The 113,353-nt window shown below is 70.4% G+C and carries 97 protein-coding genes and 4 pseudogenes (2 of these 101 running past the window's edge); 48 read left to right on the top strand and 53 right to left on the bottom strand.

Features of this window, described 5'->3' with window-relative positions; translation table 11 throughout:
* On the bottom strand, nucleotides 1–256 hold the start of the coding sequence (locus ACIQBL_RS09570) for an isochorismatase family protein (RefSeq protein ID WP_401938748.1). 293 nt of this gene lie to the left of the window's left edge; the window shows 256 of its 549 coding nt (coding positions 1–256); the start codon lies at nucleotides 254–256; its stop codon lies beyond the left edge, outside the window.
* A gap of 255 nt (nucleotides 257–511) precedes the next feature.
* On the opposite strand from ACIQBL_RS09570, the gene ACIQBL_RS09565 reads away from it, so the two are divergent.
* The gene (locus tag ACIQBL_RS09565; protein ID WP_401938745.1) at nucleotides 512–2,383 is read left to right on the top strand and encodes an exo-alpha-sialidase; all 1,872 of its coding nucleotides are present in this window, start codon (nucleotides 512–514) and stop codon (nucleotides 2,381–2,383) included.
* A 10-nt stretch (nucleotides 2,384–2,393) separates the two neighbouring features.
* Nucleotides 2,394–3,629 (top strand): DUF4185 domain-containing protein, encoded by a 1,236-nt coding sequence (locus tag ACIQBL_RS09560; protein ID WP_401938744.1) that lies wholly within the window; start codon nucleotides 2,394–2,396, stop codon nucleotides 3,627–3,629.
* Here the strand turns inward: ACIQBL_RS09560 and ACIQBL_RS09555 are convergent.
* Complete coding sequence (locus ACIQBL_RS09555) at nucleotides 3,562–4,578, bottom strand: bile acid:sodium symporter family protein (protein WP_401938742.1); 1,017 nt, start codon at nucleotides 4,576–4,578, stop codon at nucleotides 3,562–3,564. The genes ACIQBL_RS09560 and ACIQBL_RS09555 overlap by 68 nt on opposite strands.
* A gap of 184 nt (nucleotides 4,579–4,762) precedes the next feature.
* On the opposite strand from ACIQBL_RS09555, the gene ACIQBL_RS09550 reads away from it, so the two are divergent.
* Nucleotides 4,763–5,632 carry a LysR substrate-binding domain-containing protein gene (locus ACIQBL_RS09550; RefSeq protein WP_401938739.1) on the top strand — a complete coding sequence of 290 codons (870 nt, stop codon included), beginning with the start codon at nucleotides 4,763–4,765 and terminating at the stop codon, nucleotides 5,630–5,632.
* Nucleotides 5,633–5,775: 143 nt separating this feature from the next.
* On the opposite strand, the gene ACIQBL_RS09545 is transcribed toward ACIQBL_RS09550, so the two are convergent.
* Nucleotides 5,776–6,945, bottom strand: a complete 1,170-nt coding sequence (locus ACIQBL_RS09545) for a DUF3500 domain-containing protein (protein ID WP_401938737.1) — start codon at nucleotides 6,943–6,945, stop codon at nucleotides 5,776–5,778.
* Nucleotides 6,946–7,454: 509 nt separating this feature from the next.
* On the opposite strand from ACIQBL_RS09545, the gene ACIQBL_RS09540 reads away from it, so the two are divergent.
* Nucleotides 7,455–9,281: an AMP-dependent synthetase/ligase gene (locus ACIQBL_RS09540; protein WP_401938734.1), complete on the top strand. Its 1,827-nt coding sequence runs from the start codon at nucleotides 7,455–7,457 to the stop codon at nucleotides 9,279–9,281.
* Between the two features lie 12 nt (nucleotides 9,282–9,293).
* On the opposite strand, the gene ACIQBL_RS09535 is transcribed toward ACIQBL_RS09540, so the two are convergent.
* The 7 genes from ACIQBL_RS09535 to ACIQBL_RS09505 form a co-directional block, all read right to left on the bottom strand.
* Nucleotides 9,294–11,324 carry a PQQ-dependent sugar dehydrogenase gene (locus ACIQBL_RS09535; RefSeq protein WP_401938732.1) on the bottom strand — a complete coding sequence of 677 codons (2,031 nt, stop codon included), beginning with the start codon at nucleotides 11,322–11,324 and terminating at the stop codon, nucleotides 9,294–9,296.
* Between the two features lie 14 nt (nucleotides 11,325–11,338).
* On the bottom strand, nucleotides 11,339–12,349 hold the full coding sequence (locus tag ACIQBL_RS09530) for a chitinase (protein ID WP_401938729.1): 1,011 nt from the start codon (nucleotides 12,347–12,349) through the stop codon (nucleotides 11,339–11,341).
* A 143-nt stretch (nucleotides 12,350–12,492) separates the two neighbouring features.
* Entirely contained in the window at nucleotides 12,493–13,839 is a 1,347-nt protein-coding gene (locus ACIQBL_RS09525) for a glycoside hydrolase family 27 protein (RefSeq protein ID WP_401938726.1), read from the bottom strand.
* Nucleotides 13,836–17,054 carry a glycosyl hydrolase family 28 protein gene (locus ACIQBL_RS09520; protein ID WP_401938724.1) on the bottom strand — a complete coding sequence of 1,073 codons (3,219 nt, stop codon included), beginning with the start codon at nucleotides 17,052–17,054 and terminating at the stop codon, nucleotides 13,836–13,838. Before ACIQBL_RS09520 ends, ACIQBL_RS09525 begins: the two co-directional genes overlap by 4 nt.
* Nucleotides 17,055–17,066: 12 nt before the next feature.
* Nucleotides 17,067–17,855: a Tat pathway signal sequence domain protein gene (locus ACIQBL_RS09515; protein ID WP_401938723.1), complete on the bottom strand. Its 789-nt coding sequence runs from the start codon at nucleotides 17,853–17,855 to the stop codon at nucleotides 17,067–17,069.
* A gap of 4 nt (nucleotides 17,856–17,859) precedes the next feature.
* Nucleotides 17,860–19,035, bottom strand: a complete 1,176-nt coding sequence (locus ACIQBL_RS09510) for a glycoside hydrolase family 105 protein (RefSeq protein ID WP_401938721.1) — start codon at nucleotides 19,033–19,035, stop codon at nucleotides 17,860–17,862.
* Between the two features lie 583 nt (nucleotides 19,036–19,618).
* Complete coding sequence (locus tag ACIQBL_RS09505) at nucleotides 19,619–19,759, bottom strand: pyrroloquinoline quinone precursor peptide PqqA (protein WP_401938718.1); 141 nt, start codon at nucleotides 19,757–19,759, stop codon at nucleotides 19,619–19,621.
* A gap of 295 nt (nucleotides 19,760–20,054) precedes the next feature.
* Between ACIQBL_RS09505 and ACIQBL_RS09500 the strand changes: the two genes are divergently transcribed.
* Both ACIQBL_RS09500 and ACIQBL_RS09495 read left to right on the top strand, forming a co-directional pair.
* Nucleotides 20,055–20,891 carry an aldo/keto reductase gene (locus ACIQBL_RS09500; RefSeq protein WP_401938716.1) on the top strand — a complete coding sequence of 279 codons (837 nt, stop codon included), beginning with the start codon at nucleotides 20,055–20,057 and terminating at the stop codon, nucleotides 20,889–20,891.
* A gap of 186 nt (nucleotides 20,892–21,077) precedes the next feature.
* Nucleotides 21,078–21,770 (top strand): glycoside hydrolase family 75 protein, encoded by a 693-nt coding sequence (locus ACIQBL_RS09495; RefSeq protein ID WP_401938713.1) that lies wholly within the window; start codon nucleotides 21,078–21,080, stop codon nucleotides 21,768–21,770.
* 83 nt (nucleotides 21,771–21,853) lie between these two features.
* Here ACIQBL_RS09495 and ACIQBL_RS09490 read toward each other — a convergent pair whose 3' ends face one another.
* Together ACIQBL_RS09490 and ACIQBL_RS09485 are read right to left on the bottom strand one after the other, a co-directional pair.
* Nucleotides 21,854–22,558 carry an SDR family oxidoreductase gene (locus ACIQBL_RS09490; RefSeq protein WP_401938711.1) on the bottom strand — a complete coding sequence of 235 codons (705 nt, stop codon included), beginning with the start codon at nucleotides 22,556–22,558 and terminating at the stop codon, nucleotides 21,854–21,856.
* Between the two features lie 135 nt (nucleotides 22,559–22,693).
* Nucleotides 22,694–23,602, bottom strand: coding sequence for a class I SAM-dependent methyltransferase (locus tag ACIQBL_RS09485; protein WP_401938708.1), 909 nt, complete (start codon nucleotides 23,600–23,602; stop codon nucleotides 22,694–22,696).
* A 124-nt stretch (nucleotides 23,603–23,726) separates the two neighbouring features.
* Here ACIQBL_RS09485 and ACIQBL_RS09480 point away from each other — a divergent pair, with 124 nt between their 5' ends.
* Nucleotides 23,727–24,512 carry a phytanoyl-CoA dioxygenase family protein gene (locus tag ACIQBL_RS09480; RefSeq protein WP_401938707.1) on the top strand — a complete coding sequence of 262 codons (786 nt, stop codon included), beginning with the start codon at nucleotides 23,727–23,729 and terminating at the stop codon, nucleotides 24,510–24,512.
* A gap of 84 nt (nucleotides 24,513–24,596) precedes the next feature.
* Here ACIQBL_RS09480 and ACIQBL_RS09475 read toward each other — a convergent pair whose 3' ends face one another.
* Both ACIQBL_RS09475 and ACIQBL_RS09470 read right to left on the bottom strand, forming a co-directional pair.
* Nucleotides 24,597–26,312: a glycoside hydrolase family 6 protein gene (locus tag ACIQBL_RS09475; RefSeq protein WP_401938705.1), complete on the bottom strand. Its 1,716-nt coding sequence runs from the start codon at nucleotides 26,310–26,312 to the stop codon at nucleotides 24,597–24,599.
* Nucleotides 26,313–26,388: 76 nt separating this feature from the next.
* Nucleotides 26,389–27,870, bottom strand: coding sequence for a cellulase family glycosylhydrolase (locus ACIQBL_RS09470; protein WP_401938703.1), 1,482 nt, complete (start codon nucleotides 27,868–27,870; stop codon nucleotides 26,389–26,391).
* 279 nt (nucleotides 27,871–28,149) lie between these two features.
* On the opposite strand from ACIQBL_RS09470, the gene ACIQBL_RS09465 reads away from it, so the two are divergent.
* A complete protein-coding gene (locus ACIQBL_RS09465) occupies nucleotides 28,150–31,068 on the top strand; it encodes a glycoside hydrolase family 48 protein (protein WP_401938700.1) in 2,919 nt (972 codons plus the stop codon).
* A 267-nt stretch (nucleotides 31,069–31,335) separates the two neighbouring features.
* Nucleotides 31,336–31,729, top strand: a pseudogene (locus tag ACIQBL_RS09460) (xyloglucanase); the annotation flags it as partial.
* Nucleotides 31,730–31,925: 196 nt separating this feature from the next.
* On the opposite strand, the pseudogene ACIQBL_RS09455 reads toward ACIQBL_RS09460, so the two are convergent.
* The 5 genes and pseudogenes from ACIQBL_RS09455 to ACIQBL_RS09435 all read right to left on the bottom strand — a co-directional run.
* Nucleotides 31,926–32,099, bottom strand: a pseudogene (locus ACIQBL_RS09455) (WYL domain-containing protein); the annotation flags it as partial.
* Nucleotides 32,100–32,228, bottom strand: a complete 129-nt coding sequence (locus tag ACIQBL_RS09450; protein WP_401938969.1) for a hypothetical protein — start codon at nucleotides 32,226–32,228, stop codon at nucleotides 32,100–32,102.
* Nucleotides 32,225–32,974, bottom strand: coding sequence for a class I SAM-dependent methyltransferase (locus ACIQBL_RS09445; RefSeq protein WP_401938697.1), 750 nt, complete (start codon nucleotides 32,972–32,974; stop codon nucleotides 32,225–32,227). The genes ACIQBL_RS09450 and ACIQBL_RS09445 overlap by 4 nt, the downstream gene beginning before the upstream one ends.
* A 78-nt stretch (nucleotides 32,975–33,052) precedes the next feature.
* Complete coding sequence (locus ACIQBL_RS09440) at nucleotides 33,053–33,358, bottom strand: 4a-hydroxytetrahydrobiopterin dehydratase (RefSeq protein WP_401938696.1); 306 nt, start codon at nucleotides 33,356–33,358, stop codon at nucleotides 33,053–33,055.
* A gap of 110 nt (nucleotides 33,359–33,468) precedes the next feature.
* Nucleotides 33,469–34,536, bottom strand: a complete 1,068-nt coding sequence (locus ACIQBL_RS09435) for an ADP-ribosylglycohydrolase family protein (protein ID WP_401938694.1) — start codon at nucleotides 34,534–34,536, stop codon at nucleotides 33,469–33,471.
* 30 nt (nucleotides 34,537–34,566) lie between these two features.
* Between ACIQBL_RS09435 and ACIQBL_RS09430 the strand changes: the two genes are divergently transcribed.
* From ACIQBL_RS09430 to ACIQBL_RS09420, 3 genes are all read left to right on the top strand, one after another.
* Nucleotides 34,567–35,400, top strand: coding sequence for a helix-turn-helix domain-containing protein (locus tag ACIQBL_RS09430; RefSeq protein WP_401938691.1), 834 nt, complete (start codon nucleotides 34,567–34,569; stop codon nucleotides 35,398–35,400).
* Between the two features lie 85 nt (nucleotides 35,401–35,485).
* The gene (locus ACIQBL_RS09425) at nucleotides 35,486–36,349 is read left to right on the top strand and encodes a helix-turn-helix domain-containing protein (protein ID WP_401938689.1); all 864 of its coding nucleotides are present in this window, start codon (nucleotides 35,486–35,488) and stop codon (nucleotides 36,347–36,349) included.
* A gap of 48 nt (nucleotides 36,350–36,397) precedes the next feature.
* A complete protein-coding gene (locus ACIQBL_RS09420; RefSeq protein WP_401938687.1) occupies nucleotides 36,398–37,213 on the top strand; it encodes an SAM-dependent methyltransferase in 816 nt (271 codons plus the stop codon).
* 126 nt (nucleotides 37,214–37,339) lie between these two features.
* Here the strand turns inward: ACIQBL_RS09420 and dnaK are convergent, their stop codons facing one another.
* The 6 genes from dnaK to ACIQBL_RS09390 form a co-directional block, all read right to left on the bottom strand.
* Nucleotides 37,340–39,214: a molecular chaperone DnaK gene (dnaK, locus tag ACIQBL_RS09415; protein WP_401938685.1), complete on the bottom strand. Its 1,875-nt coding sequence runs from the start codon at nucleotides 39,212–39,214 to the stop codon at nucleotides 37,340–37,342.
* A 99-nt stretch (nucleotides 39,215–39,313) separates the two neighbouring features.
* The gene (locus ACIQBL_RS09410; RefSeq protein WP_401938683.1) at nucleotides 39,314–39,742 is read right to left on the bottom strand and encodes an OsmC family protein; all 429 of its coding nucleotides are present in this window, start codon (nucleotides 39,740–39,742) and stop codon (nucleotides 39,314–39,316) included.
* Nucleotides 39,743–39,795: 53 nt separating this feature from the next.
* Nucleotides 39,796–41,601 carry a hypothetical protein gene (locus ACIQBL_RS09405; protein ID WP_401938681.1) on the bottom strand — a complete coding sequence of 602 codons (1,806 nt, stop codon included), beginning with the start codon at nucleotides 41,599–41,601 and terminating at the stop codon, nucleotides 39,796–39,798.
* Nucleotides 41,602–41,620: 19 nt separating this feature from the next.
* A complete protein-coding gene (locus tag ACIQBL_RS09400) occupies nucleotides 41,621–42,682 on the bottom strand; it encodes an ATP-binding protein (protein WP_401938679.1) in 1,062 nt (353 codons plus the stop codon).
* 79 nt (nucleotides 42,683–42,761) lie between these two features.
* On the bottom strand, nucleotides 42,762–44,837 hold the full coding sequence (locus ACIQBL_RS09395; RefSeq protein WP_401938677.1) for a phage holin family protein: 2,076 nt from the start codon (nucleotides 44,835–44,837) through the stop codon (nucleotides 42,762–42,764).
* Between the two features lie 81 nt (nucleotides 44,838–44,918).
* Entirely contained in the window at nucleotides 44,919–45,350 is a 432-nt protein-coding gene (locus tag ACIQBL_RS09390) for a hypothetical protein (protein ID WP_401938675.1), read from the bottom strand.
* Between the two features lie 85 nt (nucleotides 45,351–45,435).
* On the opposite strand from ACIQBL_RS09390, the gene ACIQBL_RS09385 reads away from it, so the two are divergent.
* Entirely contained in the window at nucleotides 45,436–46,209 is a 774-nt protein-coding gene (locus ACIQBL_RS09385; RefSeq protein ID WP_401938673.1) for an MBL fold metallo-hydrolase, read from the top strand.
* Nucleotides 46,206–46,835, top strand: a complete 630-nt coding sequence (locus ACIQBL_RS09380; RefSeq protein WP_401938671.1) for a DedA family protein — start codon at nucleotides 46,206–46,208, stop codon at nucleotides 46,833–46,835. The genes ACIQBL_RS09385 and ACIQBL_RS09380 overlap by 4 nt, the downstream gene beginning before the upstream one ends.
* Before the next feature lie 90 nt (nucleotides 46,836–46,925).
* Here the strand turns inward: ACIQBL_RS09380 and ACIQBL_RS09375 are convergent, their stop codons facing one another.
* The 6 genes from ACIQBL_RS09375 to ACIQBL_RS09350 form a co-directional block, all read right to left on the bottom strand.
* The gene (locus ACIQBL_RS09375; RefSeq protein ID WP_401938670.1) at nucleotides 46,926–47,978 is read right to left on the bottom strand and encodes an MBL fold metallo-hydrolase; all 1,053 of its coding nucleotides are present in this window, start codon (nucleotides 47,976–47,978) and stop codon (nucleotides 46,926–46,928) included.
* Entirely contained in the window at nucleotides 47,975–49,222 is a 1,248-nt protein-coding gene (locus ACIQBL_RS09370; protein WP_401938668.1) for an aminotransferase class I/II-fold pyridoxal phosphate-dependent enzyme, read from the bottom strand. Before ACIQBL_RS09370 ends, ACIQBL_RS09375 begins: the two co-directional genes overlap by 4 nt.
* Before the next feature lie 53 nt (nucleotides 49,223–49,275).
* Nucleotides 49,276–49,866, bottom strand: coding sequence for a hypothetical protein (locus tag ACIQBL_RS09365; RefSeq protein WP_401938666.1), 591 nt, complete (start codon nucleotides 49,864–49,866; stop codon nucleotides 49,276–49,278).
* Between the two features lie 247 nt (nucleotides 49,867–50,113).
* A complete protein-coding gene (locus ACIQBL_RS09360; protein ID WP_401938664.1) occupies nucleotides 50,114–50,386 on the bottom strand; it encodes a DUF6158 family protein in 273 nt (90 codons plus the stop codon).
* A 38-nt stretch (nucleotides 50,387–50,424) separates the two neighbouring features.
* Nucleotides 50,425–52,044 (bottom strand): ABC-F family ATP-binding cassette domain-containing protein, encoded by a 1,620-nt coding sequence (locus ACIQBL_RS09355; protein WP_401938662.1) that lies wholly within the window; start codon nucleotides 52,042–52,044, stop codon nucleotides 50,425–50,427.
* 111 nt (nucleotides 52,045–52,155) lie between these two features.
* Nucleotides 52,156–52,827, bottom strand: a complete 672-nt coding sequence (locus ACIQBL_RS09350) for a histidine phosphatase family protein (protein WP_401938658.1) — start codon at nucleotides 52,825–52,827, stop codon at nucleotides 52,156–52,158.
* Nucleotides 52,828–52,997: 170 nt separating this feature from the next.
* Here ACIQBL_RS09350 and ACIQBL_RS09345 point away from each other — a divergent pair.
* From ACIQBL_RS09345 to ACIQBL_RS09335, 3 genes and pseudogenes are all read left to right on the top strand, one after another.
* Nucleotides 52,998–53,580 (top strand): annotated as a pseudogene (locus ACIQBL_RS09345) (phosphatase PAP2 family protein); the annotation flags it as partial.
* A 221-nt stretch (nucleotides 53,581–53,801) separates the two neighbouring features.
* The gene (locus tag ACIQBL_RS09340; protein ID WP_401938656.1) at nucleotides 53,802–54,623 is read left to right on the top strand and encodes a methyltransferase domain-containing protein; all 822 of its coding nucleotides are present in this window, start codon (nucleotides 53,802–53,804) and stop codon (nucleotides 54,621–54,623) included.
* Between the two features lie 105 nt (nucleotides 54,624–54,728).
* Nucleotides 54,729–55,076 (top strand): VOC family protein, encoded by a 348-nt coding sequence (locus ACIQBL_RS09335; RefSeq protein WP_401938654.1) that lies wholly within the window; start codon nucleotides 54,729–54,731, stop codon nucleotides 55,074–55,076.
* 28 nt (nucleotides 55,077–55,104) lie between these two features.
* Here ACIQBL_RS09335 and ACIQBL_RS09330 read toward each other — a convergent pair whose 3' ends face one another.
* On the bottom strand, nucleotides 55,105–57,102 hold the full coding sequence (locus ACIQBL_RS09330; protein WP_401938653.1) for a DUF5107 domain-containing protein: 1,998 nt from the start codon (nucleotides 57,100–57,102) through the stop codon (nucleotides 55,105–55,107).
* Between the two features lie 40 nt (nucleotides 57,103–57,142).
* Nucleotides 57,143–57,316: a hypothetical protein gene (locus ACIQBL_RS09325; protein WP_401938650.1), complete on the bottom strand. Its 174-nt coding sequence runs from the start codon at nucleotides 57,314–57,316 to the stop codon at nucleotides 57,143–57,145.
* A gap of 77 nt (nucleotides 57,317–57,393) precedes the next feature.
* On the opposite strand from ACIQBL_RS09325, the gene ACIQBL_RS09320 reads away from it, so the two are divergent.
* Nucleotides 57,394–57,741: a DUF6204 family protein gene (locus tag ACIQBL_RS09320; RefSeq protein ID WP_401938648.1), complete on the top strand. Its 348-nt coding sequence runs from the start codon at nucleotides 57,394–57,396 to the stop codon at nucleotides 57,739–57,741.
* On the opposite strand, the gene ACIQBL_RS09315 is transcribed toward ACIQBL_RS09320, so the two are convergent.
* From ACIQBL_RS09315 to ACIQBL_RS09285, 7 genes are all read right to left on the bottom strand, one after another.
* A complete protein-coding gene (locus tag ACIQBL_RS09315) occupies nucleotides 57,713–58,264 on the bottom strand; it encodes a GNAT family N-acetyltransferase (protein ID WP_401938647.1) in 552 nt (183 codons plus the stop codon). The two genes, ACIQBL_RS09320 and ACIQBL_RS09315, sit on opposite strands and share 29 nt — an antisense overlap.
* 19 nt (nucleotides 58,265–58,283) lie before the next feature.
* Nucleotides 58,284–58,526, bottom strand: a complete 243-nt coding sequence (locus tag ACIQBL_RS09310; RefSeq protein WP_266774077.1) for a LapA family protein — start codon at nucleotides 58,524–58,526, stop codon at nucleotides 58,284–58,286.
* 59 nt (nucleotides 58,527–58,585) lie between these two features.
* Complete coding sequence (locus ACIQBL_RS09305) at nucleotides 58,586–60,379, bottom strand: CocE/NonD family hydrolase (RefSeq protein WP_401938644.1); 1,794 nt, start codon at nucleotides 60,377–60,379, stop codon at nucleotides 58,586–58,588.
* Between the two features lie 108 nt (nucleotides 60,380–60,487).
* Entirely contained in the window at nucleotides 60,488–61,420 is a 933-nt protein-coding gene (locus tag ACIQBL_RS09300) for an LD-carboxypeptidase (protein ID WP_401938642.1), read from the bottom strand.
* Entirely contained in the window at nucleotides 61,417–63,369 is a 1,953-nt protein-coding gene (locus ACIQBL_RS09295) for a prolyl oligopeptidase family serine peptidase (protein WP_401938641.1), read from the bottom strand. The genes ACIQBL_RS09300 and ACIQBL_RS09295 overlap by 4 nt, the downstream gene beginning before the upstream one ends.
* A 15-nt stretch (nucleotides 63,370–63,384) precedes the next feature.
* Nucleotides 63,385–64,701 (bottom strand): M20/M25/M40 family metallo-hydrolase, encoded by a 1,317-nt coding sequence (locus tag ACIQBL_RS09290; protein ID WP_401938638.1) that lies wholly within the window; start codon nucleotides 64,699–64,701, stop codon nucleotides 63,385–63,387.
* Complete coding sequence (locus ACIQBL_RS09285; protein ID WP_401938635.1) at nucleotides 64,694–65,527, bottom strand: M55 family metallopeptidase; 834 nt, start codon at nucleotides 65,525–65,527, stop codon at nucleotides 64,694–64,696. Before ACIQBL_RS09285 ends, ACIQBL_RS09290 begins: the two co-directional genes overlap by 8 nt.
* 106 nt (nucleotides 65,528–65,633) lie before the next feature.
* On the opposite strand from ACIQBL_RS09285, the gene ACIQBL_RS09280 reads away from it, so the two are divergent.
* Together ACIQBL_RS09280 and ACIQBL_RS09275 are read left to right on the top strand one after the other, a co-directional pair.
* Entirely contained in the window at nucleotides 65,634–66,614 is a 981-nt protein-coding gene (locus tag ACIQBL_RS09280; RefSeq protein ID WP_401938633.1) for an NADPH:quinone reductase, read from the top strand.
* A gap of 69 nt (nucleotides 66,615–66,683) precedes the next feature.
* Nucleotides 66,684–67,490, top strand: a complete 807-nt coding sequence (locus ACIQBL_RS09275; protein WP_401938632.1) for a thioesterase family protein — start codon at nucleotides 66,684–66,686, stop codon at nucleotides 67,488–67,490.
* 9 nt (nucleotides 67,491–67,499) lie between these two features.
* Here the strand turns inward: ACIQBL_RS09275 and ACIQBL_RS09270 are convergent, their stop codons facing one another.
* The gene (locus tag ACIQBL_RS09270; protein WP_401938630.1) at nucleotides 67,500–68,288 is read right to left on the bottom strand and encodes an SDR family NAD(P)-dependent oxidoreductase; all 789 of its coding nucleotides are present in this window, start codon (nucleotides 68,286–68,288) and stop codon (nucleotides 67,500–67,502) included.
* A gap of 3 nt (nucleotides 68,289–68,291) precedes the next feature.
* On the bottom strand, nucleotides 68,292–69,827 hold the full coding sequence (locus ACIQBL_RS09265; RefSeq protein ID WP_401938628.1) for a long-chain fatty acid--CoA ligase: 1,536 nt from the start codon (nucleotides 69,825–69,827) through the stop codon (nucleotides 68,292–68,294).
* A gap of 222 nt (nucleotides 69,828–70,049) precedes the next feature.
* Between ACIQBL_RS09265 and ACIQBL_RS09260 the strand changes: the two genes are divergently transcribed.
* From ACIQBL_RS09260 to ACIQBL_RS09250, 3 genes are all read left to right on the top strand, one after another.
* Nucleotides 70,050–70,805 carry an enoyl-CoA hydratase/isomerase family protein gene (locus ACIQBL_RS09260; RefSeq protein ID WP_401938960.1) on the top strand — a complete coding sequence of 252 codons (756 nt, stop codon included), beginning with the start codon at nucleotides 70,050–70,052 and terminating at the stop codon, nucleotides 70,803–70,805.
* A 73-nt stretch (nucleotides 70,806–70,878) separates the two neighbouring features.
* Nucleotides 70,879–71,937 (top strand): alcohol dehydrogenase catalytic domain-containing protein, encoded by a 1,059-nt coding sequence (locus ACIQBL_RS09255; RefSeq protein ID WP_401938626.1) that lies wholly within the window; start codon nucleotides 70,879–70,881, stop codon nucleotides 71,935–71,937.
* Nucleotide 71,938: 1 nt separating this feature from the next.
* The gene (locus tag ACIQBL_RS09250) at nucleotides 71,939–73,093 is read left to right on the top strand and encodes an acyl-CoA dehydrogenase family protein (protein WP_401938624.1); all 1,155 of its coding nucleotides are present in this window, start codon (nucleotides 71,939–71,941) and stop codon (nucleotides 73,091–73,093) included.
* Between the two features lie 43 nt (nucleotides 73,094–73,136).
* Here ACIQBL_RS09250 and ACIQBL_RS09245 read toward each other — a convergent pair whose 3' ends face one another.
* Nucleotides 73,137–73,844 (bottom strand): TetR/AcrR family transcriptional regulator, encoded by a 708-nt coding sequence (locus ACIQBL_RS09245; RefSeq protein ID WP_401938622.1) that lies wholly within the window; start codon nucleotides 73,842–73,844, stop codon nucleotides 73,137–73,139.
* 141 nt (nucleotides 73,845–73,985) lie between these two features.
* Between ACIQBL_RS09245 and ACIQBL_RS09240 the strand changes: the two genes are divergently transcribed.
* A complete protein-coding gene (locus tag ACIQBL_RS09240; protein WP_401938619.1) occupies nucleotides 73,986–75,974 on the top strand; it encodes a pyruvate dehydrogenase complex E1 component subunit beta in 1,989 nt (662 codons plus the stop codon).
* Between the two features lie 62 nt (nucleotides 75,975–76,036).
* Here the strand turns inward: ACIQBL_RS09240 and ACIQBL_RS09235 are convergent, their stop codons facing one another.
* Nucleotides 76,037–77,083, bottom strand: a complete 1,047-nt coding sequence (locus ACIQBL_RS09235; RefSeq protein ID WP_401938618.1) for a cyclase family protein — start codon at nucleotides 77,081–77,083, stop codon at nucleotides 76,037–76,039.
* Between the two features lie 156 nt (nucleotides 77,084–77,239).
* Here ACIQBL_RS09235 and ACIQBL_RS09230 point away from each other — a divergent pair, with 156 nt between their 5' ends.
* Together ACIQBL_RS09230 and ACIQBL_RS09225 are read left to right on the top strand one after the other, a co-directional pair.
* On the top strand, nucleotides 77,240–77,638 hold the full coding sequence (locus tag ACIQBL_RS09230) for a nuclear transport factor 2 family protein (protein ID WP_401938615.1): 399 nt from the start codon (nucleotides 77,240–77,242) through the stop codon (nucleotides 77,636–77,638).
* Between the two features lie 46 nt (nucleotides 77,639–77,684).
* Nucleotides 77,685–78,083, top strand: coding sequence for a nuclear transport factor 2 family protein (locus ACIQBL_RS09225; RefSeq protein ID WP_401938614.1), 399 nt, complete (start codon nucleotides 77,685–77,687; stop codon nucleotides 78,081–78,083).
* Nucleotides 78,084–78,141: 58 nt separating this feature from the next.
* On the opposite strand, the gene ACIQBL_RS09220 is transcribed toward ACIQBL_RS09225, so the two are convergent.
* Nucleotides 78,142–79,770, bottom strand: coding sequence for a flavin-containing monooxygenase (locus ACIQBL_RS09220; RefSeq protein WP_401938613.1), 1,629 nt, complete (start codon nucleotides 79,768–79,770; stop codon nucleotides 78,142–78,144).
* A 227-nt stretch (nucleotides 79,771–79,997) separates the two neighbouring features.
* Between ACIQBL_RS09220 and ACIQBL_RS09215 the strand changes: the two genes are divergently transcribed.
* The 6 genes from ACIQBL_RS09215 to ACIQBL_RS09190 all read left to right on the top strand — a co-directional run bounded on the left by ACIQBL_RS09215 (nucleotide 79,998) and on the right by ACIQBL_RS09190 (nucleotide 84,919).
* Nucleotides 79,998–80,393, top strand: a complete 396-nt coding sequence (locus ACIQBL_RS09215; protein WP_401938610.1) for a carboxymuconolactone decarboxylase family protein — start codon at nucleotides 79,998–80,000, stop codon at nucleotides 80,391–80,393.
* Nucleotides 80,394–80,448: 55 nt separating this feature from the next.
* Entirely contained in the window at nucleotides 80,449–81,189 is a 741-nt protein-coding gene (locus ACIQBL_RS09210) for an SDR family NAD(P)-dependent oxidoreductase (RefSeq protein WP_401938607.1), read from the top strand.
* Nucleotides 81,190–81,233: 44 nt separating this feature from the next.
* The gene (locus ACIQBL_RS09205) at nucleotides 81,234–82,439 is read left to right on the top strand and encodes an NAD(P)/FAD-dependent oxidoreductase (RefSeq protein WP_401938605.1); all 1,206 of its coding nucleotides are present in this window, start codon (nucleotides 81,234–81,236) and stop codon (nucleotides 82,437–82,439) included.
* 18 nt (nucleotides 82,440–82,457) lie between these two features.
* The gene (locus ACIQBL_RS09200; RefSeq protein ID WP_033279370.1) at nucleotides 82,458–82,652 is read left to right on the top strand and encodes a ferredoxin; all 195 of its coding nucleotides are present in this window, start codon (nucleotides 82,458–82,460) and stop codon (nucleotides 82,650–82,652) included.
* A gap of 71 nt (nucleotides 82,653–82,723) precedes the next feature.
* On the top strand, nucleotides 82,724–83,965 hold the full coding sequence (locus ACIQBL_RS09195) for a cytochrome P450 (protein ID WP_401938602.1): 1,242 nt from the start codon (nucleotides 82,724–82,726) through the stop codon (nucleotides 83,963–83,965).
* Between the two features lie 36 nt (nucleotides 83,966–84,001).
* Nucleotides 84,002–84,919, top strand: coding sequence for an SDR family NAD(P)-dependent oxidoreductase (locus tag ACIQBL_RS09190; protein WP_401938601.1), 918 nt, complete (start codon nucleotides 84,002–84,004; stop codon nucleotides 84,917–84,919).
* Between the two features lie 81 nt (nucleotides 84,920–85,000).
* Here the strand turns inward: ACIQBL_RS09190 and ACIQBL_RS09185 are convergent, their stop codons facing one another.
* From ACIQBL_RS09185 to ACIQBL_RS09170, 4 genes are all read right to left on the bottom strand, one after another.
* Nucleotides 85,001–85,726, bottom strand: a complete 726-nt coding sequence (locus ACIQBL_RS09185) for a class I SAM-dependent methyltransferase (RefSeq protein ID WP_401938598.1) — start codon at nucleotides 85,724–85,726, stop codon at nucleotides 85,001–85,003.
* Between the two features lie 172 nt (nucleotides 85,727–85,898).
* Nucleotides 85,899–88,403 (bottom strand): SpoIIE family protein phosphatase, encoded by a 2,505-nt coding sequence (locus ACIQBL_RS09180; RefSeq protein WP_401938596.1) that lies wholly within the window; start codon nucleotides 88,401–88,403, stop codon nucleotides 85,899–85,901.
* Between the two features lie 148 nt (nucleotides 88,404–88,551).
* A complete protein-coding gene (locus ACIQBL_RS09175; RefSeq protein ID WP_401938593.1) occupies nucleotides 88,552–90,936 on the bottom strand; it encodes an MFS transporter in 2,385 nt (794 codons plus the stop codon).
* Between the two features lie 166 nt (nucleotides 90,937–91,102).
* Nucleotides 91,103–91,546 carry an SRPBCC family protein gene (locus ACIQBL_RS09170; protein ID WP_401938590.1) on the bottom strand — a complete coding sequence of 148 codons (444 nt, stop codon included), beginning with the start codon at nucleotides 91,544–91,546 and terminating at the stop codon, nucleotides 91,103–91,105.
* Between the two features lie 168 nt (nucleotides 91,547–91,714).
* Here ACIQBL_RS09170 and ACIQBL_RS09165 point away from each other — a divergent pair, with 168 nt between their 5' ends.
* The 4 genes from ACIQBL_RS09165 (at nucleotide 91,715) to ACIQBL_RS09150 (ending at nucleotide 95,541) form a co-directional block, all read left to right on the top strand.
* The gene (locus ACIQBL_RS09165) at nucleotides 91,715–92,758 is read left to right on the top strand and encodes an Rv2578c family radical SAM protein (RefSeq protein ID WP_401938588.1); all 1,044 of its coding nucleotides are present in this window, start codon (nucleotides 91,715–91,717) and stop codon (nucleotides 92,756–92,758) included.
* A gap of 139 nt (nucleotides 92,759–92,897) precedes the next feature.
* Nucleotides 92,898–94,478 (top strand): alpha/beta hydrolase, encoded by a 1,581-nt coding sequence (locus ACIQBL_RS09160; protein WP_401938585.1) that lies wholly within the window; start codon nucleotides 92,898–92,900, stop codon nucleotides 94,476–94,478.
* 86 nt (nucleotides 94,479–94,564) lie between these two features.
* Nucleotides 94,565–94,963, top strand: a complete 399-nt coding sequence (locus tag ACIQBL_RS09155; RefSeq protein ID WP_401938582.1) for a RidA family protein — start codon at nucleotides 94,565–94,567, stop codon at nucleotides 94,961–94,963.
* Nucleotides 94,964–95,004: 41 nt separating this feature from the next.
* On the top strand, nucleotides 95,005–95,541 hold the full coding sequence (locus ACIQBL_RS09150) for a GNAT family N-acetyltransferase (protein WP_401938579.1): 537 nt from the start codon (nucleotides 95,005–95,007) through the stop codon (nucleotides 95,539–95,541).
* Between the two features lie 17 nt (nucleotides 95,542–95,558).
* On the opposite strand, the gene ACIQBL_RS09145 is transcribed toward ACIQBL_RS09150, so the two are convergent.
* Nucleotides 95,559–96,134, bottom strand: a complete 576-nt coding sequence (locus ACIQBL_RS09145; RefSeq protein ID WP_401938577.1) for an adenylosuccinate lyase — start codon at nucleotides 96,132–96,134, stop codon at nucleotides 95,559–95,561.
* 373 nt (nucleotides 96,135–96,507) lie between these two features.
* On the opposite strand from ACIQBL_RS09145, the gene ACIQBL_RS09140 reads away from it, so the two are divergent.
* The 9 genes from ACIQBL_RS09140 (at nucleotide 96,508) to pssA (ending at nucleotide 107,443) form a co-directional block, all read left to right on the top strand.
* Nucleotides 96,508–98,313, top strand: coding sequence for a 3-hydroxyacyl-CoA dehydrogenase family protein (locus ACIQBL_RS09140; protein WP_401938575.1), 1,806 nt, complete (start codon nucleotides 96,508–96,510; stop codon nucleotides 98,311–98,313).
* A gap of 136 nt (nucleotides 98,314–98,449) precedes the next feature.
* Nucleotides 98,450–99,259: a TetR family transcriptional regulator gene (locus tag ACIQBL_RS09135; protein ID WP_401938573.1), complete on the top strand. Its 810-nt coding sequence runs from the start codon at nucleotides 98,450–98,452 to the stop codon at nucleotides 99,257–99,259.
* A gap of 433 nt (nucleotides 99,260–99,692) precedes the next feature.
* Complete coding sequence (gene ccrA, locus ACIQBL_RS09130) at nucleotides 99,693–101,030, top strand: crotonyl-CoA carboxylase/reductase (protein ID WP_401938957.1); 1,338 nt, start codon at nucleotides 99,693–99,695, stop codon at nucleotides 101,028–101,030.
* Nucleotides 101,031–101,039: 9 nt separating this feature from the next.
* Nucleotides 101,040–103,079 carry a protein meaA gene (locus tag ACIQBL_RS09125; protein WP_401938570.1) on the top strand — a complete coding sequence of 680 codons (2,040 nt, stop codon included), beginning with the start codon at nucleotides 101,040–101,042 and terminating at the stop codon, nucleotides 103,077–103,079.
* Nucleotides 103,076–104,047, top strand: a complete 972-nt coding sequence (locus ACIQBL_RS09120; RefSeq protein WP_401938568.1) for an HpcH/HpaI aldolase/citrate lyase family protein — start codon at nucleotides 103,076–103,078, stop codon at nucleotides 104,045–104,047. The genes ACIQBL_RS09125 and ACIQBL_RS09120 overlap by 4 nt, the downstream gene beginning before the upstream one ends.
* A 5-nt stretch (nucleotides 104,048–104,052) precedes the next feature.
* Nucleotides 104,053–104,565, top strand: a complete 513-nt coding sequence (locus tag ACIQBL_RS09115) for a MaoC family dehydratase (protein ID WP_401938565.1) — start codon at nucleotides 104,053–104,055, stop codon at nucleotides 104,563–104,565.
* Between the two features lie 2 nt (nucleotides 104,566–104,567).
* Nucleotides 104,568–105,773 (top strand): acyl-CoA dehydrogenase family protein, encoded by a 1,206-nt coding sequence (locus ACIQBL_RS09110; RefSeq protein WP_401938563.1) that lies wholly within the window; start codon nucleotides 104,568–104,570, stop codon nucleotides 105,771–105,773.
* A gap of 169 nt (nucleotides 105,774–105,942) precedes the next feature.
* A complete protein-coding gene (locus ACIQBL_RS09105) occupies nucleotides 105,943–106,599 on the top strand; it encodes a phosphatidylserine decarboxylase (RefSeq protein ID WP_019071293.1) in 657 nt (218 codons plus the stop codon).
* 22 nt (nucleotides 106,600–106,621) lie between these two features.
* Nucleotides 106,622–107,443 (top strand): CDP-diacylglycerol--serine O-phosphatidyltransferase, encoded by an 822-nt coding sequence (gene pssA, locus ACIQBL_RS09100; protein WP_401938954.1) that lies wholly within the window; start codon nucleotides 106,622–106,624, stop codon nucleotides 107,441–107,443.
* 94 nt (nucleotides 107,444–107,537) lie between these two features.
* Here the strand turns inward: pssA and ACIQBL_RS09095 are convergent, their stop codons facing one another.
* Nucleotides 107,538–108,656 carry a glycerate kinase gene (locus ACIQBL_RS09095; RefSeq protein WP_401938951.1) on the bottom strand — a complete coding sequence of 373 codons (1,119 nt, stop codon included), beginning with the start codon at nucleotides 108,654–108,656 and terminating at the stop codon, nucleotides 107,538–107,540.
* Between the two features lie 214 nt (nucleotides 108,657–108,870).
* On the opposite strand from ACIQBL_RS09095, the gene ACIQBL_RS09090 reads away from it, so the two are divergent.
* The gene (locus ACIQBL_RS09090; RefSeq protein WP_401938560.1) at nucleotides 108,871–109,959 is read left to right on the top strand and encodes an ADP-ribosylglycohydrolase family protein; all 1,089 of its coding nucleotides are present in this window, start codon (nucleotides 108,871–108,873) and stop codon (nucleotides 109,957–109,959) included.
* Between the two features lie 290 nt (nucleotides 109,960–110,249).
* Here ACIQBL_RS09090 and ACIQBL_RS09085 read toward each other — a convergent pair.
* A pseudogene (locus ACIQBL_RS09085) lies at nucleotides 110,250–110,963 on the bottom strand (NAD-dependent epimerase/dehydratase family protein); the annotation flags it as partial.
* Between the two features lie 134 nt (nucleotides 110,964–111,097).
* Between ACIQBL_RS09085 and ACIQBL_RS09080 the strand changes: the two are divergent.
* Complete coding sequence (locus ACIQBL_RS09080) at nucleotides 111,098–111,688, top strand: TetR/AcrR family transcriptional regulator (protein ID WP_401938557.1); 591 nt, start codon at nucleotides 111,098–111,100, stop codon at nucleotides 111,686–111,688.
* 20 nt (nucleotides 111,689–111,708) lie between these two features.
* On the opposite strand, the gene ACIQBL_RS09075 is transcribed toward ACIQBL_RS09080, so the two are convergent.
* Nucleotides 111,709–112,584 (bottom strand): SDR family NAD(P)-dependent oxidoreductase, encoded by an 876-nt coding sequence (locus ACIQBL_RS09075; RefSeq protein ID WP_401938556.1) that lies wholly within the window; start codon nucleotides 112,582–112,584, stop codon nucleotides 111,709–111,711.
* Nucleotides 112,585–112,692: 108 nt separating this feature from the next.
* Between ACIQBL_RS09075 and ACIQBL_RS09070 the strand changes: the two genes are divergently transcribed.
* Nucleotides 112,693–113,353: the 5' portion of a helix-turn-helix transcriptional regulator gene (locus ACIQBL_RS09070; RefSeq protein ID WP_401938553.1), read on the top strand. Its footprint extends 215 nt past the window's final position; 661 of the gene's 876 nt are visible here — the first part of the coding sequence; it begins with the start codon at nucleotides 112,693–112,695; its stop codon lies beyond the right edge, outside the window.

Below are 113,353 nucleotides of genomic sequence, written 5' to 3'. Positions count from 1 at the left end.
CCTGGGCCAGCCCCTCGGCGAGTCCGCTGCCGGAGGGCTGCTCGGCGATGCCCGGGCGTTCGACCCGGATCAGTACGACGAGCGCGCCGGCGGAGCGGAAACCGGCGGCCAACTCCTGCGCCACGGAGAGGACTTCGGTGCCCTTGTACGGTTCGAGCGGCAGCGCGACGATGCGGTCCATGAGGTCGACGAGGACCAGGGCGGTGCGCTCGGGGTCGAGGGCGAGCCGGGGTTCGGGAGTCTGCGGTGGGGTCATGACGGAACGTTAGCTCCCATGAGCCGTCCGTACCGGAAATCCGGATCAACAGGCCCATGAGCCGGTAGCGTTCGGTCGCCGGCGGCGGGGTGAGGAGCTACTCGTCGGCCTCGCGGGCGATCGAGTCGCGAAGTTGTGCGACGACGAGGGCTGCACGCTTCTTGTGAGTCACCGGAGGCCCCAACTAACGTCTGTGACGCGCCCGTTGGACGTGGGATGTCCGGATGTCCAGACGAATGAAGGGCAGGTCGCTCCATGCCGTCAAGGCTTCGCACACGTCTGAGATCCACCCTCACCGCCGCACTCACCCTGGCCGCGCTGATCATGCTCCCGAGCCCGGCGCACGCCACCGCCCCCACCGCCTCCCCCACCCCCGAGTTCGACCAGCAGGTCCTCTTCAAGGCCTCCCAGGACCCGGGCTACGCCTGTTTCCGTATCCCCGCGATCGTGCGGACGAACGACGGCACGCTGCTCGCGTTCGCCGAGGGCCGGGTCCTCAACTGCGGTGACGCCGCCGACATCGACATCGTCGTCAAGCGCTCCACGGACGACGGCCGCACCTGGAGCCCGCTGGAGGTCGTCAACGACGGCGGCGGCGACACGCACGGCAACCCGGCGCCGATCGTGGACCGCAGGACGGGCCGCGTCCTGCTCGCCGAGACGTACAACACGGGCCGTACGGACGGCGCCGGCTGCTCGGTCCCCTGCGACCGCACCCCGCACCTGCAGTACAGCGACGACGACGGTCTGACCTGGTCGCAGCCGCGTGACCTGAGCGCCGAGATCCTGCCGCCGAACTGGAACTCCTGGTACGCCACCGGCCCCGTGCACGGCATCCAGCTCACCCGCGGCAAGCACAGGGGCCGGCTCGTGTTCGGCGTCAACACCGAGACCTGGGACGGGAGTCGGGTCACCGCCAACAACGCGGCGCTGATCGTGAGCGACGACGACGGCGACCACTGGAGGATCGGCGCCACCGACTCGTGGCCCATCGCGACCGACGGGACATGGCGGCAGAAGCCGTCCGAGGTGACGCTGACCGAGCGCGCCGACGGCTCGGTCCTGGTGAGCGGACGCGAGCAGGACGGCACCGATCTCGGCCACCGCACGCAGGCGGTCAGCCGTGACGGCGGCGACAGCTTCACCGCGCCCTTCCGCGACCTGCCCGACCTGTACGCCCCGCAGGTCCAGTGCTCGACGCTCGGCGTCGGCTTCCGCATCCTGCTGTCCTGCGACGCCGATCCCGACCGCCGCCGCACGATGATGATCCGCTCCTCCTACGACGGCGGCCGTACCTGGGACAGCGTGGACCGCGGCACGGTCGTGACGAAGGACTGGTCGGGCTACTCCGACATGGCGCGCGTCGACGGCGACACGGTGGGCCTGCTCTACGAGGGCGGTGCCGCGACCGCCACCGACGAGATCCGCTTCGCCCGCTTCAACGCGGCCTGGCTGCAACCGCGTCGGGGCCCCGACCCGACGACCGCCGACCTCGCCCCGCACGCCCGGCGCGCGGCCGTGCTCGGCGGCGCCCAGGAGACGGACGGCGTGTCCGGCGGCGCCCTGTCCTTCGACGGTGTCGACGACGCCGTACGCCTGCCGTACAGCGACCGACTGCCTCTGGGGACAAAGGACTTCACGGTGTCCCTCTGGTTCCGCTACACCGCCACGACGGGTGATCAGCCGTTCCTGTGGATGGGCGGGGTCGGCACCACCCAGCCGCAGGTCTGGCTGCGCGGCGAGCCCGCCGGCAACCACGTCCGGGCGCTGATCACCACCCGGGTCGGCGCGACGACCGTGCACACCACGTCGGTGGTCACCGCCGGCGCCTACAACGACGGCCAGTGGCACCGGGCCGTACTGCGGCGCGGCGGTGGGGAGTTGACGCTGTCCGTCGACGGTACGGCGGTGAGCACGGCGGACATCGTGGGCTCCGTCAGCCGCAACTCGCCGTTCGGTGTGCATGTCGGCCAGCGCATGGACAGCATGCAGTACTTCACCGGGTCGATCGACGAAGTCCACGTCTGGGACCGGCTGTTGACGGACGACGAGCTGGCCGCACCCGAGCCCCCCACCGACGGGACCGTCCTGTGGCTGCCCATGGACCGGGTGAGCGACAGCCGCTAACGTCCCGGGCGTGCCCGAGGAGCGAGCACGACGGCGGACGGGAGCCGGGGTCGGCCTGCTGCTGACCCTGGCTCTCGCGGCCGTGCTCCTCACCGCCCTCCCCCGGCACCACGACGGGGAGGGCGGCGGCACGTGCACGGCCCGTACGGTGCGCTCCTGGTCGAACGACACGAAGCTCACCAACTCCTTTGCCGCGTACGGCGACGACGAGTCCCGTACCGACGACTGGACCGGCGGCGACGGCACCCACTCGGTGCGGCTGCCGGACGGGCGGATGCTGTGGCTGTTCTCCGACACCTACCTCGGCCAGGTGCACGGCCCGCCCAACCCGGTCGGCGAGTCGTACGCCTGGCGGGACACCACCGCGCCGCTGGTGCGCAACTCGGCGGTGGTGATGCGCGACGGGAAGCCCCGACTCACGCTGCCCGCGCCGCTGTTCCCCGATCCGGCTCCGAACGAGTGGCGTTGGCCGGTGGCAGCCCGCGTCGAGCCCCGCTCCCCCGGGTCGGCCGAGTCCGTCGTACGGGTGCTGCTGTGGACGCGGACGGCCGGACAGTACCCGTGGATCTACGGTGTGCCGACGGCGACCGAGGTGGCCACGCTGTCGCTGCCGGACCTGCGGGTGGAGTCGATCGTGAAGGTCTTCGACCAGCAGTTGGTCCAGGACCCGTCCCGGCGGGTGCAGTTCGGGACGACAGTGGTCGCGGCGGGCGGCTGGACGTACGTCTTCGGCGGGAACGACGCGCAGGCGGCGGCCCGGCCGACCTCCTCGGCGTATGTGGCGCGGGTGCCGGAGGGACGACTCGGGGAGCCGGGTGCCTGGGAGTACTGGGACGGCTCGGTGTGGACGGCGCGGGCCGGGCCCTCGCCGGTGCTCGGGGACGGGCGACGCACCGGTGTGGGCAGCGCGTTCTCCGTGGTGCGCGACGACGGGACGTACGTCCTGTTCACGATGGCCGCGGGCAGCCGGGGGCTCACCACCGTCACCTCGTACTGGGCCTGTTCGCCCACCGGGCCGTGGCACGGGCCGACCGGGAGTTTCAGCCCGCCGCTGCCGCAGGGGCAGGTCGCCGCGTACAACCCGCAGGTGCACACGGCGTGGGGCGGCGACGGGCGGATCGTCCTCAGCTATGACGTCAACTGGCTGGACGCGACGGCCTATTCGGCCGCCCTGAACCTCAGCCGGAACGTGTCGCTGTACCGACCGCGGTTCGTGACCCTGCGGTTGGGGCCGCCGCCTCGATGACCTCGGGCTCCGGATCGCGGGCGCGGCGCTTGGCGATGACCGCGCACACCATCAGCTGCATCTGGTGGAACAGCATCAGCGGCAGCACGGCGAGGGAGGCGTGGGCGCCGAACAGGACGCTGGCCATGGGCAGTCCGGAGGCGAGGGACTTCTTCGAGCCGGCGAACTGGATGGCGATCCGGTCCTCCCGGTCGAAGCGCAGCGCCTTGCCGCCGTACCAGGTCAGGGTGAGCATCACGGCGAGGACGACGGCCTCGACGGCGAGCAGTCCGGCGAGGCGGAGGGCGCTGACCTGGTGCCAGATGCCCTGGACCATGCCCTCGCTGAACGCGGTGTAGACGACGAGGAGGATCGAGGCCCGGTCGACGTAGCCGAGGACCTTCTTGTGCCGGGTGATGAAGCCGCCGACCCAGTGCCGCAGCAACTGCCCCGCCAGGAACGGCACAAGGAGTTGCAGCACGATCTTGACCAGCGAATCGGCGGAGAAGCCACCCGCGTTGCCGCCGAGCAGCGCCGCCGCGAGCAGCGGGGTGATGACGATGCCGGCGAGCGAGGAGAAGGAGCCGGCGCAGATCGCGGCGGGCACGTTGCCGCGCGCGATCGACGTGAACGCGATCGACGACTGGACGGTCGACGGGACGAGGGTGAGGAAGAGCAGACCCTGGTAGAGGGGGTGGGTCAGCAGCACCGGGACGAGACCGCGGGCGGCCAGGCCGAGCAGCGGGAAGACGACGAAGGTGCAGGCCAGGACCGTGATGTGCAGTCGCCAGTGCTTGAGCCCGTCGAGTGCCTCACGGGTCGACAGCCGGGCGCCGTAGAGGAAGAAGAGGAAGGCGATCGCGGCCGTGGAGGCGCCCGAGGCGACGTCGGCGCCGGTGCCTCGGGCGGGGAGGAGTGCGGCGAGGCCCACCGTCCCGAGGAGCAGCAGGATGTAGGGGTCGATCGGCATCCGACTCGGCCATCGCAGGCGTTTCACTGTGCTCCACTGTCTCGCGTGTCTCGCTGTACGTCCGGTCCGTCGTGCGGCGCGGACTCGTGCCCTCCCCATCCTCCTCTCCGGACCCTTGATCGGGAATCCGTTGTACCGCTCTGACTGTCATCACGTTTCGCGATAGCCGCGTAGGGTGTATGGCATGTACGACCCCTCTCACCTGCGTACGTTCCTCGCGGTGTCCCAGACCCTGAGTTTCACGCAGGCCGCCCGGCGGCTCGGGCTGCGCCAGTCCACCGTGAGCCAGCATGTGCGGCGCCTGGAGGACGCGACGGGACGGCAGCTGTTCACCCGGGACACGCACTCCGTGGAGCTGACGGAGGACGGCGAGGCGATGCTCGGCTTCGCGCGCCGGATCCTGGAGGTGCAGGAGCAGGCGTCGGCGTTCTTCACCGGCACCCGGCTGCGCGGCCGGCTCCGCTTCGGCGCGTCCGAGGACTTCGTCCTGACCCGGCTCCCGGAGATCCTGGAGGGCTTCCGGTACGACCATCCCGAGGTCGACCTCGAACTGACGGTGGAGCTGTCCGGCACGCTCCACGAACAGCTCGCCGCCGGGAAGCTGGACCTGGTGCTGGCGAAGCGGCGTGCCGAGGATCCGCGGGGCGAGCTGGTCTGGCACGACAAGCTGGTGTGGATCGGCGCGGAGCGGCTCCGCCTGGACGCCGATCGTCCCGTGCCGCTGATCGTCTATCCACCGCCGGGCATCACGCGGGCGCTCGCGTTGGAGGCGCTGGAGCGGCAGGGGCGGGCGTGGCGTATCGCGTGCACGAGCGGGAGCCTGAACGGGCTGATCGCGGCGGCGCGGGCGGGGCTGGGGGTGATGGCGCACTCACGGGGGCTGGTGCCGCCGGGGTTGGTGCGGATGCCGGAGCGGGCCGGGTTGCCGGAGCTGGGCGAGGTCGACTTCGTGCTGGTGCACGGGCGGCGCGGGGTGTCGGCGCAGGGGGCGGCGGACGCGTTGGCGGCGGCGATTCTGGCGGGCGGGGACCGGTTGCATCGGCGCGGTCCGTAATATCGACTTTCCCTTGCGGGGCGATTCCGATAGCGAATTCCGCGAGGTGAGAAATAGGGCCGGACAAGAATACCGACCGAGGGAATGCACGACAGCGGGCGGCGCCGCCGGGAGCAGCGCCGCCCATTACGTTGTCGGGTGGGTCAGGAGAACGAGAACTCTCCTCCGTAGTCGGTGTCGTGGTCGCGGTAGACGGAGCTGTAGTTGAGCTGGCCGGTGTCGACGACGCCGTCCTTGACGGAGAACTCGATCCAGACGCCGGGTCCGTCGATGCGGACGTAGTCGCCGGCGGTGTCGAGTGCCGTGGTGCCGGAGTACGAGATGTAGGTGTCGGCGAGCTCCGACTTGTAGGTGCTCAGGGTGGACGCGGCGGTCGTGTCGTCCGCGGCCTCGACCCACGGAGTAATGGCGTCGAGAACCAACTGCTGCTGTTCGTCGGTCAGTTCGCTGACCGCGAGGCCCTCCTTGGTGTCGGGGAAGGCGCCGTCCTCGTCCGGGCCGAGCACCACGTCGGTGGTGGAGTCGGAGAGCTTCGCCTCCGTCGCCTCGTCGTCGCTCAGGCCTTCGAGCATCGACACCATGCCGTCGTGCATCCCGGAGAGGGGTGCGTAGGTGGTGTCGTCGGCGGTCCAGGTGGCGGGTTCCACGCCGGCGAAGTACGGGGTGGTGCCCACGACCTCCCCGTCCTTGTAGGTGAGGTTCACGGCCAACTGGTCGCCGCCGAAGTGCAGTTGCCAGGTGCCGGAGGTGCTCGGGGTGCCCAGGAAGGCGAGGTAGTAGTTGCCGCTGCCGTAGCTGCTGTCGGTCTCGCCGAGGACGTCGTCGGCCGCGAGGATCTGGCTGATCTGGTCGTAGCCGGTGTCGGTGCCGGTGCCCGTGGCGGCCTCGACCACCGCTTTGGCGGCGGTGAGCTGGGTGTCGCTGAGGGTGCTCAGTTCGATGCCGACCCGGCAGGTGGCACCGCACGCCTCGTTCGACCAGGCGATGGCGTTGGCCTGCGTGAAGTCGAGGAGTACGTCGGCCTGTTGGTCGTCGTCCAAGGTGTCCAGGAAGGCGGTGGCGGCGTCGACCACGGCCGAGACGGACGAGCCCGTCCCGGCCGTTCCGGTGGGTGCGGGGGCGGATGCGGAGGCGGGGGTGGAAGGGGACGTGGATCCGGGGTGTGACGGGGACGCCGATCCGGGGGTGGACGGGGAGGCGGATCCGGGGGCCGACGCGGAGGCACTGGCGGACGGATCGGACTGGACGGACGCGGCGTTCGCGTTGGCGTACAGCGCGCCGCCGAGGAGGGTCGTCGCCGCCGCTAAGGCCACGACCACCTTCCTGTGGCGACCCAGAGACCTGCGGTGGGCGTTTTTGGTCTTCAATTCGATATTCCCTTCGGGGGGTCTCGCCCGGAGGATTTCCGAAGATTTTTTCCAGCGTCGGAAAAGATCTCTCGGGAGATCCCTGCGGCTTCGTTTCGGACGAGCCACATTCGATCGCCGAACACTGTGATTCCCATCTCCGAGTGCTTGGTTTTGCGCATGATTTATCTTGAACTTACTTTGAGGCGGGGCGAGTCGGCGGGCGGAGCGGGCCGGAGTGACGGCATCGGTCGCGCCGGCGCCGGCCGAGGAGGAGATTCAGTGGAGATTGCGGGGCCGAAACCTACGGAACCGTAAGGTTTTCTGTCCGACCCTTCCCCTTGTGAGGGTATTTTCCGGCGCTGACCGGTACGGACGTGAGCACTGCTCGGTTTCCGACCCCCTCCCGCCCTTCCGTCCGGTGGGGTAGCTTTCACGGCGCTGTGGGGAGTGCCGACAGGAGCGGGGAGCGAGGTTTGCGCGAGTACAACAACCCGCCGTTGGCGTTGGCACCGCCGGTGGGCGGTCTGGCCGACGTCGTGTTCGAGCGTGCCCGGGACGAGCCCCTCCATGTCTCCCTGGGCCGCAAGGACGAGCGGGGCGAGTGGCGGGACGTGACCGCCGCCGAGTTCCGTGACGAGGTCCTCGCCCTCGCCAAGGGCCTGCTCGCGCGGGGCGTCCGCTTCGGCGACCGGGTCGCGATCATGTCCCGTACCCGCTACGAGTGGACGCTGTTCGACTTCGCGCTGTGGACGATCGGCGCCCAGGTCGTGCCGGTCTACCCCACGTCGTCGGCCGAGCAGTGCTTCTGGATGCTGCACGACGCGCAGGTCTCCGCGGCCATGGTCGAGCACGAGGACCACGCGATGACCATCGCCACCGTCATCGACCGCCTCCCCGCGCTGCACCAGCTGTGGCAGCTCGACACGGGTGCCGTGCAGGAGCTGTACGACGCCGGCGCGCACCTCGAGGACGAGGTGGTGCACCGGCACCGGCAGGCCGTCACCCCGGACTCGACGGCGACGATCATCTACACCTCGGGCACCACGGGCAGACCCAAGGGCTGTGTCCTCTCGCACGGCAACTTCATGTACGAGGCGGACACGGTCATCGACCGCTGGGAGTCCGTCTTCCACTCGAAGAAGGGCGACGAGGCGGCGACCCTGCTGTTCCTGCCGCTGGCGCACGTCTTCGGGCGGATGGTGGAGGTCGCGGCGATCCGCGGCGGGGTCCGCTTCGGTCACCAGCCGCAGCTCAACGCCGCCGCCCTGCTGCCCGACCTGGTCGCCTTCAGGCCGACGTTCATCCTCGCCGTGCCGTACATCTTCGAGAAGGTGTTCAACGCGGCCCGCCGCAAGGCCGAGAAGGACGGCAGGGCCGGGCCGTTCGAGAAGGCCGTGGAGATCGCGGTGAAGTACGCGGACGCGATCGAGGAGAAGGCCTGGGGCATCGGCCCCGGCCCCTCGGCCGGGCTGCGCATGCAGCACCAGCTCTTCGACAAGCTCGTCTACTCCAAGGTGCGGGCCGCGATGGGCGGCCGTATCCGCAACGCCATGTCCGGCGGTTCGGCCATGGACCGCCGCCTCGGACTGTTCTTCGCGGGCGCGGGGGTGCAGATCTACGAGGGCTACGGCCTCACCGAGTCCACGGCAGCCGCGACCGCCAACCCGCCCGAGCGCACCCGCTACGGCACGGTCGGCCAGGCCGTCCCGGGAGTCACCGTGCACATCGCGGACGACGGCGAGATCTGGCTGAACGGCCCCAACGTCTTCCAGGGCTACCTCAACAACCAGAAGGCCACCGACGAGACCCTGCACGACGGCTGGCTCGCCACCGGTGACCTGGGCTCCCTCGACGAGGACGGCTATCTCACGATCACCGGGCGCAAGAAGGAGATCCTGGTGACCTCCGGCGGCAAGAGCGTCGCGCCGGGGCTGCTGGAGGAGCGGGTGCGGGACCATCCGCTGGTCGCGCAGTGCATCGTCGTCGGCAACGACCGCCCCTACATCGCCGCCCTCGTCACCCTCGACCACGAGGCCGTCGAGCACTGGCTCACCATGCGCGGCAAACCGCCGCTGACGCCGGCCCAGTTGGTGCGGGACGCCGACCTGGAGGCCGAGGTGCGGCGCGCGGTGGTCGCCGCCAACACCCTGGTCTCGCAGGCCGAGTCGATCCGCACCTTCCGGATACTGGCCCAGCCCTTCAGCGAGGAGCACGGTCTGCTGACTCCGTCCCTGAAGCTGAAGCGCAAGGCCATCGAGAGCACGTACGCCAACGAGGTCGAGGCGCTGTACCGGGCCTGAACTCCCGCTGCCCTAGCCGATGTTCACACGGAAGATCTTGTCGGAGCCGTCCGCCTGGTTGCCGTTGTTGTCGCAGTTGGTGGTCGACAGCCACAACTGGTCGGCGCCGGGCACCTTGGTGACCGTGCGGAGACGGCCGTAGGTGCCGACGTAGTACGCGGTCGGGGTGCCGACGCTCTCGTTGTCGCCGTTGATCGGGATGCGCCACAGGCGTTCGCCGCGCAGGGACGCCATGTAGACGACGTTGCGGACGACGGCGATACCGCTGGGCGAGGCCTCGTCGACGTTCCAGGTGGCCTTGGGGTTGGTCATGCCGGCGACGCTGCAACTCCCTTCACAGGTGGGCCAGCCGTAGTCGGCGCCCGGTTTGATGAGGTTGAGTTCGTCCTTGGAGCTGTTGCCGAACTCCGCTTCCCACAGGCGGCCGTTGCGGTCGAAGGCGAGGCCCTGGGGGTTGCGATGGCCGTACGAGTAGACGTAGTTGCCGAACGGGTTGCCCGGAGCCGGCTTGCCGTCCGTCGTCATGCGCAGGATCTTGCCGTTGAGGGAGGTCTTGTCCTGGGCCAGGTCGGGTGTCTGGGCCTCGCCGGTCGAGACGTAGAGGTAGCCGTCGGGGCCGAAGGCGAGCCGGCCGCCGTTGTGGTAGCGGTTCTTCTTGATGCCCTGCAACAGGACCGTGTAGCCGGTGAGGGAGGTGCCGTCGTACGTCATGCGGACGACCCGGTTGCCCTCGGACGCGGTGTGCATGAAGTACACGTAGTGGTTGGTGGCCCACTTGGGGTCGACGGCGACGCCGAGCAGGCCGCCCTCGCCGTTGGTGGTGACCGCGTTGGGCACGGTCCCGACCTGGGTCCGGGTGCCGTCCTTGGCCGTCTTCCAGACCCGGAAGTCGTCCCGCTCGGTGACGAGGGCGCTCTGGCCGTCCGGCATCCAGTAGATGCCCCACGGGATCGTCCAGCCGGTGGAGAGCGTGGTGATGGCGGACGGGACACCGCCGTCGGCGGCGCAGGCCTTCGTGGTGAAGGTGACGGTGTTGCTCTGCTCGGAGAGGTTGCCGGCCGCGTCGCGCGCGACGACGTCCAGCGAGTAGGGGCTGTCGCAGGCGAGGCCGGTCAGGGTGGTCGAGGTGCCGGTGGTGACCGACTTGTAGACGGTGTCCCCGCTGCGGATGTCGTATGCGACAACCGATCGGTCGTCGGTGGACGCGCCCCAGGTGAGGTCGGCCGTGTTCGAGGTGATGCCGGCCGCGGACAGTGTCCCGGGCCTGGTCGGCGGGGTGGTGTCGGAGCTGGGTTTCGTCGTGCAGTCGACGACCGGGCTGGCCGGCGAGGTGTTGCCGGCCGCGTCGCGGGCGATGACGGTGAGGTCGTACGTGGTGTTCGGGGCGAGGCCGGTGAGGGTCTTGGACGTCGAACTCCCCGTCGCCTCCCCGATCTTGTTGCCGTGCTCGTACAGGTCGTACGCCGTGACGCCCACGTTGTCGGTGGAGGCGCCCCAGACCAGCGTCAGGCCGTCCTCGCCGATGTCGGAGCAACTGGGCTGGCCGGGACGGGTCGGTGCCTGTGCGTCGGCCGCCGTGCCGACGCTGATCCGGTCGAGGTTGGGGCCGCCGTTCGCGGTGGTCGCGGTCGCCCGGATCTTGTCGGTGCCGGCGGTCAGCGGGACGTTCACGGTCTTCGTCGCCCAGGTGTTCCAGTCGGCGGTGGCCGGGAAGGACACCGCGGACGCGACGACCGTTCCGTTGACAGAGATGTCCAACGGGCGGTCGGTGGCGGTGCCGTTGGCGTAGCGAAGGGTGAGCGACGCGGTGCCGGCGGCGGTGGCAGTGACCGTGAACTCCACATAGGAGCCGGTGACGTTGGTGTAGTCGACGAAGCCGGTGCCCGTGTAGCCGGTGTGGTTGGTGGCCACGGCGCCCTGGACGACGGTGGCGTCCTCGGCCTGGTAGTCGGTGGCCGCGCTCGCCGTGCCCTGCGCGAGACCGACGAGCGGGATCGCGAGGGCCAGGGAGAGGCACCAGGGCAGTGCTCGGGTGGGTTTCATGGCGGTGTGTCCCCTCAGCCCGTGTACTGGGCGAAGACCTTGAGGTAGTCGTACGGCTGCTGTGTCACGCCGCTGCAGGAGTCGCCGTCGGAGCCCGAGCCGCAGGCCCGGTCGCGGTTGACGGCCCAGTAGGTGAGGCGGCCGATGTGGTGCTGCTGGGCGTAGGCGAGCATGGTCTTGAAGTCGGCGACGCGGACGCGTTCACCGGAGTCGTCGGTCTTCCCGTTCATCGACGACAGGCCGATGTGCGCGTACGCCGTCGCATCGCCGTATCCGTAGGCCGACTTGACCTTCGCCTTCAGTCCTTCCATGGCCTGCGTGGTGAGCGTGCCCATGGTGGTGGCGCCGCCGCCGAAGTCGAACGGCATGATGCACCAGACGTCGTTCGCCAGACCGGAGTCGGCGCCGCGCTTGATCATGTCGACGCCGGTGGAGTCCGGGCCGCCGGTCGTCGAACCGAAGGTGATGACGGTCTTCAGGCCGGAGTTGTTCGCCTTGACGGTCTTCAGGGCGTCGATCACCCGTTGCCGGACCGTCGCGTTGGACCACTCGGTGTTCTCGATGTCGATGTCGAGGGCCTTGAGGCCGTATGCGCTGATCACCTTCTGGTAGGCGCCCGCGAGCGCGGCGGCGCTGGAGCACTTCTCGCCCAGCTTGGCGCCGCTCCAGCCGCCGACGGAGACGACGACGTCGCCGCCGGCCGCCCGGATCGCCTTGATCTTCGCCTGGTCGTCGCCGCCGGTCAGCGGGCGCGAGCCGTCCCACTTCGGGTTGCAGGAGCCGTCGGAGAGGATGAAGGCGAGGGTGAACCACTTGACGCCGGTCGCCGCCATCACGGAGGTGGGGTTCTGCGGGCTGCCCCAGCCGAGGTACTCGTAGGGGGCGACCGCCATGCCCGGGGCGGCGAGCGGGCGGGCGGTGGCCGCGTGGGACGTGGGCGACACAGTGAACAGCAGAGACAGCGTCAGTCCGAGCAGCGCGGCGAGGACCGTGCCGGGTCGGGGTGGTCGTAGGGCCTGGTGCATGGGGTCGTCCTCCTGGTGTGGGGAGTGGGGTGGGGAGTGGGGTGGGGAGTGGGGTGGGGAGTGCGGACGAGTGTCAGGAAAGCTTCCTGACAATGGGAAGCGGAGGTCTCCCTGGACCGGGAGACCTTGCCGCTCCCGGTCGTTCAGCTGGGTTCTACGCGGATCAGGCGGGTCTCGCCGGGGCGCAGGGTCGCGCTGTACGTGTCCGTGACGGCGCCCTTGTGGGAGCCGGACCACAGGTCGGTGACGTCGCCCGTCCCGGTGAAGCCGACCTGCGACCAGTTCACGCTGACGGTGGCGTTGCCGGACGTGCCCGTGTTGAAGAGCGCCACGACGTACTGGCCGTCGCTCTCCTTCTTGCTCCAGACCTGTTTGACGCCGCTGCTGACGATCCGCTTGGCGGCGGCCCCGTCCTGGTCGACGCCGATCAGGCGGTCGTTGGTGAGCATCGCCTTGTCGACGGAGTCGAGTTGGGTGAGGTCGGTGCCGAGCAGCAGCGGTGAGGCCGCCATCGCCCACAGGGTGAAGTGCGAGCGGCGCTGGTCGGCCGTCAGTCCCACCTGGTCGCCGTTGCCGACCTCCAGCGAGTCCAGGTCGTTCCAGCCGCCGGGACCGGCGTACGGCTGCCAGGCGGCGGCCTTGTCGAAGCGTGCGGAGACGTGCGACCAGTCGGTGAGCGGATAGCCGCTGCCGTTGGCCCCGGGACCGCAGTAGCACTCGACGTCACCCTGCGTGCGCCAACTGTTCGCGAGCCGGCGCCAGTTGGCGGCGTCGGCGATCGGAAGGTTGTTGGACAGCGCGAAGTTGATGTCCCGTCCGCTCGCCCGCAGCGCCGTGTCCCAGGCCTGGACGTCGGGGATGTCCGCGCTGCCGACGCCGTCGATCTTCAGGTAGTCGACACCCCAGGAGGCGAACTGCTTCGCCCACGAGTTCACGAACTCCTGGGCGCCCGGCTTCCCGTAGTCGATGTAGTACATGTTCTTGCAGTTGTAGTTCTTCTCCGTCTTCGACGTGTCCGCGATGTCCTTCGCGTGGTACGACGTGCCCTCGATCGGGGTGTTCGCGGTGACCGCGTTCTTGGCGATGCCGGGGGTGACGTAGAAGCCGAACTTCAGGCCCTTGGAGTGGATGTAGTCGGCCAACGCCTTGATCCCGGAAGGGAACTTGGCCGGGTCGGCGGCCCAGCGGCCGTAGGAGTCGACGGTGAAGCCGTTGGTGTCGCACTTCTGCCAGAAGTCGTCGAGGTTGATGTACACGAAGCCGTGGTTCTTGAGGCCGCTGGACACCAGGGCGTCGGCCTGCGCCTTGATCTTGGCCTCGGTGGGCGAACGGCGGACGAAGCTCCAGCTGCTCCAGCCCATGGCGGGCCGGGTGGACTGGCCGTTGTCGGAGGCCGCGGCCGGGGTCGCGCCGCTCAGGAGGGGAAGCGCGGAAGCGGCCAGCAGCCCGGCGAGCGCTGCCACGAACGGTCTGGGTCGGACGGGTGTCATGACGATCCCCCGGGGGTCGCGTAGGAGGTGCCGATCCACGCCTCGTCGATCCGCAGCCGCTTGTAGCGGGTGGTGTCGGTGGACGCGGCCCAGGTGGAGTCGACTTCGAGGCGGACGTAGCGGGCGTTCGCGGCGGTGAGGTCAATGCCCTGGATTCCGCGGCGACTTGGGAGCTCGCCGGTCTTGACGGCGCTCCCCCAGTTCGTGCCGTCGCTGCTCAGGAACACCTTGTACGCCTTGATCCGCGCCGACTGCTCGGTGTCGGAGCGGGCGTAGGCGACGGAGTCCTCACGCTGGTTGAGCCCGATGTACTGCACCTTCTTCGAACTGCCCAGGTCGAAGGTGAGGTTGACGGGCAGCGTCTTGTCGTTGTCCCAGTAGGTGAGGTAGCTGCCGTCGCCGGCCGCCGCACCCGCGTGCCCGCTCGCCGAGGCGCTCGCGGTCACGGTGACGCCGGACAGGATGCCCTGGCGGCCGGCGGTCGTGACCTTGAAGACGGTGTCGTACGGGTCCCAGCCGCCGAGGCCGCTGAGCGTGAGCACTCCGCCGGACTGGGACCACGAAATCGCCGCGCCGGTACGGAGGTTGGTGACGGAGGCGATGCGGTAGCCGTTGTCGCGGATGCGGAGCGTGCTCGTGGTGGGCGGGGTGAGGACGTGGACGTACTGGAGGTCCGGGTCGGTCCGGCTGATGGTGGTGACGCCGTGGGCGCCGTCGTTCCAGAAGCCGGGTTTGAGGCCGCCGTACATGTAGCCGCCGCCCTCGGTGCCGTGCAGGGATTCCCAGATGGGGTCGAGGTAGGAGTCGGCGAAGGTGTTGAACGATGCCTGGTTGGCGGGGAACTTGCCGTTGACCTGGGCGGTCTCGGCCATCAGCGCCTTGACGGAGGAGCCCGCGTTGGTGATCAGCCGGCCGAGGGTGAGGGCCCGGTCGACGGAGGGGTTGGAGCCGTCGTACCACCAGGCACCGGTCGACGGGAGCTTGAAGTCGGCTTCCGTCAGCCGGGGTTGCGCGGTGTATACAGCCTGCGGGTAATCGTATGCGGGCGACATCCCCGTCTTCTGCTCGTTGCTGATCATGTCCATGATCGGCGTGTCCTCGTTGTTGTTGCTGAGGGTGTAGTTCGGGCGCTTCTGGTAGATCTGCTGGTAGAGGTCGTGGCTCTCCCAGTACGCGTTGTCGTTGTCGATCCAGAAGCCGCCGAGGTCGGGGTAGCGGTCCATGACCTCGAAGAAGTTGTCGTAGCCGAACTGCCCGAAGCCGTCCCGGGTGGTCAGGTCGACGGTCTTGCCCTTGTAGGCGGAGTACGCGGCCGAGTCGAGCCACTCGTGGCCGCCGTCGTCGTGCCACTGGGGGTCGTCGGTCATGTAGAGGACGACCTTCATGCCCTTGGCCTTCGCGGCGGTGATCAGTTCGCCGAGGAAGTCCCGCTTGGTGGAGCAGGAGCCGGGGATCTTGGAGGGCCAGGGTCGGGCGTAGCCGAGCCGGCTGTGGAAGGTGGCCAGTACGAGGTATTGCGTATGCAGTTTCTGGGCTTCGTTCACCCAGTAGTCGGGGGTCCAGCCGCCGTTCGTGACGTCGTTCTCCCAGGCGGTGCAGCTCGTGTGGGCGGGCGCGGTGCGCAGGCCCCAGTGCAGGAAGAGGCCGCCGACGGAGCCGCGGAGGAAGTCCTGGCGGGGGTTCTCCAGGTCGAGCGGGCGGGCGTTCGTGGGCGCGCAGTTCTCGGTGGAGCCGGTGCTGGACACGCGCGGCGAACCGGCGCCGCTCACGCAGTAGCCGTTCACGTCCTGGAAGCCCAGGTCGTAGGGCGAGTTCGTGCCGCGCTGGGCGGTGAAGCCGGTGAACCGGATGCCGCTCGCCGCGTTGGCGACGACCGCCGGCCGGCCGTCGTCCGCCGCGAACTTCACCGAGCTGTCGGTGAATTGGACGTGGTCGGCGTTGTGGAGGTACCAGCCGTAGGCCGGCCGGGTGCCGATGGCCTTCGGGTTGTAGTCGTTCGGGTCGTTGCCCGGCACTCCGGTCGACATGGTGCCGTTGCCGCCGGGGACGGTGATGTCGACGTTCGTGAACGTGACCCCGTCGATGCGGTGACCGGTCTCGCCCCACAGAGTCGGGCTGAAGGAAGGGGAGTTGCCGGTGGCCGTGATGTTGTCGTAGGTGACGTCGCTGATCGAGCCGACCCCCGGGCTGCCACCGCAGCGCTTGCGGGTGCCGATCTTCTCCATGATCGGTGAGTGGACGCCGGTCATGGTGATGTCGCGGTAGTGGACGTCGGAGATCTTCGCGCCGTCCATGGAGACCATGCCGAGGCCGGACTTGTCGGCGCCCTCGATCCGGATCTCCTCGAACCGGTAGTCGGAGAAGTCGCCGCAGGTCTCGGAGCCGAACATGAGGGCGTTGCAGCACTTGGCCGACAGATACGAATCGCTCACGCGCACATGACCGTTGGGGAGTTTGGCGCCGAGCGCGTAGTCGCTCTTGAAGACGAGTGCGTCGTCGTTGGCCTTGATGCTGGCGTTGGTGACGGTGACGTTCGTCGTGGAGATGATGTTCCAGCCGTCGCGGTCGCTCGCGGTGTCGATGGTCAGGCGGTCCGAGGTGACGTTGGTGCAGCCGTTGATGAGCGCGGCGAAGTGGCCGCCCCTGCGCAGGGTGAGCCCGTCACCGATGCGGAGCCCGTCGCAGCGCGTCAGCGACAGGATCTTGTCGGCCTCGCCCGGCTTGGGGTTGCCGGTGATCAGGTTGCCGAGCCCGTCGATGACCCCGCCGCCGACGAAGCCGATGTTCGTGAGCCGGTCGCCGTAGATCATCGCGTCGCGGAAGTGGCTGTGCCCGTAGTCCTGGTACTGGTCGTCGGCGTTCGACTCGGCCTTGTCGTACGTGTCCGCCGACGAGCCCTGGACCGTGGCGCCCGTGTCCACCTGGAGCGTCACGTTGCTCCGCATGTGGATGGTGTTCTTGGACTTGTACGTGCCGGCGGGGAAGCGGACCGTGCCGCCGCCCGCCGCGTTGGCCGCCGTGATGGCCTTGTTGACGGCCGGGGTGTCGTTGGCGGAACCGTCGCCCTTGGCACCGTAGTCCCGCACGTCGTAGACGGCGGCATGCGGTGCGGGGCGTGCGGTCGCGAGGGCGGAGGGGTGGGCGAGGCCGAGGACGACGGCGAACGCGAAGAACACGCTCGCCGCCCAACTCCGTTTGTACATGGGGGGTTTCATGGATCGGTCTCCTCACACGAGCTGGTAGCCGCGGAGATCGGTGAGCAGGAGGTAGGTGTCCTGCAGGGACCCGGAGGTGTCGCCGAGGGAGCGGTAGATGCCCCACTTGGGGCGCACCCGGTCGGCCAGGAAGGTGTCGACGCCGGTCTTCGACTCGTCGATCACGGTGGTGGAGCCGGACGTGAGGATCCAGCGGACCGAACCGGCCGTGCCGTCGCCGACCTTGATCCGGAAGTCGACGTCGGTCCATTGGTCGTGCAGCGGATCGAGATCGGTACGGCCGACCAGGACGCCGGCGACGGGCAGGTTCAGCTCGATGGTCTGCACGCCGTTCACCCGGCGCAGGGACTGCACGACGATCGGCGAGGTGCCGTTGCCGGGCTGCTTCATCTGCATGATGTGCGTGAAGGTCGTGGTCGCCTTCAGGGAGCTGGGGATGTACATCGAGTACGTGATCCGCCAGGTCTGCCCCTCGGTCCACTTGAGGTAGCTGCTGCTGCCGGTGCGCAGACCGGTGACCTCCTGGCGCTGCCGGTCGGTCGACGTGTCGCGGTCGACCGTATGCATGTTGAAGCGCCAGTTGTCCCCGGTGGCGTAGATGTGCGGCTGTCCGGCCGGGTGCGAGTCCGCGCGGTCGTCCTCGACGGTCTCGAAGGCGCCGAGTCCGTCGCCGGTCGCGGTCGGCGCCCACTTCTGCTGCCAGGAGGCGGCGTGCGCGGTGGTGGCGGTCGACAGTCCCACCGCGGCGCCGGCGGCACCGCCGAGAGCGGCCCCGAGAATCCTTCTTCTCGACGTGCCCATGACACTAATCACCCCTCAGTTGTTCGTTCATGATCAGAAAGGCACCCAGGCCGTGGAAGTCGTTCGTGGCGCGGGTGCGGGCGGCGTAGTACGCGTAGTCGCCGACGTTCGTGCCGATGGAGATGTCGGTCAGATTCGTGCGGCCGTCGGTGCCGACCGAGAGCTTCGCGAGGACGCCCTCGTAGCCGCGCCGGGCGACGTCGGCGTAGTGCCGGTCGAGATAGCCCTGCTGGGCGCCGCGCGAGAGGGCGTAGGTGAACATGCTGGAGCAGGACGTCTCGGTCCAGTTGTCGCTCCGGCCGCCCTTGTCCATGACCTGGAACCAGCGTCCCGTCGCCGGATCCTGGTACTTCTCCAGACCGGCCGCCAACTTGCGCAGGATGCCGATGAGTTGGGGGCGTCGCGGGTGGTCGGCGGGGAGTGCGTCGAGGACGTCGGTGATCGCCATCGCGTACCAGCCGACCGCCCGGCACCAGTGCTCCGGCGCGAGTCCGGTCTGCGGGTCGGCCCAGCTCGCGGTGCGCGACTCGTCGTAGGCGTGCCTCAACAGGCCGTTGGCGACCTGGAGATGGCTGCCGTAGACGTACAGCTGCCGGGACGCCTCGTCGTTCGCGTACGCGCTGTCGCCGAACTCCCTGCCGTACTCGACGAGGAACGGGTTCACCATGTAGACGCCGTCCGACCAGAGTTGGTGGGCGCGGCTGCTGCTGTCGGCGTGCCAGAAGCCGCCATCACTCGTGCGCGGGTAGGTGTCGAGGCGGTCGCGGATCTTCTTGGCCGCCTTGCGGTAGCGGTCCTGGCCGGTCTCGTGGTGCAGGATCACCAGGAGGCGGCCGGCCTGCATGCTGTCGAGGCTGTTGAAGGACTGGTCGATCGAGCCGTCGCTCTTCACGAAACGGTCGACGTAGCTCTTGATGTAGGTCAGGTAGCGGGGGTCGTGGGTACGCTTGTACGTGAGGTACTGGCCGTAGAGGTAGAGGCCGACGGGGTACGACCAGCCGCCGATGGTGCTCGGTGTGTAGCGGGCCGTCGTCGAGTCGACCACGGCCACGGACCAGTCGGGCGCGGCGGCGGGCCGGCTCGCCGCCGCCACCGTTTCCAGTGGCGGGGAGGCCGCGGTCAGGGCGGCGGTGGCCAGGGCGACCGCCGCCAGTCCCGCTCGCAGGCGTCGTCGTCTCATGCTTCTCCCTTTCCAAGGGGGCGATGGGGCGGGTGGGTTCGAAGGGCGGTGGGTTCAAGGGGCAAGCGGGTTCGCTTGACGGGCGGGGGAAGTCGCGTCCGGCGAGCGGATCGCCTCCCGGCGGACGGGGCGGTACGACGCCCGGGCCGGCGGCCTGCCCGGAACATCCTCATGCCGCTGATCAGCCGTCAACTCTCTTGACCGACTGATCAGTTCGGCAGGGTTGGAGCAATGCCCGCGGCGCGGTCCGGCGGTCACTGAGGCCTCGGTCATGGGAGCCGCCCCTCCTTCCGTAACTCCGCCAGTGGTTCCGGGACTTCGTCGGCGACCGGGAGCCGTTCGGCGGGTTCGGCAAGGATCCCGTCCGCCTCGCGGCTGCCGTCGCGGAGCCGGTCGTGGCGGAGCGCGGGCTCGGTTCGCCGCCGTGCGCGAGGGAGTTGACGGGGTGTCGGTCGTGGTGGCGCTCCGCGGTGGCGGGGTGCGGCCGCTCCGTGGACCCGGTGGTTTCTCCGGGTGGCGGCCTCGTCGACGGGCGCGGGTGTCGCGGTCACGGTGTGTCTGCGTTCGCCGTTCCGACCCGCGGTCAGCGGTCGCCGAGGGCGTGGGCGGTCGTGTCGAGGGCGGTTTCGACAACCGCTTGACGAGGCGTTTGCCACACCTTTTCATCCGATGTTTCACGAGCGTGCGGTGCCGCGTGATGGGCCTCGGGCAGCGTCTCACTCATGTGCGCGTACCTGCTTTCCTGAAGGGTGGGGGGTGTCAGAGCCCAGACAGGTGCTGGTGTTCACATGCATGCACCAGGTTCACGAACGCGTCCCGTGGCGTGATTCAGCGTTGCGGCATGACGGGCCGCGGTCAATGGTCCGGACCGAATAAGGTCGGATGCATTTCTCGCCAATCTTCGACTTCCGGTGCTGACCGGCCGGTCAGCCGGGACGGGTTTCGCAGTCAGGAATGCATTACGGCCCGTGATCGTTGACGATGGGGGTACCAACCGACGACTGAAGGATCGAGAGCTCGTGAGCAGCAAGGTCCCCCCGATCATCCTCAACAACGGTGTCGAGATGCCCCAGCTGGGCTTCGGCGTCTGGCAGGTGCCGGACGACGAGGCGGAGCGGGCGGTGGCCACGGCGCTCGGGGCCGGGTACCGCAGCATCGACACAGCCGCGATCTACGGCAACGAAGAGGGCACCGGAAAGGCCATCGCCGCCTCCGGCGTCCCGCGCGAGGAACTCTTCGTCACCACCAAGCTCTGGAACAGCGACCAGGGGTACGACTCCACGCTGCGCGCCTTCGACGTGTCGCTGGAGAAGCTCGGCCTGGAGTACCTCGACCTGTACCTGATCCACTGGCCGACCCCGGCCCGGGACAAGTACCTCGACAGCTACAAGGCGTTCGAGAAGCTGCACGCGGACGGCCGGGTGCGCGCCATCGGCGTCTCCAACTTCGAACCCGACCACCTGGCCCGGCTGATCGCCGAGACGTCGGTCATCCCGGCGGTCGACCAGATCGAGCTGCACCCGCAGCTGCAGCAGCGCGCGGCGCGCGAGTACCACGCGGAGCAGGGCATCGCGACCGAGGCCTGGTCGCCGCTCGGCTCGGGCAAGGGCCTCCTGGAGGTCCCGGCGATCGTCGCCATCGCCCAGAAGCACGGCCGCTCGCCGGCCCAGGTCGTGCTGCGCTGGCACCTCCAGCTCGGCAACGTGGTGATCCCCAAGTCCGTGACGCCGTCGCGGATCAAGGAGAACATCGAGGTCTTCGACTTCAGCCTCGACACCGAGGACCTCGCGGCGATCAGCGCGCTGAACGAGGACCGGCGACTGGGTCCCGACCCGTCGACGTTCAACGCGGGCTGAATCCAAGGCACTTGGCCTGACCCCGGGTGATACGAGCGCCCCGGAGCCCTGTGGCTCCGGGGCGCGTCGTTTTCCCGCGCCCGCGGACCACTTGGTTCGTACCAGGGTCTTGACGCGGGCATGTCGTCGGGTCCACCTTGTTGCGCACCTGGTAAGGAAACTTTCCTAACAGAAGGGTCCCCCACAGTGCGCATGCGAACACTGACCCTCGCCGCGGCCTCAGGCGCCGCCCTGCTCGCCGCCGGAGTGCTCCCCGCGAGCGCCTCCGGCGCCACCCCGAGGTCCGCCCAGGAGGGCACGGTCAGCGCGGCCGACCTGCTCTCCAAGGTGACGTCCTGCTCGCAGATATCGAACGGCAAGTACCGTACCGACGACGAGACTTCGGCCACCGTCCCGGTCTGCGGCAAGAACGGCGCCGTGTTCTGGAAGGCCGACATGGACATCGACTGCGACGGCCAGCGCACCTCGAACTGCAACGAGAACGCCGACCCCTGGTACCAGGACGACACGGCGTTCCACCAGTCCAACGGCAAACCCCTGAAGGCGGATTCACTGCCCTACATCGTGGTGCCCAGCTCCAGCAGCATCTGGAAGTACTCCAGCTACGGCATCAAGGGCGGCGGTGTGGTCGCCGTGATCTACAACAACAAGGTCGAGTACGCCGTCGTCGGCGACACCGGCCCCACCAAGATCATCGGCGAGGCCTCGTACGCCACCGCCAAGGCCCTCGGCATCGACCCCGACCCGGCGACCGGCGGCGCCGACTCCGGCGTGACGTACATCCTGTTCAAGAACTCGACGGTGTCCCCCATCGAGAGCCACAGCGCGGCGGTCTCGCTGGGCGACCAGCTGGCGAAGCAGTTCCTGCAGAACAACTGAGCCCGGGAGGGGCGGGGTCGGCCCGTTGCCGCGAGCGGTCGCGGCAACGGGCCGCACTCGTACACGAGTTGGGCCGGGCCGCGTCAGTTGGGCTGGCCGATCGGTCGTACGACGACGGTGTTGATGTCGACGCCGGCGGGCTGGCGGATCGCCCAGAGGATCGAGTCGGCGATCTGGTCGGCGGTCAGGAGATGGCCGGGCGGCAGGCTGCCGTTGCCGTCCCAGAACGGGGTCTCCACCCGGCCCGGGGCGACCAGGGTCACCCCGATGCCGAACTCCGTGACCTCGCGCCGGGTGTTCTCGGCGAGACCGGTCATCGCCCACTTGGTGGCGCCGTAGATGTTGCCGGGTGTGTGCACGAACCCGGCGACGCTGCCGATCAGCACGATCCGGCCGTGCGTCTGCTTCAGCGCGTCGACGGACGCCCGGATCAGGAGGGCGGGCCCGAGGACGTTGGTCAGCACCATCTCGGTCCACCCGGCCGGGTCGCCCTCGGCGACCGAGTCGTGCGTGGCGACACCGGCGTTGGCGACGACCGCGTCGAGCCGCCCGAACTGTTTGAGCGTCGTCTCGACGGCGGCCTGCACCTGGTCGTATTCGGAAGCGCTGCCGGGGATCGTCAACAGGCCCTCGGGGAGGCCCAGTTGAGCGGCGAAGGCGTGCAGCCGCTGCTCGCTGCGGCCGGTGACGGCCACCCGGCCCCCGGCGCTGAGGAGTTGCCGGGCGACGGCGGCCCCGATACCGCTGCCGCCGCCGGTTATGAGCGCGACGTGAGAGTTGTCGTTCATGGTGGTGGTACCCCCGTGGGTCGGTGAACTCCGCGCAGTCTGAGGGGCAGTTCATCACCTTGAGCACTCCCGAAGTCAAGCCGTCGAGATCACGGGCCCTTTCAGCTCGTCCCCACCGCCGGGATCACGGGCTCTTCAGCTCGTCCGCACCGCCGTGTGCACGGTGTGCGCGGCGAGCACGAACACATCGGCCCGCCGGTGCACACCGGCCGGGTCCTCGGGGTCGACGAGCCGGTCGAGGGTGGCCCGGTCCTCGGCGTCCATGGCCTCGCCGTAGACGTCACGCACCCGGGTCAGCCAGGTCGCGACGTAGGCGCGGACGCGGTCCGGGGCCGGGGCGGGCAGGTCGAGGAGGAAGCTGCGGCTGCCGGTGTACTTCAGGCCGGCCGAGCCCAGCAGGGCGGGCCAGTCCTCGGTCTCGGTGACGGCGCCGGGGAGGTCGGCGCGCATCCGGGCGAACCACTCGGCCTCGATCGCGTCGATCCGCGCCTCCAGGCCCGGGCGGCCGATGCCGAAGTCGCGGGGCAGGAACCGGGACGGCAGGCCGCCCTCCATGATAGCGAGGGTGCCGCCGGGCGCGAGCCGCTGCGCGAAGGCGGCGAGACCGGCGCGCTGGTCGCCGAGGTGGTGCAGGCTGCGGCTGGCCCACAGGAGGTCGGCCGGGTACGCCAACTCCCCCAGGACTTCGGGCAGTTCACCGGCGAGCGTGCCGAAGCGGTCGCCGAAGCCCTGCCGGTCGGCGCGGGCGAGGGCCCGCTCCAGGAGCGGTGCGGAGAAGTCCACCGCGACGACCCGGGCACCCGGGAACGTCTCCGCGAACAGACACGCGACCACACCGGGCCCGCTGCCCACGTCGACGATCAGCCCCGGCTCGGTCCGCTCCTTCGCGAGCCACGCCATCGCCCGCTCGTACAGCGGCGCGAAGAGCTCCGCCTGGGTCTCCAGCAGGGGGCCCATGACGGCCCAGTCGATGTCGGTGTGGTCGTGGTGGTGTGCGTGCTTCTCGTCGTGGTGTGCGTGCTTCTCGTCGTGCTCGTGCGCCATGGTGGTCACCCTCTCGTCCGCGTGCCGCCAGCCTGCGCCGACGCACCCTCCGACGGCCACCTGCCTTGCCGAAGCGGCAAAAAATCGGATGCGATGTGGGCGGCCGGTCGCCGAGCATGCCTCTATGGACTACGCGGACGACGTGATGGTGGAACGCTTCCTCGAAGACGGGTTCGTGAGGATCGAAGGGGCCTTCCCACCGCGGGTCGCCGAGCACTGTGCTCGACTGCTGTGGCGGGAGACGGGCTACGACGCGGAGGATCCCGGCACCTGGAAGGACCCCGTGGTGTGGGTGAGCGACATGCCCCAGGGGCCGTTCGCCGCCTCGGTCAACTCCCCTGCCCTGCATGAGGCGTTCGACCTCCTGGTGGGCGCAGGCCGCTGGCAGTCCCGGTACTCGGTGGGCAGTTTTCCGCTGCGCTTCCCGCACGCGACGGAACCGGACGACGCCGGCTGGCACATCGAGGGCAGCTATGTCGCGGAGGGCGCGGAGAACGAGTGGCCGTACGCGAACCTGCGCTCGCGCGGCCGGGCCCTGCTGATGCTGATGCTGTACACCGAGGTCACCGAGGAGAACGCGCCGACGCGTATCCGGGTCGGCTCCCACCTCGACGTCCCGCGCGTCCTCGAACCGTACGGCGAGAGGGGCGCCTCCTCACTGACGCTCGGCCCGAAGGTGGCCGAGGCATCCACCGGGCGCCCCCTCGCGTACGCCACCGGCAGGCCCGGTGACGTGTACCTCTGCCACCCCTTCCTGGTCCACGCGGCCCAGCCGCACCACGGCGACCGCCCCCGCTTCATGGGGCAGCCGCCGCTGTTGCCCGCGGTGCCTTACGAGCTGGACCGCCCCGACGGCGACCACTCGGCGGTGGAGTTCGCGATCCGCCGGGGCCTGGCCGGCGAGGGATAGTCCCCGCGCCCCAGAGGGGGCGCGAGGGCTGTATGCCATGTGCGATGCGGTATGCGATTGCTGTATCCGTTTTCTGTAGGGGATCTACAGGGGCGGGTACGCGTTCGCCATCAACTGCTGGAACTGCGCCGAGAACCAGTGCCCCGACAGCGGAGCGTTCGGCAGGGCACCCGACATGTTGTTGCCGTTGCGGGCGTTGCCCGTGTACGTCGGGTCGCACATCCGGTCGAAGCCCTTGCCCTCGTCGTTGGCGATGGCGGTGCTGGAACCGTCGGACTCACCCGGCGGCTTCATCCACACATACGCGTCGATCCCGGTCGCGGGTGCGGCCTGCGGACGCTCGCCGAGACCGGCACCGGACTGGTTGCACCAGTTGCCGACCTGGATACGGCGGTCGTAGCGTCCGCCGTCGACGTACGTGTCCACGCTGGTCGTCGCGCCGGGACCGGTCGGCCGGGCGGAGCCGCCCCAGCCGTTGCGGGAGGTGTCGATCAGCATGCCGATACCGGAGTTGAAGCCCACCGACACCAACTGGTTGCGGAATGCCTGGGCGTACGACAGCTCGTCCACGTAGCGGTTCCAGTCGACCCACTTGGACTGGCGCACGGAGACGCCGTTGACGCTGTCGTTGACGGTGAAGTTGTTCTCCTTCAGGGCGCTGTAGTTGGCCGTGTTCGTGATGAAGCCGGCCACGTCGTTGACGGTCGCGCCCGAGGCGTTCGCGGCCTGGTAGAAGAGGTTCGCGGAGGGGGCGAAGTTGTCGTCCCAGCCGAGCCAGCCGTGGTGGCCTGCGTCGATGTAGTTGTAGACGTTGGGGATCGCGCCGAGCTTGTTGAGCGCGTATCCGACGCCCTTCACGTAGTTGCCGTTGGCGAGCATCGTGTCGCACTGCGGGGTGGCGGTGGCCCGACTGCCCGTGTTGGTCACGAGGTTGGGCAGGGAGTCGATCTCGATCGTGGTGACGATCCGCAGCGAGGCGTACTTGCTGTCGGCGAGGATCGCGGCGATCGGGTCGATGAACTCGGTTTCGTAGCGCCCGATTTCGGTCGGTCCGAGTTCTCCGTTCGACGCGAGGGCCGCGCAGTCACGCCCGGGGAGGTCGTAGACGACGAGTTGGACGACCTCTTGGCCGCTGCCCTTCTGGGCGAGCGCCGCGTCGAGGTGGGCGCGCAGGCCCATGCCGCCGTTGACACCGTTGATGGCGGCGATGCGGTCGAGCCAGACGCCGGTGGGCTGGTTGGAGATCCGGCTGCCCCCGGTCTCGGCGGCGGCCTTCGCCGACCACTCCGGGTTCACGTACACCTTGGCGCCCGCGTACGGGTTGTCGACCCGCCCGCTGGGATCGGTGCCGCCACCGCCGCCTCCCCCGCCACTGCCGTCGTCGACGTTGCAGGTCACGCCGTCGAGGGTGAAGGTGGTCGGGAGCGCGTTGGTGCCGCTGTAGGAGGCGTTGAAGCCGAAGCTGACCGAACCGCCGGTCGCCAGGCTCCCGTTGTACGTCTCGTTGGCCGCCGTGACGGCGGTCCCGCTCTGCCTGATCTTCGCGTTCCAGCCACTGGTGACCTGCTGGTTGCCGGCGTACGCCCACTTCACGGCCCAACTCGACTTGGCGGCCGAGTTGTTGGTGACGGTGACGGCGGCGGTGAAGCCGGTGTCCCACTGGTTCTGCACCTTGTAGTCGACGGTGCAGGGGATCGCGGCGATGCCGACGTCCGACGAGGGGGTGACGGCGACCGCCGTCCCCGAGGCCCCGGCGACGAGCACCAAGGCAGCGAGCAACGCTGTTCTGGTACGGCTCATGAGTGCGGGTTTCCTTGTCTGGTAAGGAAGTTGGTTGCGGGTGCTGTGATGTGCGCTGTTCGGTGTGCGGGGGCGCCTATCCGTTGAGGGCGCGCAGATGGTCGCGCAGCCCGATGCCGTACGCCGTGGGCGTACCGGCGTAGTCGGAGATCAGGGAGGGACCCGCGGAACAGTCCCAGGTGTTCCAGGTCCAGCCGAGATACGAGAGCCCGCGGTCGTCGAACCACTTCATGACCTGGTCGACGAAGGCGTGCGAGCAGGTGTTCTCGCCGATCTCCCCTGCCACCAGCGGCACTTGGGCCGCGACGGGGGCGAGGGTGGAGTTCCAGCAGCTCTCGCTCGCGCAGGTGTTGAAGTTGTACACGTGGTACGCGGCGACGAGATTGCCGGTCGGGTCGGTGGGCTTGTAGGCCAGCCACTGGCTGAGGTCGTTCGAGTACGCGAGCCCGCCGGCCATGATCACGTTCTTGGCGCCGGTCGACCGTACGGCGTCGACGAGATCCTGCATACCGGCGACCTCGTACCCGATGCCGGGGCAGGTGCCGCCGTCCCGCCAGCACTGCCACGCCTGGGTGGTCGTGGAGGTGGCGCGGTCCGGGTAGGGCTCGTTGAACAGGTCGAACGCGACCGCCTGGTCGCCCTTGAAGGTGCTGGCGACCGAGGACCAGAACGACGGGCTGTACTGCGCGTCGGGCATCGGCTTCTGGCAGGTGGCGTGCACGTCGGAGCAGCCCGCCGAGTTGCCGGTGTACTGGCCGTAGGTCCAGTGCAGATCGATGATCGGCGTCATGCCGTGCGCCTCGACCTTCGCCACCAGGTCCTTGACGGCGGCGATGTAGTTGGCGCCCGCGTACTCCGGCTTGATGGTGGAAAGGCCCAGCCAGCACTCCTCGTTGAGCGGGATACGGACGGTGTTGGCCTTCCAGTCGGCGATCGCCGCGACGGCCGCGTCGTCCACCGGGCCGTCCCAAATGCCGTAGCCCTGTACGCACATGAACTCGCCGCCGGACCGGTTGACGCCGAGCAGACGGCGGTTGGTACCGCCGGCGTCCACGAGTTTGTTGCCGGAGACGTGCAGCGCGGGTGCGGTGCCGCTCGTCGGGGGTTGCGTGGGGGTGGGTGTCGGAGTCGGCGTCGGCTGCGAATCCACGTTGCAGGTCGTGCCGTTGAGCTTGAACACGGACGGTACGGCGTTGCTCCCCGACCAGGTAGCGAGGAACCCGGCGCTGACGCTCGCGCCGGTGCCGAGCGCGCCGTTCCAGCTCTCGTTGGCCGCGGTGACCGTCGTACCGGACTGGGACCACTTGGCGTTCCAGCCCTGGGTGACCTTCTGGCCGCCGGCGAAGTCGAAGCTCAGGCTCCAACTGCTCACCGGTGCCATGTTGTTGGTGATCCGCACCGCACCTTGGAAGCCGGTGTCCCACTGGCTGGTGACCGAGTACTCCACCGTGCACGCGGGAGTGGCACCGGACGCCGTGACCACTGGAACGAGCATGGCCCCGACAAAGGCGACCGCACCGGTGACGGCTAAAAGCATTGAACGCGGGGGGTGTCGCATGAGCGAGTCCTTGCAGCTCGGGCGCGTCATGACGGACGCGTCGACTGATGGAGTCGCTCCCACTGGTGTCCAGGAAGGTAGCGCCAAGTGACGGCAAAGGACAGGGGAGTCACAGACTTTCGCTGACTTTCCCCCAACTCGTGCCCGTCGAATCTTTTCGACTCCGTAAGCACCTTGACGGTTCCCACCCTCGTCCCCACGATGGGAGCGCTCCCACTGGTTCAAGGCTTGTTGCTGCTCCGCCCCCACCTTCTCCGAGCCGCAAGGAGGAACCAGCACATGCACCCCAGAAGGAGACGCCGCGTGACGCGGCGCTTGTGGACCGCTGTCGTGGCGGCCCTCGCTCTTCCGCTCTCGATGCTGGCGACCGGCACAACTCCCGCCCAGGCGGCGACAGTTCAGTGCAGCGTGGACTACAAGACGAACGACTGGGGCTCCGGCTTCACCGCGGATCTCACCCTCACCAACCGGGGTACGGACGCGATCAACGGCTGGACCCTGACGTACGCCTACGCGGGCAACCAGAAGCTCAGCAACGGCTGGAACGGCACCTGGTCCCAGTCCGGCAGCGCGGTCACGGTGACCAACGCGTCGTACAACGGGACGATCGCCGCGGGCGCTGCCGTCTCCACCGGTGCGCAGTTCGGCTACAGCGGCACCAACACGGCGCCCACCTCGTTCGCGATCAACGGCACCACCTGCGCCGGCGCGCACCAGCCGCCGATCACGGTGCTGACCAGCCCGAGCGCGGGCGCGATCTACACACAGGGGGCCGCGGTCCCGCTCGCGGCTACCGCGGCGGCGGCCGACAACGCGACGATCAGCAAGGTCGAGTTCTACGACGACACCACACTGCTCGGCACGGACACGACCTCGCCGTACTCGTTCTCGACCTCCGGTTTGACCGTGGGCAGCCATTCGCTGGTGGCGAAGGCGTACGACAGCCTCGGCGCTTCCGGCACGTCCGCACCGGTCGGCATCACGGTCGCCTCGGGACCCGCGATCGTGGCCTCACCGACCCAACTGGGCGTCCAGCAGGGCAAGTCGGGCACCTACGCGGTGTCGCTGTCCTCGCAGCCGGCGTCGAACGTGACCGTCACGACGGCCCGGGCGAGCGGCAACACGGGGCTGTCGGTCACCGGCGGCGCGTCGCTCACGTTCACACCGTCGAACTGGAACACCGCGCAGACGGTGACCCTCACGGCCGACGCGTCCGGCACCGGTTCGGCGTCCTTCGAGTCGACGGCGACAGGGTTCACCAAGGCGACGGTCACGGTGACGGAGCTGGCGGCGTCGAACGCGTACGACGCCCGTTTCCTGGACCTCTACGGGAAGATCACCAACCCGGCGAACGGCTACTTCTCGCCCCAGGGCATCCCCTACCACTCGGTGGAGACCCTGATCGTCGAGGCGCCGGACGAGGGGCACGAGACCACGTCGGAGGCGTACAGCTATCTGCTGTGGCTGCAGGCGATGTACGGCAAGGTCACGGGCGACTGGTCCAAGTTCAACGGCGCCTGGGCTCTCATGGAGAAGTACATGATCCCGACCCACGCCGACCAGCCGACCAACTCGTTCTACAACGCCTCGAAGCCGGCGACCTACGCGCCCGAACTGGACACCCCGAACGAGTATCCGGCGAAGCTGGACACCTCGGTGGCGGTGGGATCGGATCCAATAGCCGGTGAACTGAAAACTGCATACGGTACAGACGATGTCTACGGTATGCACTGGCTGGAGGATGTCGACAACACCTACGGCTACGGCGACACACCGGGTGGCGGGTGCGAGGCGGGGCCGACGGCGAGCGGGCCGTCGTACATCAACACCTTCCAGCGCGGACCGCAGGAGTCGGTGTGGGAGACGGTGCCGCAGCCGACCTGCGACGCCTTCAAGTACGGCGGCAAGAACGGGTACTTGGACCTCTTCACCGGTGACTCCTCCTACGCCAAGCAGTGGAAGTACACCGACGCTCCCGACGCCGACGCGCGGGCCGTGCAGGCCGCGTACTGGGCCGACGTGTGGGCCAAGGAGCAGGGCAAGGGCACTGACGTCTCCACGACCGTCGGCAAGGCGGCCAAGATGGGCGACTATCTGCGCTACGCCATGTACGACAAGTACTTCAAGAAGATCGGCAACTGCGTCGGACCGTCCACCTGCCCGGCCGGCACCGGCAAGGACGCCTCCGACTATCTGCTGTCCTGGTACTACGCGTGGGGCGGCGCCAACGACACCAGCGCGGGTTGGGCGTGGCGCATCGGGTCCAGCCATGTGCACGGTGGCTATCAAAACCCGTTGGCTGCCTACGCGTTGAGCTCGTACGCCGATCTCAAGCCCAAGTCCACGACGGGGGCGGCGGATTGGGGCACCTCGCTGTCGCGGCAGCTGGAATTCTACCGCTGGCTCCAGTCGAGTGAGGGTGCCATCGCCGGTGGGGCGACGAACAGTTGGCAAGGCCGGTACGCGAGTCCGCCGACCGGGACGTCGACCTTCTACGGCATGTACTACGACCAGCAGCCCGTCTACCACGACCCGCCGTCCAACCAGTGGTTCGGCTTCCAGGCGTGGTCGATGGAGCGGGTCGCCGAGTACTACCAGCAGACGGGGAACGCGAGCGCGAAGGCGGTCCTCGACAAGTGGGTAACGTGGGCGCTTTCCAAGACCACGATCAACCCGGACGGTACCTATCTGATCCCCTCGACGTTGCAGTGGTCGGGGCAGCCCGACACCTGGAACGCGTCAAGTCCCGGTGCGAATACGGGACTTCATGTCACGGTCGCCGACTACACCAACGACGTGGGGGTGGCCGCCGCGTATGCCAAGACGCTGACGTACTACGCCGCGAAGTCCGGTTCCACGGCGGCGAAGACGACGGCGAAGGCGCTGTTGGACGGCATGTGGGGCAACTACCAGGACAGTCTGGGTGTAGCCGTTCCGGAGACCCGCGCGGACTACAACCGGTTCGGCGACAGTGTGTATGTGCCGAGTGGGTGGAGCGGGACGATGCCGAACGGGGACGCGGTCAACTCCGCTTCCACGTTCGCCTCGTTGCGGTCCTTCTACAAGAACGATCCGGCGTGGTCGAAGATCCAGAGCTACTTGGCGGGCGGGGCCGCGCCTGTCTTCACGTATCACCGGTTCTGGGCTCAGGCGGATGTCGCGCTGGCCATGGGGTCGTATGCGGAGCTTCTTGAATAGCCCCCGCGAGGCGCTCCGCGGGTTGGGCGGTTTGTTGACTGCGGGTCCGCTGTGGCTGGTCACGCCCCGCGGCGGAGCCGCACATCGACACGGCCCCGCGCCCCTGACGGGGCGCCGCGGCCACCCGTGCTCCCCCGGAACCGCTTCGAAGCTCCGTGTGCGTGGCTCCGCCACCTGACGGCGGGGCCCACCGGCCGGGCGGCCCCCACCCGCACTGGGGGTCGCCCGGCTCTCGTGCCTTTCCACCCGCAAGGAGAGGACTCCATCGTGCGAAGAACCCGTATCCTCACGGCCGTACTCGCCCGCGCCGCCGGGCTGTTGGCGGGCAGTCCGTCCGCGCTCGCCGCAGACGCGAACGCGCCGAACGTGGCACTCGCCGCGGACACCTGCACCTGGCACAGCGCCCGGATCGACGGCGGCGGGTTCGTGCCCGGCGTCGTCTTCAACCGGAGCGAGAAGAACCTCGCCTACGCCCGTTCCGACTTCGGCGGCGCCTACCGGTGGCAGGTGTCGACGAAGACCTGGACGCCGTTGCTGGACTCGGTCGGGTGGGACGAGTGGGGCCGTGCTCAGGTCGGGCGACCGGGGCGCGAGTCGGCAGAAGACCGATCTGCCGTTCAAGCTCGGCGGGAACATGCCGGGGCGCGGTACGGGTGAGCGGCATCTTCCGCTCGACCGGCAAGGGCGCGACCTGGACCCGGATCAACGACGAGGCCCACCAGTGGGGTGGGACCGGTGCGGCGATCACCGGTGACCCTCGGGTGTACGGCCGGGTGTATGTGTCGACGAACGGGCGCGGGGTCGTCTACGGCGACTCCTCCGACGCCGGTGCCGGAGGCAGCGGGGGCGGGGGCGTCGGCCGAGGTGGTGGGTTCCAGGATCTGGTCGACGCGGAAGGCGCGCGGTCCGGGGCCGGCGACCACATACCAGCGGCCCGCCTTCAGTACGAGCCCGTACGGCTCCAGTCGGCGCTCCACGTCGGTCGGCTCACGCCAGCGGCGGTATACGGCATACAGAACACGGTTGTTCCATCACGACGGGAAGGACGTGCGGGTGCGGTTCGTGTGGTCGGGGGTCTCCGCGAGCGGCGCGCGGTGGGAGCAGGAGTTCTCGGTGGACGACGGGGCGAGCTGGGTGACCAACTGGACGATGGACTTCACCCGGCCGAAGGCTTCCTGAGGGCCAGGATCGTGAACTCCGGGTCCGCGCGCGGCCGTTCCTGGTCAGGGAGCGACTCCAGTTGTGCGGCGAACCGTTCGGTGAGCGGTTCGCCGGGCGGCAGCATGGTGAACCAACCCCGGCGCAGGTCCGCGGCCGTACCGCGCGGGCTGCGGCCCTGGCCATAGCCGCGGAAACGGGCCGTGCCGACCGGGTGGAGGCCGAACTCGGCGGCGTACGCGCGGACATGGCCGGGGCGGTCCTGGGCGGGGCGGCGCGGGCGCGGGGCGAGGACGGTGTCGATGTCGCTGCCGACGTCGTGGGCGGCGGCCTTGTCGACGGTGGTGATGTGGACACCGCCGGGTCGCAGTACCCGCGCGCACTCCGCGATGATCGCCCTGACGTCCTCCGGGCCGTCCACCAGGTGCAGCAGCCATACGGTGGTGACGGCGTCGAACACCCCGTCGGGGAAGGGGAGTTGGCGGCTGTCCGCCAGGAGGATCGCGCCGGGCAGCCTCGTCGCCGCCGTGCGGGCCATGGCCGGCGCCGCGTCCAGGCCCGTGACCTCCAGCTCTGGGCGGGCCGTGGCCAGGCGGCGGGTGACGATGCCGGTGCCGCAGGCCACGTCCAGCAGGTTGCGGGCGTCCTGGGGGACGAAGCCGAGTACGGCTTCGGCAGCCGCTGCGGCGCGGGGCTCGCCGCCTCGGGTCGCGTCGTAGGCGTCGGCTTCCTTGTCGTAGTCGAGCACGCGCTTCCGTCCTGCCCTTCCCGGTCCTTGGGCGAGCAGGTGTTCCCGCCCCGCCCTCCCTCTCGTGGTCGCGTGCGGTCAGCTCGCCCCGTGTCCCGGGGCCAAGTCCTCGACTCTGCGGGCGAGTTGGAAGTCCAGGTCGGTGATCGCGCCGCCCACGCTGTGGGTGTTCACGGTGAGGGAGACGGTGTGGTAGCCGAGGGTGAGGTCGGAGTGGTGGTCGAGCTCTTCCTGGACCTGGGCGATGTGGACGACCATCGCGGTGGCCGCGAAGTGGGAGCCGAGGCGGTAGGTGCGGGTGAGGCGGTCGGTGTCGACGGACCAGCCGGGGAGTTCCGTGAGGCGGTCCTCGATCTCCTTCTGCGACAGCGGTGCGACAGGCATGGCCTCGCTCCTTCCTCGGGGTCGGGCTTCAGGTCGGGCTCAGGGTCGGGTTCCTCTTCAGCGTGCCACAGGTGGGTGGCTGCGTCCCTGGTCAGCAGGGTGCCCGGAGGTCAGCTCCGTACGCACTCCGCCGCGAGGTCGTCGGCGAGGGCGGCGATCGTGGCGCGGCCCTCGACCCCCCGCACCCAGGTGTGCGGCAGGCCGTGGTCGCCGTAGCGGGCGCCGAGGAGGTTGCCGCAGAGGGAGCCGGTGGAGTCGCTGTCGCCGGAGTGGTTGACGGCGAGGAGCAGCGCGGCCTTCACGTCGCGTTCCACCAGCGCGCAGTAGACGCCGATCGCCAGGGCCTCCTCGGCGACCCAGCCCGCGCCGAGGGACTCGACCTTCTCGGCGGTGGGCGAGCCCTCGGCGGCCAGGTCGAGGGCCGCGCGCAGGGCTGCCGAGGTCTCCTCGTGGCCGGGGTGGCGCTCCAGGAGTCGTAGCGCGCGCAGGACCGAGCCCTCCAGGGAGTCCCCGGCGACGAGGTGGGCGACGATCGCGGCGAGGGCGCCCGCCGCGTAGTAGCCGGTGGGGTGACCGTGGGTGATCTGGGCGCCGCGGGCGGCCATGGCGAAGGCCCCGTCGGCCGTCGTGGCCAGGCCGAAGGGGGCCGAGCGCATCACCGTGCCGCAGCCCTTGGAGTCGGGGTTGACGGGCCCCGGCGTGCCGTCGAGTTCGCGCCACGGGTCGGGCGCGTACGCCTGCGCGACTCCGGACAGGCAGGCGTTGCCGGGGGCGCGGCGGGCGTAGAGCCAGGGCTGGCTGATCAGACCGCTCGTGGCACTGTCACCCGGTCCCTGCTCGGACTGGGTCTCCAGCCACCGCTCGTACGCCTGCCGCAGCAGAATGGACCAGGCGCCGCCGATGCCCTTCGCCCGTTCGCGTGCGTGGGCCACGATGATCGCCTCGACGGTGAACAGGGTCATCTGGGTGTCGTCGCTGATCAGGCCGAGCGCTCCGGGTGCGCCGGGCACGTACCCGGTGATCCCGCGCGGGCCGTGCGTCTCGCGGATGCGGTCGAGGGAGGTGAACTCGATCGGGTACCCGAGGGCGTCGCCCACCGCTCCGCCGAGGAGACAGCCCCGGACTCTGGCCCGGTACACCGCCGTGGCCTCCCCGGACGGGTTCCGCAACTCGTTCACGTGTGTGCTCCTTCGACTACGGTCGTGCGTATGACCATTGTCGCCGCCGGCACTGACACTCCTACCGCCACCCCAGTAGGGAAGGGTGTCGGCCCGTTGCTGCGTGCCTGGCGGGAGCGGCGGCGGGTCAGTCAGCTGGAGCTGGCGTTGCGGGCGGACTCCTCGGCGCGGCACATCAGCTTCGTCGAGACGGGGCGGTCCCGGCCGAGCGAGGAGATGCTGCTGCGGCTGGCCGAGCATCTGGACGTGCCGGTGCGGGAGCGCAACTCCCTCCTGCTGGCGGCCGGTTACGCCCCGCACTATCCGGAAACCCCGCTGGACGACCCGGCGTTGGACGCGTTGCGCGAGGGTCTGGAGCGGCTGATCCAGTGCTACGAGCCGTATCCGGCGCTGGTGGTCGACGCCCGCTACGACGTGGTCGCGGCGAACCGGGGCATCACCATGCTGCTGGAGGGCGTACCGGAGTCCCTGCTCCAACCCCCGCTCAACGCCATGCGGTTGACGCTGCACCCCGAGGGCATGGCGCCGCGCATCCGCAATCTGGGTGAATGGCGCGGGCATTTGCTCGCGCAGATGGAACGGCAGATCGCCCTGCACCGCTCCGAGCCGTTGCGCGCGCTGTACGAGGAGGTCGCGGCGTACCCGGTGCCGGAGACGGCCGACGACGGGGGTGAACTGGCCGGATCCGTACCGTACTTCGCGCTGCCGATGCGGATCGAGCACGAGGGCCGGGTGCTGTCGTTCGTCTCCTCGATCTCCACGTTCAACACCCCGATGGACGTGACGGTCTCGGAGTTGGCGATCGAGACGTTCCTCCCGGCCGACCCGGCGACCGCCAAGTATCTGCACGGGCTCGGGGGCTGACGGATGATCACTCCCGAACCGCTGAGACAATGGCCGGAACATGGCACACTGCCCCCAGGCTTCGGCGCGTATGGGGAGGCGTGGCGTGAGTGAGCGGCGGCCCGCGCCCACGGTGGGCCAAGTGGTGCTGGGCAGAAGGCTGCAGGAGTTGCGTGAGGCGGCCGGCATCAAGCGTGAGGAGGCCGCGCAGGTCCTGCGGGTGGCTCCGGCGACCGTACGGCGGATGGAGATGGCCGAGGTCGCGCTGAAAGTGCCCTACGTCCAGGTGCTGTTGACGACGTACGGGGTGCCCGACGACGAGGCGGCCTCGTTCGTCGCGCTCACCGAGGAGGCGAACCAGCCGGGTTGGTGGCAGCGGTTCCACGATGTGCTGCCGGAGTGGTTCAGTCTGTATGTGAGCCTGGAGGGCGCGGCCGGGCTGATCCGTTCGTACGAACCGCACTTCGTGCCGGGCCTGTTGCAGACCGAGGACTACGCGCGTGCCGTGCTGGAGGCCGGGACGATCGGGCAGAACGGTCCGGAGACCATCGAGCGGCATGTGTCCCTGCGGATGGCGCGGCAGGGGCTGTTGGAGCGGGACAGTCCGCCCCACCTGTGGGTGATCATGGACGAGACGGTGCTGCGGCGCCCGGTGAGCATCCACGGCGAGGTGATGCGCGAACAGCTGGACAAACTCCTGGAGTTCGCCGAGCGCGACCGGATCACGCTCCAGGTCGCCGAGTTCGCGAGCGGCCCGCACCCGGGGACGTACGCTCCCTTCTCGCTGTTCCGTTTCGCCCAACCGGAGCTGCCCGACATGGTGTTCACCGAGTACCTGACCGGCGCCCTGTACCTGGACTCCCGTACCGAGGTCTCCGCGCATCTGGAGGTCCTCGACCACATGACGGCGCACGCCGCGTCCGCACAGCGCACCAAGAAGATCCTGCGGGACTACCGCGAGAACTTCTGAGCACGCGTCCCGGCACGACCACCCGAACTCCCGAGGAGACGACACCGCATGACCGGATCCGAACCCGCGCCCACCCGTATCGACACCAGCCGGCCGCATCCGGCGCGGGTGTACGACTGGTGGCTCGGCGGCAAGGACAACTACCCGGTGGACGAGGAGCTGGCGCGCAGGATCCTCGCCTCGGACGGCACCGCGGTGCGCGGGGCGCGGGCCAACCGCCGGTTCATGCACCGGGCGACGCGGACCGCCGCCGAGGCCGGGATACGCCAGTTCCTGGACATCGGCACCGGCATCCCCACCGAGCCCAACCTGCACCAGGTGGCGCAGAGCGTCGCCCCGGACGCCAAGGTCGTGTACGCGGACAACGACCCGATCGTGCTCCGGCACGCGGAGGCGCTGCTGCACGGCTCGGCCGAGGGCAGCACCGAGTACGTGCACGCCGACGTCCGCGACCCCGACACGATCCTGCGGCTGGCCGGCGAGACCCTCGACTTCAGCCGGCCGGTCGCGCTGTCGCTGGTCGCGCTCACCCACTACCTGGGCGACGCCACCGACGGCGACGACGTGTACGGCCTGATCAAGCGGTACGTCGACGTGCTCGCTCCGGGCAGCTACCTGATCCTGTCGCAGGTCACCCCCGACCTCATCCCCGAGGCCATCGCCCAGGCCGCCGAGCACTTCCGGCGCAGCGGCACCCCGTTCTACCCGCGCTCGCTGGCCGAGTTCTCGCGCTTCTTCGACGGCCTGGAACTGCTCGGCCCGGGCGTCATCTCCGTCTACGGCTGGCGTCCCGAGCCGGAGGACGTGGCCGCGCAGGCGGAGGGCGTCGTCCCGGTGTACGGCGGGGTAGCCGTCAAGCACTGACCCGTACGGCTGCCGTGAACGGCCGCGCTCCCCCGCCCCGCCCCAAAGGGGCGCGGGGAACCGCGCGACCAGCCACGACGCTGCCGCAGACGACCGACGAACGGCGCTGCTCTTCCAGCGGAGCGTCTACGCGCCGCCTTTCGCGTCCCGTTCGTCGTCGACGATCTCCGCGTCGACGACGCCTTCCTCCTCCGGGGGCGAGGTGTGCTCCTCGGGGCTGGCGGCCTGTTCCGCGGGTGACTGCTGGGCGGCGGCCTGGGCGTACATCGCCTGGCCCATCCGCTGGCTGACGGTGCCGAGTTTCTCGACGCCGGTGCGCAACTCGGCGGTGTCGGCGTTGTGTTCCAGGAGGGTCTTCACCTCCGTGGCGGCCGTCTCGACCTCGGACCTGATGTCGGCCGGGACGCGTTCCTCGTTCTCGTGGATGAACTTCTCGGTCTGGTAGACGAGTTGCTCGGCCTGGTTGCGGGTCTCGGCGGCCTCGCGGCGCTTGCGGTCGTCGTCCGCGTACTGTTCGGCCTCCCGCATCATGCGGTCGATGTCGTCCTTGCCCAGGGCCGAGCCGCCGGTGACGGTCATCTTCTGTTCGCGGCCGGTCGCCAGGTCCTTCGCGGAGACGTGCATGATTCCGTTGGCGTCGATGTCGAAGGCGACCTCGATCTGCGGGACGCCGCGCGGGGCGGGCGGCAGGCCGGTGAGGTCGAAGACGCCCAACTTCTTGTTGTACGCGGCGATTTCACGTTCGCCCTGGTAGACCTGGATGCCGACCGAGGGCTGGTTGTCGGTGGCGGTGGTGAAGATCTCCGAACGCCGGGTCGGGATGGTCGTGTTGCGTTCGATGAGCTTCGTCATGATGCCGCCCTTGGTCTCGATGCCCAGGGACAGCGGGGTGACGTCGAGGAGCAGGACGTCCTTGACGTCGCCGCGGATGACTCCGGCCTGGAGGGCCGCGCCGACCGCGACGACCTCGTCGGGGTTGACGCCCTTGTGCGGGTCCTTGCCGGTGAGTTCCTTGACGAGGTCGGTGACGGCGGGCATCCGGGTCGAGCCGCCGACGAGGATGACGTGGTCGACGGCGGAGAGCTTGATGCCCGCGTCCTTGACCGCCTGGTGGAAGGGCGTCTTGCAGCGGTCGAGGAGATCGGCGGTGAGCTCCTGGAAGGCAGCGCGGGTCAGTTTCTCGTCGAGGTGCAGCGGGCCGTCGGCGGAGGCGGTGATGTAGGGCAGGTTGATCGTCGTCTCGGAGGACGAGGACAGTTCGATCTTCGCCTTCTCGGCGCCCTCGCGCAGCCGTTGCAGCGCCATCTTGTCCTTGCCGAGGTCGATGCCGTACTGCCCCTGGAACTTCTTGACCAGGAAGTCGACCACCCGTTGGTCCCAGTCGTCGCCGCCGAGATGCGTGTCGCCGTTGGTGGCCTTGACCTCGATGACGCCGTCGCCGATCTCCAGGAGGGAGACGTCGAAGGTGCCGCCGCCGAGGTCGAAGACGAGGACGGTCTGCTCCTCGCCGCGGTCGAGGCCGTAGGCGAGGGCGGCGGCCGTCGGCTCGTTGATGATCCGCAGCACCTTGAGGCCCGCGATCTCGCCGGCCTCCTTGGTGGCCTGGCGCTGGGAGTCGTCGAAGTAGGCGGGGACGGTGATCACGGCGTCCGTGACGTCCTCGCCGAGATAGGCCTCGGCGTCGCGCTTGAGTTTCTGCAGCACGCGCGCCGACAACTCCTGGGCGCGGTAACGGGTTCCGTCGATGGCGCCCGTGTCCGGGAAACGCCACGCGGTGTCGCCCATGTGCCGTTTCACCGAGCGCGCGGTGCGCTCGATGTTCGTCACGGCCTGCCGTTTGGCGACCTCGCCGACGAGTACCTCGCCGTTCTTGGCGAAGGCCACGACCGAGGGCGTGGTCCTCGCTCCCTCGGCGTTGGCGACGACCGTCGCCTCCCCGCCCTCCAGCACCGCGACCACCGAGTTCGTGGTCCCCAGATCGATTCCGACCGCACGTCCCATCGCCGTCCCCTTCCGCCAGGGCGCATCCCGGACTCCAGCACAAAACTTGAGTGGGCTGTTGTCAATGGCACGTACGGTCGGCGATCGCTGTCGTCCGGGTCAGGCGAGCTTGGCCGACAGGGTGATCGTGGTGCCGGTGAGGGCCTGGCTGACGGGGCAGTTCTTCTTCGCGTCCTCGGCGGCGGCGACGAAACCGTCGTTGTCGAGGCCCGGCACCGTGCCCTCGACCGTGAGGTGGATACCGGTGATGCCCTCGCCGGGCTGGAAGGTGACGTCGGCCTTGGTGAGCACCTTGGTGGGCGGGGTGCCGGCGCCCGCGAGGGCGTGCGACAGCGCCATGGAGAAGCAGCTGGAGTGGGCGGCGGCGATCAGCTCCTCGGGGCTGGTCCTGCCGTTCGCGTCCTGGGCGCGGGACGCCCACGTCACCGGCTGCTCGGCGATGGCGCCGGAGGAGTCGAACGTGACGACGCCCTTGCCCTCCAGCAGGTTGCCTTCCCAAACGGTGTGTGCGGTGCGCGTGGTGGCCACGGTGTTTCCTTTCGATGCGGATGTCTTTCGGAACCATCCGATCACATTCCTGTTCAGCGCACCCGGAAGACCGGCCCACGCGGGGTGAACGGCAGACGAGCACTCTGCGGGATCAGATAGGCGTGTTCGCGGCGCACCCGCAGCACGTCGCACCACCCGTCCGTGATGACGAGGACGGGCGCGCCCGGCGGGAAGTCGTCGGCGCGGTGCAGCAGGTCGATCCCGGGTTGCAGGACGGTGCCGCCGCGCCCGTGCACCCGCACCCGGCCCGCGATGTCGGTGACCGGCACATAGCCCGCGTCGTGCGGGGCCGCGTCGCAGAACACGACCCGGGCGGCCGGTACGTCTCGGGCCTCGGCGTACGAGGCGATCGCACCCAGCGCCTTGCCGAGGAGGGTGCGGTCCATGGAGCCGGAGGTGTCGAGGACGACGCCGAAGGTGCAGCGGGCGACCTCCTCGGGCGGGAAGTAGTGACCGGCGCGCGGGATGTCGGGGGTGGAGGACTGGCGGCGCGAGGGGCGGGCGTACGACCGTACCGGCTCGGGGCGGGGCACGAACTCGTCGAACCAGCGGGCGAGTTGGGCGTCCCACGGCAGGGGTGGGTGACTCAGCGCGCGGATCTCCTCGACCAACCCGCCGGGCAGGTAACCGCGTTCGTGCTGCTGGTGCAGGTCCAGGCCGCGGGCCAGGCCGCGCCGGTAGAACTCGTCGAGGTCCACGTAGTCGCGGGCACTGCCGAGCGGGCCGCCGAGGATGTCACCGGCGCCCTTGCCGCGCAGGGTGGCCAGGCGACGCATCCGGCGCAGGTCGCCGGCGATGCGGTCGTAGACCTCCTCGGCGGACAGGTCCTTCAACTCCGGGTCGTACAGCAGCCCTTCGGGCATGGTGCCGATGTCCATCTCGCGCAGCCAGCCGTTGATGACGTAGTCGGCGGCGATGTTGAAGAGGAGCGGGTCGCGGGTGCCGCAGCGGTCGCCGTGGCGCAGGGCGGCGTGCAGCATCTCGTGGGCGAGGACGAACCGCCATTCCTCGTCGTCGAGTTGGCGCAGCGGGTTGATGTAGATCTCGGCCGCCTCGGTGTCGACGGCGGCGACGGAGATGCCGTGGGCGCGGGCGAGTTCGGCGTCGGCGACGACCTTGATACCGGCCGCGATGCCGCCCAGCAGCGGGTAGTTGGAAACGAACCAGCTCAGGGCGCGCTCCCAGGGGCGCAGCCGGGTCGGGCCGCCGTACATCGAGTCACGGCGCCCGCCGGCCAGGTCCATGGCGACAGACATGGTCCGCGTCAGCGCGCTCGCGAAGGCGAGCTGCCAGTCGACCGGCTTCCCGGGCCAGCCCCGCCACGGCACGAGCAGCTGGTCGGGTACCCCGCCGGCCGTACCGCAGCGTTCGTAGACGGGCGGGACGCCGTCGCGCCGCCAGCGGGCCGCGAGCCCTTCCTCGTCGCCGTCGGGGTAGGACGCGGGCAGGTCCTCGGGGGTGAGCCCGATCGGAAAGGTGAGCAGGAAGCGGTTGACGACGGCGCAGCGCGCGGCGACGTCGAAACGGTCGGGCTGTTCCCGCTCGCCGGTCGCGCCGGGGACGTGTCCGAACCCGAGGTGGATGAGCCCGTGCGCGATCGCCCAGGCCCATGCGACGGGTTCGGCGAGCCGGGTGGGGTTCGCGTGGAGATGCCCGTTGGAGTCGACGAGCACGAGCCCGTCGCGCGGCGCGACCTGGCAGTCCTCGTCACGGCACAGCTCGAACTCGATCGCGGCGAGCGCGGGGTTGGCCCACACCAGCTTCAGTCCGGCTGTGAACGCCTCGGTCGCCGGGTCGGGCTTCCTCTTCTCGGGGTCCTTCTTGCGGGTACGGCTCACCACGCCACCTCCGTGGGACTCACCGGCGTGCCTCCACCAACCGGGGCATGTCCCGGGCCGCCTCCACCAGGAACCAGGCCGGGAGGACCGGGTTGCCTTCGTCGTCCGAGGCGATGACGCTCTGGGCCACCTCGACGGAGATCTCGGCGAGTTGGACGAGGAGGGACTTGGCGCGGTACGCGGTCTGGCGGCCGTTCGCCGACAAGTGGTCCTTGCTGGAGGGGAGTTCCTTGATGAGGCGGCCGCGGAAGGATTCGGCGAGGTAGTAGAGGAGGTCGCGGTCCTCGGGGCGGCCCGGCCAGCGGGCGTCGCCCTTGAGGACGGCCTCGATGCCGAAGCGGCTGCGCACGATCTTGACGTAGCCGCAGAACGCGACCGCGTGGGCGGGGGTCAGCGTGCCGTGCGCGATGACCTTGAGGGTGTCCTCGTCGAGGTCGGGGCCGAAGGAGCCCAGCGCGTCGGAGAGCATGTGCCAGGAACGGGGTGTGGAGAAGGGCTCCTCGGTCTTCGGCGGCTTGGACCACAGGTGGTCGGGGCGGTCGGTGAGGTGGTCCAGGATCCACGGGTGGATGCCGTTGGCCGCCGCCCACACGAGCCAGTCCTTCGGGGACGCCTCCAGGTGGACGTGCGTGAGCCGGTTGACCAGCGCGGACGCGATCGGGCGGGCCAGCGCGTTGTCGGTCGCCCGGTTGCCCGCGCCGATCACGATCGAGCCCTTGGGGAGTTCGTAGCTGCCGATACGGCGGTCCAGGATCAGCGAGTAGAACGCCTTCTGCACATCGGGCGTCGCCGCGTTCAGCTCGTCCAGGAACAGGCAGTACGGCTCGTCCCGCGCGATCGCCTCCGGCGGGCAGAACACCGACCGCCCGTCCCGGATCTGGGGGACGCCGATCAAGTCCTCGGGCGCGAGCTGCGTACCGAGCAGGCTGACGCACTCCAACCCCAGCGACTGGGCGAACTCCCTTACCAGGGACGACTTTCCGATGCCGGGCGCGCCCCAGAGGAAGACGGGGCGGACGGTCGCGAGACCCAGCAGCAGTTCGGGGACACGGGCGGGAGTGACGGTGACGGCAGCCTGCAAGACAGCGGCTCCTGAAGGAGGTTCGAGGTGGGGAGACTCGAACAGTGTGTGCTCACCGCCCACCCGCCGCAGCCCATTTTCAGGCGGCCCGCTCCTCCGGCTCGGCCGTCAGCGGTACTTGGGGTCCATTGCACTCCCGCAGCCAGCGGCGCAGTACCCGGTGGACGTGCTCCGCGCCGACGAGGTCCTCGCCCTCGCCGACCGGTGGGGAGAAGGCGTGCGGCGACAGCAGGAACGGCTTGCCCTGGGAGCCGCCGAGGCCGCCGTGCGAACCGATCTGCTCCTCGAAGGCGAGGACTTCGCCCTCGGCCGGGTCGTACCAGGAGTTGACCATGATGTCGGCGGTGTGCGGGAAGGAGTGGGTGCGCCGGACGGCGTCCGCGACGCCGGGGCCGAAGTCCGCCAACGGGCCCTGTTTGTCGTCGAGTTCGGCCACCGGGAGTTCGGCACCGTGCGCGCCGAGGACGAGTCCCCCGTGTTCCTCGCTGCGGACCAGGACGAAGCCGACGCCGGGGTGGTTGGCGAGGGTCGTCAGCAGTGCCGGGTGGCGGGCGTCGATCTCCTCCTTGGTCATGCGGTGCGGCACGTCCGGGAAGGAGACCAGGCCGAGGTTGCCGGAGGCCAGCACGACCGGCTCGGAGTGTCGGCCGGAGTGGGCCTGCCGCTCGTCGCCGTCCTTGGCCGGCCTGCGCAGCGCCGCGCGGACGGCCGCGCGGGCCTCGGCGCCGCTGTGGGTGCGGCGGGCCCGGCGCGGCACGGGCAGCCCGCAGCCCGCCCGGACGAAGTCGCCGAGGGTGAGGCCGTAGCGGCCCTGGAAGGTCTCGCCGGGGCTCTGTCCGTGGTCGGAGAGGACGACGATCCGGTACGGGCGCGGGGCGTGCTCGGCGACGTTCTCGATCAACGCGAGGGCGCGGTCCAGGCGTTGGAGGACCTTGGCGGCGTCACGGCTGCGCGGTCCGGAGTGGTGGGCGACCTCGTCGTAGGCCACGAGGTCGGCGTAGACGGCGGTGCGGCCGGCGAGCATGTCGCCCATGACGGCCGCGACGACGACGTCGCGTTCGACGACGGTCGCGAAGGCGCGGACGAGGGGGTAGAGGCCGCCGCGTTTGACGCGGGGGCGCTGCTTGGTGAGGCGGGAGCGGGTCGACTGGGCGATCTCGCGGACGACCTCGGCGACGAAGGACATCGCGGTGCGGACGGCGTTGGCGGGGTCGGAGAAGTAGGCGAAGTAGCCCGCGCGGGAACGGTTGTCGCGGCCCCGGCGGCGGGCGGCGATGGACAGGACGAGGGCCTGTTCGTCCGCGCCGCCGCCGAACAGGTTGCCGCGGCTGGCGCCGTCGACGGTGAGGAGGCCGCCGTCGCCGGTGAACTCGACGGCGCGGCGCTGGAGTTCGGCCGCGCTGGTCGGACGGTTGCAGACCATCACCTCGCCGGTGTCCTTCTCGTACCAGCGGAACGCGGGGATGTCGTGGTTGGAGCCGTGCAGGATGCCGAGCTGGCTGGCGCCGGTCTGGCTGGACCAGTCGGTGCGCCAGGGGGTGAGGCGGTGGGTGGGGCGGGGGCCGCCGAGGAGTTTCGCGACGGTCGGCATCAGGCCCTTGGCGACGGCGGCGAGCAGGACGTCGTGGCCGACGCCGTCGAGTTGCAGGAAGACGGTGCCGGGCGAGGACGGGCCCGGCGGCAGGGCTCTGCGGCGGCGGTCGGCGAGACGGTAGAGGCGGCGGCGGTAGGCGTCGTCGTCGCGCACGGCCAGGGCACCGCCCGTGGCGGAGGCGACGGCGGACATCACGGCGGCCACGACGACGGCGGTCTCGGGGGCGACCTGGCCGCGCAGCCCGCCGTCGGGATTGATCCGCAGGGCGATCAGCAGGAGCGAGCCGTTGAGCACGAACACGAGGAGGCCGAGGACGAGCGCGGGCACCAGCAGCAACAGCCGTACCAGCAGCGGCCAGACGAGGGCCGACAGCACACCGAAGGCGCCGGCGCCGAGCGCGGCCGTGACCGCGATCCGGGTGGCGCTGTCGCCGTCCGCCGACTGGAGCTGGAAGTCCGGCAGGATCCCGGCGAGCACCAGCATGGTGACCGTGGAGACGGCCCACACCGCGATGCTCCGCCCGACCTGACTGGCGAGCCGCCGCCACCGCGCTCCACCCACGCCCCGTACACCTCACGTCCCGGCCCGTCGACCCGGCAGGCCTCCACCCACCTTGTCACAACGGGCTGACCTGCCCCGGTGTCACCGGCCGTCGTAGCCCGCCGTGGGCATCGACAGCCGCCGGTGCACGCGCGCCTTGGCCTGCGCGTCGTACGAGGGTTCCGCGTGTCCGACGGTCTCGATCCGCACCCCGCGGCGCGCGCACTCGTCGGTGAACTCGTCGACGGAGGACAGCGCGCTCTCCAGGACCCGGCGGCTGGGGGCGACGAACAGGTCGAGGCCGGGGCGGACGCCGTCCCACAGGGCGCAGTGGTCGGGGCGCAGACCGCGGACGAGGAGTTCGCGGGCGATCACATAGCCGTGGTCGGCGGCCCAGCGCGCGCACATCGCGTGCTGACTTCGGGAGTCGACCAGGAAGGGGTCGTCGTCCAGCTCCTCCAGCGGCGTCAGGCTGGCGATCGCCGTGACCCGAAGCCGCGGGCGCATGCCCGAGGCACCGCGCACCTGTCCCATGGCGTCCCCCTCACCTCCGGGTTTCGCCGCCGACCCTACTCCTGCCCGTAGGCTTCGGGGGAGTCGCGCGAAGGAGGCAAAGAAGGTGCCGGTGGAGATCACCTGGTGGGGTCACGCCACCTGCACGATCGAGGACTCGGGCATACGCGTCCTCACCGACCCCCTGTTCGCCCGCCGGCTCGCGCATCTACGACGCCGCCGGGGCGCGGTGCCGCCGCCCGAGGCCCGGCACGCGGACCTGGCGCTCGTCTCCCATCTCCACGCCGACCACCTGCACCTTCCCTCGCTGGCCGCCCTCGCCCCGGGCACGCGCCTGCTCGTGCCCCGGGGCGCACTCCGCGCGGTACCGGGGCTGCGCCGGCTCCGGCAGCTGCGGATCGACGAGGTGACCCCGGGCGACCGGACGAGGGTCGGTGACCTGGTCGTACGGGCCGTCCCCGCGCGGCACGACGGGCGTCGGCTGCCGGTCGGCCCGCACCGGTCCCCCGCGCTGGGCTACGTCGTCGAGGGCGAGGCGCGCACCTACTTCGCCGGGGACACCGGGCTGTTCGACGACATGGCCAAGGAGGTCGGGCCGGTCGACGTGGCGCTGCTGCCGGTCGGCGGCTGGGGTCCGTATCTCGGCGAGGGGCATCTGGACGCGGGACGCGCGGCCCGGGCGCTGGTGCGGCTCGCGCCGCGCAGTGCGGTGCCGGTGCACTACGGCACGTACTGGCCGATCGGGATGGACGCGGTGCGCCCGCACGAATTCCACACGCCGGGCGACGAGTTCGTGCGGATCGCGGCGCAGCTCGCGCCGTCGGTGGCGGTGCACCGGCTGGGACACGGGGAGAGCGTGCGCCCGGAGGTCGCCCGGTGAGCTGGATCGCGGACGCGCTGTCCGCGACGGCGACGAGGTCGCCCGAGTCGACCCAACAGGCCATCGGTTACCCGTCGTTGTTCCTGCTGGTGCTGTTCGGGGCGCTGGTGCCGGTGATCCCTACGGGGGCGCTGGTGAGTTCGGCGGCCGTGGTCGCCTTTCACCAGACGGCGCCGTTCGCGCTGGCGCTGGTGTTCGTGACGGCGTCGCTGGCCGCGTTCCTCGGGGACATCGCGCTGTACTGGCTGGGGCGGCGCGGGATGGGGTCGAAGAACGGGTCGCGCTGGCTGGAGGCGATCCGTGCGCGGGCGCCGGAGGAGCGTCTTGAGCAGGCCCAGGAGAAGCTTGCCGATCACGGGGTGGCGGTGCTGGTGCTGTCCCGGCTGGTACCGGCGGGGCGTATTCCGGTGATGCTCGCGTGTCTGATGGCGGAGTGGCCGATCCGCCGGTTCGCCCGGGGTAATGCGCCCGCGTGTCTGGCGTGGGCCGTGACGTACCAGCTGATCGGCATCCTTGGGGGTTCGTTGTTTCCGGAGCCGTGGGAGGGGGTTGTGGCGGCGGTCGCGCTGACCGTGGTGATCAGTGTGGCGCCTGCTTTGTGGCGGCGGGTTCGGGCTGCCAGTTGATGTTTCGTTGCGGGGTGCGGGTCGGTGGGGGCTGGTCGCGCCCCGCGGCGGAGCCGCAAATCGACACAGCCCCGCACCCCTAAAGGACGTCTAGTCGAGCACTCTTGAAGCTCCCACCGGTAGATCCCACAGGTCTTGCCTGGCCAGGCCCGCTTGTTCCCAGGCCGCCCGCACCCGTGTGAGCGGCTCCAGGACCGGCTCCGCCGACAGGACGAACGTGCCCCAGTGCATCGGAGCCATCCGTCGCGCCCCCAGATCCTGTACGGCCCGCACCGCCTCCTCCGGATCGCAGTGGACGTCGCTCAGCCACCAGCGCGGGTCGTAGGCGCCGATGGGCAGTAGGGCCAGGTCGATTCCCGGATAGCGGCGGCCGATGCGCGAGAACCAGTGGCCGTAGCCCGTGTCGCCCGCGAAGTAGACGCGCTGTCCGTCCGGTGCCGTCAGCACCCAACCGCCCCACAGGGAGTGGCAGGTGTCGGTGAGGCTGCGCTTGGACCAGTGGTGGGCGGGCACGAAGTCGAGGCGGACGCCGTCGAGTTGGGCCGCTTCCCACCAGTCGAGTTCGGTGACGCGGGTGAATCTGCGGCGCCGGAACCAGGCGCCGAGACCGGCCGGCGCGAACACCGGGGTGTGGCGCGGGAGTCGGCGCAGGGTGGGGGCGTCGAGGTGGTCGTAGTGGTTGTGGCTGATGACGACGGCGTCGATGGGCGGGAGTGCCTCCCAGGACACTCCCACGGGGGTGATCCGGGCCGGGGTGCCGAGGATGCGGCGGGACCAGACCGGGTCGGTGAGGATCGTCAGGCCGCCGATGCGCACCACCCAACTGGCGTGGCCCGCCCAGGTGACGGCGACGGTCAACGCGTCGACCTGGGGCAGCGGTTCGGGTGCGAACGGGAGTCGGGGGATGTCGGCGAGACCGTCCGGGCGGGGCCTTACGGAGCCCTCGCGGGCGAAGCGGGCGATCGCCTTGAGGCCGGGCAGCGGGGCGGTGAGCCGGTCGTGGAAGGTCCGGGGCCATACGCGTCGCTCGCCGAGGGGGCGGGGTTCCGCGAGCGGGGGCGAGGAGGGGGCGAACGGGGGCGTCTGGGCGGCGGTTTCCCGCGCGGTCGTCGTGCTGGTGATCGACTCGGACTGCTGCGTCATCGAGGAGGCTCCCATCGCTGAGCGTCGTCGCGGAGATCGTCGAAGATCGACCTCAAGGACATCAACGCGCGTTGCACGTGTGGCAGTTCCAACGGCACGGGTGACGTGAGGCATTCCGCGCGTTCCTCGTCCGTACGGCCCAGCAGCGGCCCGGTGGACAGCCGTACCCGCAGCGCGCCCAGGTCGTCGCCGAAGCGGTGGCCGCCCGGCGCGGGCATGCCGAGCCGGGCGGTGAGGAACTCCTCCAGGTCCTGGGCGTCGCCCACCCCCCGCGGGGTGAGCGCGTGGCGCAACGGCCCGAGATCGACGTACAGATGACGTCCCGCCTGCGGCGGCCGGGAGAACGCGCCCGCCCCGGTGACCGCGGCGTGCGCGGCGGCGGCCACGCGCGCGTGGAGGTGTACGGCGGTGTCGCGGCGGGCGATGACGGGCGGGGGTTCGCCGAGGGCGTGGCCGGCCGCGGCGGCGACCGGTGCGGCGACGCGGGCGCCGAGTGCGGTGAGGACGTCGAGCACGCGCGCGTGGAGCCCGTTTCCGGCGTGGCCGACGGGGAAGCGGGCGACGGCGGCCGGCCAGCCGGACGGGAGCAGCCCGCCGGCGAGGTCGGTGACGACGGTGACCCGATCGGGCAGCATCTCGGCGGGGCTGAGCAGCATGGTGCGCCGGGGCGCGTGCAGGGTGTCGCGCCAGGTCTCGTCGCTGACCAGGTGCAGCCCCTCGCCCGCGGCGGCCTCGACGGTCTCGTGCATGACCTCGGGCGGTACCACGGTGGCGGTGGGGTCGTCGGCGACGGACACGACGAGCAGACGCGGGTCACCGCCCTCGTCCCGGACCCGGCGCACCGTCTCCAGTAGGGCGTACGGATCGGGCACCCCGCCGCACTCGGCCGGGGTGCCCACATGGAAGACGGGTCTGCCCAACAGGCGCGCGTACGGCGCCCACCAGGCGGCACAGGGTCTGGGCACCAGGACGTCACCGCCGAGCGCGGCGGTCAGCGCGACCAGCAGGGCGGGGGCACCGGGGGCGGCGGCCACGCGCGCGGGGTCGGCGGGCAGTCCCCGGCGTTCGAAGTAGCCGCTCGCGGCGTCGAGCAGTGCGGGAGCTCCGCCCACCGGCTGCTCCTCGGTGCGGCTCGCGGCGGCGGCGAGCACGGCGGCCAGTTCCGGCAGGACGGGCAGTCCGTCGTCGGGGAACACCGGCCCGTACCGGACGGGCCCCTGTCCTACCGCGTCCGCCTGCCCCATGGTGCCTCCGCGCCGTCCCTGAAGCCGTGCCGTGCCGTGTCCTGGTCGCGCCCTCAGTGTCCCGGCGTCCGCCTGCGCAGCCGGTACACGGCACCACCGCACGCGCCCGCGATCAGCACGCCCCCGGCGACCAGCGCCGGCACGGAGTCGGTGAAGGTACCGCCCTCACCGGCCCGCACCCCGCGCTCGATCACGGCGGCACCGCAGGACTCCCCCCGCAGCTCCTGACACGGCTGCGCTTCCCCGCGCTCCACGCTGAAGGTCGCGGTCCACGGCCTGCCCTGTCCCCCGGGCGGCGCCGGACAGGTCCCGTCGACGGTCCACGCGGAGTCCCGCCCGACCCCGTCACGGTCGGAGACGCGCGCGGTGCCCCGGTAGGCGGCTCCGGCTCCCCGGTCGTCGTTGCCCGGCACCCGTTGCAGCGGGACGGTGCCGTCGTCGAAGGCCTGGGACGAGGCGTCGACGGTGTCGGGCGCGGTCCCCCCGATCGCCTCGCAGGAGACGGACACGGTCACACTCCCGCCCGCCCGCACACTGCTCGGACTGACCTCGGCGGCCGGATCGGCGGCCGAAGCGGGACCGGCGGCACCCCCGACGACGCCGACAAGGGCGACGACGGACAGAGCAAGGGCGGTGCGACGCATGAGCGGGTCTCCTTAGACCGAGGACGGCGGCACCACCATCACAGCCCGCCCAGGAGAGAGCCGCGCGCGGCCAGACCCCATTAGCGGGACGTGCGGGGCCGAGCGGGTGAATCCCCGGTCAGGGAGCGCCCCCTTCAGGGGCGCGGGGCTGTGCCGATGTGCGGCTCCGCCGCGTGGGCGCGACCAGCCGGCGCCTCAAGCCCGGCCCGCACATCCTCCTCGGAGGGACACGCCCGCGCGGAACGCCTCAGTCCCGCTCGCGTGCCCCCTGCCGGGTACGGCCCGGGGCCACGAGGCGGCGGGGATGGCGGCGCAGGTACTCGCCCTCCAGCCGGGCCATGCGGTCGTTGTGGGCGCGCAGCGCGCCGTTCGAGCCGTACAGCAGGGTGTCGTGGCGCGTGCGGTGGATGGTCTCCAGCTCCTTCATGAGCTGGGAGTCGTCCAGGCGCGCAGGGTCGACTCCGGTCATGGTGTGCCCCGCTCGTCGAGTCTCACGGTCCTGGGACCACTCTACGAACATTCCGGCGTTCCGGCCCCGCAACCTCCGTACAAAGGGAACTACCGCGCGCGCTCCACCCGCCGCTCGTCCCACACGGGCTCGGTGCTCTCGCGGACCTTGCCGTCGCTGCCGAAGACCAGGTAGCGGTCGAAGGAGCGGGCGAACCAGCGGTCGTGGGTGACGGAGAGCACCGTGCCGTCGAACGCCTCAAGCCCCTCCTGAAGGGCTTCCGCGGACTCCAGGTCGAGGTTGTCGGTGGGCTCGTCGAGGAGCAGGGCGGTGACGCCCTGGAGTTCCAGGAGGAGGATCTGGAAGCGGGCCTGCTGGCCGCCGGAGAGCCGGTCGAAGCTCTGCTCGGCCTGGCCGGTCAGCTCGTAGCGGCGCAGTCGGGACATGGCGGGTCCCTGGGCCTGCGCGTGTTCCTTCCACAGGATGTCGAGGAGGGTGCGGCCCTGGAGTTCGGGGTGGGCGTGGGTCTGCGCGAAGTGGCCGGGCACGACGCGCGCGCCGAGCTTCCACTCCCCCGTGTGCTTCACGTCGTCGCCGGCGAGGAGGCGCAGGAAGTGCGACTTGCCGGAGCCGTTCGAGCCGAGGACGGCGACGCGTTCGCCGTAGAAGACCTCCAGGTCGAAGGGTTTCATCAGGCCGGTGAGTTCAAGTCCCTTGCAGGTGACGGCCCTTACGCCGGTGCGGCCTCCCTTGATGCGCATGGTGATGTCCTGCTCGCGCGGCGGCTCGGGCGGCGGGCCCGCCTCCTCGAACTTGCGGAGGCGGGTCTGGGCGGCGGCGTAGCGCGAGGCCAACTCGTGGGAGATGGAGGCGGCCTGACGGAGGTTCAGGACGAGCTTCTTCAGCTGGGCGTGCTTCTCGTCCCAGCGGCGGCGCAACTCCTCGAAGCGGGCGAAGCGTTCGCGCCGGGCCTCGTGGTAGGTGGCGAAGCCGCCGCCGTGCACCCAGGCGTCGGCGCCGGTGGGCGAGGGTTCCACGGAGACGATCTTCTCGGCGGCGCGGGCGAGGAGTTCACGGTCGTGGGAGACGAACAGCACCGTCTTGCGGGTCTCCTTGAGCCGCTCCTCCAGCCACCGCTTGCCGGGTACGTCGAGGTAGTTGTCGGGCTCGTCGAGCAGCAGTACCTCGTCGGAGCCGCGCAGCAGCGCCTCCAGGACGAGCCGCTTCTGCTCACCGCCGGAGAGCGTGCCGACCTGTCGGAACTGCGCCTTGTCGTACGGCACGCCGAGCGCGGCCATGGTGCACATGTCCCACAGCGTCTCGAACTCGTAGCCGTGCACCTCGGCCCAGTCGGACAGGGCCTGCGCGTAGGCGAGTTGGGCCGCCTCGTCGTCGACGGTCATGATGCCGTGCTCGGCCTTGTCGACCTCCGCGGCGACCGCGCGGATGCGGGGCGGGGCGACCGACACCAGCAGGTCCCGTACGGTGCTCTCGTCGCGTACGGAGCCCACGAACTGGCGCATCACGCCCAGGCCGCCGCTCACGGTGACCGTGCCGCCGTGCGGCTTCAGCTCGCCGGAGATCAGCCGGAGCAGGGTCGTCTTGCCGGCGCCGTTGGGCCCGACCAGGGCGACCACGGCGCCTTCGCCGACCCGGAAGGACACATCGCCGAGGAGCGGCCTCCCGTCGGGGAGGTAGTACTCGAGGTGTGCGGCTTCCAGATGTCCCATGACCACGCATTCTGTGGGGCGGCCTCGCGGCCGGGCAAACGCTTATTGTGCCCGCGAGGGCCTCGGCCATGGTGCCCGTGAGGGCTTGGCCAGGACTTCGCCGGGACCTCGTCAGGGCTTCTGGTCCGCGTCGAGCGGCTGGCCGGTCGGGCCGCCGTCCGTGCCCGGTCCGGCCGCCTCGACGGCGGCGCCCTCCCAGGACAGGGCCTTCCAGCCGTCGGCCGGGGAGCCGTCCAGGATCACGATGCCGGTGTTCTCCAGCGGGCGGGCGGCGGCGAAGGGCACGTCGACGTTGTCGGCGCGGGCGGCCGTCCACATCCGGATCGCGGCGCCGTGGCTGACCATGGCGACGGTACGGGCGCCGCTGTCCGCCGCCTCGGTGATCACGGCGTCGTAGCGGGCGAGGGCCTCGGTGCCGCTCTCGCCGCCCGGCATCCGCAGCTCCGTGTCGCCGGCGGCCCACGCGAAGACGATCCGCATGTACTCGTGGCCGGGCTCCGTGTCGCCGGGCAGCATCTCCAGGTCACCGGCCGACAGCTCCCGGATGCCGTCCCGGACGCGTATGTCGAGGCCGCGCGCGGCGGCCAGCGGGGCCGCGGTGCACTGGGTGCGGATCAGGGTGGAGGCGTAGAGGGCCTCGATGTCCTCGTCGGCGAGGGCCTCGGGGAGGGCGGCGGCCTGGCGGCGGCCGAGGTCGGTCAACTCCGCGCCGGGGACGGCCGTGTCGAGGAGATAGTCCACGTTGGCCGTCGTCTGACCGTGACGGATGAGGAGCAGGCGCATGCGGGGGTCCTCCGATGAAACGGTCCGCCGGTGGTCGGAACGAAACGGCCGGCCGACGATGGATTGGGTTCGCCGACGGTCCGCCGGGCAGCAAACGGCCATTTCAGGGTACCCGGCGGCGCAGGAGCCCCGACGTCGACCTCACGGTCCCCCTGCCCGGCCGCCACGCCCTGCGCGCATGGCCGCTCTCCCTGGACTCCCGCCTCTTCGAGGTGGCCGCGGAGCGGCACTGGCCCGCCGGCGAGCCCGTGCTGCCCCGGCTGAGCCGGAGCGCCAACCACGGTGCGCTGTGGTTCGCGACGGCCGCCGCGGTGGCCGTGAGCCGTACCCCGCGCGCCCGCCGGGCCGCCGCCCGGGGCCTCGCCTCGCTGAGCGTGGCCTCCCTCACCATCAACACCATCGGCAAGCGGACCGTGCGCCGCGACCGGCCCGCCCTGGACCCGGTTCCCTTGGTACGGCGGCTGAAGCGGCAGCCGATCACCACCTCGTTCCCGTCCGGTCACGCGGCGTCGGCGGCGGCGTTCGCGACCGGTGTGGCCCTGGAGTCGCCGGCCTGGGGCGCGGTGGTGGCCCCGATCGCGGTGGCGGTCGCCCTGTCCCGCGTCTGCACCGGCGGTCGCAGGCCCGCGCTGCGCCTGCTCCCGGCAGCCCTCGCCGGGCCCTTCACCCTCCCCCGCTCTCGGCTTCGCTCCAGCGGGAGGTGCCCCCACCCCGCCCACGCGTCGGCCCAGGTCCACCGCCTGCGCCTGTCCGGCCTCGCGCCCGGCACGCTCCTCGCGTTCGACGGCGAAGTCACCGACGTGGGCCGCGAGTTGACGCTGGAGGAGCTGCCCGAGGCACTGACGGTGTACCGGCCGCCGACAGAATCCCTGATCACCCGTCAGTCCACATAGTAAAACGTAGGTCTCATCATGCGACATGCGCGCGTACCTTGACGCTTACGACGAAGAAGACGCGAAGGGGTAGGTAGAGCCATGCCGAAGCCGCAGGAGACCGCTGTCTACACGCACGGGCACCACGAGTCCGTACTGCGTTCGCACACCCGGCGAACCGCCGTCAACTCGGCCTCGTACCTGCTCGGTTCACTGAAGCCGCACATGAAGATCCTGGACATCGGCTGCGGGCCGGGCACCATCACCGCCGACCTGGCGGCGCTGGTCCCCGACGGGCACGTCACCGGTGTCGACCGCGAGCCGGGCATCCTGGACCAGGCCCGTGCCACGGCTGCCCAACGGGGCCTGACGAACGTCGACTTCGCGGTCGCCGACGTCCACGCGCTGGACTTCCCGGACGACACCTTCTGCGTGGTCCACGCCCATCAGGTGCTCCAGCACGTGGGCGATCCGGTGCAGGCGCTGCGGGAGATGGTGCGGGTGACCAAGCCGGGCGGGTTCATCGCCGCCCGCGACGGGGACTTCGCGGCCATGAGCTGGTATCCGGAGGTGCCGGGGCTGGACGACTGGCGGGAGCTGTACCGGCGGGTGGCCCGCGCCAACGGGGGCGAGCCGGACGCCGGACGGCGTCTCAAATCGTGGGCACTGCGGGCGGGGCTGACGGACATCACGGCCACGTCCAGCACCTGGACGTTCCACACTCCGGACGAGCGGGCCTGGTGGAGCGGCCTGTGGGCGGACCGTACCGTCGCGTCGTCGTACGCGGGGGTCGCGACCGAGGGCGGCCACGCGACCACCGGGCAACTGCACGCCATCTCCGACGCCTGGCGGGAGTGGGGCAGGCAGGAGGACGGCTGGTTCGCCGTGGTGCACGGGGAGATCCTGTGCCGCAAGGACGTCTGATCCGCGTCCTTCCGCCGGCGCCGATCGTGCTCGCCGTGTGACCGCCCGGCTCGGATCGTCGAGAGGGATCACCGCGGCCCGGTCTCTCCAACTAGGCTCGTCCTCATGGAGATTCTGGGAGCCACGCTGCGTATCTGCGTCGACGACCTGGAGACCGCCGTCCCCTTCTACGAAGGGCTCGCGGGCAACACCGCGCTCCGCTTCGAGCGGGGTGGCGTGTCGGTCGCCGCGGTCGGCTGTTTCCTGCTGATGAGCGGGCCGGAGGCGGAGCTGGAGGTGCTGCGCAAGATCTCCGCCACGATCGCCGTCAAGGACGTCGAGGAGACCCACGCGGTGCTCACCGGACTCGGCGCGCGGATCGTCGCGGGCCCGCTGGAGACACCCGGGGGCCGCAATCTGATCGCGGTGCATCCGGACGGTTCGGTCTACGAGTACGTGGACCGGCGGGTCTGATCGGCGACCGCCGGTCCACGGACCGCGCTCAGGACGTTTCGGGCCGCATCCGGAAGTCGTAGCGGGCCGGCAGTGGTTCGTCGGTGAGGCGGGCCCACAGCCGGCCGATCGACTCGGTGCCCTCGCGCAGGTCGGCGACCTCGAAGCCGTCGGCGAAGACCGCCCAGGCGTCGTCGCGCCGCCCTTCCGCGAGCAGCAACTCGGCCTGGAGCAGCAGGAATCGGCCGCGTTCCCGGGTGGCGGGGTGCAGCATCTCCCACACCGCGCGGGCGTCCGCCGTCCGCCGCACCCGCAGCAGCGCCTCGACGGCCTCGCGGCCGAGCGCGGCCGTGGCGGCGGTCCACCGCTCCCCGGCGTCCCGCCGCTCGTGACACAGGTCGGCGAAGGCCTCGTTGTACCGGTCGGCGGCCCGCTGGTGGTTCCCGGCCTCCTGGTCCGCCACGGCGAGACAGCGCAGCAACGGCCAGAGGGACGGGGCGAGTTCGAGGGCCCGCTCCCAACTGCGCACCGCCTGCGCCCGATCGCCGGCGTGCCACTGCGCGACGCCGAGGTGGTACTCGGTGAGCGGGGTGGCGGGCGCGGTCTCCAGCATGTCCCGCCAGTGCGGGGCGACCAGTGTCTCGCCGGGCGGCCTCACCCGGCGCGGCTCGGGCAGGACACCGCTGCGCAGCAGTTCCGCCCAGGGCGCCTGGGCCTCGCCGAGCGTGGACTCCTCGAAGGGGGTGCCGGGCAACTTCCAGTCGGCGCGCAGGACTTCGAGGGCGCCCCAGCCGGAGCCGGTGGCGAGGATCTCGCCGGGTTCGGTGTCGGCGTACGGCTTCCAGGCGGTGTGGGCGGCGTCGACGTCGGCGCGGGGCAGGGCGGTTTCGAGCCGCGCCTCGGCGCCGTCCACGACGGTGGACCACTCCCCCTCGGCCCGCGCGTCGAGGGGCCCGTACGCCTCCAGCCAGGACACCTCGCTCTCCGGGTCCAGCCGCACATGCTCCAACTGGGTGCGGGCGAGCCCCGCTTGGATCTCGCAGTAGCCGCCGGTGCCCGGTTCGGTGAGCCACTCCTGCCAGCGCCGGCCGCCGCTGCCGGTGCCCCACACGAACAGTTTGCGGCCCCGCAGCACGTCGGTGGACGTCTGCACCAGCCCGTGCCCGTCCGCGTCGAGCGCGGCGATCCAGCGGCGCCGCCCGTCCGGTATCCCGTAGAAGTAGTCGGCGGGGTAAGGGCTGTTGAGGGGGTACGTCCGGTCCACTTCGTCGTACGACGGCACGGGCACCCGGCGCAGCCGGCGCTCGTACCCGAAGTGCCAGGCCTCCGACGCCGGTGCGAGGACCCGGCGTTCCTCCGGTACCGCGATGTTGGACCACCAGTAGCCGGGCGCGGGCCTCTCGTGCGGGTTGCGGACGCGGACGCCGACGTAGAGGAAGTCGGAGCCGTCCGGGAGCCAGAGGTCGATCTGGAACGGGAGGTCGCGGAGCCGTTCCCACTCCCACAGGCGGAGCATCTCGCCGCCGTCGGGGGCGGGGACGCGGGCGGCGTGCAGGGGGGCGCAGGAGAGGGTGGTGTGGCCGGTGGCGCCGATGTTCCACTCGATGCCGCCGGAGAACCAGGCACCGTTGAGGGCGAAGTTGGCGGGCTGCAACACCGGGTTGCGGTACAGGAGTTCACGGTCGGCCGGCTTGTGGACGAGGGAGGCGATCCGGCCGCCGAGGGCGGGCAGCACGGTGGCGCGGAGCCGGTCGTTCTCGATGACGAGGGCGTCGATCCGGCGGGGTGCGCGGTCTCTGTCGTAGCCGTCGCGGACGCGGGTGGGGAGAAGGCTGCGGAGGGGTTCGTAGCCGACCTGGCGGGCCTCCCCCAGTCTCGGCTTCGCTCGACCGGGGGCACCCCCACCGCGCGGCAACTCCTCGCGGTCCCGGTCGTCGACACGGTGTGCTTCGTCGAGCAGACGCAGTGGGGGAAGCGGGTTGTCCGGACCCAACTCGGCGGTGGGCAGGGTCAGTACCTCACGTCGGATCGTCGTCACGATCACCATGGAACCCGGCAACCGGTGCGGTGGCCAGGGGCACTGCCGGTCAGGATTCCGCAAAGGCGGAGACGACGAGGACGGCGAGGAGCGCGCCCGCGCTGCCCTCGGGGTCGAGATCGGGGTCGAGATCGGGGTCGTGGATGGTGATGTCGAGGCCGACGCGGTGCGGGGAGGCCGGCCACGGGCGCAGGCCCAGGTTGGAGGGGGCGTCGAGCGCCACGAAATTCCGTATGCGGTCGATCCCCGTCGACGTAGAGTCGCCCCTGCAATGACCCGAGCACAGGAGTGGACCGGCGGATGAGCGAACAGCACACGTACCGGGTGATCGTCCGGGGCACCTGGGACGCGCTGACGGACGAGGCGCGGGAGCGGCTGCTGGGCGAGGCCGCGGAGCACGGGATGCTGAGCATGCGGTTCAGCGAGGAGGGCTCGCTCAGTTACGAGCCGTCACCGCTCAAGCACTTTTCGTGGCGGTATGTCGTGGTGTCGGACGCGGCGGACGGCGAGGAGATGGCGGCGGCGCTCGCGGAGGACCGCGCCGAGACCGCGCTGCGCGGTCTGGGCTACGGCTTCCGCGATCTGAAGTCGACGGTCACGGACCTCGACACGATGAAGGTCAACCGGAAGTCCGCATCTCGGCGGTGATCGCCCAGCGCTCGTGGTCCCGCCACGCGCCGTCGATGTAGATCATGTCCGGCGAGAAGCCCTCCAGCCGGAATCCGCAGCTGCGGGCGAGACCGATCGACCCGGCGTTGCCGGGCTGCACGTTGATCTCCAGCCGGTGCAGCCGCATCGGCCCGAAGGCGTGCCCCACCACGAGGTTCATCCCCTCGCGCATCAGCCCGCGCCCGGCCGCGTGCGCGAAGGCGCCGTAGCCGAGCGCACCGCACTGGAACCCGCCCTGGACGATGTTGTTGATGTTGATGAAGCCGGCGATGCCTCCGCCGTCCACCTCGCAGACGACGAACCCGGCCTTGGAGGGATCCTCGATCAGCCGCTGCGCGTAAGCGGTGTACGCGTCGGCGCCGGCCGGCGGGAACAGCCACGGCTGATGCAGGTCCTTGCTCTCCCGGGCACGCGCGGTGAACTCGGCACCGTCCTCGTAGGCGAAGTGACGTATCCCCACGCGGGGGCCCTCGGCAAGGTAGCGGGATGCGGTGTGCGGCATCCCGTCACCCTAGTGCGGCCTAGCGGCGCCGTCGCATGAAATACCAACCGCACAGGGCGCCGATGACCGCCGTCCCCAGCAGCGCCATCCACAGCGGCATGGTGACCTCGGGGATCAGCAGGCGGATCTTCGTGGCGCGGGTGTTCTCGAAGATGAAGATCAGGGCCAGGACGGCGAGCAGCAGCACCGTGATCCGCGCGGGCGTCAGCACGCGTTCCCGTTGGCCGGTCCTGCCGCCGCTCTCGGTGGTCTTCGGGCTCATGCCTCCAGGGTGGGCCCGAAACGGCCATCACGCACGGTGAGGAGGTGCCCCGGGGTGACTCAGCCGCCGACGACCGGCAGCTCCAGCACCCCGGTGTCCTTCGGCGAGCTGACCACGGTGACCGGCTTGATCCCCCGGTTCCCGGTGTACGCGTCGTCGCTCGCCGCGATCACGAACCGCAGCCGGTGCCCCTTCGCGAACCGGTGCACGATCCCCGGCAGGCCGACCGTGAAGCTCTTCGTGACGTCCGGCACGCGGACGGGGGCGACCAGCCTGTGGACCAGCGTCGCGCTGCCGTCGGGCGCGAGATCGTAGAGCTTGGCGAAGAGGACAAGGTTGTCGGCGGCGTCGCCGGAGTTCTGCGTGCGCCGCGCCTGCGGGGAGACGACCCTGAGCGTCGCCCTCGGGGCGCCGACGACGTCCGTCGCGCGGGTCAGGGGTTCACTGGTCCAGCCCAGATACGTGCCCGCCGTGTCGTACGGCGCCGGGTCCGGCAGGCCGGTCATCGCGCTCAGCGAGTTCTCCGAATGGCTCGTGGGGACAAGCCGGTTGGCGTACCCACGGCTGCCACGCGCCACCTTCGCCCGGTCGCCCACCAGCTTGCCGTCGCCGGAGAGGTACAACTTCTCGTCTAGCGCGGGGAGTTGGTTCGTGGTGGCGTAGGTGTGGGCCGGGTCCGTGATCCAGTCGCGGTAGTAGGCGAACGCCGGTCCCGTGTCCACGTCCTTCCGCCGGAGCAGATAGCGGTCGAACCAGGCCAGGATCCGCCCCCCGACATAGCTCGACCCCAAGTCGCCCTGACTCAGGTCGAGTTCACCCGGCGCCGGGTGCGCCATCCCGCCGCTGTGCCCCCACGACTGCCAGATCATCTTCGCGGTCGTCCCCTGCGCCGTCAGCGTCCTGTACGTCGCCGTCGCCTCGTTGAGGTCGAACAGGCTGTCGGCCTGGCCCTGGACGAGCAGCGACGGTGCCTTCACCCGGTTGAGATACGACACCGGCGAGACGCTGTGCGCGTAGGCGAGCAGGTCTGCCGTCGCCCCGGCCGGGTAGCTCCCGGAGTTCAGCGTGCGGATCATGGCGCAGGCCTCGCTGACGAAGTGCAGACAGGCGAGGGAGTTGATCCGGGTCGGGTCGAGGCCCGGCACGGTCAGGGGCTGGGTCTCACCCATGAGGTAGAAGCCGTTGGTCCACTGCCACTTGAAGGCGCCCGGCACGCTCCGACTGCCGTTGCCGGCCGCGTTGTTGGGATCAAGGGAGTACGCCAGGTCGTTCCAGGTGATCAGGGGGACGAGGGCGTCCACCCGGTGGTCCACGGCCGCCGTCGCCAGCTGGATGGCGCCGCCGTACGATCCGCCGATCATCCCGACCCGGGGATCGCCCTTCGCGTCGAGGGTCACGAAGTCGGCCCTGGTCCCGTCGTCGGCGGCCCGTGTGCCCGCCAGGAAGTCGATCAGTCCCGACGCGGCCGTCCCGTCGACGTCCGGGTCGTCGAGCGAGACGAGACAGCCCGACCTGCCGAAGCCGAGCCCGGAGTAGACGAGTACGGCATAGCCGCGCCGCGCGAAGTCCTTGCCGACGGAGTCCGTGGCACCGTCGGACTTGCTGCCCCCGAAGCCGTTGGTCGCCATGACGGCGGGCGCCGGGTGGGCGCGGTCCACGCCGGCGGGCCGGTACAGATCGGCGTCGACCGTGCAGTCGCGACCACCCGCGGGGACGGTGAACTTCAGTGCGGTGACGGTGTATTGGTCCGTCGCGGCGGCGGGCCCGCCGAGGACGAGCGGTGCGGTGAGGACGAGCGGTGCGGTGAGCGCGAGAGCCAGCGCGGCGCGGATTCCAGGCGCACGACGAAACACAGGGACCTCCACACTGAGGACAACCCGACGGAGAACGAAGGGGGTTTCTCGGCAGCGACAAGGGAGTTTCTCGGCAGCGACGCGACAAGCGATCCGGCAGGGCGGCGGCTATCGCAGCGCGGGCTCGTCCAACGTCAACGTGCCCTTGTCCGCGTCCAGTTCGGCGCTCACGCCGAGCGGTATCGTCAGCGCCCCGTCGCAGTGCCCGAACCCGAACTCCTCGACGACGGGCACGCCGAGTCCGCCGAGGCGGTCGACGAGCACCGGGCGCAGTTTCTCGTACGGTCCGCAGCCGGCCCACGAGCCGAGGGCGATGCCCGCGACGCCGTCGAGCCAGCCGCTGCGCAGGAGTTGGGTCAGCATCCGGTCGACGCGGTACGCCTGTTCGCCGACGTCCTCGATCACCAGCAGGCCGCCGCGCGCACCGGGAAGCGCGTGCGGGGTGCCGAGGTCGGTGGCGAGCAGGGCCAGGCATCCGCCGAGCGTGACGCCCCGGGCCCGCCCAGGCACCAGTACGCCGCCCCCGGTCGGGACGGCACGGACGGTCCGCACGGACTCCGGGTCGAACAGGGTCGCCCTCAAGTGCTCCTGCGCACGGGCGTTCTTGATGAAGTCGGCACCGGCCGCGGCGGGCCCGTACAGGGTGACCAGGCCCAGCCGGGTGGCGAACGCCTGGTGCAGCACGGTGGGGTCGCTGAACCCGACGAACACCTTCGGTCCGGCGGCGCGCATCGCCTCCCAGTCGAGCAGGTCGACGACGCGCTGCACACCGTAGCCGCCGCGGGCGCACAGGACGGCGGCCACGGAGGGATCGCACCACGCGCTCTGCAGATCGGCCGCGCGGTCGGCGTCCGCGCCGGCCAGATGGTCCAACTCGCCGTGCCGGTCGAGCACATGGGGTGCCACGACCGGGTCGAGGTCCCAGCCGCGCAGGATGTCGAGGCCCGCCTCCAGCCGTTCCTCGGACACCGGTCCGCTGGGCGCGACGACGGCCACGCGGGCGCCGGGGGCGAGTCGGTGCGGGCGTACGAGTGGGGTCACGGGGTGAGCTCCAGGGTGGGGATACCGGGCGGGGCGAGGCCGAAGACCTGTGCGTACAGGGAGAGTTCGGCCTCCAGGGCACGGATCACGGTGTCGGCGCGGCGGAATCCGTGGCCCTCGCCCTCGAACGTGAGGTAGGCGTGCGGTACTTGGCGGCCCGCCATCCGCTCCAGGAAGCGTTCGCACTGGGCGGGCGGGCAGATCACGTCGTCCAGGCCCTGCATGAGCAGGAAGGGCGCGGTGACACGGTCGGCGTGCTCGACGGGTGAGCGTTCGGCGTAGCGGGCCGGCACCTCGGCGAGGGGGCCGACCAGGGTCTCCAGGTAGCGGGACTCGAAGTCGTGGGTCTCGCCCGAGCCCCAGTTGGCCAGGTCGAGGACCGGATAGAGGATGGTGCCGCAGGCGTAGACGTCGGTGGTCACGAGGGACGCGGCGCTGGTCCAGCCGCCCGCGCTGCCGCCCCGGACGGCGAGCCGGGCGCGGTCGGCGGTGCCCTCGTCGGCGAGGGCGAGCGCGACGGCGGCGCAGTCCTCGACGTCGACGACGCCCCACTGCTCGCGCAGCCGGTTGCGGTACTCCCGGCCGTGCCCGGTCGAGCCGCCGTAGTTGACCTCGGCGACGCCGATGCCGCGCGAGGTGAAGTAGGCGATCTCCAGGTCGAGTACGAGGGGTGCCCGGCTGGTGGGACCGCCGTGCGCCCAGATGACGTACGGCGGCAGTTCGTCGCCCGGCGCGGACCGACTCGGGCTGTGGGGCGGGTAGATGTGGGCGTGGATCTCGCGTCCGGCGGGGCCGGTGAAGGTGCGGATCTGCGGTTCGGGGTAGTGGGCGGGGTCCACGGGGTCGTCGTGGGCGGCGCCGACGACCCGGGCCCTGCCGGTGCGGGTGTCGAGTTCGACGACCTCGTAGGCGCTGCGGGGGCTGGCTCCGACGCCGGCGATCCGCTCGCCGTGCACCGCGAGGGTGGACGCGAACTCGGTCCAGGGGCCGGCCGCGTCGACGACCTCGCCGGTCTCCGGGTCCAGTACGCCGAGCGCGGTGGCTCCGCGCCCGTGCACGACGGCGATCAGGCCGCTCTCCAGCGGGGCGAACCAGCGCTGGCCGAGCTTCCACAGCGGCCCGCCGAACTCCTCCTCGCGCGGGCACACCGGCTCGTGGTCGCGGTAGAGGTTCCACCAGCCGGTGCGGTCGCTCGCGTACAGAAGCGAGCCGTCGAACCCCCAGTCGACCTGCGCGATCGACTCATCGGGCCCGCCGGCGACGGGGTGCGCCCCGTGCAGGATGCCCGCCTCGGTCACCTCCGCCACGATCAGTTCGGTGCCGTCCCACGGCATGCGCGGGTGGTCCCAGGCGAGCCAGGCCACCTGCCGTCCGTCCGGCGAGACCCGGGGCCCGGACAGGAACCGGTGGCGGTCGGACGTGAGGTCACGGACGGCGTCCTCGTCCTCGGCGGCCGACCCGTCCAGCGGTACGGCGGCGAGCACGCGGCGCACGTCGGCGGGCCCGGGGCCGGTGAACTCCTCGCACACGCACCAGACTTCACCGAGGTCGGGCATCAATTGGGGCTCCGCCCAGCGGAGTCCACCGCCCACGGGAGAGACCGGGGTGAGCGGCACCGGCTCGCTCCCCGGCTCGTACCGGTAGAGCCGCTGGTCGGCGAAGTTCACGAAGACGACGAGGGGTCGGCCCTCCCGGAGCACTCCGGCCCAGGGCTGCCCGCCGTACTCGATGACCCGGCTGCGGACGTTCCAGGGCGCGGGCAGCACCGACTCCTCGGAGCCGTCCGCGCGGCGGCGCACCAGGGTGCGGCGACCGCCCTCGGTGGGCCGTGGTTCGGTCCACCAGACCTCGTCGCCGACGAAACCGACGTACTCGGGGTGTCCGTCGTGTGCGGCGGCGAGCGCCGCGTCGATGGGCGAGGGCCACGAGCCGTATGCCGACGTCCGCATGTTCTCCCCCACTTGCTAGGCCGACCGCAGGAAGCGGTCGAGGACGCGGACGCCGAAGTGGAGTGCCTCGACGGGGACCCGTTCGTCGACTCCGTGGAACAGCGCCTGGTAGTCGAAGCCCTCGGGGAGCTTCAGTGGTGCGAAGCCGTAGCCGGTGATGCCGAGGCGCGAGAACTGTTTGGCGTCCGTGCCGCCGGACATGCAGTACGGGACCACATGCCCCTCGGGCGCGAACTCTTCGACGGCAGCCCGCATCTGACGGTATGTCGGCGAGTCGACCGGTGCTTGGAGAGCCACCTCGCGGTGGTGGAACTCCCAGTCGACGTCCGGTCCGGTGAGGCGGTCCAGGGTGGTGCGGAACTCGTCCTCGCCGCCCGGCAGACAGCGTCCGTCGACGTAGGCCACGGCCTCGCCCGGGATCACGTTGACCTTGTAACCGGCGTTCAGCATGGTCGGGTTGGCGCTGTTGCGGACCGTGGGCTCGACGAGCTTGCCGGCCGGGCCGAGCTTGGTGAGGAGTCCGTCCACATCGTCGAAGTCGGGCTCGATGCCGTACAGGGCGGCGAGTTCGGTGAGGGCCGCGCGGACGGTCGGGGTGAGCCGTAGCGGCCATTCGTGTGCGCCGATGCGGGTGATCGCGGCGGCGAGACGGGTGACCGCGTTCTCGTGGTTGACCTTGGAGCCGTGGCCTGCCCGGCCGCGCGCGGTCAACTTGAGCCAGCCGGTGCCGCGTTCACCGGCCGCGATGGGGTAGATCTGGCGGCCGGCGCCGTCGTGGAAGGTGAACGCCCCTGATTCGCTGATGCCTTCGGTGCAGCCCTCGAAGAGCCCGGCGTGCTCGTCGGCGAGAAACCCGGAGCCGTCCACGGCGCTCGCCTCCTCGTCGGCGGTGAACGCGATGACGAGGTCGCGGCGCGGCCGTACGCCCTGTCTGGCCCAGGCGCGCACGACGGCGAGGATCATCGCGTCCATGTTCTTCATGTCGACGGCGCCGCGCCCCCAGACGACCCCGTCGCGGATCTCCCCGGAGAAGGGGTGCACGCTCCAGTCCTCGGCCCGCGCCGGTACGACGTCCAGGTGACCGTGCACGAGGAGCGCGTCCGCCGAGGGGTCGGTGCCCGCGAGGCGGGCGACGACATTGGTGCGGCCCTTGGTGCGTTCGAGGAGGGTGGGTTCGAGGCCCGCGCCGGCCAGTCGCTCGGCGGCGTACTCGGCGGCGGGCCGCTCCCGGCAGTCGCCGCCGCCCCGGTTGGTCGTGTCGATGCGGATGAGGTCGGACGTGAACGTCACGACCTCGTCCAGCGCCTGCTCGTCGATGTCGACGTCAGCCATACTGCTCCTCCACCGCGGCCGAGACGATCGTGGTGACCGCCTTGAAGGTCCGGATGCCCTCGTACATGGTGTCGCTGGTGTACGCCACCTTCCGCTCCCCGGTCCGCCCGACACCGGGCACGACGGTGGCGGCCATCGCGAGGTGCTCGGCGTCGAATTCGAGGGCGACGGTGAACGGGCCGCCCCGTACCGGTTCCTGACGGACCGCCAGTTTCGCCGCCTCCTTCGCCGCCGCGCGGATGTCGGCGGCCGTCCTGGCCGGTGTACGGCACACGGCCGCGTACCGCGACACATGGTCCTTGACGGCGACCTTCAGCGCCTCGGGCGCGTACCCGAGGGCGTCCTCACAGGCCACGTCGTCACCGGTGACAAGGACCACCGGTACCCCGTACTCGGCGACGACATGCGCGTTGAGGAGTCCCTCGCTCGCGCGGACGTCGTTCAGCCACACGCCGGTGATCGAGTTCGCGAGGTAGGTGTGCGCGAGGACGCCCTCCATGCCGGCGCCCGCGTGGTAGCCGACGAACGCGATGCCGTCGACGTCGCCGTGCTGCACACCCTCCACCATGGAGAGGGACTTGTGCCGGCCGGTGAGCATCTGCGTCCGCTCGTCGAGCCGCTCCAGCAGCAGGTTGCGCATCGTCCAGTGCGCCTCGTTGACGAGCACCTCGTCGGCGCCGCCGTCGTGGAAGCCGAGGACTGCCGCGTTCACGTCCGAGGTGAACAGCGAACGGCACCGCTCCCACTGCGGTGTCCCCGGCAGCACGTCGGCCGGCCAGGTGACGCCGGTGGCACCCTCCATGTCGGCGCTGATGAGGATCTTCATGATGCGTCACGTTACGCGTCGACACGGCAACCTGCTACGAAGGGAGCCGCTGCTCCGGAGCGCGTCCGTACGGTGCGGAGGCGGGAGCGAGACGACGGAGGTCCCCATGCTCGCGTCCTGGTACGACGAACAAGGCCCGGCGGCCGGTGTGCTCCGGGTCGGCGAACTGCCCGACCCCGAACCCGGCCCGGGTGAGGTCCGCGTCCGGGTCGCCGTGTCGGGCGTGAACCCCGGCGACACGAAGAAGCGGCGCGGCTGGCTCGGTTCGTCGATGCCGTACCCCCGGGTGATCCCGCACAGCGATGCCGCCGGGGTGGTCGACGCCGTGGGCGACGGGGTCGACGCGCGCCGGGTCGGGCAGCGGGTGTGGGTGTACGGCGCGCAGTCCTACCGCCCGTTCGGCACCGCCGCCCAGTACACCGTCGTACCCGACACTCTGGCCGTGCTCCTGCCCGACCACCTCGGCGACGAACTCGGCGCGAGCCTGGGCATCCCCGGAGTCACGGCCCACCGCACCGTGTTCGCCGACGGCCCGGTCGACGGACGGCTCGTGCTGGTCCACGGTGTCCTCGGCGGGGTCGGCTCCCTCGCCGCACAACTCGCCCGCTGGGGCGGGGCGACGGTGCTCGGCACCGTGCGGCACGGCAAGGACCTGGACCGGGTCGACCCCGGCGTCGTCGCGCACGCCGTGGCCCTGGACCAGGAGGACCCGGCAGCGGCGATCCGCGCGTACGCGCCCGACGGCGTCCACCGCGTCGTCGAGGTGGCCCTGTCCGACAACGCCGACCTGGACGCCGCGGTCGTCGCCCTCGACGGAGTGATCGCCGCGTACGGCACCCGCGCCGACCGCACCGAACTCCCTTTCTGGCCACTCCTGTTCACCAACGTCACCCTGCGCCTGCTCGGCAGCGACGACTTCCCCGCCGAGGCGAAACGGCAGGCCGCCCGCGACCTCACGGCCGCCGCGGCGGTCGGCGCCCTCACCGTCGACGTCGGCGACCGCTACCCGCTGAAGGACATCGCCGAGGCCCACGACCGCGTGGACGCGGGCGGCCGGGGACGGGTGCTGATCACCGTCCCGGACTGATCGGGCAGTCTTGACGGGAGCGCCGCCCGCGCCGCAGACACCCGTGAACAGCCCCAGGAGAGACGTCCGTTGAACACCGGTACCACGACCCCCGACAGCTACTACGTCCGAATCGACGAGCACCGCTACAAGCCCACGGTCCACGCGAGCGGCGCCTGGGACCCGGACGAACTCCACTTCAGCCCGCTCGGCGGCCTCGTCGTCCACGCCATCGAGCGGGAGCGGGCGGCGCGGCCGGAGACCGGTCTCGTCCTGGCCCGGATCAGTTACGACATCCTGGGCCGGCTCGCGCTCGACGAGTGCGAGATCCGGGTGGAGACCGTCCGCCCCGGCCGCACCATCGAGCTGGTCGAGGCCGTGGTGCTGGTCGCGGACCGGCCGGTGGTGCGGGCCCGGGCCTGGTTCCTCGCCACACTCGACACCTCCGGCGTCGCGGGCGGCGCCGACGACCGGCTCACCCCGCCCGAGGGGCTCGACACCTGGGAGATGAGCGCGCTGTGGCCCGGCGGATACATCGCCTCCCTGGACGTACGGCCGCTCGCGCCGCCCCGGCCGGGCCGTACGACCGCGTGGATCTCCACCCGGCACGCCCTCGTCGCCGACGAGCCCGGCAGCCCGCTCGCGTCCTACCTCGCGCTCGTCGACACCGCGAACGGCATCGCCGTACGGCAGCCGCCGACCGCCTGGATCTACCCGAACGTCGACCTGACCGTCCACCTGCACCGCCAACCCCGGGGAAACTGGACGGGGTTGGACACGACGGTCACCTTCGGGCCCACCGGGCAGGGCCTCACCAGTACCGTGCTGCACGACGTCGACGGCCCGGTGGGACACGCGCAGCAGATACTCACCGTGCGGCCCGCACCGGACCAGTGACCGCGGGCGCTACCGCGCGGTCCAGCCGCCGTCGACCGTGAGGGTGGTGCCGGTGACGAAGCGGGACGCGTCGGAGGCGAGGAAGACGGCGGCACCACCGAGTTCCGTCACGTCGCCGACGCGGCCCAACGGGGTGCTCTCGACGATGCGTTCGCCCCAGCGGCTGTCCAGCAGGCCGGAGCTGAGGTCGGTGTGGAAGTAGCCGGGCGCGAGGGCGTTCACCCGGACTCCGCGGTCCGCCCACTCCACGGCGAGGGACTTGGTGAGGGCCTCGACCCCGCCCTTGCTCGCGGCGTACGCGGCGATCCGCTCGAACCCGGTACGGGCGTGCACCGAGGAGACGTTGACGATCGAGCCGGAGCCCTGCGCCAGCATCACCTTGCCGGCCTCACGGCAGCAGTAGAACGTCCCCTGGAGGTTGACGTCGAGGACCTGTTGCCAGTCCTCGTCGGTGACCCGCTCGCTGCGGGTGAAGTGGGGGCTCGTACCGGCGCAGTTGACGACCGCGTCCAGGCGGCCGGTGCCGTCGGTGACGCGCTCGACGATGGTCCGTACGGCGGCGGAGTCGGCGACCGAGCCGGGCAGGACCAGCACCTTGCCGCCGTGCGCGGCGAGTTCGGCCTCCAGGCTCTCAAGGTCCGCCGCGGTACGGGCCGTTGCCGCCACGGTGGCGCCCGCCTGGGACAGGGCGACGGCGATCGCCCGCCCGAGCCCCTTCCCCGCACCCGTCACCCACACCGTCCGTCCGTCGAGCCGGAGTTGGGCGTTGACGTCTTTCAGGTCGCTCACGTCGGTCATGGCTCAGCCCTCCGCGGGGATGTCGCGCAGGGTCCGCTTGAGGACCTTGCCGGACGGCGTGCGGGGCAGCTCGTCGACGATGTCGAAGCGGGCCGGCACCTTGAACTTGGCCAGCCGGGCCCGGCAGAACTCCCGCAGCTCCTCCGCGCCGGCGCTCTCGCCGGGCCTGAACACCACGAACGCGCGCGGGACTTCACCCCAGCGGGGATGGTTGAGCCCGACCACGGCGGCCTCCAGCACCGCCGGGTGCTCGTACAGCACCCGCTCCACCTCGGGCGTGGCGATGTTCTCGCCCCCGGAGACGATCATGTCCTTCTTGCGGTCGTCGATGAAGAGGAAGCCGTCCTCGTCGACGTGCCCGATGTCGCCGGTGTGGAACCAGCCGTTCCTGAGCGCCGCCGCCGTGGCCTTCTCGTCGCGCCAGTACCCGGCGAAGACCTTCGGTCCGCGCAGCGTGATCTCGCCCAGCTCACCGGCCGGAACCTCGACGCCCGTGTCGTCGACGATCCGCACGCGCGTGTGCGGCACGGGGCGCCCGACGGAGCCCAGCTTGGACAGCGCGTGCTCGCGGTCGAGGAAGGTGTCGCCGGAGACGGTCTCGGTCAGGCCGTAGGCATCGGCGAACCAGGCGTTGGGGAACGCGGTCATGATCCGCCGCAGCACCGGTTCGGGCGTCTTCTCGCCACCGCCGAGGATGAAGCGGACCGAGCTGGTGTCGTACTCCTCGCGGTCGGGGACCTCCAGGACCGCGTTGACCATGGCGGGCGCCAGCCACACATTGGTGACCCGGTGCTTCTCGATCGCGTCCAGCACGCCCTGCGGGTCGAACCTCCGCTGGAGTACGACACTGCCGCCCGCGTAGAGCACCCCGAGGGCCGGCATGTCCAGGCCGCCCACGTGGTAGAGCGGACCGCAGACCAGCGTGGTGTCCGCCGCCGTCAGCCCGAAGTGGACGATGTGGGCGAGGTTCTTGGCCTCAAGGTTTCCGTAGGTGATGCGGACGCCCTTGGGCCGTGACGTCGTCCCGGAGGTGTACATGAGCCGCTGAAGATCGTCGAGTTCGACGTCCACGGGCTCCACCCGCGCCCCCTTGTGCCGGGCCAGCAACTCCTCGTAACCGGTCCACGGCTCCTCGGGCAGATCACCGCCACCGATCAGGACGCGGTGCTCCAGATCGGTCAGACAGCCGGCGCTGCGCTCCACCGCCCGCACGAACTCCGGCTCGGTGACGATCACCTTGGCCTGGGCGTGGCCCAGGATGTACTGCCATTCCTCTTCGGAGAGGCGGTAGTTGAGCGGCAGGAAGACCGCGCCGAGCCGGCTGGCGGCGTGGACCAGCTCAAGGAACTCAGGCTGGTTGTACAGCAGCAGAGCCACGACATCGCCGCGCCCGACGCCCAGCTCGGCAAGGCCCGCCGCCAACTGGTTCACGCGCTCATGCAGTTGACGGACGGTCAGAGAACGCTCGTCCTGGACGACGGCCACGGCGTCGGGCCGCTGCGCCAGGTGGTAATCGAGGATGCTCGCGAAATTGTGCACGGCTCACTCTCGCTCTGTGGTGTTCGGCGCTGAACACGGCTCGACCACGGCTCATGGGGCAAACCGGATCCCGACCGGTCGGTTGCCCACTCACATAATTTAGTGTACCCCTTGGTCTATAAAACCTGTGAGCCGCACTTTACGACGGCACGTGCGCATCGACAACCACCCGAACGCACGCGACGCCGCTTCCGCCGACGAGGAGGGTTCTTCGTGCCACGCATCCGGCTCGACACCGACGGACCGGTCGTCACGGTCCGCCTCGACAACCCGCCGATGAACGCCTTCGACTCCGCGCAGAGGGAGGAGCTGGCCGCCCGCGTACGCGAGCTGGCCGACGCCCCCGACGTCCGGGCCGTGGTGCTCTACGGCGGCGAGCGGCTCTTCGCCGCCGGCGCCGACATCAAGGCCCTGGCCGCGATGGGCCCCGAGGAGATACGCGGCTGGAACCGAGCCTTGCAGCGCACCTTCGACGAGGTGTCCCGCCTCCCGATGCCGGTGATCGCGGCGGTCACCGGCTATGCCCTGGGCGGCGGCATGGAACTGGCCCTCGCCGCCGACTACCGGGTGGCCGCCGAGGACGCGGTCTTCGCCCAGCCCGAGGTCCAGCTCGGCATCATGCCGGGCTCGGGCGGCACCCAACGCCTGTCCCGCCTGATCGGCCCGTCCCGCGCGAAGAACCTCCTGATGACCGGCCGCCGGGTGAAGGCGGACGAGGCGCTACGGCTGGGATTGGTGGACGAGGTGGTCCCTACGGGCTCCGCCCTGAAAGCCGCCCTGGCCTACGCCCGCCACCTGTCCGAGGGCCCACCGGCAGCCCTGGAGGCGATCAAGGAGGCGGTGGACCACGGCACGGACGCGAGCATGGCGGCGGGGCTTGCGCTCGAACGGTCCCTGTTCACAGGCGTGTTCGGCACAGAGGACGCAACGACGGGCCTCCGCTCATTTCTCGACAGGCCCAAGAAAAGCGCCTCTTAAGGGGCGCGGGGAACTGCGCGACCAGCCCCCACCGGGCCCGCAGACAACAACGATACGAAAGGGGCGGAAAAACATGGAGGCACTCGTCTGGCACGGTGCACAGGACCTACGTCTCGAAGAGGTACCCGAGCCACCGGACCCCGCCCCGCACGAGGCAGTCGTAGAAGTGTCCTGGTGCGGAGTCTGCGGCACAGACCTGCACGAGTACCTGGAAGGCCCCCACATGATCCGCGAGGGCCCCCACCCCCTCACCGGCACCAAGCCACCCCTCGCCCTGGGTCACGAACTCAGCGGCACGGTAACCGCGTTGGGCACACCGGTACCCGGCATAAAAATCGGCGACCGCGTCACCGCGGACCCCGTCTGGCGCTGCGGCACCTGCTTCTGGTGCACGCGAGGCGAGTACCACATCTGCCCCAAGAGCGGCTCCGTGGGCCTCGCCTCCCCCGGCGCCTTCGCGGAACGCGTCACCGTCCCGCTGGCCGGCCTGACCCGCCTCCCGGACAACGTCAGCGACGAACTGGCCGCCGTAGCAGAGCCGTTGGCGGTAGGCCTGCACGCCGTGACCCGGGCCGGGGTCAAACCGGGCGACAACGTCCTCGTCGTAGGCGGCGGCCCGATCGGCGTAGCCGTAGTGCTGGCCGCCCAAATCGCGGGCGCCGCAGCCCTGTTCGTGAGCGAACCCCTCGCGGGCCGCCGCGAGATGCTGCTCGGCATCGGTGTCACCGAGGCCTTCGACCCGCGCGCAACGGACGTACGGCGTGAGGTGTTCGTGCGAACGAACCGCATCGGCCCGGACGTCGTGATCGACGCGACCGGCGTACCCGCCCTCGCGGGCCAGGCCGTCTCGATCGTCCGGCGCGGCGGACGGGTGGTACTCGCCGGCGTCGGGCACGGCAGCGTCGAGTTCGACATGGGCCAACTCGTGTTCTACGAGCGGTCGGTGGTCGGCACGCTCGGCTACAACTTCGACATCCCGCGCGTGATCGATCTGATGAGCACCGGACGTCTGGATGCCTCCGCCCTGATCACCGGCCGTTTTCCGCTCTCGGGAGGAGCCGGTGTCTTCGAGGACCTGGCGGCCGACCGGGCCAAGCACCTGAAGGTGCTGCTGACCCCGAAGGGACTGTGACATGGACTTCGACCTGCCCGAGGAGACCCTCGCTCTCCAGGACATGGTCCGCGAGTTCGCGGCCAACGAGATCACGCCCCACGCGGCCGAGTGGTCCGAGAACGAGACCTTCCCCACCAAGATCTTCACCAAGCTCGGCGAACTCGGCCTGATGGGCATGCTCGTGCCGGAGGAGTACGGCGGGGCGGGTTCGGACACGGTCACCTATGTCGCGGTGATGGAGGAACTCGGCGCCGCCGACCAGTCGGTGGCCTCCTCGTGGAACGCCCACTCGACGATCGGCACACTGCCGTTGCTCGCGTACGGCACCGAGGAGCAGAAGCACCGCTGGCTGACCCCGCTGGCGAAGGGGGAGGCGATCGGCGCGTTCGGGCTGACCGAACCGGAGGCCGGCTCCGACGCCGCCGGTATCGCCACCACCGCCCGCCGGGCGGACGGGGGTTGGGTGATCAACGGCACGAAGATGTTCATCACCAACGCGGGCACCGACATCAGCCAGGGCGTCACCCTGCTGGCCACGACCGGCAAGGGCGCGGACGGACGCAAGGGGTACGCGACCTTCTACGTCCCGACCGGCACACCCGGTTACACAGTCGGCGCCAAGCTGAAGAAGCTCGGCTGGCACGCCATGGACACAAGGGAGTTGGTCTTCACCGACTGCTGGGTCTCCGACGACCATCTGATCGGCGAGGAGGGCAACGGGCTCAAGCAATTCCTGTCCGTGCTCGACGGCGGCCGGATCAGCGTGGCGGCGCTGGGCCTCTCGCTGGCCAAGGCGGCGCTGGCCCTCGCGGTCAAACACGCCAAGGAACGGCACCAGTTCGGGCGTCCGCTCTCGGACTTCCAGGCCGTGGCGCACAAGATCGCCGACATGGGTACGGAGTACCAGGCGGCCCGCTGGATGGTGTACCGCGCCGCGTGGCTCGCCGACCAGGGCCGCCCGCACAGCACGGAGGCCGCGATGGCCAAGCTGTACGCCTCCGAGGTCGCCAACCGGGCGGCCTCCCAGGCGCTCCAGATCCACGGCGGCTACGGGTACGTACGGGAGTCGGAGATCTCCCGCTTCTACGCCGACGCCAAGATCCTGGAGATCGGCGAGGGCACGAACGAGATCCAGCGCAATGTCATCGCCAGGGCCCTGGTCCGGGGCGCGTGACGGGGCGGGGTCCGCGGTGCGCGGCGGCGCACCGCGGATCCGGTCAGCTCGCCACGGAGACCGCTTCCCACAACGCCTCGGGATCGAGGGGCAGTTCGGGCCGTGCCCGCTTGAACTCGGCGGCCAGCGCCTCGACATCGGGGAGTTCGGCGACGGACGCGGCGAACCCGCGGAACAGGGTCGAGCAGTACTCGCCCGACAGGAACGCGGCGTCCCAGCTGCCGTCCGGCCGCACCCACTGGTAGGTGTGGTTGTGGAGGTTGAGGAACTGCAGGGTGGCCAGGTGCGGTTCGACCGCGCGGAAGGTCCCCTCCTCGACGGCTTCCGTGAGCAGGCCGGTGATCAGGTGCTCGAAGTCGGAGCGCTGCCGCAGCACGATCTCCAGCTCCTCGCCGCTGAGGCTGCGGTAGTCGTGCTCGTAGACCCAGATGTGGTCGAGCCTGCGGAAGATGATCGTCAGCAGCGACTCGGACAGCAGCCGCAGCCGCAGCAGCGGCACCTCGTCGAGGGCCGCGATCTCCTTGGCGCGGGCCAGCAGCGGGCCGAGCACCCGCGACTGGATCTCGATGAGCAGGTTCTCCTTGGAGCCGATGTAGTAGTACAGGGCACCCTTGGCGAGCCCGACCGCGCGGCCCAGGTCGTTGATGGAGGTCGCCGCGTAGCCCTGTTGCGCGAACAGGGACGCCGCGGTGTCGATGATCTTCTGGCGTCTGACTTCGAAACCCGGCCCATGACCCGGCGGTCGTGGCATGTGTTCTCTCCCCTGGCTATGACGACGTTTGTGCTGCCCCGGGTCCGCACAGGCGCCGGATCGTGGCACGCCTGGGGGAAGCGGCCCCGGGGACGTCGCTCTAGTTTGCTAGACCAAACGGTACATTAAAGCGAGGACCGTATGACTCAGGCATCGCATCACACCGGTACCGGTACCGGCACCGCACAGACGGACCAGCTCCTGGAGATGTACCGGCGGATGCGCCGCATCCGGCGCTTCGAGGAGCGGGCGTCCGATCTGTACAAGGCGACGGAGATCCCGGGCTTCCTGCACCTCTCGATCGGCCAGGAGGCCAGCGCGGTCGGCGCCTGCTGGCCGCTGGGCGAGCGGGACGGCATCACCTCCACCCACCGCGGCCACGGCCATGTCCTGGCCAAGGGCCTGGACTCGGCGTCGATGATGGCCGAGCTGATGGGCAAGGACGCGGGCACCTGCCACGGCCGCGGCGGCTCGATGCACATCGCGGACCCCGGTCTCGGGATCTACGGCGCGAACGGCATCGTCGGCGCGGGCCTCCCGATCGCCACCGGGGTCGCCACCGCCGCGAAACTGCGGGCGGCCGGTGACGTGGTGGTGGCGTTCTTCGGGGACGGGGCGGTGGCCCAGGGCATGTTCCACGAGGCGGTGAACCTGGCCGCCGTATGGGATCTGCCGGTCGTCTTCCTCTGTGAGAACAACCACTACTCCGAGTTCTCCCCGGAGTCCGAGCAGCATCGTGCCCCGCTCTCCGCGCGCGCCGCCGGATACGGCATCGCGTACCAACACGTCGACGGCAACGACGTGTTGGCGGTGGCGCAGACCATGACCGGACTGGTCGCGCGGCTGCGCGCGGGCGGCGGTCCGGTCCTGCTCGAAGCCGAGACCTACCGTTGGCACGGCCACTACGAGGGCGACCCCGAGCGCTACCGCTCCGCCGAGGAGGTCGCCGCCGCCAAGGAACGCGACCCGCTGCTGGTGGCCCGCCGCCAGCTGGACACCGCGCTGGCGGACGCCGTGGACGAGGAGATCGACAAGGAGATCGAGGCGGCGGTCGAGTGGGCGAGGAGCCTGCCGGAGCCCGCCCCGGAGACCCTGTACGACTACGTCTCCGCGCCCCGCCTCGCCGTCGCGGAGCCCGCGCCGCTCCCTGCCGACGCCGAGATCTTCCGGTCGATGGACGCCGTACGACTGGCCCTGGAACATGAACTGACCGCCGATCCCAGCGTGTTCGTCGCCGGGATCGACGTCGGCGCGGGCGGCAACGTCTTCGGCCTCACCCGCGGACTCGCCCAGGCCTTCCCCGGCCGGGTGCGGGACACGCCGATCAGCGAGAGCGCCATCGTCGGTACGGCGGTGGGGGCGGCCATGGCCGGCATGAAGCCGGTGGTGGAGATCATGTACATGGACTTCATCGGTGTCGCCTTCGACATGCTCCTCAACCAGGCCGCCAAACTCCGCTTCATGACCGGCGGCCGGGCCTCCATGCCGCTCGTCGTCCGCACCCAGTTCGGCGCCGGCCGCTCCTCGGGCAGCCAGCACTCGCAGAGCCTGGAGGCACTGCTCGCGCACATCCCCGGTCTGACGGTGGTCATGCCGTCCAACCCCGCGGACACCTATGGGCTGTTGCGCGCCGCCATCCAGGACCCCAACCCCGTGATCTTCGTGGAGAACCGGCTCCAGTACGGCCTCAAGGGCCCCAAGCCCCCGGCCGACCACCTGATCCCGCTGGGCAGGGCGAAGGTGCTCCGCGAGGGCACCGACATCACCCTGGTCTCCTGGTCACGGATGGTCCAAGATGCCCTGGCCGCCGCGGAGTTGCTCGCCGCGGAGGGCATCAGCACCGAGGTGATCGACCTGCGCACGATCTCCCCGCTGGACCGCGAGACCGTCCTCGCGTCCCTCGCCAAGACCAACCGCCTGGTCATCGCGCACGAGGCGGTACGGGACTTCGGCGTCGGCGCCGAACTCGCCGCCATGGCGGTCGACGAGGGCTTCTGGCACCTGGACGCCCCGGTCACCCGCGTGGCCCCGCCGCCCGTCCCGGCGCCGTACGCACCCTCGTTGGAGCGCGTCTGGCTGCCGTCGCGGGACACGATCGCGGACACGGTGCGCAGGATCGCGGCGGTGTGACGAGGCGCATGGGAAGGGCCCCGGGACGAGATCCCGGGGCCCTTCCCATGCCACGCGAACCGTCAGACGGTCGCGATCGGCGTCAGCGGACTGCCCTGTGTGCCCGGCAGGTTGAGCGGGGGCGCCGTGAGCAGGAAGCGGCTGCGGCGGTGCTCCCGCAGCCAGGCCGCGAGGTCGTGCAGATACCACAACTCGCCCAGCGGGACGCCCAGTTTGAACAGGCACAGGTGGTGGATCGGCAGCAGAGTGTGCGGGCCCTCGGCCTGGGTGACGCCCACACCCTCGACCGCGTAGTTGTCCGAGATCAGCGCCGACATCTGCGAGTTGTTGATCCAGTCGAGGATCTCCGGGTCGTCCGCGTCGAGGTAGGCGGCGGTCTGGTGGATGGCCACCGGGTCCGGGTTCTTCTCCCAGGCGAGGATCTGGGTGGCGAAGCCGGTGTGCAGGAGGACCATGTCGCCGGGCTCCACGACCACGTTGTCCGCGGTCATGATGTCCTGCAACTGCTTGAAGCCGACCGGCTGGTAGCCGGTGCCGAGGTGGTGGGCGATGTCGATGAGGACGCCGCGCCCCTGCACCCCGTGCTCGGCCATCTTCTCCAGGCCGAGGTTGCGCGCGAAGCTCAGGCTCCCGCTGCCGTCGCCCTTGGCGTCCTCCTCCGGTCCCACCAGGTGCTCGCCGGGACGGAACCCGTTGTAGTAGACCGGCTCGGCGACCCCGTCGCCGTCCGCGTCGAACTCGGCGCCCTGGTGCGCGAGGGAGTCCCACTGGGTGGAGTACTGCAGCCAGAGGGTGACCACGTCGTCGGACCACACGTCGATCAGCGAGGGGTCGATCTGCTCGCTGGCGACGACGTTGTAGAAGACGTCCTGCTTGTGGGCCAGGTCCTCGGTGGGCCGGAGGATCGGTGGGTACCGCCGCTGGTTCAGCGCGGTCCCGCCGGGATAGTCGAGCGGCAGGCTCAGGCTGAAACTGACCCCGGCCTCGACCTCGCGGACCCCCTGGAGGACCTTCTCGGGAGTGAGCAGGTTGATCCGGCCCAGTTCGTCGTCCTCGCCCCAGTCGCCCCACGTAGAACCCGGCGGACGCTGCTTCCAACGCTTTGTCATGATCACGCCTCCTTCGGCGGCAGTCCCCGTTGACCAGCCGCCCGCATGTTATTTGTGATTGTACCGATCGGTCAACGAATCCGACGCACCCCCCTCCCTTTATCTTCGCTTCATCAATAGACTGAGTGGTCGAAACACCCGACCTTGGAGCGAAGAATGAGCGAATCCACACAGGCGTGGGTCGTGGCGGGCGTACGGGCCGTACTCGGCGCGCACACCCAGGCCCAGGACGCCGGCCGCACCGACGACATCGTCGCGCTGTACACGCCCGACGGCGTCCTGGAGATCCCGGGCATGGACCCGGTCGAGGGGCGCGACGCGATCCACGCGGCCTTCAAGGGATGGGAGCCGGTCAAGCCGCAGCTCCACCTGGTCACCAACACCGTCGTGACGTCCACGGGCGAGGACGAGGCGCGCGCCCTGAGCGACGTGGTCTTCCTCCAGCGCGGCGAGGCGGGCTGGGCGGTGGGCGTGGTCGGGCACTACGACGACACGCTGCGCCGCCAGGACGGCAGCTGGCTGCTGCACCGCAGGAAGACCACGTACCAGGCGTAACAGCCGCCACCAGCAAGCCTGTTGACCCTCTCGACCTTGGAGTGAGATGACCACCACGATCGACGCGTCCGTCACCGCGGCCGTACAGACCGCCATCGCCGCCTACGCCCAGGCCCTGGACGCCGGACGGACCGACGACATCGCCGCCCTGTACACCGCCGACGGCGTCGCCGAGATAGTCGGCATGGCCAAGTTCGAGGGACGGGAGGCGATACGGCAGGGCTTCGGCGGATTCTCGCCCCAGGCACCGCAGTTGCACCTGATCGCCAACACCGTCGTCACCTCCGCCACCGAGGACGAGGCGACGGCCACCAGCAACCTGGCGTTCTTCGCGCGCGGCGAGACCGGCTGGACCGTGCAGATGGTCGGGCGCTACGACGACGTCCTGCGCCGCGAGGACGGCACCTGGCTCTTCCAGCGGCGGGTCACGACCTTCGCGGAGTAGCGCGGGAACCCGGACGCCCGTGCCGCCCACGTCCAGGGCGGCACGGGCGTCCGGGCGTTCAGGCGTCCGGGTTCTCCGCCTTGGAGAGGACGAAGGTCGGGAACTCGTTCTCCCTGACGGCGTTGATCGCCTCCTGGAGCGCCCACCGGCCCGTCGGGTTGAGCAGCTGCTTGACCGGCTTGCCGGGGATGTTGCCGCCGTAGAAGTAGCTGCTCTCCAGGAAGGAGGACATCGTGCTGTTGTTCATGGCGTCCGTCCACTCCTCCTCGGCTGCCTCGGTCACCTCGATGACGTCGTAGCCGCTGTCCCGGGTGTGGACGAGGGCGTCGGTGATGATCTCGACCTGGTCGCCGGCGTAGCGCGGGTTGTTGCCGGTGGCGCCGTGCGGGCCGCCGGGGAAGAAGAAGTTGGGGAAGCCGGCCGTCGCGACACCGAGGTAGGTGCGCGGGCCGTCCGCCCAGTACTCCTTCAGCGGGAGGCCCTGACGCCCTTGCACACCAAGCCTGTTGAGGGCGCCGGTGCCGAAGTCGTAGCCGGTCGCCCAGATGATGATGTCGAACTCCTCGACACCGTCGGCGGTTTCGATGCCGTCCTCGGTGATGCGGGTGATCGGCGTGGTGTTGATGTCGACGAGGGAGACGTTCGGCTTGTTGTACGTCTCGTAGTAGCCGGTGCCGAAGGGGGGCCGACGGCCGCCGTAGCCATGGCCCTTGGGGATCAACTTGTCCGCGGTTTCCGGGTCCTTGACGATGCTGCGGATCTTGTCGGCCATGAACGCGCACCACTCGGCGTTGACGGTCTCGTTCGACAGCATGTCCATGTAGTGCTCGGTGAGCTTGGTGAAGCCCGGGCCGTTCCACCGCTCCTCGTAGAACGCCTGGCGGTCCTCCGGGCTGTCGTCGAGGCCGGAGCGCATGACGATCTGGTGCAGGAAGCCGCTGGGTGACGTGTTCAACGTGTCCCTGATGGACTCGTAGTTGGCCTTGAGCTCGGCCTGCTCCTCCGCGGTGATCGGCGCGTTGTTGAGCGGCGTGAGCCAGTCCGCGTCCTTCTGATACACCGTCAACTGTGCTACGTCGTCCGCGATCGCGGAGATGATCTGCACCCCGCTGGAGCCGGTGCCGATCTGGGCCACCCGCTTGCCCGTGAAGTCGATCGGGGTCTTCGGCCAGCGGGAGGTGTGGTGCTGCTCGCCGCGGAAGTCGTCGCGCCCCGGGATGCCCGGGACGAACGGCACCGAGAGGTTGCCGGTGGCCGCGACGACGTAGCGGGCCCGGACCTCGGTGCCGTCGCTGCCCCGCACGGTCCAGGTACCGGACGGCTCGTCGAAGACGGCGGAGGTCACCTTGACGCCGGTGCGGATGTCGCGGCGCAGGTCGAAGCGGTCGACGACGTGGTTGAAGTAGCGCTCGATCTCGGGCTGGCCCGCGAACCTCTCCGACCACTCCCATTCCTCCCACAGCTCCTTCGAGAACAGGTAGCCGTAGGTGTAGCTCTCGGAGTCGAAGCGCGCCTCGGGGTAGCGGTTCCAGTACCAGACGCCGCCCACGCCGGTGCCCGCTTCCAGGAGCCGGGTCGAGAACCCGGCCTCGCGGGCCTTGTACAGCTGGTAGATGCCCGTGACGCCCGCGCCCAGGACCAGCACGTCGACCCTGTCCTGGACCGCCGGCTTCGAAGATTCGCTCATTTGCCCTCCAAGGCGACTGGGGCTGCGGCTCCCACATGAGCCTGGTTTGATAGTTCGACCAGTCGGTCGAATATTCAGACCGAGAGTAGATGAGGGTCTCGGCCCGATCAATGGCGATGACGGAGAGAGCTCGGAGCAGCCATATCCGTAACAGGCATTGATTGTACCGACCGCTTGGTCTAACTTTCGTTTGGGACGAATGCAATCGCATGGACCGGGAGTCGCGCATGAGCGCCGAAGACATCAAGGAAACCACCGATCTGCGCGTCGCGGGCCTGAAAGCCCTTCGTGCCGCGCTGCCCGGAGTGGTTCCCGCGGAGGGCGATCTCGACATGCGGGACGGCAAGCTCGGCGAGGATCTCGTCGAGATCGGCCTGAGCACCGTGTGGGGCGCGCTGTGGGGCCGCGAGGGCCTGGCCCCGCGCGACCGCAGTCTGGTCACCCTCGGCATCCTGATCGCGCTCGGCGCCGAGACGGAACTGAAGACCCATGTCCGGGTCGCCCTCACCAACGGGGTGACCCGGGAGGAGCTGGCCGAGATCCTCTACCACTCCGCCGGGTACACCGGCTTCCCCCGGGCCGTGGCGGCCCGTACGGCGGCCCGCGAGGCCCTCGGCGAATAGCCGAACCACCGGTGTCCGGTTCTCCGGCACCGCGCACGAGCGCAAGGGAGCGCACATGTCACTGCAGGGAAAGGTCGCGGTCGTCACCGGCGGCGGCCGCGGCATCGGCCAGGCGATCGCGACGGTGCTCGCGGCCAGGGGAGCCGCGGTCGCGGTCTGGGACCTCAACTCCGAGGGCGCCGAGAAGACCGCGGCGGCCATCCAGGAGTCGGGCGGTACGGCGATCGCGGTCGCCGGTGACGCGGCGGAGGCCGGTGCCGTGGCCGCTGCCGCCACTCGCACCCGCGAGGAACTCGGCCCGGTCACGATCCTCGTCAACAACGCGGGCATCACCGCCTACGAGCCGTTCACCAGCATCTCCGAGGCGTCCTGGGACCGCATGATCGGGATCAACCTCAAGGGCCCCTTCCTGGTCACCAAGGAGATCGTGCCCGACATGCTCGCGGCGGGCTGGGGCCGGATCATCAACATCTCCTCGTCCTCCACCCAGACCGGCGCACCCGCCATGGCCCACTACGTGTCCTCCAAGGGCGGCGTCATCGGCCTCACCCGCGCCCTCGCGATCGAGTACATCGAGAAGGGCATCACGGTCAACCACGTGCCGCCCGGCTTCATCGACACCCCGCTGGTCCGCCAGGGACCCGTCGACGTGGAGGCGGCTGCCGCCACCATGCCGATGAAGCGGGCCGGCCTGCCGGAGGACGTCGCCTACGCGGTGGCCTACCTCGCCTCCGAAGAGGCGTCCTACGTCACCGGCCAGACCCTCAGCACCAACGGCGGACGCTACCTCGTCTGAGCACCCGCAAAGTACATCGCAACGACGCTGCAACGGAGCAGAACATGAGCATCGAGGACGACACCGGGGCTGTGGCCCACGTGCTGGTGGTGGGCGCCTCCGCGTCCGGGCTGACCACGGTGGAGGCCCTCCGGCGCAAGGGCTACCCGGGCCGGATCACGGTGCTCGGCGCCGAGCCGCACGCCCCGTACGACCGTCCGCCGCTGTCCAAGCAGATCCTCTCCGGCGCCTGGGAGCCCGGCCGGGCCGCGCTGCGCACCGAGGAGATGCTGACCGGCCTGGACACCGAGTTCGTGTACGGCGACCCGGCGGTCGGTCTCGACACCGCGACCCGGACCGTGCGCACGGAGTCCGGGCGCGAGCTGAGCGCCGACGCGATCGTCATCGCCACCGGGGTACGGCCCCGAGTGCTGCCCGGGCAGGGCGAGTTGACCGGTGTGCATGTGCTGCGCACCCTCGACGACGCGCTCGCCCTGCGCACGGATCTGCTCGCCGGGTCACGTCTCGTGGTCGTCGGCGAGGGAGTCCTCGGCTCCGAAATCGCCGCCACCGCACGGACGTTGGGCCTGGACGTCACCCTGGCGGGCCCGCTGACCGGACCGCTGGCCCTCCAGGTGGGCCCGCTGGTGTCGGGACTGCTGGCCGAGCTGCACACCGAACAGGGCGTACGACTCCGGCTCGGCAACGGCGTCGTGGGGCTGACCGGTGACCAGGGCCGCGTCTCCGGCGTCGAGTTGAGCACCGGCGAGGTGCTGCCCGCCGATGTGGTCGTGGTCGCGATCGGGGCGACCCCGGCGACGGAGTGGCTGGCCGGCAGCGGGCTGGAACTCGACAACGGCGTGGTGTGCGACTCTCGTTGCCGGGCCGCGCCGGGGATCTACGCCGTCGGTGACGTGGCCCGCTGGCAGCACGAGGGGCTCGGCCGGCTGATCCGGCTGGAGAACCGCACCAACGCCACCGAGCAGGCCATGGCGGTCGCCGGGGCGATCCTCGGGGAGGACCGGCCCTACGAGCCGGTGCCGTACTTCTGGACCGACCAGTTCGACGCCAAGCTCCAGGTGCACGGCTTCCTGCCGGCCGATGCCGAAGTGGACGTCGTCGAGGGCGAGTTGACGACCCGTCGGTTCGTCGCGCGCTACCGCAGCGGGGGCCGGGTCACCGGGATCCTCGGCTGGAACATGCCCAAGCAGGCCAGGCAGCGCCGTCAGGAGATCGTCGACGCGGTCCCCTCCCCCGCTCCCGCCCACTGAACGATCAGGAGAGTCGCCATGAAGGTTGTCGTCGACGAGGACAAGTGCGTCGCCGCCGGGCAGTGCGTCGCCGCCGCCATGGACGTGTTCGACCAGCGTGACGAGGACGGCATCGTCGTCCTGCTGAACGAGAACCCGCCGGCCGAACTGGCCGACGACGTACGGAACGCGGCGGCGGTGTGCCCCGCGCTGGCGATCCGTATCGAGGAATAGCCCCCAGCTGTGTTCCCCCCACCCGCCCACCCTGATTCCCCCCACCCCCACCCTCATCTGGAGGAACGACCATGTCCGAGGCCGAGGCGGAACTCGCCGCCCCTGACGCGGAGATCTTCGACTACCCGGGCGCGCGGGACCGCAGCTGCCCGTTCGCCCCGCCTGCCGGGCTGCGCGCCCTGAACGACACGGCGCCCGTGTCCCGGGGCCGGCTCTGGGACGGCAGCACCCCGTGGCTGGTGACCGGACATGCCGCACAGCGGGTGATCCTGTCGGACCCGCGGGTGAGCAGCGACGACAAGCAGCCCGGGTTCCCGTACCCGAACCAGGCCATGGCGGAGAACGCTCCCCATCACCCGCTGACCATCTTCAACGCCGACGGCGCCGACCACACGCGGATCCGCCGCATGATGACGGCTCCGTTCACCCGTAACCGGATGGAGAAGCTGCGGCCGGAGATACAGCGGTTCACCGACGAGCTGATCGACAAGATGCTCGCGGGCCCGAACCCGGCGGACCTCAACACCGCGCTGTCGCTGCCGCTGCCCTCGCTCATGATCTGCGCGCTGCTCGGAGTCCCGTACGAGGACCACGAGTTCTTCCAGGAACACGCCTCGCTGGCGACCCGGAGCGACAAGACCGCCGAGCAGGACCGGGCGGCGAGCCAGGCGCTCGGCGGCTATCTGGCCGGGCTGCTCCAGAAGCGGATGGAGGAGCCGAGCGACGACGTCATCTCGGACTTCGCCGGGCGGATCAAGGCGGGCGAGGTCACCCTGCCCGAGGCCGTCATGCTGTGCATGATCCTGCTGATCGCCGGTCACGAGACCAGCGCCAGCATGATCACCCTGGGCACCGCCCTGCTTCTCCAGAACCCCGGGCAACTCGCCCTGCTGCGCGAGACGGACGACCCGAAGGTCGTCGCGGGCGCCGCCGAGGAGATCCTGCGCTATCTGACGATCCCGGCACTCGGACAGCGGCGGATCGCCGCCGAGGACATCGAGATCGAGGGCGTCACCATCAAGGCCGGCGAGGGCATCGTCGTCGCGCTGCCCGCGGGCAACTGGGACGCGGCGGCCTTCCCCGAGCCGGAGAAGTTCGACATCACCCGCGAGGCACGCCACCACCACGCCTTCGCCTGGGGTATCCACCAGTGCCTCGGCCAGCAGCTCGCCCGCATCGAACTCCAGGTCGTCTACGGCACGTTGTACCGCCGTGTCCCGACCCTGAGCCTGGCCGTCGGCTTCGACGAGCTGAGGTTCCGCCGGGACGACGCGCTCGCCTTCGGCCTGCACGAGCTGCCGGTCACCTGGTAGCGAAACGCTCTCACCCGCACACAACTGGAGTCACCCATGAGCGAGTTCGGCTTCGAAGGACGCGTCGCCGTCGTCACCGGCGCGGGCCGCGGCCTCGGCCGCGCCTACGCCCGTCTACTGGCGGAGCGCGGGGCGAAGGTCGTCGTCAACGACCTGGGCGGGTCGATGGAGGGCGAGGGCTCGGACGCCGGACCCGCGCAGAAGGTCGTCGACTCGATCGTCGCCGCCGGCGGACAGGCCGTGGCCGACACCCACGACGTGTCCACGCAGGCGGGCGGCGAGGCCGTCATCAACAGCGCGATCGAGACCTTCGGCCGGATCGACGTCCTCGTCAACAACGCCGGGATCATCCGGTACGCGGGCCTGCCGGAGATCGAACTCGACAACCTGGAACGGCACTTGGCCGTCCACCTCCTTGGCTCCTTCAACACGATGCGCGCCGCCTGGCCGCACTTCGTCGAGCAGGGCTACGGCCGGGTCGTCCTGACCACCTCCAGCGGCATGTTCGGCATGGACAACAACCTGTCCTACGCCGCCGCGAAGGCGGGCACGGTCGGCATGGCGCGCAGCGCGAAGCTGGCGGGCGAGCCGCACAACATCAAGGTCAACCTGATCGCGCCGGCCGCGATGACCCGGATGGGCGGCGGTCCCGAGGAGGAGCCCACCGAGACCGTCGAGGGCATGCCGTACATGCCGTCGTCGGCGGTGGCGCCGATGGTGGCCTATCTCGCGCACGAGAACTGCCCGGTGAGCGGGGAGATCTACACGGCGGGTGCGGGCCGGTTCGCGCGGGTCTTCCTGGCCTCGACGGAGGGGTACGCGCACGAGGGCGGCGACGCCTCCGTCGAGGACGTCGCGAAGAACTGGGACGCGATCAACGACGAGAAGGGGTACTACGTGCCCGCGGACCTGATGGCGTGGTCCGGCTCGTTCCTCAAGCACCAGTTCGGATAGACCGGTTGGGGGGCCGGTTCGGTTGATCCAGGTGGGGGGAGGCGGTGAGCCGCCCCGCCTCCCCCTGCCTTTTCCGCGTTCTCAGCCCGTGCGTCCCGCGATCAGCCACTTCGACGGCAGTTCGATGCGGGCGCCGTCGGCCCTGAACTCGGTGGTGATCAAGGGCAGTTCACCGCTCGCGATGACGGTGAGGCCGGCCGCGCGCAGGAGTTCGGGCACCTCGCCGTCGGGCACCTCGCCGGGGGCGATGCCATGGCGGAAGATCGGCGCGAGCTTCGCCGGCGGCCCGTCCGGATCCTGCGCCAGGCCGCCCAGGATCGGGCGGGCGGCCTCGGAGAGTTCGACGAGGAAGGCGTGGCCGCGCTCCCCCACCAGCGTGGCGATGCCGTCCACCAGTGGCTGCCGGTCGTCGGGGTCGACCTGGTGCAGCACGCCCCGCATATAGACGTTGGCGTCGCCGAGTTCGGCGTGCAGCGTCTCCACCTCGGTCTTGTCGGCGGCGTCCAGCAGCCGGTAGGTCGCCTGCCCCGCCGGGTCGGCGTGCCGGGCGTGCTCGATGGCGGCGGCGGACAGATCGGCGCCCACGACATGGTTGAACCGGTCGGCGAGGAAACGGGTCTGGGTGCCGTTGCCACAGCCGAGGTCGATCATCTGGAGGCCGGGGTCGCGCAACTTCGGCTCGAACAGCGCGAGATGGAGTCCCACTGTCTGTGCGGGCGCCGCGTCCCAGAAGACGGCCCCCTGTTCCTCGGGCGCCTCACGCCAGAAACCCTCCCAGGCCTCCCGGTACCGACTGGTCACGCTCATGCCCAACTCCCCAGGATGCGACGCCGTTCCGCCGTAAGTGACGGGCCAGTACGGTCTATCGCGCCCCGCTCCCGCTCACAAGCACACGGCGCATTCCTTCACCGCGCATTCGACCCTTGTACGCCGATGTGCGCCTCTTGCGCCCCCTCGGTCACCCGCGGTCGCGTGCGCGTCAGCGGCGGGGCAGGGTGAGTTCGAACCAGACGGTCTTGCCCGCGGTCGTACGGCTGGCGCCCCATTCGCGGGCGAGCATGCCGACCACGTGCAGTCCGCGTCCGAACTCGTCGTCGGGGCCGGAGCTGAGCAGGCTCGGCAGGGTGTGGTCGTCGTCGTCCACCTCGCACAGCAGCGTGTCGCCGCGCACCAGGCGGAGTTCGACATGGCGGCCGTGGGAGTGCCGTACGGCGTTGGTGACCAGTTCGCCGGCCAACAGGGCGGCGTTGTCGGCGAGTTTGGGCAGGCCCCACTCGTGGAGCTGTTCGCGGACCACCGCGCGGGCCCGGCGCACCTGGGCCGGGTCGAGGGCGAGCCGCCACTCGGCGACGTCGTCCGGCTCGATGCCGTTGAGCCGGGCCATCAGGAGGGCGACGTCGTCCTTGCGTCCGCCGCGCGTGTTGAGGGAGCGGATGATCGTGTCGCAGGCGTCGTCCATGGACGCGGCCGGATGCGCGGCCGACTCGCACAGGGTCGCGAGCCCTACGCCGATGTCCTCGCCGCGCACCTCGACCAGTCCGTCGGTGCACATCACGAGCCGGTCGCCGGGCTCCACGCGCACGCGTACCGCCTCGAAGGGCACCCCGCCGACGCCGATGGGCGCGCCCGTGGGCAGGTCGAGCAGTTCGCTGCGGCCGTCCCCGGCGTGCACGATCACCGGCGGGATGTGGCCCGCGTTGGCGATGTGGAGTTCGCTCGCGATCGGGTCGTAGACGGCGTACAGGCAAGTGGCGAGATAGTTGTCGCCGAGGCGCTGCGCCAAGTCGTCGAGGTTGCGCAGGAGTTGGGCGGGCGGGAGGTCCATGGCGGCCATGGTCTGCACGGCGGTGCGCAACTGGCCCATCATGGCCGCCGAGTTGAGGCCGTGGCCCATGACGTCGCCGACGACGAGCGCGGTGCGGGCGCCGGGCAGTTTCACCGAGTCGAACCAGTCGCCGCCGACCCGCCCCAGGAGCGTGCCCGGCAGGTACCGGGTGGCGATGTCGCAGCCCGCCATGCGCGGCGGGATGTGCGGCAGCATGCTGTCCTGGAGGGTCTCGGCGACGGACTCCTGGTAGGTGTACATGCGCGCGTTGTCGAGCACGAGGCCCGCGCGGGCGGCGAGTTCGGCGCCGGTGACGCGGTCCATGTCGTTGAACTCGACGCGCTCGGGGTGGCGCAGCAGGATCATGAAGCCGAGGACGACGTTGCGGGCCTTGAGCGGGACGACCAGCATGGAGCGGCCGGTGATCAACGGCCGGATGTCGCGCTTCTCGAACTGCGAGGCGATCATGTGCCCCATCTGCTCGCTGATGCGCGGCACGAGGACGGGATCGCCGGTGGTCATGCACTGGAAGAACGGGGTGTGCGCGGGGAACGGCATGGCCTCGCCGACCGGCACGACGTCGTCCCAGCGGCCGGGTTCGTCGGTGTGCTCCAGCGCGACCCGGTGCCACATGGTGGTGGTGTCGGGCACGCCGTCCGGGAACCCCTCGCCCGCGACGACCTGTTCGCGCAGATAGGTGCCCGCGACATCGGTGAAGCGGGGTACGACGGCCCGGCTGACCTCCAGGATGGTGGTGGTGAGGTCGAGCGAGGTGCCGATGCGCCCGCTGACCTCGTTGAGGAACTCCAACCGCTCGCGCACGGCGACGTATTCGAGGTCCTCGCCCTCGTCGTCGGCGGCCTCCGCCGGCAGCGGAAGCCCCTCGGTGACCGCGAGGACGGCCCGCTCGCGGCGCGCCTTGCGCTCGGCGCGGCGGGCGACGCCCCAGTCGGGGGTCACCGGCACCCGCTCGTTCTGGCTGAACTCCAGGACGGGATAGCCCAGTTCGAGGACCTGCGCGACGATGCGGGCGCTCTCGCCGACGCTCATGCTGGGCAGGATCTCGGGGAGCCGGCGGGCGAGTTCCTCGGCGCCGGGGAAGTCGGTGTGCAGGGCGAAGCCGGGTGCTATGCGCTCGAAGGCGCCGTCTTCTTCGGGGATGTCCTGGCGCAGACCGTCGGCGTCGGCGGCCAGCACGAGCAGCCGCTCACGGCCGGGGCCGACCAGCGGGTACGCCCACCACAGGACGTCCACGCGGTCACTCCCCCACCCCTCGGGCGGGGTGACCCCCGTCTCGCTTCGCTCGGGCACGGTGAGGCGGGCGCGTCCGGCGGCCGGGTAGGACAGCCGTCCGTCGAGGGAGGACTCCAGGTCGGGTCCGAGTCCGTCGTAGGCGGCGAACGCGCCGTACGGACCGGTCTCGTCGTCCTCGGGCAGTGCTCCGGAGACGGGGAGCAGGTCGAGGGCCGGCTGGCCGATCGCCTCTTCCTTTGTGGTGCCGAACAGGCGTCGGGCGCCTCGGCTCCAGTGCGAGACGAGGCCGTCGCGGTCGATGAGGATCACGGCCAGCGGGACGCGGCCGACCGCGGTGTGCTCCGCCTCCACGTCGTCCCCGGCCCCGCGGCCGGGAGCTGCCTCCCGCTCGGTGCCACGGTCCATGACCCAGGCCCTCTCTCCCCACGGCTCCGCAAGATCTGTGCCGCCACCCACCACGCTACGGGGGCGGCCGGTGGCGATGTGCGGCATTCCTGGAATTGGTTCCACCCAATCGCACCGGCGCGCGCCTCCCCGCGTCCCAGGAGCGGGCTCAGTCCTCGTGGCCGAGCTGGAGGTCCCGCTCGGTGCGTCCCCCGCCCGCCACTTGGAGCACGGTGGCCACGGGCGGATACCCGGCGGCGATCACCGTGTACTCGCCGGAGGACAGGTCGACGAACCGGAACGTTCCGTCGGGTCCGGTGGTGAGGGTGTCCACGACGTTGCCCGCCGCGTCCAGCAGCGTCACGCGCGCGTCCTCGACGGGCCTCCCGCCGCTCGCCCTGACGGTGCCGCGCAGCACGGCGCCGCCGGCGAGTTCGACGTCCTGGCGGGTCTCCCGGGACACCTGGACGCTGACGGGGAGCGCGGCCGGGCGGAACGCGGGCGCGCTGGCGGCCAGGGTGTACTCGCCGGCCACCAACTCACTGATCACATAGGCGCCTTCGCGCCCGCTGCGGGTACTGGCCACGACCTCGCCGTGCACATTGGTGAGCGTCACGGCGGCCTCCCGCACCGGGGTGCCGTCCGCGGTCAGCACACTCCCGGCGAGACGTCCGGCACCGCCGAGGACGACGTCCAGCTCGACGGGCCGCTCCCCCACGGTCACGGACACCGCCTGCGGCTGGTGCCCGCCGGCCGCCGCGATCAGGACGTACGCCCCGGAGCCGGGTGTCGACAGCGCGTACCGCCCGTCCTCTCCGCTCGCGCCGCGCCCGATCTGCTGCCCGGAGACGTCGATGAGGGTGAGCGCCGCCCGGGGCACGACGGTCCCGTCGGGGTGCTGCACCGTGCCGCAGACGGGGATTCCCGGGGTGTACGCCGAACGGGCCTGCGGGATCGGGGAGTTGAAGGGCGCGGTCTCCGAGGTCTCGGCGGGGGCGTTGTGGGACACCAGTGGTTTCTCCTTGAGGAAGAAGGCGATGAGCAGGCCGAGGGCGAGCACCGGCACCAGGTAGAGGAAGATCCGCGGCATCGCGTCGGCGTACGCCCGGATGTAGGCGTCGCGCAGCGCCGGGGGCAGCGCGTGGACGAGCTGCGGGGTGATGGACTCGGGGTCGGGGAGGCCGCCACTCGCGGGGACGCGCGCACGCAGCGCGTCGGTGAGCCGGTCGGCGAAGAGGGTGCCGAAGACGGCGGCGCCGACGCTGCCGCCGATCTGCCGGAAGTAGTTGTTGGCGCTGGTGGCGGTGCCGAGGTCGGCGGGCCGTACGGAGTTCTGCACGGCGAGGACGAGGACGGGCATCACCATGCCGATACCGGCGCCGAGGACGGCCATCCAGAGGCTGTACTGGAGCCGGGACGTGTCGACTTCGAGCCGGGACAGCAGCCACATGCCGAGGGCGGCCAGCGCGCTGCCGAGGACGGGGTAGACCTTGTAGCGGCCGGTGTGGCTGATGAGTTGGCCGGAGACGATGGACGCGCCGACGATGCCGCCCATCATGGGCAGCATCAGCAGCCCCGACTCGGTGGCGCTCGCCCCGTCGACCATCTGCAGGAAGGTCGGCAGATAACTGGCGGCCCCGAACAGCGCGACCCCGATCACCAGGCCCACCAGAGCGGTGACGTTGAAGACGGCGTCCCTGAACAGCCGCAGCGGGATGAGGGGTTCGGGCGCGAAGTGCTCGGCGACGAGGAAGAGGACGGCGGCGGCCACGGCTCCCGCGCCGAGTCCGAGGATGACGCGCGAACCCCAGGCGTACTCGGTCCCGCCCCAACTGGTCAGCAGGACAAGGCACGTCGACGCGATGGCGAGCAGCAGCGCGCCGAGGAGGTCGAGGCGCGCCTTGGCGGTCGGCTTCGGCAGTTTCAGTACGACGGTGACGACGGCCAGAGTCACCAGGCCGAAGGGGACGTTGACGTAGAAGCACCACCTCCAGGAGAGGTGGTCCGTGAAGTAGCCGCCGAGCAACGGCCCCGCCACGGAGGCGAGTCCGAAGGTGGCGCCGATCAGGCCCATGAACCGGCCGCGCTGCCGGGGCGGCACGATGTCCGCGATGATCGCCTGCACGCCGATCATGAGCCCGCCCGCGCCGATGCCCTGCACCGCGCGGAACGCGATGAGCTGGTCCATGGACTGGGCACGGCCCGCGAGCGCGGAGCCGATCACGAAGACGCCGATCGCGAACTGGAACACGCTCTTGCGGCCGAGGAGGTCACCGAGTTTGCCGTAGACCGGCAGTCCGACCGTGGAGGTGAGGAGGTAGGCGGTGATCGCCCAGGACATCTTCTCCAGGCCGTGCAGTTCGCCGACGATCTTCGGGAGCGCGGTGGCGACGATCATCTGGTCGAGGGCGGCCAGCAGCAGTGCGAGCATCAGCCCGAGAAAGACCAACCGCACCCGGCGCGGGCCGAGTTCGGCCTGCCCGACGGGTGCGGGGGCGGGTGCCTTTGGGGGTGCCGGGGGCCGTTCGTCCTGCACCAGAGTCGTCCCGCCCACGTACCGCTCCCCTCGTCGCACCTGCCGCACAATTCCCGCTTAAGGCGACAACTGTGAGCAACTGCGACGAGTTACGGCGTACGCCCGGCTCGAACGGAGATCCACTCGAACCGGTGAGGGACGCGACGAGCGCGCCAACGCGCCCTGGAGACTTGCCCCTTGGGGCCTACTTCTCCACCTCGGCGGCGAGCTTGTCGAGGACCAGGTCGTAGATCCGGCCGAGGCCCTTGGGAGCGAAGGTGCGCTCGAAGAAGCCGCCGATACCGGTGGCGCCGTTCCAGGTGCTGGTCACCACGACGCGGGACTTGCCCTCGCCGGCCGGGGTGACCCGCCAGGTGGTGACCATGGTGGAGTTGCGGTCCTTCTCGACCAGTTCGCCGTCGGTCGGCTCACCGACCTCCAGGAGGCAGTCGCGGACGCGCTTGCTGGTGGCCTGGAGCTTCCAGTGGACGAGGGTGCCCTCGCCGTCACCGCCCTCGCGCACCTCGTACTCGCTGAACTGCTCGGGCAGCAGCTTCGCGCGCGTGCCGGTGTAGTCGGCGAGGGCGTCGAACACCTTCTCCGCGTCGGCTGCGACGACCCGCTCGGTGGTGGCCTCGACCTGCGCCATTTCGTTCCTCCAGGACTTGCGTTCTCGGGGTCGGGGCAAGCCAACCACCCCCGCCCGCGGTCCCCCAAATCGGGGTACCCCAGGACGTCGGAGGCGATCGGGAACGCCACTTGCACAGTAATTCGAACAAGTGTTTCACTCTGGGGGCAGGCCTACCGAGGAGGCGCCATGCGCTGGGAGAACCTGACAACGGAGTCCGACGGCCACAACCGGACGGCCGACGTCGCGCTGTTCGGCGCGGACGCGGTGACCACCCGCACCTTCGACACGCCCGAGTTCCGCGGGATCACCTTCCACGAGGTGCGGGCCCGCTCGATCATCAACCGGGTGCCGGGGGCGTCCCGCATGCCCTTCGAGTGGACGGTCAACCCGTACCGGGGCTGCTCACACGCGTGCGTGTACTGCTTCGCCCGCAAGACCCACAGCTATCTGGACCTCGACACCGGCCTCGGCTTCGACTCGCAGATCGTCGTCAAGGTGAACGCGCCGGACCTGCTGCGCCGCCAGCTCGGCTCACGGCGCTGGCTCGGCGAGCACATCGCGATGGGCACGAACGTCGACTGCTACCAGCGCGCGGAGGGCCGCTACCGGCTGATGCCGGGCATCCTGGGTGCCCTGCGCGACCACGCGAACCCCTTCTCGATCCTGACGAAGGGCACGCTGATCCTGCGCGACCTGGACCTCCTGGTGCAGGCCTCCGAGGTCACCGACGTCGGCATCTCGGTCTCCGTCGGCTTCACCGACCCCGCGCTGTGGCGCACGGTGGAGCCCGGCACACCCTCCCCGGAGCGGCGCCTGGACGCCGTGAGGACACTGACCGAGCACGGCATCGACGTCGGCGTCCTGATGGCCCCGGTGATCCCCTTCCTGAGCGACCACCCGGCCCAACTGCGCGCCACCGTAAGGGCGATAGCGGCCTCCGGGGCCAGCTCGGTGACTCCCCTGGTGCTGCATCTGCGGCCCGGTGCCCGTGAGTGGTTCATGGCCTGGCTCGGGCAGCACCACCCGCATCTGGTGCGCCGCTACGAGCGGCTGTACGCGGAGGGCGCGTACGCCCCGAAGTGGTACCAGCGCCGGATCACCCGTCAGGTCCACGACCTGGCGCAGGAGTACGGCATCGGTCCCGCGCGCGCGGGCATGCCGCGCCGGATTCCCGAGCCGGTGGAGCCGATGGAGCCGGTGAGCGAGCCGACGCAGCTCTCGTTCATCTGAGGGCGTTCGAGCGCATCCGGCGGCCCAATCGGGTCAAGTATCGGCTGAACAGGTTCTTCCGCCCCGGCTTTTCGGGACTATGCGGCGAGGACCAACCGCGAGAACCGCGGTCGGCTGCCTCTCCGTCCTGGGAGGACTCATGAGAAAACGCGCAGCCGTACTGTGCGGTGCCGCCGTCGTCGTGGCCGGGACGGTCACCGCTCTCCCCGCCGACGCGAGCACCGCGCGCCCCGCGACCACCGTGCAGGCCGCGAAGCTCACCTGGAAGTCCTGCGCCACCACCAACTATCCGACGCTCCAGTGTGCGAGCGTCAAGGTGCCGCTCGACCACGCGAAGCCGCACGGCAAGCAGATCACGCTCGCCCTGTCCCGCGTCCCGCACACCGCGTCGACGTACCAGGGCCCGCTGCTGGTCAACCCCGGCGGCCCCGGCGGCAGCGGGCTGACCCTCGCGGGTTTCGTCGCGTCCTCGCTGCCCAAGGCGGTGGCGTCCCAGTACGACGTCATCGGCTTCGACCCGCGCGGCGTCGGCAAGAGCACCCCCACCCTGGACTGCGAGCCCGGCTACTTCAACCCGGTCCGCCCGGACTCGGTACCGAGCACCGCCGCGCTGGAGAAGGCCAACCTCACGCGCGTGAAGTCCTTCGCGGACGCCTGCGGCAAGAAGTACGCGAGCGTGCTGCCGTACATCAACACCATCAGCGCCGTGCGGGACATGGACTCGATCCGGCAGGCGCTCGGCGCGAAGAAGATCAACTACTTCGGCTACTCGTACGGCACCTACCTGGGCGCCGTGTACGCCAAGCTCTACCCGGAGCGCGTGCGCCGCCTGGTCCTGGACTCCGTCGTCGATCCCACCGGCGTCTGGTACGACGACAACATCGGGCAGGACTACGCGTTCAACGACCGCCAGCAGGCGCTGATGGCGTGGATCGCGAAGTACGACTCGACGTACAAGCTCGGCACCGACCCGGCCAGGATCGAGGCCAAGTGGTACGCGATGCGCAAGGCGCTCGCCAAGAAGCCGGCCGGCGGGAAGGTGGGGGCCTCCGAGCTGGAGGACACCTTCATCCCCGGCGGGTACTACAACGGCTACTGGCCCTACCTCGCCGAGGCGTTCGCGGCGTACGTGAACGACAAGAACGCCGATCCGCTGGTCGAGGCGTACGACAACTTCGCCGCGATCGACGCCTCCGGGGACAACGGGTACAGCGTCTACACGTCGGTGCAGTGCCGTGACGCCTCCTGGCCGCGCGACTGGAACCAGTGGCGCAAGGACAACTGGGCGGTGTACGACAAGGCGCCGTTCATGGCCTGGAACAACGCCTGGTACAACGCGCCGTGCGCGTTCTGGCCGACGAAGTCCCAGCAGCCGATCAACATCGCCAACGGCAAACTGCCGCCGGTGCTGCTCTTCCAGGCGACGAACGACGCGGCGACCCCCTACGAGGGCGGCCTGACGGTCCACAACATGCTGGCCGGCTCCAGTTTCGTGGTCGAGCAGGGCGGCGGCAACCACGGCATCACACTGAGCGGGAACGCCTGCCTGGACAAGTACCTGGCGACGTATCTGACCAACGGCGAAGTGCCGCGCAGCGGCGGCGAGATCGACGCGGTGTGCAAGAAGGTGCCCGATCCGAAACCGCTGACCACGGCGAAGGCGGCGACGAGCACGGCACACGGTTCGACGCTGCACGGCCTGTTGGGCTTCCGCGGCTGAGCCCCGCCAAGGACGGTCGAGTACGGCCTGACGGCCCGTCGGGGGCGGAAATCCTCGTTGTCAGACCCATGGTCCACCATGGACGCATGAGTGAACTGACGAGGATTCCCGCCCCCGAGGGCGTCGCCCCCGCGACGGCCTACACGCACGTCGTGCTGGGCACCGGCCGCTTCGTCGCGATCTCCGGCCAGCTCGCCCTGGACGAGGACGGCAAGCTGGTCGGCGAGGGCGATCCGGCGGCCCAGGCCCGCCAGGTCTTCGAGAACCTCAGCCGCTGCCTGGCCGCCGCGGGCGCCACGTTCGACAACGTGGTCAAACTGACCTTCTTCGTCACGGACATGGCGTACCTGCCGGCGATCCGCGCGGCCCGCGCCGCGCACATACCCGACGACCGGCTTCCGGCGGCGTCGGCGGTGCAGGTCGCCGGGCTGGTGCGACCGGAGTTCCTGATGGAGATCGAGGCGTTCGCGGTGCTGGGCGAATAATTCGGAGGCCGTGTCGACAGGCGCATCCCTAGGGTGCGGTCATGAACGACGGCCCCCTCGGGATCCGCATCCGCCCGATGACCCTCGCCGACTGCGACCGCGTCTCCGAAATCCGCGTCCTCGGCTGGCAGTTCGCGTACCGGGGCCTCATGCCGCAGCCCTTCCTCGACGCCCTCAGCGCGAAGGACGACGCCGAGCGGCGCCGGGCCCGCTTCGAGCAGGGCGACGGCAGCGTGGTGAATCTGGTCGCCCGGCGGGGCGAGGAGATCGTCGGCTGGGCCGCCGTCGGGCCGTACCGGGACGGTGAAGTCCGCACCGAGGACGCCGAGTTGTACGCCATCTACCTCGACCCCCGGCACCTGGGCACCGGCGCCGGGCGGGCCCTGATGCAGGAGTCCCTACGGCAGTGCGCCGCCCTGGGCCACGACCGCGTCTACCTCTGGGTGGTCCGGGGCAACGCCCGCGCCCGGCGTTTCTACGAGCGGGCGGGGTTCTGGGCGGACGGGACGGAGGAGCCGTACGAGGTGGAGGGGGTGCTGGTGCCCGAACTCCGGTACGTCAGGGATCTGACGCGTTGAGGGGGCGGCGATCGGGCTCAGCGCTGCCGTGGAATCCGCCCCAGCGCACGCACCGCCGCCTCCGCCAGCGCCGGGTGCGCGAGGGCGTCGTTCAGCACGGGTCTGGCGCGGGGGTCGCCCAGTTCGCCGAGGCCCTGTACGCAGGCGAGGGCCACGCGGCGGTACGGGTCGTGGGGGCGCAGGCGGCGCTCCAGGGTGGTGATGAGGGCGGGGACGGACTCCGGGGCACGCAGCTCGGCCAGGAGGCGGACGGGGTGCAGGGCGTACGCGACCCGGAGTTCGTTGGTGGCGAGGGCGGCGGCGGCTCGGGCGGTGCGGGGGTCGTCGAGGCGGCTCAGGGCGTACGCGGCGGAGGCGCAGCGCCGCGGGTCGCGATGGTTGAGGAACAGGACGAGGGACTCGAAGGCACGCCGGTCGCCCGCGATGCCTAGCCGGAACGCGGCCAACTCCCGGGCCCAGAGCGGTTGTCCGACGGCCGTGAGCACGTCCGCCAGTTCGTCGAGGTCTCCGGTCGCCGCGAGATGCTCGTACGGCACCGCTCCTCCCGACTCCTGCCGTAAGCGCTCCGTGAGTGATCGCAACTCTTCGTCCATGAAACCGAGCCTATGGGGGTCGCGGGACAGACGGGACCTACATCACAAACTCCGGGGGCTGGCGCGCTCGTTACCCACCGGTTAAGCTCAGGTGAGCGAGTTACCCACTCGCGTACCTCCTTACGGCGGCCTGGTGACGCAGCCGCCGTTGGGGGCACCTCCCACGCCCTTAAGGCAGTGGGGGAGCAGTCGGTTCGGTACCTCGTGTGCCGCAGTACGACACGGCTTGGGACAGGGCCGGTCGGAACTCTCCTCTCGCCGGGCGTGTGCGCTCGTTGCCCGGCACCACCCGCACTCCTTCTTCGCGCTCCGTGCGCCCCCTCGGCGTACGGAGCGCGCTCCCAGTCGTCACCCTCATTCCAGGAGTCCCGCGATGGCAACTCCCCTGTCCGACGCCCCCCTGTCCCCGTTCAAGACCATTGCCGTCGTCGGTCTCGGCACGATGGGCACCGGTATCACCGAGGTCCTCGCCCGGGCCGGCCGCGAGGTCGTCGGCATCGACGTCAGCGAGGCCGCGACCGCGCACGCCGTCGCCGCCCTGGAGACCGCGACCGCCCACGCCGTGCGGCGCGGCCGGCTGACCGAGCAGGAGCGCACCGACGCCCTGGCCCGCGTCCGCACCTCCACCGACCTGAGCGCGGCGGCCGACGCCGACCTGGTCATCGAGGTGGCCCCGGAGTCGTACGAGATCAAGCACCAGATCTTCCGTGAGCTGGACGGGATCGTGCGCCCCGAGACGATTCTCGCGACCGGCACGAACGCCCTGTCCGTCACGCGGCTCGCCGCCGACTCGGCGCGGCCGGAGCGGGTGCTCGGGCTGCACTTCTTCAACCCGGCGCCCGCGATGAAGCTGGTCGAGGTCGTCTCCTCGGTGCTGACCGCGCCCGCCGCCGTCGCCGCGGTCACCGACCTCGCGATCGAGCTGGGCAAGGAGCCCGTGGCGGTCGGCGACCGGCCCGGGTTCGTCGCGGACGGGCTGCTGTTCGGCTATCTCAACCAGGCCGCCGCGATGTACGAGGCGAAGTACGCCTCCCGCGAGGACATCGACGCCGCGATGCGGCTCGGCTGCGGACTGCCCATGGGCCCGCTCGCGCTCCTCGACCTGATCGGCATCGACACCGCGCGCACGGTCCTGGAGGCGATGTACTCCGAGTCCCACGACCGCCTGCACGCCCCCGCGCCGATCCTCAAGCAGCTCAGCGAGGCGGGCCTGACCGGCCGCAAGACGGGCCGCGGCTTCTACTCCTACGAGGCCGAGGGCAGCGCCACGGTCGTGCGGGACGCGCTGACCCCGCCGGAGGGCGCGCGGCTCGCCCCGGGCCGTACGGTCCGCTCGGTCGGTGTCGCCGGTTCGGGGACCATGGCGTCCGGTATCGCCGAGGTCTTCGCCAAGGCCGGGTACGACGTGGTGCTCGCCGCCCGCAGCGAGGAGAAGGCGCAGTTCGCCAAGTCCCGTATCGGCACGTCTCTTTCGCGTTCTGTCGACCGGGGGCGGATGACGGCGGAGGCCGCCGCGGAGACCCTGGCGCGGATCACCCCGGCGGGCTCGTACGACGCGTTCGCGGACGTCGATCTGGCCGTGGAGGCGGTCGCCGAGGACCTGGAGATCAAGCAGCAGCTGTTCGCGACGCTGGACAAGGTCTGCAAGCCGGGCGCGGTCCTGGCCACCACGACCTCGTCGCTGCCGGTTGTCGCGTGCGCCCGCGCCACCTCGCGTCCGCAGGACGTGATCGGCATGCACTTCTTCAACCCGGCGCCGGCGATGAAGCTGGTCGAGGTCGTCCGTACAGTGTTGACGGATGTTGACGTCCACTCAACAGTTCACGAGGTCTGCGTCAAGATCAAGAAGCATGCCGTTGACTGTGGCGACCGAGCCGGCTTCATCGTCAACGCACTGCTTTTCCCGTACCTCAACAACGCGATCAAGATGGTGCAGGAGCACTATGCATCTCTTGACGACATTGACGCCGCCATGAAGCTGGGCGGCGGCTACCCGATGGGCCCCTTCGAGCTGCTGGACGTCGTCGGGCTCGACGTGTCCCTGGCGATCGAGAAGGTCCTGCACCGCGAGTTCCGCGACCCGGGCCTGGCTCCGGCACCGCTGCTGGAGCACCTGGTGGCCGCGGGCTGCCTCGGCCGCAAGACGGGCCGCGGCTTCCGCGAATATGCCCGCCGCTGACCGTCCCGGCGACCGGTTCGACGTCCACGGGGACTGGGGCGGGCTGCTCGGTCCCGCCGGAGGACCCCTGCCCGCGGTGGGCGGGGGAAACCCCCGACGTGCGCGCCACGCTGCGCACATGCAGTACGTTCGGGTCATGCCCCAGCCCGCCAAGCCCGCCCGTACAGCAGCCACGCCCGACGCACCGGAGAGTGCCGCGGGCAGTCGTGCCGCCGCCCAGCGCCTCAAGATGCGGCGCGAGTTGGCAGCGGCCGCGATGGAGCTGTTCGCGACCAAGGGGTACGAGGCGACCACCGTCGACGAGATCGCGGCCGCGGCCGGGGTCGCGCGCCGGACGTTCTTCCGCCACTTCCGCTCCAAGGAAGAGGCGATCTTCCCGGATCACGACGACACGTTGATCCGCGCCGAGGCGGTACTCAATGCCGCCCCCGCACACGAGCACCCCCTCGACACGGTGTGCCGGGGCATCAAGGAAGTCATGCGCATGTACGCGGCGCGGCCGGAGATCTCGGTCGCCCGCTACAAGCTGACGCGCGAGGTGCCCACCCTGCGCGAGGCCGAGATCGCCTCGGTGGCCCGCTACGAGCGGCTGTTCACGCGCTATCTCCTGGGCCACTTCGACGAGCACGCGCACGACGACGACGCCAACGACGACCCGCTGCTCGCCGAGGTCGCCGCCTCGGCCGTGGTCACCGCCCACAACCACGTGCTGCGGCGCTGGCTGCGGGCCGGCGGCCAGGGCGACGTGGAGGCACAGCTCGACCACGCCTTCGGGATCGTACGGAAGACCTTCGGCAGCGGCATCGGCGCCGGCCGCACCACGACCCCCAAGCCGGCCACCGCGGCGGTGCACCAGCACGGCGAGGTCCTGGTGACGGTCGCCCGCACCGACGCCCCGCTGGACGAGGTCATGCGGACCATCGAGGAGGCACTGCGGGACCGCTGAGCCCCTTCAGCCCCCGCAGCCTCCTGTGATGACGGCCACCCCACGGGGTGGCCGTTTTGGCATGCCAGGGCACCTTTTCACGCATCTTTCAGACCCCGTTCGATCGATCATCGCTCATTTGTTACGTAAAGATTTCACCTGAGAGCGATTCATGGCACTCGGTGCCTTGCGGGGTGACACGCAGTGTCATACGTTGAAGATGTCCGGGCGGCCGGCGTGCAGAGACCTTTCGTACGCCGGCTGTCCCCGCAACCCACCACTGGGCTGCGCGCCCGGACGCCTGCGTCACAGGCACCCTCCCGCGCCACAAAGCGCTGCCGAAGCACCACCCCGCCGAACCGACGGCATCTCCCACCACCCTCAGCAGCAGCACCGACGTAACCCTCAGCGCCCCTCCCTCAGGGCGCTCTTCGCCGGAGGCAACACCGTGACCGTGAAGGACATCCTCGACGCGATCCAGTCGCCGGACTCGACTCCGGCCGACTTCGCCGCACTGCCCCTGCCCGAGTCGTACCGCGCGATCACCGTGCACAAGGACGAGACGGACATGTTCGCGGGCCTCACCACCCGCGACAAGGACCCCCGCAAGTCGATCCACCTGGACGACGTCCCGGTGCCCGAACTCGGCCCGGGCGAGGCCCTGGTGGCCGTGATGGCATCGAGCGTCAACTACAACTCCGTGTGGACCTCGATCTTCGAGCCGCTGTCCACGTTCGGCTTCCTGGAGCGCTACGGCAAGCTCAGCGAGCTGACCAAGCGGCACGACCTGCCGTACCACATCATCGGCTCCGACCTCGCGGGCGTCGTCCTGCGCACCGGCCCCGGCGTCAACGCCTGGAAGCCCGGTGACGAGGTCGTCGCGCACTGCCTGTCCGTCGAGCTGGAGTCGAGCGACGGGCACAACGACACGATGCTCGACCCCGAGCAGCGCATCTGGGGCTTCGAGACCAACTTCGGCGGGCTCGCCGAGATCGCGCTCGTCAAGTCCAACCAGCTGATGCCCAAGCCGGACCACCTGTCATGGGAGGAGGCCGCCGCTCCGGGGCTGGTGAACTCCACCGCCTACCGGCAGCTGGTCTCCCGCAACGGCGCCGGCATGAAGCAGGGCGACAACGTCCTGATCTGGGGCGCGAGCGGCGGACTCGGCTCGTACGCCACGCAGTTCGCGCTCGCGGGCGGCGCCAACCCCATCTGTGTGGTGAGCAGCCCTCAAAAGGCCGACATCTGCCGGGCGATGGGCGCCGACGCGATCATCGACCGCAACGCCGAGGACTACAGGTTCTGGAAGGACGAGCACCACCAGGACCCGCGCGAGTGGAAGCGGTTCGGCAAGCGCATCCGTGAGCTCACCGGCGGCGAGGACGTCGACATCGTCTTCGAGCACCCGGGCCGCGAGACCTTCGGCGCAAGCGTTTACGTCACCCGCAAGGGCGGCACGATCGTCACCTGCGCCTCCACGTCGGGCTTCAACCACGAGTACGACAACCGCTACCTGTGGATGTCCCTGAAGCGGATCATCGGCTCGCACTTCGCCAACTACCGCGAGGCCTGGGAGGCCAACCGGCTGGTCGCGAAGGGCAAGATCCACCCGACGCTCTCCAAGGTGTACTCCCTGGAGGAGACCGGTCAGGCCGCCTACGACGTCCACCGCAACCTCCACCAGGGCAAGGTCGGCGTCCTGTGCCTCGCCCCCGAGGAGGGCCTCGGTGTGCGCGACGAGGAGAAGCGCGCCCAGCACATCGACGCGATCAACCGCTTCCGGAACATCTGAGGTCCGCTGATGACTGAGCGTCAGAAGGACCGGCCGTGGCTCATGCGCACGTATGCCGGTCACTCCACGGCAGAGGCGTCCAACGAGCTGTACCGGCGCAACCTCGCCAAGGGCCAGACCGGTCTGTCGGTCGCGTTCGACCTGCCGACGCAGACCGGCTACGACTCCGACCACATCCTCGCCCGCGGCGAGGTCGGCCGGGTCGGCGTGCCGATCGCGCACCTGGGTGACATGCGCCGCCTGTTCCAGGACATCCCCCTGGACCAGATGAACACCTCGATGACGATCAACGCCACCGCCATGTGGCTGCTGGCGCTCTATCAGGTCGTCGCCGAGGAGCAGGGCGTCGACATCACCCAGCTCCAGGGGACGACCCAGAACGACATCGTCAAGGAGTACCTGTCGCGGGGCACGCACGTGTTCCCGCCGGTGCCCTCGCTCCGGCTGACGACGGACATGATCTGCTACACGGTCAACCACATCCCCAAGTGGAACCCGATCAACATCTGCAGCTACCACCTCCAGGAGGCGGGCGCCACACCGGTCCAGGAGATCGCGTACGCGATGTCCACCGCGATCGCCGTCCTGGACGCGGTGTTCGCCTCCGGGCAGATCCCCGAGGACCGCAGGGGCGATGTCGTCGCCCGCATCTCCTTCTTCGTGAACGCGGGCGTCCGCTTCATCGAGGAGATGTGCAAGATGCGCGCCTTCGGCCGCATCTGGGACGAGATCACCCGCGAGCGCTACGGCATCGAGAACCCGAAGCAGCGCCGGTTCCGCTACGGCGTCCAGGTCAACTCCCTGGGCCTGACGGAGGCGCAGCCGGAGAACAACGTCCAGCGGATCGTCCTGGAGATGCTGGCCGTGACGCTGTCGAAGGACGCACGCGCGCGTGCCGTGCAACTCCCGGCGTGGAACGAGGCGTTGGGACTCCCCCGGCCCTGGGACCAGCAGTGGTCGCTGCGCATCCAGCAGGTTCTCGCGCACGAGAGCGACCTGCTGGAGTACGCGGACATCTTCGAGGGCTCGCACGTCATCGAGGCGAAGGTGGCCTCCCTGGTCGAGGAGTCCCTCGCCGAGATCGACCGCATCGAGGAGATGGGCGGCGCGATGGCCGCCGTCGAGTCCGGCTATCTCAAGTCGCAGCTCGTGTCCTCGCACGCGGAGCGGCGGGGCCGTATTGAGTCCGGTCAAGAGAAGATCGTCGGCGTCAACATCTTCAACACGACCGAGCCCAACCCACTCACCGCCGACCTGGACACCGCGATCCAAACGGTCGACCCGGCCGTCGAGGCCCGCGTCATCGAGTCGTTGCAGCACTGGCGGGACACCCGCTACCAGCCGCCGTTCAACCACCCGCGCCCGTGCAAGGCGCTGGAGCGGCTGAAGGAGGCCGCCAAGGGCACCGACAACCTCATGGAGGCCACCCTGGAGTGCGCCCGCGCCGGTGTCACGACCGGCGAGTGGGCCGGGGCCCTGCGGGAGGTGTTCGGCGAGTTCCGGGCGCCCACGGGCGTCTCGTCGGCGCCGGTGGCGGTGCCCGCGGAAGAGGGCTCGGCGATGGCCGGGGTGCGCCGCAAGGTGGATCTCACGGCGCGTGAGATGGGCGTGGGCAAGCTGCGGTTCCTGGTCGGCAAGCCGGGTCTGGACGGGCACTCCAACGGCGCCGAGCAGATCGCCGTACGCGCGCGTGACGCCGGCTTCGAGGTGGTGTACCAGGGCATCCGGCTCACCCCGGAGCAGATCGTGGACGCGGCTCTCGCGGAGGACGTGCACGCGGTCGGCCTGTCCATCCTGTCCGGCTCGCACGCCCAGCTGGTGCCGGACGTGCTCGATCGGCTCCGTGTGGCCGGTGCCACAGACATACCTGTCATCGCCGGTGGGATCATCCCCAATGGGGACGCCGAACAGCTCCGGGAAGCCGGAGTGGCCGCGGTCTTCACCCCGAAGGACTTCGACATCACGGGAATCATCGGCCGCATCGTCGACGAGATCCGGAAAGCGAACAAGCTCGACCCCCTGCTCGACCCCTTGGAGGTCCCCGCATGACCACGCCCGCCCCCGTCAACCGGCTTCGCCCGCGGCGCTCCTGTCTCGCGGTCCCCGGGAGCAACCCGCGCTTCCTGGAGAAGGCGCAGGGCCTCCCCGCCGACCAGGTCTTCCTCGACCTGGAGGACGCGTGCGCCCCGCTCGCCAAGCCCGAGGCGCGGCACACCATCGTCAAGTTCCTCAACGAGGGCGACTGGACGGGCAAGACGCGGGTCGTGCGCGTCAACGACTGGACGACCGAGTGGACGTACCGCGATGTCGTCACGGTCGTCGAGGGGGCGGGCCAGAACCTCGACTGCATCATGCTGCCGAAGGTGCAGGACGCCCAGCAGGTCGTAGCCCTGGATCTCCTGCTCACGCAGATCGAGAAGACGATGGGCTTCGAGCTCGGCAAGATCGGTATTGAGGCGCAGATCGAGAATGCACAGGGCCTCAACAACGTCAATGCGATCGCGTCTGCCAGTCAACGTGTCGAGACGATCATCTTCGGACCGGCCGACTTCATGGCGTCGATCAACATGAAGTCGCTGGTCGTGGGCGAGCAGCCGCCCGGCTACCCGGCGGACGCCTACCACTACATCCTGATGAAGATCCTGATGGCCGCCCGCGCCAACAACCTCCAGGCGATCGACGGTCCCTACCTCCAGATCCGCAACATCGACGGCTACCGCGCGGTCGCCCAGCGGGCCGCCGCGCTCGGTTTCGACGGCAAATGGGTGCTGCACCCCGGCCAGGTCGAGGCGTCCAACGAGATCTTCTCGCCGTCCCAGGAGGACTTCGACCACGCCGAGTTGATCCTGGACGCGTACGACTACTACACCTCCGAGGCGGGCGGCAAGAAGGGCTCGGCGATGCTCGGCGACGAGATGATCGACGAGGCCAGCCGCAAGATGGCGCTCGTCATCTCGGGCAAGGGCCGGGCCGCCGGCATGGAGCGCACCAGCAAGTTCGAAGCCCCGGAGGCCTGAGCACCATGCAGTTCGGCCGCACCTACGAAGAGTTCACAGTCGGCGACGTCTATCGGCACTGGCCCGGGAAGACCGTCACGGAGTACGACGACCACCTCTTCTGTCTCCTCACCATGAACCACCACCCGCTCCACATGGACGCCAACTACGCCGAGAACACGACGGACTTCGGCAAGAACGTGGTGGTCGGCAACTACGTCTACTCGCTGCTGCTGGGCATGTCCGTGCCGGACGTGTCGGGCAAGGCGATCGCCAACCTGGAGATCGAGTCGCTGAAGCACGTGGCGCCGACCTTCCACGGCGACACGATCTACGGTGAGACGACGGTCCTCGACAAGACACCGTCGAGGTCGAAGAGCGACCGCGGGATCGTCTACGTCGAGACCAAGGGCTACAAGCAGGACGGCACGCTGGTCTGTGTGTTCCGCCGCAAGGTGATGGTGCCGACCGAGACGTACATCAAGGAGCGCGGCGGCGAGCAGCCCGGCCGCCCCCAGCTGAAGCAGACGGAGAAGTAGCCATGGCGCGACTCGCCCAGACCGCCGGTCTCACCGACATCCAGCGGGAAATCCTCTCCACCGTCCGCGACTTCGTGGACAAGGAGATCCTCCCGGTCGCCACCGAGCTGGAGCACCGCGACGAGTATCCGCAGCAAATCGTCGACGGGCTCAAGGAGTTGGGCCTGTTCGGCCTGATGATCCCGGAGGAGTACGGCGGCCTGGGCGAGTCCCTCCTGACGTACGCCCTGTGTGTGGAGGAGATCGCGCGCGGGTGGATGTCCGTGTCCGGCATCATCAACACCCACTTCATCGTGGCGTACATGCTCAAGCAGCACGGCACGCAGGAGCAGAAGGACCACTTCCTGCCGCGCATGGCGGCCGGCGACATCCGGGGCGCGTTCTCGATGTCGGAGCCGGCACTGGGTTCCGACGTCTCGGCGATCACGTCGAAGGCGGTCAGGGACGGCGACGAGTACGTCCTCACCGGCCAGAAGATGTGGCTGACGAACGGCGGCACGTCGTCACTCGTGGCCGTCCTCGTGCGGAGTGACGAAGGACACCCGGAGGGCACCGCGCCCCACAAGTCGATGACGACCTTCCTGGTCGAGAAGGAGCCCGGTTTCGGTGAGGTCCGGCCCGGTCTCACCATCCCGGGGAAGATCGACAAGATGGGCTACAAGGGCGTCGACACCACCGAGTTGATCATGGACGGTCTGCGCATTCCGGCAGACCGCGTGCTCGGCGGCGAGACCGGCCGAGGTTTTTACCAAATGATGGACGGGGTCGAGGTGGGCCGCGTGAATGTGGCGGCGCGTGGCTGCGGCGTCGCTCAGCGTGCCTTCGAGCTGGGCGTCTCGTACGCGCAGCAGCGTCACACGTTCGGGAAGCCCATCGCCCAGCACCAGGCGATCCAGTTCAAGCTCGCGGAGATGGCTACCAAGGTCGAGGCCGCCCATGCGATGATGGTCAACGCGGCACGCAAAAAGGACTCCGGGGAACGAAACGACCTTGAGGCAGGGATGGCGAAGTATCTCGCCTCCGAGTACTGCAAGGAGGTCGTCGAGGACGCCTTCCGGATCCACGGCGGGTACGGATTCTCCAAGGAGTACGAGATCGAACGCCTTTACCGCGAGGCGCCGATGCTGTTGATCGGCGAAGGTACCGCCGAAATCCAGAAAATGATCATCGGACGAAGGTTGCTCGAAGAGTATCGATTCCAGGGCTGATTGTCCGTTTCGGGGTGTTTTCATCGAGAAGAAGATCACACCCCGTCAACGCTCTTCAGCCGCCGACTCGGCTTCCTGGCTTGCCCAGTTGTGGCCCGCGACCGGTACGATCCCGGGAAAGCCGCCGTCCCCCGTTACAGCGCGGCATCATCCGCTACGAAGGTCATCCATGCCCCACAGCCAAACCTCTGCACCACGCGACAGCCTGGCAGGCGTACGCCTCGCGCGCGGAGCATCGCCGTGGCTCCTGCCGACCGTCGCCACCGCAGCCCTCAGCCTGGTACGTGCGCGCAAGTCCGGCGCCGCCAAGGCCGTGGCCGTACCCGCCACCGCGCTCGCGGCGGGCATGCTGTGGTTCTTCCGCGACCCCGAGCGCGAGATCACCCCGGGCCGGGTCATCTCGCCCGCCGACGGTGTGGTGCAGAGCATCATGCCGTGGAAGGACGGTCGCACCCGCGTCGCCATCTTCATGAGCCCGCTGAACGTCCACGTCAACCGCGCGCCGCTCTCCGGCACGGTGACATCGGTCGAGCACATCCCGGGCGGTTTCGTTCCCGCGTTCAACAAGGAGAGCGAGAACAACGAGCGGGTCGTCTGGCACTTCGACACCGAGCTCGGTGACATCGAGATGATCCAGATCGCCGGCGCCGTCGCCCGCCGCATCGTCCCCTACGTCCCGCAGGGCACGAAGGTCGAGCAGGGCGAGCGCATCGGACTGATCCGCTTCGGTTCGCGTGTCGACATCTACCTCCCCGAGGGTGTCGAGGTGGACGTGGAGGTCGGTCAGAAGACGGTGGCTGGGGTGACTCGCATTGACCGTGATTGATCCGGAGACACAGGCGGGCTGGGTGCCCGAGGCCGACGAGGTGGACGACGAGGAGGAGATGCCCCTTTCTCTCCGCCTCTCAATAGCGGACACCCTCACCCTCGGCAACGCCACCTGCGGCTTCATGGCGGTGTACTTCACCACCACCGGCATCCTGATCCCGCACCTGACGGGCAACGACGAGTCGACCGGCATGGCCCGCCACAGCGCGGCCACCGCGGTCATCCTGATGCTGTGCGCGGCGGTCTTCGACCTCTTCGACGGCCTCGTCGCCCGCAAGCTGCGCTCCTCCCCCATGGGCGCGGAGCTGGACAACCTGTCGGACCTGATCAGCTTCGGCCTCGCCCCGGCGTACTTCGTCCTCGTCTACGGCATGGTCGCGGACGACGCGCACCAGAGAGTGGCCGCGGTCGGTGCGATCGTGGTGCTGCTGGCCGTGGTGCTGAGACTCGCGCGCTTCTCGTGCGTGACCCCGCCGAACGGCATGTTCCAGGGCATGCCCTCCCCGTTCGGTGCGCTGACGGTGGTGTCGATCGTGCTCCTGGAGCTGCCCTTCGCGGCGACGCTCATGGCGATCCTCGGCACCGCCTGGCTGATGGTGAGCCGGGTCGAGTACCCGAAGCCGCGGGGCCGCCTCGCGGTGGCGATGCTGGCGTGGATCGTCCTGTCGATGGGCCTGCTGGCGGCCTGGGCGTTCGACGCCCCGAGCGGCCAGCTGCTCCTCCAGACGGGCTGCGCGCTCCAGCTGGTGATGGGCGCGGTGATCCCGCTGTTCGCGACGGCTCGACGGGTGAACAACTTCCGCGGCAACCGGCGTGAGGCGCGGGCGGCACAGCTTCCGTAGCGGTCGCAGAACGCGCGTCGTACGACGACACGAAGGGCTCCGAGTCATTTGGCTCGGAGCCCTTCGGCGTTCCTTGAGAGACTCGGGATCGGACTCAGACCAGGAAGTCCCGCGCGATGTTCTCCGCGACCCGCTCCAGGATCGGTCCCGCGTCCGCGATGCACTTCACGACGTCCGGTTCGACGGCGGTGAGCGGGTAGGCGCGGCGGATGCCGGCGTGGCCGAGGGCCTGTGGGGGCAGGGCGAGGCGGCCACAGACGGCGACGACCTCCTTGCCCTCCGCGCGGGCCGCCGCGGCGACGCCTGCCGGGGCCTTGCCGTGCAGGGTCTGTTCGTCGAGGGAGCCCTCGCCGGTGATGACGAGGGTGGCGCCCTCCAGGGCGGCGGCGAAGCCGAGGACGTCGAGCATGACCTCGATGCCGGGGCGGAAGCGGGCGCCGAGGAGGAGGGCGCCGTAGCCGATGCCGCCGGCAGCGCCTGCGCCGGGTGCGGAGGCGTACTCGGCGGCCTTGGGGCCGATCGCCTCCTCCAGGACCTTCGCGTAGTGCCCGAGGGCCGCGTCGAGGGCGTCCACGTCGTCCGGTGTGGCGCCCTTCTGGGGGCCGTAGACCGCGGGGGCGCCCTTGGGGCCGGTGAGCGGGTTGTCGACGTCGCTGGCGAGGACGAGGGCGACGGAGGCGAGTCGTGGGTCGAGGCCGGAGAGGTCGGCCGAGGCGAGGTCGGTCAGGCCGCCGCCGCCCGGGGGCACCGGTTCGCCCTCCGCGTCCAGGAAGCGGGCGCCGAGCGCCGAGAGCATGCCCGCGCCGCCGTCGGTCGTGGCGCTGCCGCCGACGCCGAACACGATCGTCCGGGCGCCCGCGTCCAGCGCGGCCCGCAGCAGTTCGCCGGAGCCGTACGTCGAGGAGGTGAGCGGGGCGAAGACGCCCTTGGGCAGGCGTTGCAGCCCGCTCGCCTCGGCCATCTCCACGACCGCCGCGTCGCCGCGTACCGCGAAGGCCGCGGTGACCTCGTGACCGAGGGGCCCGGCGACCCGTATCTCCCGTCGCTCGAACCCGGCCGCGACGGCCGCGTCCACCGTGCCGTCGCCGCCGTCGGCGACCGGCATCGCCGCGACCTCCAGATCGGGTACGACCCGACGCAGCCCGGCCGTCACCCGCTCGGCGACCTGCACGGCCGTCAGCGACCCCTTGAACTTGTCCGCGGCGATGAGCACCCTGTGGGTGCCCCTCCGTGCAGCGTCCGCCACCTTGCGTTCCCCTTGCTCTACGGGCCCCGCACACTTCAGGGCCAGTCGCGCCGCTGCGACCTTAACCGGCGGACGCCCGCGCCGTCATGCTCCGACCGAACCCTGGGACCGGCCTACGAGTGCCCTGTGCGGACCGGTCGAACCCCGCGCGGTCACTCCCTGAATCGGGTAGACCGGTCCTATGACCCCTGTGGGCAGTGAGCCAGAGCTCCCGGACCGCATCCTCGGGGGCTGGCTGGGCCGGATCGCGGGCAACATGCTCGGCAAGCCGGTCGAGCAGGGCGACCTGTGGACGCGCGACCGCATCGACCGCTATCTCCGGCGGGCCGGCGCCCTGCCGCTGACCGACTACCTGCCCGAGCCGGCCGACGAGAACGAGGGCGTCGCACTGCGCCCCGAGTGGCAGCGGTGCGTGCGCGGCCGTATCCACGGCAGCTGCCGTGACGACGACGTCGACTACGCCGTCCTCGGCCTCGACCTCCTGGAGACCCACGGCTTCGGCTTCAGCACCGAGCAGGTCGGCGAACTGTGGCTGCGAAGACTGCCGTACCTGCAGACCTTCACCGCCGAGCGGGCCGCCTACCGCAACCTCGCCAACGGCCTCAAGCCACCGCTGACGGCGACGCACGACAACCCGTACCAGGAGTGGATCGGCGCCCTGATCCGCGCCGACATCTACGGCTGGACCAGCCCGGACGCGCCCCGCCGTGCGGCCCAATTGGCCCGCAGGGACGCGGTGTTGTCCCACACCGGGAACGGTGTCTACGGCGCCATGTGGGCCGCCGCGCTGATCTCGGCGGCGTTCACCGCGCCGACCGTGCGGCACGCGCTGGACACGGCGCTGACCGTGATCCCGCCGGGCTGCCGCCTCGCGCGCACCGTGCGCCGGGTGCTCACGCTGCACGAGACCCGGATGACCTGGGAGGACACGCTCACCACCGTGTCGGAGGAGACGGCGGGGCTCGGCTGGATCCACACGGTCCCGAACGCGGCCGTCCTCACCGCCGGACTCCTGTACGGCGACGGGGACTTCACCCGCACCCTCACCCTGACCGTGCGCGGCGGCCTCGACACAGACTCGAACGGCGCGACCGCCGGTTCGGTCGCCGGGGTCCTGACGGGCGCGGACGCGATCCCGGCCCAGTGGAAGGACCCGCTGGAAAACACCGTGCGCAGTGCGGTGTTCGGGTTCGACGGGGTGCGGATCAGTGAACTGGCCGAACGCACCGTGCAGTTGGCGGAGGCCTCCGATGCCTGGACCGCCCCCTGAGCGATGAGGCTCCGGGCGCAGTCGAGGACGGTTTCCCGCGCCGGGCGCGGTTCCCAGCCGAGGGCGCGGCGCGCCTTCTCCGTGCTGTGGCGGTTGCGGCGGCCGAGCGCGGGGGTGATCTCGCGCAGCGACGGGTCCCGGAAGCGGGCCGCGAGCCGGACCGCGAAGTCCGGGAGGCGACGCGTGGAGACGGTACGGCCGTGCTCGCCGAGGCCGTCGCGCAGGGTGCGCGCGATGTCCTCCATCCACACGAACTCCCCGGTGGCCAGGAAGCGTTGGCCCGCCGCGTCCGGTGACGTCATCGCCCGGATGTGGACGTCGACCAGGTCCCGGACGTCCACGACCTCGAGGCCGATGCGCGGGACGCCCGGCATCCTCCCGCTCACCATGCGCGCGATGATGCCGACGGAGCCGAGGTTCGCGGTGGTGAGGACCGGTCCGAAGACGGCGCCGGGTAGCACGGTGGTCAGCTCGGTCGTCCCGTCGTAGCCGTCCATGAAGTCCCAGGCGGCACGCTCCGCGAGGGTCTTCGAGCGGCGGTACGGGATCAGGGTCGGGTCGTCCGGATCGGTCCACAGCGACTCGTCGGTGACCCCTTCCGAGGCGTACGCCGAGGGACTCGCCGCGTTCGCCGCCGAGGTCATCACCACGCGTCGTACGCCCGCCTCCGTGGCCGCGCGCAGGACGCGCAGGGCGCCGTCGCGGGCCGCGGCGATCAGGGCGTCGGGGTCGTCGGAGGCGGCGCCGAGCGGGGAGGTGACGTGCAGGGCGAGGTCGACGCCCTTGAGGGCGGCCTCCCAGCCCTCGTCGGCGGTGAGGTCGGCGACGGCGAAGCTGAGCCGCCCGGCGGGGTCGACGACGGTCGCGACGGCGTCGGTGACCTCGCGCTCCTTGCCCGGGGCGCGGACGGTCGTACGGACGTCGTAGCCGCGGCGCAGCAGTTCGGCGACGCACCAGCCGGCGATGTAACCGCTGCCTCCGGTGACCAGGACGAGTTCGGGCATGGCGGTGCTCCCTGCGGTGTGGGGTGGGGATGTGCCAGAATGGAAGGAGAAACGGAGGCCCCTCCGGTACACCCTTCAACGTACCGGAGGGCCCTCCACTTAGCAATCCGACACCCTACGGACGGCCCGCACCCGTGAACCCGAAACCGACCCGCCGCGACGCGCTCGACAACCGGGAACGCATCCTGGCCGCCGCCCGCGCGGCGATCGCCGCGTCGAGCGGTGCGTCGAGCGGTGCGTCGACTGGCCTGTCCAACGGCGTGTCCCTCACCGCGATCGCCAAGCAGGCGGGCGTCGGCATCGGGACGCTCTACCGGCACTTCCCCACTCGGGAGGCGCTGATCCTGGAGCTGTACCGCCACGACATCCAGCACCTGATCGACCGCGCGCCCGTACTGCTGGCCGACCATCCGCCGCTCGTGGCGCTACGGCGCTGGTTCGACGAGGTCGCCCACTACGGGCGGCTCAAGTACGGCGTCGCCGAGGTCATCCACGCGGCGACCGACGGCGGCGCCGACGACGAGCACTTCGCGCCCTTCGTGGCCGCCATCGACGTACTCCTGAAGGCCGGGGCCACCGGCGGTTCACTCAAGTCGGGGATCGATCCGGAGGACGTGCTGCTGCAGCTGAGCGTGCTGTGGCGGCTCGATCCGGCACGCGGCGGGGAGGCGCGGGCCGGGCGGATCCTCGACCTCATCGTGGACGGGCTGCGGGCGACTCCGTGAGGGCCGTGTCGTCGACGAGGTCAGGACACCTCGGTAAGGGCCACGGCGTCGAATGCCTCCGCCGTCACGCCGAACGCTCGTAGCACCAGCCGGTCCCGCAGCCCGTCCGGCAGGAACCGCAGCAGTGCGAGCGCGCGGCCGTCCTTGCCGGTGGTGGTGAGGGTCGCGGGGCGGCGGGCGGTCAGCGCGCGGACGACGGCATCGACGGCCGGGGCGACCGGGCCCAGCGGCTGGCGGGCGGCTGCTGTGCGTACGGCGTCCAGGGCGCGGGCGTAGTACCGCTGGGTCTCCGGCGAACCGGCCCAGCCCATCTCCGCGCTCGCCTTGTCCGCCGTGGCGAAGATGGGGGTGTCCATGGCGCCGGGTTCGACGAGGGTGACCTTGACGCCCTGGTGGCGGAGTTCCACGCGCAGGGCGTGGGTGAGTGCGGCCAGGGCGGCCTTGGAGGCGGCGATCGAGCCGAAGAAGGGCGGCGGGACGCGGGCCGAGACCGCCCCGATGTTCACGATCCGGCCGCCGGACGCCCGTAGCGCGGGCAGGAAGGCGCGGATCACGGTCGCCTGACCGATCACGTTGATCTCGAACTGGCGGCGCCAGGCCTCGACGGGTGTCAGCTCGATCGGGCCCTGGCCCATGATCGCGGCACTGTTCACGAGCCCGTCCAGACGCGGGCCGACCTGCTCGGCCGCGGCGGCGACCGACTCCTCGTCGGTCAGTTCGAGGCGGACGGGGGTGAAGCCGGCGTCCCGCAGCGCTTCCGCGTCCGCGGGTTTGCGGTGGGCGGCGTACACGGTCCAGCCGTCGGCGTGCAGGCGGCGGGCGACGGCGGAACCCACGCCGCCGGTGGCGCCGGTGACGAGGACGGTGCGGGGTGAGGACGGGGACAGCTCAGCCACAAGGGCCGCCTTTCACAAGGGAGTTCGGAACACCTGAGACCTCGGGGTCCGGTGTCCCTCCCACCCTGCGCCGGGCCGCGGCCCGGTTGAAGAGTGCAGAATTTACTGGTGCCGCCGACACCACCACCAGAAGCCAAGGAACCCTCCCCAGCCAAGGACCATGGCCGCCATGCCCTCGCCGCCTTCCTGCGGTCCCGCCGTGAGCGCGCCGACCCGGCGGAGACGGGGCTGCCACCGGGTGGCCGCCGTCGCACACCGGGTCTGCGCCGCGAGGAGGTCTCGCTGCTGTCCGGGGTGAGCCTCACCTGGTACACCTGGCTGGAACAGGGCCGCGACATCAACGTCTCCCCGCAGATCCTGCTCGCCCTGGCCCGCGCGCTGCAGTTGGACGACGTCGAACGCGCGCACCTGTTCCGGCTGGCGGGCCGGGAGGCACCCGAACCGGCCGAGCGATCGCTCCAAGTACCGGACGCGACAAGGGCGTTCCTGGACACACTGATGCCGAACCCCGCCTTCGTCATCGACCGCTGCTTCGACGTCCTGGCCTGGAACCGCGCCCAGGAGGCCATCCTCGGTCCGGCCCTCCTCGACCGGCCGCGCCGCGAACTCAACAGCGCCTGGCTGCTGTTCAGGGAGCCCGGCATCCGTGCGCTGATGCCGGAGTGGGAGGCGGAGACGGAGTGGATGGCGGGCCTGCTGCGTCAACAGGCGGCGTACGAACTGGACAACCCGCGCTTCACCGAGCTGATCGACGAACTCACCTCCACCA

The organism is Streptomyces sp. NPDC088350 (assembly GCF_044753545.1).
Lineage (GTDB): Bacteria > Actinomycetota > Actinomycetes > Streptomycetales > Streptomycetaceae > Streptomyces.
The sequence above is the reverse complement of the archived record's forward strand: the minus strand, read 5'-3'. Positions and strand labels throughout refer to the sequence as shown.

Coding starts and splice junctions, on each gene's coding strand:
- ACIQBL_RS09565 (WP_401938745.1), top strand. CDS start 512: ATGCCGTCAAGGCTTCGCACACGTCTGAGATCCACCCTCACCGCCGCA.
- ACIQBL_RS09555 (WP_401938742.1), bottom strand. CDS start 4,578: ATGCCGATCGACCCCTACATCCTGCTGCTCCTCGGGACGGTGGGCCTC.
- ACIQBL_RS09550 (WP_401938739.1), top strand. CDS start 4,763: ATGTACGACCCCTCTCACCTGCGTACGTTCCTCGCGGTGTCCCAGACC.
- ACIQBL_RS09535 (WP_401938732.1), bottom strand. CDS start 11,324: ATGAAACCCACCCGAGCACTGCCCTGGTGCCTCTCCCTGGCCCTCGCG.
- ACIQBL_RS09530 (WP_401938729.1), bottom strand. CDS start 12,349: ATGCACCAGGCCCTACGACCACCCCGACCCGGCACGGTCCTCGCCGCG.
- ACIQBL_RS09525 (WP_401938726.1), bottom strand. CDS start 13,839: ATGACACCCGTCCGACCCAGACCGTTCGTGGCAGCGCTCGCCGGGCTG.
- ACIQBL_RS09520 (WP_401938724.1), bottom strand. CDS start 17,054: ATGAAACCCCCCATGTACAAACGGAGTTGGGCGGCGAGCGTGTTCTTC.
- ACIQBL_RS09515 (WP_401938723.1), bottom strand. CDS start 17,855: ATGGGCACGTCGAGAAGAAGGATTCTCGGGGCCGCTCTCGGCGGTGCC.
- ACIQBL_RS09510 (WP_401938721.1), bottom strand. CDS start 19,035: ATGAGACGACGACGCCTGCGAGCGGGACTGGCGGCGGTCGCCCTGGCC.
- ACIQBL_RS09505 (WP_401938718.1), bottom strand. CDS start 19,759: ATGAGTGAGACGCTGCCCGAGGCCCATCACGCGGCACCGCACGCTCGT.
- ACIQBL_RS09490 (WP_401938711.1), bottom strand. CDS start 22,558: ATGAACGACAACTCTCACGTCGCGCTCATAACCGGCGGCGGCAGCGGT.
- ACIQBL_RS09485 (WP_401938708.1), bottom strand. CDS start 23,602: ATGGCGCACGAGCACGACGAGAAGCACGCACACCACGACGAGAAGCAC.
- ACIQBL_RS09480 (WP_401938707.1), top strand. CDS start 23,727: ATGGACTACGCGGACGACGTGATGGTGGAACGCTTCCTCGAAGACGGG.
- ACIQBL_RS09475 (WP_401938705.1), bottom strand. CDS start 26,312: ATGAGCCGTACCAGAACAGCGTTGCTCGCTGCCTTGGTGCTCGTCGCC.
- ACIQBL_RS09470 (WP_401938703.1), bottom strand. CDS start 27,870: ATGCGACACCCCCCGCGTTCAATGCTTTTAGCCGTCACCGGTGCGGTC.
- ACIQBL_RS09465 (WP_401938700.1), top strand. CDS start 28,150: ATGCACCCCAGAAGGAGACGCCGCGTGACGCGGCGCTTGTGGACCGCT.
- ACIQBL_RS09440 (WP_401938696.1), bottom strand. CDS start 33,358: ATGCCTGTCGCACCGCTGTCGCAGAAGGAGATCGAGGACCGCCTCACG.
- ACIQBL_RS09430 (WP_401938691.1), top strand. CDS start 34,567: ATGACCATTGTCGCCGCCGGCACTGACACTCCTACCGCCACCCCAGTA.
- ACIQBL_RS09420 (WP_401938687.1), top strand. CDS start 36,398: ATGACCGGATCCGAACCCGCGCCCACCCGTATCGACACCAGCCGGCCG.
- dnaK (WP_401938685.1), bottom strand. CDS start 39,214: ATGGGACGTGCGGTCGGAATCGATCTGGGGACCACGAACTCGGTGGTC.
- ACIQBL_RS09390 (WP_401938675.1), bottom strand. CDS start 45,350: ATGGGACAGGTGCGCGGTGCCTCGGGCATGCGCCCGCGGCTTCGGGTC.
- ACIQBL_RS09375 (WP_401938670.1), bottom strand. CDS start 47,978: ATGACGCAGCAGTCCGAGTCGATCACCAGCACGACGACCGCGCGGGAA.
- ACIQBL_RS09370 (WP_401938668.1), bottom strand. CDS start 49,222: ATGGGGCAGGCGGACGCGGTAGGACAGGGGCCCGTCCGGTACGGGCCG.
- ACIQBL_RS09365 (WP_401938666.1), bottom strand. CDS start 49,866: ATGCGTCGCACCGCCCTTGCTCTGTCCGTCGTCGCCCTTGTCGGCGTC.
- ACIQBL_RS09360 (WP_401938664.1), bottom strand. CDS start 50,386: ATGTTCGTAGAGTGGTCCCAGGACCGTGAGACTCGACGAGCGGGGCAC.
- ACIQBL_RS09355 (WP_401938662.1), bottom strand. CDS start 52,044: ATGGGACATCTGGAAGCCGCACACCTCGAGTACTACCTCCCCGACGGG.
- ACIQBL_RS09350 (WP_401938658.1), bottom strand. CDS start 52,827: ATGCGCCTGCTCCTCATCCGTCACGGTCAGACGACGGCCAACGTGGAC.
- ACIQBL_RS09340 (WP_401938656.1), top strand. CDS start 53,802: ATGCCGAAGCCGCAGGAGACCGCTGTCTACACGCACGGGCACCACGAG.
- ACIQBL_RS09335 (WP_401938654.1), top strand. CDS start 54,729: ATGGAGATTCTGGGAGCCACGCTGCGTATCTGCGTCGACGACCTGGAG.
- ACIQBL_RS09330 (WP_401938653.1), bottom strand. CDS start 57,102: ATGGTGATCGTGACGACGATCCGACGTGAGGTACTGACCCTGCCCACC.
- ACIQBL_RS09320 (WP_401938648.1), top strand. CDS start 57,394: ATGAGCGAACAGCACACGTACCGGGTGATCGTCCGGGGCACCTGGGAC.
- ACIQBL_RS09315 (WP_401938647.1), bottom strand. CDS start 58,264: ATGCCGCACACCGCATCCCGCTACCTTGCCGAGGGCCCCCGCGTGGGG.
- ACIQBL_RS09310 (WP_266774077.1), bottom strand. CDS start 58,526: ATGAGCCCGAAGACCACCGAGAGCGGCGGCAGGACCGGCCAACGGGAA.
- ACIQBL_RS09295 (WP_401938641.1), bottom strand. CDS start 63,369: ATGCGGACGTCGGCATACGGCTCGTGGCCCTCGCCCATCGACGCGGCG.
- ACIQBL_RS09290 (WP_401938638.1), bottom strand. CDS start 64,701: ATGGCTGACGTCGACATCGACGAGCAGGCGCTGGACGAGGTCGTGACG.
- ACIQBL_RS09285 (WP_401938635.1), bottom strand. CDS start 65,527: ATGAAGATCCTCATCAGCGCCGACATGGAGGGTGCCACCGGCGTCACC.
- ACIQBL_RS09280 (WP_401938633.1), top strand. CDS start 65,634: ATGCTCGCGTCCTGGTACGACGAACAAGGCCCGGCGGCCGGTGTGCTC.
- ACIQBL_RS09270 (WP_401938630.1), bottom strand. CDS start 68,288: ATGACCGACGTGAGCGACCTGAAAGACGTCAACGCCCAACTCCGGCTC.
- ACIQBL_RS09255 (WP_401938626.1), top strand. CDS start 70,879: ATGGAGGCACTCGTCTGGCACGGTGCACAGGACCTACGTCTCGAAGAG.
- ACIQBL_RS09250 (WP_401938624.1), top strand. CDS start 71,939: ATGGACTTCGACCTGCCCGAGGAGACCCTCGCTCTCCAGGACATGGTC.
- ACIQBL_RS09245 (WP_401938622.1), bottom strand. CDS start 73,844: ATGCCACGACCGCCGGGTCATGGGCCGGGTTTCGAAGTCAGACGCCAG.
- ACIQBL_RS09240 (WP_401938619.1), top strand. CDS start 73,986: ATGACTCAGGCATCGCATCACACCGGTACCGGTACCGGCACCGCACAG.
- ACIQBL_RS09235 (WP_401938618.1), bottom strand. CDS start 77,083: ATGACAAAGCGTTGGAAGCAGCGTCCGCCGGGTTCTACGTGGGGCGAC.
- ACIQBL_RS09230 (WP_401938615.1), top strand. CDS start 77,240: ATGAGCGAATCCACACAGGCGTGGGTCGTGGCGGGCGTACGGGCCGTA.
- ACIQBL_RS09225 (WP_401938614.1), top strand. CDS start 77,685: ATGACCACCACGATCGACGCGTCCGTCACCGCGGCCGTACAGACCGCC.
- ACIQBL_RS09220 (WP_401938613.1), bottom strand. CDS start 79,770: ATGAGCGAATCTTCGAAGCCGGCGGTCCAGGACAGGGTCGACGTGCTG.
- ACIQBL_RS09215 (WP_401938610.1), top strand. CDS start 79,998: ATGAGCGCCGAAGACATCAAGGAAACCACCGATCTGCGCGTCGCGGGC.
- ACIQBL_RS09210 (WP_401938607.1), top strand. CDS start 80,449: ATGTCACTGCAGGGAAAGGTCGCGGTCGTCACCGGCGGCGGCCGCGGC.
- ACIQBL_RS09205 (WP_401938605.1), top strand. CDS start 81,234: ATGAGCATCGAGGACGACACCGGGGCTGTGGCCCACGTGCTGGTGGTG.
- ACIQBL_RS09200 (WP_033279370.1), top strand. CDS start 82,458: ATGAAGGTTGTCGTCGACGAGGACAAGTGCGTCGCCGCCGGGCAGTGC.
- ACIQBL_RS09195 (WP_401938602.1), top strand. CDS start 82,724: ATGTCCGAGGCCGAGGCGGAACTCGCCGCCCCTGACGCGGAGATCTTC.
- ACIQBL_RS09190 (WP_401938601.1), top strand. CDS start 84,002: ATGAGCGAGTTCGGCTTCGAAGGACGCGTCGCCGTCGTCACCGGCGCG.
- ACIQBL_RS09185 (WP_401938598.1), bottom strand. CDS start 85,726: ATGAGCGTGACCAGTCGGTACCGGGAGGCCTGGGAGGGTTTCTGGCGT.
- ACIQBL_RS09180 (WP_401938596.1), bottom strand. CDS start 88,403: ATGGACCGTGGCACCGAGCGGGAGGCAGCTCCCGGCCGCGGGGCCGGG.
- ACIQBL_RS09170 (WP_401938590.1), bottom strand. CDS start 91,546: ATGGCGCAGGTCGAGGCCACCACCGAGCGGGTCGTCGCAGCCGACGCG.
- ACIQBL_RS09165 (WP_401938588.1), top strand. CDS start 91,715: ATGCGCTGGGAGAACCTGACAACGGAGTCCGACGGCCACAACCGGACG.
- ACIQBL_RS09160 (WP_401938585.1), top strand. CDS start 92,898: ATGAGAAAACGCGCAGCCGTACTGTGCGGTGCCGCCGTCGTCGTGGCC.
- ACIQBL_RS09155 (WP_401938582.1), top strand. CDS start 94,565: ATGAGTGAACTGACGAGGATTCCCGCCCCCGAGGGCGTCGCCCCCGCG.
- ACIQBL_RS09150 (WP_401938579.1), top strand. CDS start 95,005: ATGAACGACGGCCCCCTCGGGATCCGCATCCGCCCGATGACCCTCGCC.
- ACIQBL_RS09145 (WP_401938577.1), bottom strand. CDS start 96,134: ATGGACGAAGAGTTGCGATCACTCACGGAGCGCTTACGGCAGGAGTCG.
- ACIQBL_RS09140 (WP_401938575.1), top strand. CDS start 96,508: ATGGCAACTCCCCTGTCCGACGCCCCCCTGTCCCCGTTCAAGACCATT.
- ACIQBL_RS09135 (WP_401938573.1), top strand. CDS start 98,450: ATGCCCCAGCCCGCCAAGCCCGCCCGTACAGCAGCCACGCCCGACGCA.
- ACIQBL_RS09125 (WP_401938570.1), top strand. CDS start 101,040: ATGACTGAGCGTCAGAAGGACCGGCCGTGGCTCATGCGCACGTATGCC.
- ACIQBL_RS09120 (WP_401938568.1), top strand. CDS start 103,076: ATGACCACGCCCGCCCCCGTCAACCGGCTTCGCCCGCGGCGCTCCTGT.
- ACIQBL_RS09115 (WP_401938565.1), top strand. CDS start 104,053: ATGCAGTTCGGCCGCACCTACGAAGAGTTCACAGTCGGCGACGTCTAT.
- ACIQBL_RS09110 (WP_401938563.1), top strand. CDS start 104,568: ATGGCGCGACTCGCCCAGACCGCCGGTCTCACCGACATCCAGCGGGAA.
- ACIQBL_RS09105 (WP_019071293.1), top strand. CDS start 105,943: ATGCCCCACAGCCAAACCTCTGCACCACGCGACAGCCTGGCAGGCGTA.
- ACIQBL_RS09090 (WP_401938560.1), top strand. CDS start 108,871: ATGACCCCTGTGGGCAGTGAGCCAGAGCTCCCGGACCGCATCCTCGGG.